Below are 115,343 nucleotides of genomic sequence, written 5' to 3'. Positions count from 1 at the left end.
GGCGGATGCGCTCGGCGAACGCCATCATTTCTTCGGTGACGCCCATTTCGAAGTTCATGCGGGTTTGCAGCACGTCCTTGAGCAGCAATACGTCGCGCTCCTGGATGTGGCGGCGGTCTTCACGCAGGTGCACGGTGATGCCGTCGGCGCCCGCTTCTTCGGCGTCCAGCGCGGCCTTGACCGGGTCAGGGTAACGGGTGCCCCGGGCCTGGCGCAGGGTAGCGACGTGGTCGATGTTGACGCCAAGAAGAATGCGATTGCTGGTGCTCACGGAAGCGCTCCTGAAAAGGGAAAGAAACGCTGCACAGCATACACGGGGTTGTCAGGGCTTTCGAAACAACTCGCGACTGACCAGCGGCCGGCCGCCCAAGTGCACGGCCAGCGCCTGGCGCATCAAACGCTTGGCGGCGGACAAGGCGCCGGGGGCTGTCCAGTCGGCTTCGCTCATGGCCAGCAACTCAGTGCCCTGGAACAGGCCGGGTTGCAGCAGGTACACGCGCTCAAGACCGGCGTCGACTTGCAGGCGGTACATGCCGTCGGCAGCGATTGGGTCGCCGTGCAAATCGTTGCTCAATTCAAAGCCGTAGCCCAGGTCGTCGAGCAGGCGCCATTCGAAGGCACGCAGCAGCGGCTCCAAAGGACGGCCTTCGGCCAGAGCGATGAGCGTGGCGGCGTAGTGATCGAAGACCGCAGGGTGCGGGTCTTCGGCGGGCAGCAGGCGAATCAGCAGTTCGTTGAGGTAAAGGCCACTGAAGAGTGCTTCGCCATTGAGCCAGGCGCTGGTGCCAACGCTTTCCAGGCGGCCGACGTTTTTCAGCTCGCCCTTGCCACGAAACTCCACGTCCAGCGCCACGAACGGTCGCGCCAACGTGCCTGCCTTGCCCCGCGCGCTGCGCAACACCGCGCGCAGGCGGCCTTGGGGCGTGAGGAAGTCCACCAACGCGCTGGTCTCGCGGTAGGCGCGGCTGTGCAGGACGTAGGCGAGTTGGCTGGGAGGTGGGGTTTGAGACATGAGACGGGGAATCTCTAAAGAAGAAAAGCGCTTTTGTGGCGAGGGAGCTTGCTCCCGCTGGGCTGCAAAGCAGCCCCTGTCTCAGGCACCGAGTTTTATCTGTAAAACCTTGGCGGCCTTTATGGGGCCGCTGCGCGACCCAGCGGGAGCAAGCTCCCTCGCCACAACAAGCCCGCCAACCACATCATGCGGTGTTTTACAGGTCGCCGTAGCCCAGGGAGCGCAATGCGCGCTCATCATCGGACCAACCACCCTTAACCTTCACCCACAGGTTAAGCATGATCTTGGAATCAAACAGCAATTCCATGTCCTTGCGCGCCTCGGTGCCGATGCGCTTGATGCGCTCGCCCTTGTCGCCAATGATGATTTTCTTCTGGCCGTCACGCTCGACGAGGATCAACGCATGAATATGCAGGGTTTTGCCCTGCTGCTTGAACTCTTCGATTTCGACGGTGATCTGGTACGGCAGCTCGGCGCCCATCTGGCGCATGATTTTCTCGCGGACCAGTTCGGCGGCGAGGAAACGGCTGCTGCGGTCGGTGATCTGGTCTTCCGGGAAGAAGTGCTCGTTCTCCGGCAGGTAACCGGCGATCACGCGTTCCAGGGCCTCAAGGTTGTGACCGTGCTGGGCCGAGATCGGCATGATCTGGGCGTTCGGCAGTTGCTCCTGCAGCCACGTCAGGTGCGGCATCAGCTCGGCTTTGTCTTCGATACGGTCGGTCTTGTTCAGCGCGACGATCAACGGGCCGGTGACGTACTGCACACGCTCGAGGACCATCTGGTCTTCGTCGGTCCACTTGGTGCGGTCAACCACGAAGATCACCACGTCGACGTCTTTCAACGCCGCCGAAGCGGTCTTGTTCATATAGCGGTTAAGCGCTTTCTCGCCACCTTTGTGCATGCCCGGGGTGTCGACGTAGACGGCTTGCACGCTGCCTTCGGTCTTGATGCCCAGCATGTTGTGGCGGGTGGTCTGCGGCTTGCGCGAGGTGATCGCGAGCTTCTGGCCGAGGATGTGGTTCAGCAGCGTGGACTTGCCCACGTTCGGGCGGCCGACGATGGCAACATAGCCACAGCGTGTTGCGGTTGAATCAGTCATGGCCATTCTCCACGCCCAGGGCAATCAGTGCTGCAGCCGCCGCTACCTGTTCGGCAATACGACGGCTCACACCCTGACCTCGGCTTTTTTCATTCAATAAGGTGATTTCACATTCCACGAAAAATACGCGGCAATGCGGCTCACCCTGGATATCCACCACTTCGTAGCGTGGCAGTTCACAACCACGCGACTGCAGGTACTCCTGCAGGCGGGTCTTGGGATCTTTGTTGGTGTCGACCAGCGTCAGGCTTTCGATCTCCGATGCCAGCCAGGCGACCACGCGCTCCTTGGCCGTCTCCATGCCTGCATCGAGGTAGATCGCACCGATCAAGGCTTCCAGGGCATCGGCCAGGATCGATTCGCGACGGAACCCACCGCTTTTCAATTCCCCGGACCCCAGGCGCAGGTACTCGCCCAGGCCGAAACCACGGGCCAGTACGGCCAGGGTCTCGCCTTTCACCAAGCGTGCACGCAGGCGTGACAGCTGGCCTTCGCGCGCTTGCGGGAAGCGCTCAAACAGCGCCTCGCCGGCGGCAAAGTTGAGAATGGCGTCACCGAGGAATTCCAGGCGTTCGTTATTACGCCCTGCAAAACTGCGGTGTGTGAGGGCAAGGACCATCAATTCCTGGTCCTTGAAGGTGTAGCCGAGCTGGCGCTCGAGACGACTTAGAGAAACGGTCACGGTTTATCCATATCTAGTTGGTGGCACCGGCGGCCATCGACGATTGACGCAGTGTTCAAATTCAAATCCTGGTGGGTGCCGCATGAGGCCGGACGATGCATTGTCCGAACCCCAGAAAAGCATTCGGCGCTGTGTTCACAGCGCCGCCTGTATTACTTGATCAGCCCGACCCGCGAGAAGTTCGGCAGGTGGCTGAGTTTCGGTTCGGGCCAACTCATCCAGACCGCAAAGGCCTTGCCGACAATGTTCTCGTCGGGAACCATGCCCAGCAGGTCCTTGGGAATGTTGGGATCATCCCAGTACCGGCTGTCATTGGAGTTGTCGCGGTTGTCGCCCATCATGAAGTAGTGCCCGGCAGGCACTTTCCACTCGCCATCAGGCATCGCGCGGTAGCGGCTCATTTCCTTGCGGATTTCGTGCTCTACCGCACCGAGTTTTTCCTGGTACAGCTCGGCGCTGCCCAAGGTGTTCGGCTCGGCGCCAATCAGCTTCTCGGCCACCGATTCACCGTTGATGAGCAGTCGCTTGTCGCTGGTGTAGCGAACCACATCACCCGGCAAACCCACGACGCGCTTGATGTAGTTGACGTTCGGGTCGCTTGGGTAGCGGAACACCATCACATCGCCGCGTTGCGGGTCACCGACCGGGATGACTTTCTTGTCGATCACCGGCAGGCGAATCCCGTAGGAAAACTTGTTCACCAGGATGAAGTCGCCCACATCCAGGGTAGGTTTCATCGACCCTGAAGGGATCTGAAACGGCTCCACCAGGAACGAACGCAGCACCAGCACGATGAACAACACCGGGAAGAACGACTTGCCGTATTCAACCAGCAAGGGCTCTTTGTTCAGCTTCTCGACCACCACCGCATCGGGCTGGCTGACGCTGCCCTGATAGGAAGCGATAGCCGCCCGACGACGCGGGGCGAAGAACACCAGATCGAGCAACGCCAGGAGGCCGCAAACGGCGACGGCGATGACCAGCAACAGCGGGAAATTTAGTGACATAGGACCTAACTATCCAACCTGAGCACCGCAAGGAAGGCTTCTTGTGGAATTTCCACGTTGCCCACTTGCTTCATGCGTTTTTTACCGGCCTTTTGCTTCTCAAGCAGCTTGCGCTTACGGCTTACGTCACCGCCGTAGCATTTGGCCAGTACGTTCTTTCTGAGTGCCTTGACGGAGGTCCGTGCAATGATCTGCCCGCCAATGGCGGCCTGGATCGCGACGTCGAACATCTGGCGCGGAATCAGTTCTTTCATCTTTTCGGTCAACTGGCGACCTTTGTAGTGCGCGTTGTCCTTGTGCACGATCAGCGCCAGGGCATCGACCTTGTCGCCGTTGATCAGCACATCCAGTTTCACCAGATTAGCCGACTGGTAACGATCGAAATGGTAATCCAGCGAAGCATAGCCGCGACTGGTGGATTTGAGACGGTCGAAGAAGTCCAGGACCACTTCGTTCATCGGCAAATCGTAGGTCACTTGCACTTGGGTGCCGAGGAACAACATGTCGTGTTGTACGCCACGTTTTTCAATACACAGGGTAATGACGTTGCCCAGGTGCTCTTGCGGCACAAGAATATTGGCCCGCACGATCGGCTCGCGCATGTCTTCGATGGAGGACAGGTCTGGAAGCTTGGACGGGTTGTCGACGTAAATCGTTTCACCGGTTTTCAGCAACAGTTCAAAAATAACCGTTGGCGCGGTGGTGATCAGGTCCAGGTCGTATTCGCGCTCCAGGCGCTCCTGGATGATCTCCATGTGCAGCATGCCCAGGAACCCGCAGCGGAAGCCGAAGCCCAGGGCGTCGGAGCTTTCCGGGGTGTACTGCAACGACGAGTCGTTGAGGGTCAGCTTTTGCAGGGCTTCGCGGAAGTCTTCGAAGTCGTCGGAGCTGACCGGGAACAGGCCGGCGTAAACCTGCGGCTGGATGCGTTTGAAGCCCGGCAGCACGTCGACGTCAGGCGTGGCGCTCAAGGTCAGGGTGTCACCGACCGGTGCACCGTGGATGTCCTTGATACCGGCGATGATGAAGCCCACTTCACCGGCCTTCAGGTCAGTGGTGGCGGTGTGCTTGGGGTTGAATACGCCGACGCTGTCCACCAGGTGGATCTTGCCGGTGGATTTGACCAGGATCTTGTCGCCCTTCTTCACCCGGCCGTGGCGTACACGTACCAGGGAAACAACGCCCAGGTAGTTGTCGAACCAGGAGTCGATAATCAACGCTTGCAGCGGATCTTCGTAGTTGCCGGTAGGCGCAGGGATGGTCTTGACCAGGCGTTCGAGCACTTCGTCGACGCCCAGGCCGGTCTTGGCGCTGCACTCGACGGCGTCGGTGGCGTCAATGCCGATGATTTTTTCGATTTCTTCTTTTACGCGGTCCGGATCGGCCTGTGGCAGGTCGATCTTGTTCAGCACCGGCATGACCTCAAGGCCCTGCTCGATGGCGGTGTAGCAGTTGGCGACGGACTGGGCTTCAACGCCCTGGCCCGCATCGACCACCAGCAAGGCGCCTTCACAGGCTGCCAGCGACCGGCTGACTTCGTAGGTGAAGTCAACGTGGCCGGGGGTGTCAATGAAGTTCAACTGGTACTTGATACCGTCTTTGGCGGTGTAGTACAGGGTAACGCTGTGGGCCTTGATGGTGATCCCGCGTTCACGCTCGAGGTCCATGGAGTCCAGGACCTGGGCTTCCATTTCACGCTCGGCAAGGCCGCCGCACATCTGGATGAATCGATCGGCCAGCGTCGACTTGCCATGGTCAATGTGGGCGATGATGGAGAAATTGCGGATATGACTCAAATCACTCACGGGTCAACACTCAAAAAGGCTGCAGGCAGATTGCCCGCTGAAAAATAGCCGGGAATTGTACCTGATGCTCAGGCCAAACGTCATCTTTGCTGACCAGAACAAAAATGCCCCGATCTCGCGAGCGGGGCATTTTTTGTTCATAAGCGCGGTATCAACCGGCCCGGCGCAACAGCCAGAACCCGGCCAGGGCGCAAATAGCCGTGGGCACCAGCACCGCAAACAGCGGCGAGAAACCGAACACCAGGCTCGAGGGGCCGAGCAGGTCCTGGGCGATACGGAAGGTGAACCCCACCAGCACGCCGGTAAACACGCGCTGGCCAAGGGTCACGGAACGCAGCGGGCCGAAGATGAACGAGATCGCCATTAACACCAGCGCAGCAGTCACAACCGGCTGCAACACTTTGACCCAAAATGCCAGCCAGTAGCGGCCGTTATTCAGACCCTGGTCCTTGAGGTAGTGGATATAGCTCCACAAACCGGAGATCGGCAGGCTTTCCGGGATCATTACCACGGTATTGAGCAGTTCCGGCTTCAGGGCGATGTCCCATTGCTCGGTCGGCACGTTGATCACTTCGGTGCTGGCCTTGGTGCCTTGGCCGACATTGCGGAAGTAGGTGGTGGTGACATCGCTGAGCGTCCACTTCTCGGCATCGTACTGCGCGCGCTTGGCGAAGCTGGAGGTCAGCATGTGCCGCTCTTTGTCGAACGTGTAACGCGTCACACCGATCAATAGGCCACCCGGCTGCACGGCGTTGATGTGGATGAACTCATCACCCTGGCGGTGCCACAGACCGTGCTTGGCGCTCTGCGCGTCGCCCGAACCCTGGGCCAGGGCGCGATTGGCCTGGGCTGTGGCTTCGGACGGCGGTGCCACGTATTCGCCGATCAACACGCTGCAGGCCATCAGCAACAGCATGGGCTTCATCACCGCCCAGACGATACGACCGATGGAAACGCCTGCCGCACGCATGATGGTCAATTCGCTGTTGCTGGCCAGGCTGCCCAGGCCGATCAGGCAGCCGATGAGCCCGGCCATCGGCATCATGTCGTAGAGTCGACGCGGCGCAGTCAGCGCCACGTAGCTCAGCACGTCCATGACCGTATAGGTGTCGGTGACGTTGCCCACTTCATCAATAAAGGCGAACAACGAGGCCAAGCCGAGGATGATGCCCAATACCGCCAGGATGGCGATCAGTACGCTGCTACCAATGTAGCGATCAAGCTTAGTCACGCGCCAACTCCTTCAGGCCATGACGGCTCTTCATTTTCAAACGGATAGGTTCCCAGTAGAGCAGCGCCAGGCCGATCACCAGGAAAATCCCGTGCACCCCCCACAGGCCCACGACCGGTGACAGCCGGCCTTTCTCCAGGGAGCCACGGGCGGAAATCAGCAGGGTCAGGTAGGCCATATACAGCAGGATCGCCGGCAACAGCTTGAGGAAACGGCCCTGGCGCGGGTTTACCCGGGACAGCGGCACGGCCATCAAGGTCACGATAAATACCAGCAGCGGCAGGGAAACTCGCCATTGCAGCTCGGCGATGGAACGCAGTTCCTGGCTACCGAACAGCGACGCTGTCGGCAGTGCGTCGCGGTCAGTCACCTCTTCACTGATCTCCGGCTTGGCCAGCATTACGCCATAAGTGTCGTATTTGATCGCTCGATAATCCGCCAGCCCAGGGCTGCCGTCGTAGCGATAACCATCTTCCAGGATCAAGTAACGGCTGCCATCAGGGCGCACTTCCTGGCGCCCGCTGTTGGCCACCAGAATCGAAATGCCACGGTCTTTCTGGTTGTCGCCCTGGTTTTTCTGGGAAATAAACACACCGCCGAGGTTGGCGCGGTCATCCGTCATGGTTTCGGTATAGGTCACCCGTGTACCGTCGTTGAGCGCCTGAAAGCGCCCGGGCTCGAGGGTGTCGAACTCGGTCATCGCATCCTGTTTGTTCAGCAGCAGCTGGAACTGCATGGCGCCCTGGGGCGCCAGGCTCATGCTCAACCAGGCCACCAACAAGGCGACGCCAGCGGCCGGCACCATGGTCATGGCCAGCAGACGCTGCTGGCTCATGCCGGTGGCCGAGAGCACGGTCATTTCACTTTCAAGGTACAACCGGCCATAAGCCAGCAAAATGCCGAGAAACAGGCCAAGTGGCAGGATCAGCTGCAAAAAGCCCGGCAGGCGAAAGCCCATGATCAGGAACAATGAGCCCGGATCCAGGGCGCCGGAGGCGGCCTGAGCAAGGAATTTGACGAAACGACCACTCATGGTGATGACCAACAGCACCGCACTCACGGCACTCAGGGTCAACAGGACTTCGCGGGACAAATAACGGAAGACGATCAAACCAGACACTCCAGGGTTGTCAGGCTAAGGCGGCCAAACAAGCAAGCATACCGAGTCGACCCGTTTACACAGGCCGGCTAAAAAGATGGCGCATTATCCTGTGATTGACGGCGCCTGTCACTGCGCAACCTCATGCACACGCACAAAGCGTGCGCCAAGGGTTGTCAGGTTCCGCCAGCGAGGTTCAAACTGCGGCCTTTGTCGCTGGCGGTTTACACAGCTGCCACGCTTTAAAGCCTGCGTACAGACGCGAGGCTCACAGACCTTTATAAGGGACCCGAAAATGGAATTGGTTGTAAAAAGCGTTAGCCCCGAAACGTTGAAAACCGCCACCCTCGTGGTCGCTGTCGGCGAAGGCCGCAAGCTCGGCGTCGCCGCCAAGCAACTGGACGAACTCAGCGGCGGCGCCATCAGCGCCGTGCTCAAGCGCGGCGACCTGGCCGGCAAAGTCGGCCAGAGCCTGCTGCTGCAAAGCCTGCCTAACCTCAAAGCCGAGCGTGTTTTGCTGGTGGGCGTGGGCAAGGATGCCGAACTGGGCGACCGCCCATTGCGCAAAATCATCAGCGCCATCCTCAATACCCTCAAGGGTCTGGGCGGCAGCGATGCGGCACTGGCACTCGATGAAATCGTCGTTAAAGGCCGTGACAGCTACGGCAAGACCCGCCTGCTGGCTGAAAGCCTGATGGACGGTGGCTACATTTTTGACCAGTTCAAAAGCCAGAAAGCCGAACCACGCGCCCTGAAGAAGATCACCCTGCTGACCATCAAGGCTGCACAGGCTGAAGTCGAGCGCGCCGTAACGCACGCCACCGCCATCGCCAACGGCATGTCCTTTACCCGCGACCTGGGCAACCTGCCGCCGAACATCTGCCACCCGACTTACCTGGGCGAGCAAGCCAAGGCACTGGGCAAAGAGTTCAAAGGCCTCAAGGTTGAAGTGCTGGACGAGAAGAAGATCAAGGAACTGGGCATGGGCTCGTTCTATGCCGTAGGCCAGGGCAGCGACCAGCCGCCACGCCTGATCGTGATGCAATACAACGGCGGCAAAAAGTCCGAGAAGCCTTACGCCCTGGTGGGTAAAGGCATCACCTTCGACACCGGCGGCATCAGCCTCAAGCCGGGCGCAGGCATGGATGAGATGAAGTACGACATGGGCGGCGCCGCCAGCGTGTTCGGCACCCTGCGTGCCGTGCTGGAACTCAAGCTGCCGATCAACCTGGTGTGCATCCTGGCGTGTGCCGAAAACATGCCAAGTGGCGGCGCGGCGCGTCCGGGCGATATCGTCACCACCATGAGCGGCCAGACCGTTGAAATCCTCAACACCGACGCCGAAGGCCGCCTGGTGCTGTGCGATGCGCTGACCTACGCCGAACGCTTCAAGCCACAAGCAGTGATCGACATCGCCACCTTGACCGGTGCCTGCGTAGTTGCCCTGGGCGCCCACACCTCGGGCCTGCTGGGTAACAACGACGAGCTGATCGAGCAACTGCTCAGCGCTGGCAAGGCTGCCGACGACCGCGCCTGGCAACTGCCGCTGTTCGACGAGTACCAGGAGCAACTGGACAGCCCGTTCGCGGACATCGCCAACATCGGCGGCCCGAAAGCCGGCACCATCACCGCGGCCTGCTTCCTGTCGCGCTTTGCCAAGAACTTCAACTGGGCGCACCTGGACATCGCCGGCACGGCCTGGACCAGCGGCGGCAAGGACAAGGGCGCAACCGGCCGCCCGGTGCCACTGCTGACCCAGTACCTGCTGGATCGCGCCAAAGCCTGAAACTGAAGATTCCGGGGCGGCCTTTGTGCCACCCCGGTCTCAGGAACCACGATGACCCAAGTCGACTTCTATATATTGCCCAGCGCCGACCCGTCTGCGCGCCTGGACTTTGCCTGCAAACTCACCGAAAAAGCCTGGCGCATGGGCCATCGCATCTACCTGCATTGCAGCGATGCCGCCCAACGTGACGACCTCGACGCCCGCCTGTGGCGCTTCAAGGGCGAAAGTTTCGTGCCCCACGGCCCTGCCGAGTCCGAACCCGAAAGCCTGGTTGTACTGGGCCTGGGCGACAGTTGCGGCGATCACCATGACCTGCTGGTCAACCTGGACTTGAAAGTACCGGCTTTTGCCAAAGCGTTTGCGCGTGTGGCGGAAGTCGTGGTGGAAGACCCGGCTATTCGTCAGGCCGCGCGGGAGAGTTTCCGTTTCTACCGCGAACAGGGCTATTCTCTGCAAGATCACCGGCTACAACGACTTTGAGTACATGATGGACACGCCAAACACTATAAAAAAAGACGACCACCTGCTGGACGACCTCGAGTCGATCCGTCAGTTGCTCGGTGATGATGGCTTGCAACCGCCGCTGCTGACCGAAACGGTCGATGGCGAGGTACAGATTCCGCTGCTGTTCGACATGGTCGGTGGCAAGCCTGCCGCACCAGAACCCGCACCAGCCCCCGTTGCAGCACCCAAATCCACCGCAGAAAAAGCGCCCGACGCCTTACTGCTGCACCTGGACAACGAACTGCGCGCCGCCGCGCAATTGATCATGCAGGATGTGATCGACGACTTTGCCCCGCATATCGAAACCGAGATAAAACGCCGGCTGGATGCACGGATGGAGAGGCTATTAAGCCAATATCAAACTTGAGCCTGAAAGGCCTCAATCAGCGTCGCGGCCATTGTTATCAAGAGCACCTGTAGGACTCACTGCTCATGACCGTCTGTCGTAACTGTTACTTTTCACAGTAGATGCCCAGTTAATAAGGGAGAACCCTTACCTGAGATTATTCCTTGCTGGAGATCCGGGTAATGGGCGTTCCCACACTGTACTTTCCAATCCTTGAATTGACCCCTTTGCCATTTCCGATTTTCTATGGCGAAGGAACTCCAGGCCAACCCGTCACTGTATGCCAAACGAATACCGGCATGGTGTTGGCGCGAACAAGGGTTGATGAGAACGGTAACTGGCTCGTCATATCCGATGAAGCATTGCCTTTGGGCCCCTACTCGATCTCGGCCTATTACGACTTGAGCCAAGGGTATGCACCCAATCTTCCCTTTTATGTGGGTCGCCCTCCTCCACAGGGTGGAGCTGGCAGTACCCCGGCGGATAATTCCCCAGTTCTCACTAGCTTGACTTTAGTTGACTCCCTGCGACCACTGCTCACAGGGACAGCCCCGCCCAATACCACAGTTGTCATAAATCATGCGGGTGGCAACCCACGCTACGGCAGCGTTGTTGCGGACAGTAATGGCAACTGGGAAACGACACCGATTACTGATTTCGTATTGGATGCCAATAACTGGGTGAACCTCGCCTTGATGGTAACTGATGCGGGAGGCAATGCCTTATCGCCTTCGGTGAGCGTTACACTCACGGTTTGCTTGGCAAGCGGCACCGGCGGCACCACGCTGCCTCCAGGCAGCCCACCCCAACTCACCAGCTCCACCACCGTGAATTCCAAACGGCCGAAGCTGACCGGTATCGCGGCGCCCAATACCATCGTAGGTAATCCTTCTTACGGATACGCTAGCGTCGATGGCAACGGTAACTGGAACCTGACGCTCGGCGCTGACTTGGTGGTTGATGCCAATAATGGCGCGTTCATCCAGCTCGCCGAATTCAACTCGAGCTTTACCCGCACGTCCGCCTGGACAGATATAAAACTGACTGTCACCGGCAGCAGCAGCACCCTGCCCCCAGGCAGCCCCCCCCAACTCACCAGCTCCACCACCGTGAATTCCAAGCGGCCGACGCTGACCGGTATCGCAGCGCCCAATACCATCGTCGGTATTCTCCACGCCGGAGGCCTACCGGTTTACGGATACACGCCCGTCGATGGCAACGGTAACTGGAGCCTGACACCCAGCGTTGACTTGGTGGTTGATGCCAACAATCAAGTGCCCCTCGCACTGTCCGAATTCAACTCGAGCCATGCACAGACGTCCGCCTGGGCAGGTGCAACCCTGACGTTCAGTGGCACCACCACCCAGCCCTTAGGCAGCCCGCCTCAACTTACCAGTTCAACCACCGTCAACAGCTGGCGCCCCTTACTCGAAGGCAGGGCTAAGGCCTATGCCTTTGTGCGGATCTATCCAAACCTGGGCCCCGACGACGGCCTACCCTTGGGCAGCGCACAGGCCGACGGGAATGGCATCTGGAAACTGCAGATGCCCGTTAACCTGCCACCCTATCAGGGCAACACATCACTCATCTGGTTCGCCGAATTCAGCTCGGCCAGCCCGGCGCTGTTGGCGAAAGACAAAACCTCGGAGTGGGCCAAGGCCACGTTGACGGTAAACGCCAGTACCACCCTGCCCCCAGGCAGCCCACCCCAACTCACCAGCTCCACCACCGTGAATTCCAAACGGCCGAAGCTGACCGGTATCGCAGCGCCCAATACCATCGTAGGTAATCCTTCTTACGGATACGCTAGCGTCGATGGCAACGGCAACTGGAACCTGACGCTCGGCGCTGACTTGGTGGTTGATGCCAATAATGGCGCGCTCATCCAGCTCGCCGAATTCAACTCGAGCTTTACTCGCACGTCCGCCTGGACAGATGTAAACCTGACTGTCACCGGCGGCAGCAGCACCCTACCCCCAGGCAGCCCACCCCAACTCACCAGCTCCACCACCGTGAATTCCAAACGGCCGAAGCTGACCGGTATCGCGGCGCCCAATACCATCGTCGGTATTTTCCACGCCGGGGGCGTGCCGGTTTACGGATACACGCCCGTCGATGGCAACGGTAACTGGAGCCTGACACCCAGCGTTGACTTGGTGGTTGGTGCCAATAATCAAGTGCCCCTCGCACTGTCCGAATTCAACTCGAGCCATGCACAGACATCCGCCTGGGCAGGTGCAACCCTGACGTTCAGTGGCACCACCACTCTGCCCCCAGGCAGTCCACCCCAACTCACCAGCTCCACCACCGTGAATTCCAAACGGCCGAAGCTGACCGGTATCGCGGCGCCCAATACCATCGTAGGCAATCCTTCTTACGGATACGCTAGCGTCGATGGCAACGGCAACTGGAACCTGACGCTCGGCGCTGACTTGGTGGTTGATGCCAATAATGGCGCGCTCATCCAGCTCGCCGAATTCAACTCGAGCTTTACCCGCACGTCCGCCTGGACAGATGTAAACCTGACTGTCACCGGCGGCAGCAGCAGCAGCACCCTACCCCCAGGCAGCCCACCTCAACTCACCAGCTCCACCACCGTGAATTCCAAGCGGCCAACGCTGACGGGTATCGCGGCACCCAATACCCTCGTCGGTATTTTCCACGCCGGGGGCGTGCCGGTTTACGGATACACGCCCGTCGATGGCAACGGTAAATGGAGCCTGACACCCAGCGTTGACTTGGTGGTTGGTGCCAATAATCAAGTGCCCCTCGCACTGTCCGAATTCAACTCGAGCCATGCACAGACGTCCGCCTGGGCAGGTGCAACCCTGACGTTCAGTGGCTCCACCACCCTGCCCCCAGGCAGCCCACCCCAACTCAGCACCACCAACGTGAACTCCATGCGGCCAACGCTGACGGGTATCGCGGCACCCAATACCCTCGTCGGTATTTTCCACGCCGGGGGCGTGCCGGTTTACGGATACACGCCCGTCGATGGCAACGGTAACTGGAGCCTGACACCCAGCGTTGACTTGGTGGTTGATGCCAATAATCAGGTGCCCATCGCACTGTCCGAATTCAACTCGAACTATGCACAGACGTCAGCCGGGGTAACCGCAACCCTGGTTGTCAGTGGCAGTACCACCCAGCCTCTAGGCAGCCCGCCCCAACTCACTAGCTCCACCAACATCAACAGCTGGCGCCCCTTACTCGAAGGCAGGGCTAAGGCCTATGCCTTTGTGCGGATCTATCCAAACCTGGGCCCCGACGACGGCCTACCCTTGGGCAGCGCACAGGCCGACGGGAATGGCATCTGGAAACTGCAGATGCCCGTTAACCTGCCACCCTATCAGGGCAACACATCACTCATCTGGTTCGCCGAATTCAGCTCGGCCAGCCCGGCGCTGTTGGCGAAAGACAAAACCTCGGAGTGGGCCAAGGCCACGTTGACGGTAAACGCCAGTACCACCCTGCCCCCAGGCAGCCCACCCCAACTCACCAGCTCCACCACCGTGAATTCCAAACGGCCGAAGCTGACCGGTATCGCGGCGCCCAATACCATCGTAGGCAATCCTTCTTACGGATACGCTAGCGTCGATGGCAACGGTAACTGGAACCTGACGCTCGGCGCTGACTTGGTGGTTGATGCCAATAATGGCGCGTTCATCCAGCTCGCCGAATTCAACTCGAGCTTTACCCGCACGTCTGCCTGGACAGATGTAAACCTGACTGTCACCGGCAGCAGCAGCACCCTACCCCCAGGCAGCCCACCTCAACTCACCAGCTCCACCACCGTGAATTCCAAGCGGCCAACGCTGACGGGTATCGCGGCACCCAATACCATCGTCGGTATTTTCCACGCCGGGGGCGTGCCGGTTTACGGATACACGCCCGTCGATGGCAACGGTAAATGGAGCCTGACACCCAGCGTTGACTTGGTGGTTGATGCCAATAAGCAAGTGCCCCTCGCACTGTCCGAATTCAACTCGAGCCATGCACAGACGTCCGCCTGGGCAGGTGCAACCCTGACGTTCAGTGGCGGCGGCACCGGCGGCGCCATGGTCGATGGCACACCTCCCATTATCACCAGCCCGGCCAATAACAGCACGGTCCAGACACTGCGCCCCATCTTCACCGGCAGGTCAGCGCCCTACGCCAGGATTTGTGTGCAAAATCAGACTTCCACCCGCTACTACGGCGATGGTTATGCCGATCCCTACGGCATTTGGACCGCCACACTCATCCAAGATCTAGACCCCGGTCAGGTCACGCTGTACTTTGGCCAATACGGGAATGGCAGGGTGTCGGCCGATACCGCGCATACGCTGACCCTTTCAGCTGCCGGTACAACTCAACCCTTGGGCAGCCCGCCCCAACTCACCAGTTCAACCACCGTCAACAGCTGGCGCCCCTTACTCGAAGGCAGGGCTAAGGCCTATGCCTTTGTGCGGATCTATCCGAACCTGGGCCCCGACGACGGCCTACCCTTGGGCAGCGCACAGGCCGACGGGAATGGCATCTGGAAACTGCAGATGCCCGTTAACCTGCCACCCTATCAGGGCAACACATCACTCATCTGGTTCGCCGAATTCAGCTCGGCCAGCCCGGCGCTGTTGGCGAAAGACAAAACCTCGGAGTGGGCCAAGGCCACGTTGACGGTAAACGCCAGTACCACCCTGCCCCCAGGCAGTCCACCCCAACTCACCAGCTCCACTACCGTAAGCTCCAAACGGCCGAAGCTGACCGGTATCGCGGCGCCCAATACCATCGTAGGTAATCCTTCTTACGGATACGCTAGCGTCGATGGCAACGGTAACTGGAACCTGACGCTTGGCGCTGACTTGGTGGTTGATGCCAATAATGGCGCGTTCATCCAGCTCGCCGAATTCAACTCGAGCTTTACCCGCACGTCCGCCTGGACAGATGTAAACCTGACTGTCACCGGCAGCAGCAGCAGCACCCTACCCCCAGGCAGCCCACCCCAACTCACCAGCTCCACCACCGTAAGCTCCAAGCGGCCGACGCTGACGGGTATCGCAGCGCCCAATACACTCGTCGGTATTTTCCACGCCGGAGGCCTGCCGGTTTACGGATACACGCCCGTCGATGGCAACGGTAAATGGAGCCTGACACCCAGCGTTGACTTGGTGGTTGATGCCAATAAGCAAGTGCCCCTCGCACTGTCCGAATTCAACTCGATCCATGCACAGACGTCCGCCTGGGCAGGTGCAACCCTGACGTTCAGTGGCACCACCACCCTGCCCCCAGGCAGCCCACCCCAACTCACCAGCTCCACCACCGTAAGCTCCAAACGGCCGACGCTGACCGGTATCGCGGCGCCCAATACCATCGTAGGTAATCCTTCTTACGGATACGCTAGCGTCGATGGCAACGGTAACTGGAACCTGACGCTCGGCGCTGACTTGGTGGTTGATGCCAATAATGGCGCGTTCATCCAGCTCGCCGAATTCAACTCGAGCTTTACCCGCACGTCTGCCTGGACAGATGTAAACCTGACTGTCACCGGCAGCAGCAGCACCCTACCCCCAGGCAGCCCACCCCAACTCACCAGCTCCACCACCGTAAGCTCCAAACGGCCGAAGCTGACCGGTATCGCAGCGCCCAATACCATCGTAGGTAATCCTTCTTACGGATACGCTAGCGTCGATGGCAACGGTAACTGGAACCTGACGCTCGGCGCTGACTTGGTGGTTGATGCCAATAATGGCGCGTTCATCCAGCTCGCCGAATTCAACTCGAGCTTTACCCGCACGTCCGCCTGGACAGATGTAAACCTGACTGTCACCGGCAGCAGCAGCAGCAGCACCCTACCCCCAGGCAGCCCACCCCAACTCACCAGCTCCACCACCGTCAACAGTTGGCGCCCCTTACTCGAAGGCAGGGCTAAGGCCTATGCCTTTGTGCGTTTCTATATAAACCAGGGTCTCGACGGCGGTCTGCACTGGGACGCTACACAGGCCGACGACAAAGGCATTTGGAAATTGCATACGCTCATTGACCTGCCACGCGGCCAAGGCAACACATCAACCCTCTGGTTCGCCGAATTCAGCTCGGACAGCCTGGCGCTGTTGGCGAAAGACAAAACCTCAGACTGGGCCAGTGCCACCTGGACCGTCAATCCTGCATAACTCAGCCATCCAATCGACGGGGCGATGCAAGTTTATGCATCGCCCCGTCACCTCGCTCTACGCGCATCCGTCCATCCCCGCTATACTTGCCGGCTTTTCCTGAATAAATGCCAAATAGGGTCCCGCCGCGCATGGATAAGACCTACCAGCCGCACGCTATTGAAACTTCCTGGTACGAGACCTGGGAGTCCGAGAATTATTTCGCCCCGCAAGGTGCCGGCGATTCCTACACCATCATGATTCCGCCACCGAACGTCACTGGCAGCCTGCACATGGGCCATGGCTTCAACAATGCGATCATGGATGCGTTGATCCGTTTTCGCCGCATGCAGGGCCGCAACACCCTGTGGCAACCGGGCACCGACCACGCCGGTATCGCCACCCAGATGCTGGTGGAACGCCAACTCGAAGCCACCGGCCAGAACCGTCACGACCTGGGCCGCGAGAAATTCCTGGAAAAGATCTGGGAATGGAAGGATCAATCGGGCGGTAATATCAGCCGTCAGATCCGTCGCCTGGGCTCGTCCGTCGACTGGAGCCGCGAGCGCTTCACCATGGACGACGGCCTGTCGGAATCGGTGAAAGAGGCCTTCGTGCGCCTGCATGAAGACGGCCTGATCTACCGCGGCAAGCGCCTGGTCAACTGGGACACCAAGTTGCACACGGCTATTTCCGACCTCGAAGTGGAAAACCACGACGAGAAAGGTTTCCTGTGGAACCTCAAGTACCCGCTGGCCGATGGCGCCAAGACAGCTGAAGGCAACGACTACCTGATCGTCGCCACCACCCGTCCGGAAACCATGCTCGGCGACGCCGCCGTGGCCGTGAACCCGAACGATGAACGCTACCAGGCACTGATCGGCAAGTTCGTCGAGCTGCCGCTGGTGGGTCGTCGCATCCCGATCATTGCCGACGACTATTGCGACCCTGAGTTCGGCACCGGCTGCGTGAAAATCACCCCGGCTCACGATTTCAACGACTATGAAGTCGGCAAGCGCCACAACCTGCCGCTGCTGAACATCTTCGACAAGAACGCAGCCGTACTGCCGGCCTGCCAGGTGTTCAACCTGGATGGAACGCTAAACGAGAGCATCGACGGCAAGATCCCGGCTGAATACGCCGGTCTCGACCGTTTTGAAGCGCGTAAGCAGATCGTTGCCGCCTTCGACGCTGCCGGCCTGCTGGTAAGCGTTGATGACCACGGCCTGAAAGTGCCGAAGGGCGACCGCTCCGGCACCATTATCGAGCCTTGGCTGACCGACCAGTGGTATGTGTCCACCAAGCCGTTGGCTGAGCCGGCGATTGCTGCTGTGGAAGATGGCCGCATCCAGTTCGTGCCCAAACAGTACGAAAACATGTACTTCTCGTGGATGCGTGACATCCAGGATTGGTGCATCAGCCGTCAGCTGTGGTGGGGCCACCGTATTCCGGCCTGGTACGACGAGTCGGGCAAGGTCTATGTGGGCCGCGATGAAGCCGAAGTACGTGCCAAGCACAACCTCGGCGCCGACATTGCGCTGCAACAGGACAACGACGTACTCGACACCTGGTTCAGTTCGGGCCTGTGGACGTTCTCCACCCTGGGCTGGCCGCAACAGACCGAATTCCTGAAGAAGTTCCACTCCACCGACGTGCTGGTGACCGGCTTCGACATCATCTTCTTCTGGGTTGCCCGGATGATCATGCTCACCATGCACTTGGTGAAAAACGAAGACGGCACCCCACAGGTGCCGTTCAAGACCGTGTATGTGCACGGCCTGGTGCGTGATGGCCAGGGGCAGAAAATGTCCAAGTCCAAGGGCAACGTCCTGGACCCGCTGGACATCATCGACGGCATCGACCTGGAAACTCTGGTGCAGAAACGTACCTCGGGCCTGATGCAGCCGAAACTGGCGAAGAAGATCGAAAAACAGACCCGCGACGAGTTCGCCGAAGGCATCGCCAGCTACGGCACCGACGCCCTGCGTTTCACCTTCTGCTCGCTGGCGTCGACCGGTCGCGACATCAAGTTCGACATGGGCCGCGTCGAAGGCTATCGCAACTTCTGCAACAAGATCTGGAACGCTGCGCGCTACGTGCTGGATAAAGGCGAAGACTGCGGTCAGAACGGCGAAGCCTATGAGCTGAGCCTGGCCGACCGCTGGATCATCTCGCAGCTGCAGCGCACCGAAGCTGAAGTGACCCGCCAACTCGACCAGTTCCGTTTCGACCTGGCCGCACAAGCCTTGTACGAGTTCATCTGGAACCAGTATTGCGACTGGCACCTGGAATTGTCCAAGCCTGTGCTGTGGGACGAAAACGCGCCGGTCGAACGCCAGCGCGGCACCCGTCGCACCTTGGTGCGCGTGCTCGAAGTGGCCCTGCGCCTGGCGCACCCGTTCATGCCGTTCATCACCGAAGAAATCTGGCAGCGCCTGGCGCCGCTGGCCGGTATCGAAGGCAAGACCATCATGCTGCAACCTTGGCCGGTGGCCAACGAAGCGCGCATTGATGAGGCGGCCGAAAGCGATATCGAATGGCTCAAGACCCTGATGCTCGGCACGCGCAACATTCGCGCCGAGATGAACATCGGGCCGGGCAAGCCATTGGCGGTGTTCGTGAAGAACGCCAGCGCCGAAGACCAGCGTCGCCTCACCGAGAACGATGCGCTGCTCAAGAAGCTGGCGAAGCTGGAGTCGATCACTGTATTGGCTGACGACGCCGAAGCACCGCTGTCCGCGACCGCGCTGGTTGGCGAGATGGAAGTGCTGGTGCCGATGGCCGGCCTGATCGACAAAGGCGCGGAATTGGCCCGTCTTGATAAGGAAATCCTGCGCCTGCAAGGCGAAGTGCAGCGCGTGGGCGGCAAGCTGTCCAACGCGGCGTTCGTCGACAAGGCGCCGGCGGAGGTGATCGATAAGGAGCGCGCCAAGTTGGCTGAAGCTGAACAGGCTTTGGGCAAGTTGGCGGAGCAACGCAGTCGGATTGCCAGCTTGTAAGTCAATGCTGGATTAAAAAGAGAGACCTTCGGGTCTCTTTTTTTGCGCAAAAATTAACGGATCTAACTAGGGAGACACTTAAGCGCGAAAAGTTATAAAAAACTGTCAACATTGACAGTATCAACCCACTGGAAAGCGGCATTACTCTGAAACAAAGCTCTCTGCCCTGCATCATTTTGCAGGCCGGAGGCAGCCTACTTTTTCAGGAGTTTCCAGATGGCCAATTCAACAATTATTGCTCAACATAAAGTTGACGAAGGTAGCCCAAGCATTCACGGGGTCGAGCATTTTTCGGGCGCATTTTGCTCATTCATCCCGCTAGCTGAATTAGTTGGAAATGGTGGACTTGGCCCGACTCTGGATCTGAAACTTTACTACACTTCAGCCCTCACCCCCAATAACCTCGGAAATTGTAGCCTAAGGTTTAATCATGCTTACTTTCAACAGACCCCAAGTTTTTTACCGAGAAGCCCAGGATACCTATTCTTAGAGAACGGAGACTCTTGGACCTGGGACGGAAAAAGCGATATTTCATTACCCCACGCCGTCATCAGCCTAAGTGACAAGCAAATTAAACTCACACATAAAAGTGGCCGACAGGAACTTCTTACCGCATTCACCATTCCCTCAGCCAGTGTGCAAATGGCCATCGATGCCCATTACCTTCCAACGACAATAAGCTCACCCTCGGGGCATAACATCTACCTCCAATGGGAGTTGATTCAAGTCACCTCAATAATCACACATTCACTTCCACGCCTAAAGTCAGTTTCAGACGAGTCAGGAACACTATTGACCGTTGCTTATACCGAGTCCAGCGACCTAATGCAGGTCACTTTCAATGTATGGCCGGGAACCCAATACAATTACACATCCACGATGGATTTCCGCATCCACTATGACGCGCTATCCACAAGCTACTTATTGAGTAAAATACAGCAGAGCAACCAGATAGACACGACAGCGTTCGAGTACACAAACTACTCCATCAGCAAAATAAAACACAGCGGCGGCCTCACAGAGACAATTAGTTATCAGAACGACAAAGTTTCCAAACACCTCATTACCGACAACAACGCGACCATCATCCAAAACAATCAATATACTTACACCACTTCAAAAGGCAACCAAATCACCTCAGTAACGGAGATAGGCAACAAAGAAACCCACTATCACTTTTCATCCAACCGCCTACCGATAAAAGAAACAACTTGGGTAGATGGCTTCGTATTGAAAACCGTTGAGTTGAGTAGAGCTGCGAAAAACCGCGACACTGTCCTCACGGGCGCCGCTAATGAACCCCTCCCCGACCGTATTGAAAGCACCACCACCACGACCTATGTCAGCCCTTACCTGAGCGTTCGCACGGAAGTCGTCGTAATCACAATGGACACCTTAGGCAATATTATTTCAAAGACTGAAAACGGCATAACAACGGAGTGGACTTATTATCGTGGAATGCTGGAAGAAGACATACTTGTCAAAACCGAAAGAGTTAACACATCCACAACGCCTTTGAGTGTCGTTGCGGCCATAGGTGATTACGCAAACCCTATCGGCTGGGGATTCCTACTGTTCGCTAAAGCCGGGTTGACTTGGGGTACACGTGAGCTGCGCCAAAAGGTTCGTTCGCCTTACGTCACCAGTAACGGTCAACAGACCTTCAACCTCCCTGTGGCCATTCGATGCCCTGGCGACCCAAATTACTTCAAGGTTCACGTCGAATCCGAAAAGGTCTATACCCTGAACAACGGCCAACGGACTGACTTGCAGTGGACCTTCTACAGTTACGATGGGCTGCCGGTCAAAGACGCCCTGGTGAAAGGCCCAACCCTCAAACCTTCGAAAAAATTGACAATCTATAACCCGGTTGGGGATGCCAATGGCAAGCTCTCATCATGGGCGAACGGCAATATGGTGCTTGAAGAGAATACTTATGATACTGGCGTTAATTCACCTCACCATGGACGGTTATTGAACAGCACGCAATCTATCCTTGACGCCGCGGGCAAGGTCGTTCCGGGCTCTGTCGTCAGTACTGCGATCGACTACGGGCTTTCCAACAACCAACTCACTACCACCACTTATGTGACCGCGGGCACTGAACCTGCAGTCACCGGAACTCAAGTAACTCATACACTCACCGGTTTGCTTAAGGCGCAAATTGATGCGCAAGGCAATACGACCCTTTACGAATACGACGCACAGCGCCGCATCATCCAACAAACCGTATATGCCGACGAGCCCGAACTCAAAGGCACAACCACTTTCACCTACGTTGACGCTGGCACCGAAACTCAAATGACGCGTACCAGCCCGTTCGGAGAACAAAGCAGAGACGTATTTGATGCGTTGGGCCGCCCCATCCGAAACGAGTGGCTGCACACTGACGGTTCATGGCTGAAGTTATACGAAATAACTTACGACGCCCAAGGTCGAGAGGCGTCCACGACACAATTCGACTACACCGCCAATAAAACGCAATTGCCCTCGCAAACACGTAACTTCAGCTATGACCGGTGGGGGCAGCTCTCGGAAATCAAGTGGGCCGCGAGTGGTGAGACCGAGAATTTTTCGTACGACCCGGTCAACCGCAAGACCTCAACCTGGGTAGCACAAGGCAGTGAAACGGGCGGGCGCACCATACAGGTATTCGACGAACCCGGTGGAGAACAACGCCACGAGTCGTATCTCCATGCCAATGGTAAGTTCGTGAGCTCACAGACGTATCGCTACAACGCCGTAGGTCGTCTGATCACCGAGACTTCAAGCGAGGCAGATGCGATTCACCGCAATTACGACGCTTTTGGCCGCGTAAGCCGGGTAGAGACCGCAGGTATCACGACGATTAATGACTTCCCTGCCCACAGCCAAGCACCCGTAGCGACAGCTGCCAAGCTGGAATCCGGCGGCCAAACAGTTTCACTGGGCACCCAGACAGTAGATGGCCTGAGCCGCGTGACGGCTACCGTACTCGGCGGCACTAAAGTGAACTATGCCTATATCGGCAGCGGGAATTGGGGCAAAGCAGATACTCAACCCAGCGCTACGAACACCTCATCTACTCGCATTGAGCTGAGCAATACTTGGGACGCGCAAACCCGTACCCTTACTGAAACCATTACCGGAGGCATTGTCCGAGGTAGTGATTCAACTACCTCTCAAGCAAGATACGAATACTCCATTCAAGGCCTCTTACTGCGATCAACTGATGCGTTCGGTAACAGCACTCAATACACTTACGACACCCAAGGCCGTCTACTGAACAGCGCCAGCGCAACGCTGACCGTAGACTTTATATATGGCCCGTTGGGTAGGCTGGAATCCGAAACATTGAATGATCTAACCCATGGTAAAACCATGACCACTGCGTACACTTACAACGCATCCGGTCAAGAAACCCAACGTCAATTCAACGCCACAGGTTTTCCACCCCTTACATTAAAAACAACGTATACCACCTCTTTAATTGCCGAAATGGAAATGCTGCAAGGTGCATCACTGTTGCGCAAGGAAGAGTACCGTTACGATTTCAGAGGGCAACTCGAAACCTATCTGTGCAGCGGCCCCCATAAACCCTCCACGCCTGACCGTTATGTGATTGACCGACAGGATTTTAAATACGACCTGGCCGGCAACCTGGTTCAATGCACAGTGACCAGCAATGGCAGGCCGTTTATCGATAGCTACACATTCGGGGCCGCAGACCCCTGCCAACCTCAATCCACTACACTTCATAGAGGTACGTCTCAACAAACCCACTCTTACAAATATGACAGCCTTGGTTATTTGATAAACAAAGACGGTTTCCCACTCACTTACAACATGCAGGGCCAATTAACCGTTCACAGTGACGCCCAACAACGTTTCGACTATTATTACGACACTGTTGGCCGGCTCGCTGGGTGCTCAGGTACGGGGCACTACGACCAGTACTATTATAAAGATGACTTCCAATACGCTCGGCAAGGTGTATTTAGTAGCAACGGGGTTTTTCGCTACCGCACTTCCATTTTGATGAACGAGAGCACTTCCTGCTTATTGCTGCAGCAGAGTATCAGCCAAGGCAGCAACACGCCAACAACAACAAGCCGCAGCTTCGAGGTAAAAGACATCAAAGGCTCGGTGATTGCCAGTTACGACCTGTCTACCAATTCAATTTCATTCTTTATTTACACGCCATTCGGCTATCGCCCTCACACCATCGATCAGCGTTCGTGGGTTGGGTTTAACGGCCACCCCATGGACAGCGTTACCGGTAATTACCCTCTGGGGAACGGAGCGCGAGTCTACAATCCTGCTAAACAAAGCTTTGATGCTCCTGACCCTATCAGTCCGTTTGGTGCAGGTGGATCAAATCGATATCGGTATTGCAGCAACGACCCGGTCAATAAAAGTGACCCCTCTGGGCTCTCGGAGGTTTTGAATCAGTATTCTGTCACTACTCATGCGCCAGCGATCGAAGACCCGGTAGTGGCCGCTGTGGTGGTCGGCGTAGTCGGCCTCGCGCTGGCACCATTTACCGGCGGTACTTCGGTCGGGTGGACGGTAGCAGCGGTAGGTTTGGCAGCAGTGTCCGCGGGCTTTGGCATAGCATCTGCGGCGCTACGAGAAAGTGATCCTGACCTCTCAGAAGCATTAGGATGGGCTGCATTCGGGAGCGGCCTGGCCGAAGCAGGTGCAGGCGCCGGGCTCGCTTTGCGCGCTGCAAGAGCAGGGGCCAGGGGAGCAACAAGAGAAGCCAGCCTCGTGTATCAACACAACAGCATAGCCAAAGGCCAGATGGGCCTTGAAAAGCTGACTGTTAAGACACGCAGTATCGGTTTGAAGAATGGGCCCGTTTCATATGAGGTCTACAGTGGAGGTCCAAATGCTACTAAAGCGTATATATTCGGCCACGGAATGTCGCGTGCCGAGAAGTTTCGATTCAAACTTCCATCTGGTGTAGACCTTCATTTTTTCGCACCTAAAGGCGCGTCGATTGCGACAGACGACAGCCGATTGCTACAGCATCTTTCGGGCAAGCTGAATGGAACCTATATAAGCAAAGCACACAACGCACTGAACCCCAAGTTAGTGCCTGACTATATTTTGACCGAGTTCAAGCCAAAAGATATGGTCATCAACAATATTCTCAAAACACCGCAAGACCTGGACAAGGTAATGAGGCAATTAGCAGCAGCGCATAATATCGACATTATTCGCCCTAAGGGTCAGATACCGCTCAGCGAACTAACCACGGCACTTCAAGCGCAGAACTACAAAAAAATATACGGCTCGTTTTGCCGGGGCCCTATTCGAGACTTCGTTGGCCTTGCAGATATAAAAAGGATAAGACATTCAAAATGGCGTATGTTTGTACTGGACATGGAAGGCTCATTGGTGAATCGACTTTAACCAAACACGATCACCTCTCTACCCCTGGAGACCTCACTAAAGATTCGCTACCGGTGCCCCAGGGAGTCTACATCGCCATGATGCACGCCGACGCCAAGTGCACTTGGTTAACCATGGCGAAACCGACTACAACGCCCAAGGTAGAGAGAACAGCATCACAGAGTATGACTACCGCCCAGACGGCTCGCAGTTATTAAGCCATACGCGAGCCTTGAATTATGACCACTGGGGGGGGGGGGCACGGTATGTCATCGGTACATGCATCGTTGATAGTTTTACTCGTGTGACACAAGGCGCGCTCGGCGGACGGACTACCGGTCGAATTGTCGGTAACTTTTTTCGAGGGAGTTGGGCGTACGACACCTCAGCCATTGTTGAAAGCATTCGGCAAGCCTTGCGCCTATTTAGTCAACACGCTCCATCAAGCGTCAACCAACTCTGAGACTACGTGGCGTTCGGCTCATCGTATTACCAACTCTTTATTGAAGTAAGAAAGAGTAACCCTCAGGCGTGCCTTTAAGAAAAGACATTCCCCTATAAAAAAGCCAGCGGTAGCTTGGCTAACCGCTGGCTCAAAAAAAACGCCGAGTTGAATTGTTTATTCAACTCGAGCGTTCAGACCTAACATTATGATCGCCTGCCATCCTTACTAATATGACACAGGCGGAACATGTTGAACACCTGACGCAGGTGCACCCGCTGGCGGAGGCGTGTTATCTCGCATCACGCCCTGAGACTCCCACTTCCCATCCTTCGGCACGAATTCAACATTGCTTTTCCCCGGAAGTGTAAGCGGAGCGGTCAGCCATGTATTGGCAGTGTTGATAATTGTCGAATTTGAACCACGATTTTGAATTTGAAGTCTTTTGGTTTCTCTAATCTTGTCCTTAATGGGGTCAGTCACAATAGTGAGCGAACTGACTTGATCCTCATCAATGACTCTAAAATTAGAAGCCCCATCGTTCACTATAACAATCTCCCCCCTCGGCTGACCATGATCCTGATTTTGCCGTGGCGACTCACCAGGAAACGGCTTCTCCTCCGCCGCCCATGCATTTACCGCCAGCAACATCGTACCCACAAGAGCCACTGCACAATACTTGTTCATCACTTCAACTCCTTTTGATAAAAACACATCATTTTTTGCAAACACATTAAAAACTAACATGCCGCCAAATCAGCAATCTACTGTGAGAAATAACAGGTCAGCTAACGTTTCAGAAATAAAAACCTATTGTGTTATTCCGTATTGGCTACGTGCATGTGCGCCTCTATGCGGTAGATATTCCGTTCTTCGGCCATGAATGTGGGACAATATGCGCCATTTTTAAGCCAACCCCAGAGTCAGCATGACCGCGCCCAGCACTCCCAAACCGCCACGCAAGAAACCCGTGACCCCGGCCAAGCCCGTTGTGCCGCGCAAAGAGGCCACCTTGCACCCGCGCAACCGCCACACAGGCCGTTACGACTTCCAGGCGTTGATCAAGACCACGCCGGAACTGGCCAAATTCGTGATCATCAACCCCTACGGCAAAGAAAGTATCGACTTCGCCAGCCCGGACGCGGTGCGGGTGTTCAACCGGGCGCTGCTCAAAGCCTTCTATGGCATCCAGCATTGGGATATCCCGCAGGATTACCTGTGCCCGCCAGTGCCGGGACGTGCCGACTATGTGCACTTCCTCGCCGACCTGCTGGCCAGCGTCAACGAAGGCAAGATCCCGCGCGGTTCAATCGTCAAGGTGCTGGACATCGGCATGGGCGCCAACTGCGTCTATCCGCTGATTGGCTATATGGAGTACCGCTGGAACTTCCTCGGCTCTGAGGTCGACCCTATCGCCGTGGCCGCCGCCAAAGCCATCGTGCAGTCCAACGACTTGAGCAAAGTTATCCAACTGCGCCAGCAAACCAACCCCAAGCAGATCCTGCTGGGCCTGCTGGAGCCGGGCGAACGCTTTGACCTGACCATGTGCAACCCGCCGTTTCACGCCTCCATGGACGAAGCCACCAAGGGCAGCGAGCGTAAATGGCGCGCCCTGGGCAAGGCCGACCCCAAGCGCAAGTTGCCGGTGCTGAACTTCGGCGGCCAATCGGCGGAGTTGTGGTGTGAAGGCGGTGAAGCGCGCTTTGTGACGCAGCTGATCGCTGAGAGTGCGCACTTTGCCCACAAGGTGTTGTGGTTCAGCACCCTGGTGTCAAAAGCGTCGAACTTGCCCGCGATCCAGACAGCGCTGAAAAAAGCCGGTGTGCTGGAAAGCCAGGTGGTGGAAATGTCCCAGGGCCAGAAGCAAAGTCGTTTCGTGGCCTGGACCTTCCAGACCAAGAACGAACAGCAGATCTGGCGCCAGCGCTGGGTGCGCGACTAACCCTGCTGTAGGCGCGAACTTGCTGTGGCGAGGGAGCAAGCTCCCTCGCCACAGTAACAGCGCTCCACACCCAAATCGCAGGCAACAAAAAACCGTGCCCGGATTGCTCCGGAGCACGGTTTTTTTTGCTGCGTCTTACTTGTTAACAGCGTCGGTCAGGCCTTTGGCCACAACCAGCTTGATAACTTTCTTGGCAGCGATTTCGATGGCAGCGCCAGTCGAAGGGTTACGGCCAGTACGGGCTGGACGCTCAGTCACTTTCAGTTTGCCAACGCCTGGCAGAGTGATTTCGCCGCCGTTTTCCAGCTGGTCAGCAACAACTTGGCTCAGTTGGTCCAGCAGAGCGCGCACGGTAGTTTTCGGTGCGTCTACTGCTTCAGCCAGGTCAGCGATCAGTTGGTCTTTAGTAATAGCCATTGTGGTGTTCCTTCCCTATCAAATTCATATGGATTGCAGAGTGCAGTGTCAGCCGTCGAGCCCGACCGTCATGGCCTGGCACCCCCGGCTATAACCACGGAGATCGGGGTTATAGATGCTTGAAACGGGGATTGGTTCGACCTGACAGATGCTGAATGCACGCTTAACGCCGAGACTTGGCGTAAGACGGGGCAAAACTAGCACAGAGACGGGGAAATATCCGCCTCAACATACCCATTTGGTCAGCTTTATCGCTCTAAACCGTGAAAAAAAGGCATATAGGCCGTCGGAGAGCAGCCAAAATGCCCTTCGAAGCGTGCCATGCCCAATGGGTGCGGTACACTGGGCGACTTTTTGGGGAGGCCAACCGCTCCCCTTCAACCAGCCGAGAAGCCTATGCCGATCCGTCATTGCATTGTTCACCTGATCGACAAAAAACCCGACGGCACACCTGCAGTTCTGCATGCCCGCGATTCGGAGCTGTCCGAGTCCGCCGCCATCGAGAACATGCTTGCCGACCTCAACGAGAGCTATAACGCCAAACAAGGCAAGGCCTGGGGTTTCTTCCATGCCGAGTCCGGCGCGCACCCGTTCAGCGGCTGGTTGAAGGACTATTTCGACGGTGGTCAGGATTTCACCACCTTCAGCCGCACAGCGGTCGAGCACCTGCAAAAGCTGATGGAGGAGTCCAACCTCTCCACCGGCGGCCATGTGCTGTTTGCCCACTATCAACAAGGCATGACCGACTACCTGGCCATCGCCCTGCTGCACCACAGTGAAGGCGTGGCAGTGACCGACGACCTGGATGTGACAGCGTCACGCCACCTGGACCTGGGCCAGCTGCACCTGGCGGCGCGCATCAACGTCTCCGAGTGGCAGAACAACAAGCAGTCCAAGCAGTACATCTCCTTTATCAAGGGCAAGAACGGCAAGAAGGTCTCCGAGTACTTCCGCGACTTTATCGGCTGCCAGGAAGGCGTCGACGGCCCGGGCGAAACCCGCACCCTGCTCAAGGCCTTCAGTGACTTCGTCGAAAGCGAAGACCTGCCGGATGAATCCGCCCGCGAGAAAACCAAAACCCTGGTGGATTACGCCAGCAGCCAGGCCAAGCTCGGCGAGCCCATGGGCCTGGAAGAACTGTCGGGGTTGATCGATGAAGATCGGCCAAAAGCGTTCTACGACCATATCCGCAACAAGGACTACGGCCTGTCGCCGGAGATCCCGGCCGACAAACGCACCCTCAACCAGTTCCGCCGCTTCACCGGCCGCGCCGAAGGCTTGTCGATCAGCTTTGAAGCCCACTTGTTGGGCGACAAGATCGAGTACGACGAAGCCGCCGGCACCTTGATCATCAAGGGCCTGCCGACCCAACTGACCGACCAGCTCAAGCGCCGTAACTGATGCTCGGCGGGGTCTTCAAGAAAGTCCTGTTGGTGTTGCTGGTCGTGGTGGTGATCCAGAACTGGGGCAAGATCGAGCGTTTGTTCAACCCCTCACAGGTGGTTTCGGAACAGGTACGCGCCTCGGCGCGCGTGGTGCTCTATTCCACCGAGTGGTGTGGCTACTGCAAGCAGATCCGGCGTTTTCTGGACCAGAAAGGCATTCCATACCAGGCGCTGGATATCGACAAGGACGCCCAGGCGCGCAAAGCGTATGAGGCGTTGGGAGGCGGCGGGATTCCGTTTGTGGACGTCAATGGCAGGTTGATTCGCGAGTTCAACCCTGAGGCGATCATGGCCGCGTTGAAGTAACCCAATTTGTAAAACACAGCAGATCAAATGTGGGAGCGGGCTTGCTCGCGAAAGCGCAGTGTCAGTCGCCACATGTATTGACTGAGCCACCGCCTTCGCGAGCAAGCCCGCTCCCACATTTAGTTGTGCAGTGTGCTTAGAAGTTGGCTTCCAACGACACCATCGCCGTACGCTCTTCCCCCACGTTGTAATACGCCGTACTCGGCGCCAAGCCATTCACCGGCGCCGAGTTGAACGCCACGGTGCGCGCCGAGCTCAGGTATTCCTTGTCGAACACGTTAAGCATCGAGAAGCGCAGTGCCGCTGACTTGATGACTTTTTTATCCACCGGCAAGTAGATACCGGCGTTCAGGTCGAACACCGTGCGGCCTTCGATTTTTTCCTTGTTGGTTAAATCGCCATAGAAGCTGCCGACGTACTTGCCCGCGATGTTGCCGTAGAAGCGCGAGTCGTCATACCCGAACACCAGGTTGAACATGTTTTCCGGCACGTTGGCCAGTTGCTTGCCCGCTGTTGGCAATAGCACGTTCTTGCTGAGCAAATTGTCTTGCTGCTCCGACTTCGTATAGGTGTACGAGGCGTAGTAGTTGAAGTTATGCGGCAGCAAGCCACTCCATTCCAACTCCAGGCCTTTGTTCTCGACGCTGCCGACGTTGAGCACCATGTAGTCACCGGCGGAGTCGGTGGTCGACACCTGGCGATCCTTGAAGCTGATGTAGAACAACGTCGCACTCAACGCCATGTCGTCTTCGGTGTAGCGCCAGCCGAGTTCCTGGTTCCAGCTCAACTCGGATTTCAGGCTGACGGAATCGCCCTTGTTGTACAGCACGTAGTTCGGCGGCGTGCGCATGTTACGGGTGACGTTGTAGAACGCCTGGTTACGCTCGTCGACCTGGTACTTGGCGCTGAAGCTCGGCAGGAACTGGTGGTAACGGGTGTTACGTTTTTCCGGCGTGTCGTACAGGCTGCCCAGATTGTTGCCGTCACGCTCGACGTATTGGTACGCCACGCCACCGACAAAACTCAGGTCGGGTGTGGCTTGCCAGCTGTCCTGCACCCAGAGTTTCTGCGACGGTGTCACGGTGTAATAGTGGCGGCCTTGTACCGTCGCACCGTTCTTGTCGACCACTTGGCCGCCGCTGTTGTAGTCGCCCCACACATCATCGGGGGCACCTTCACTGTTGATCCCGATAAAGGGCTGGGTCTGACGCTGGCGTGCACGCTCATACCAGTAGCCGTAGTCCAGGCTGTGTTCTTCGTTGATGTCCCACTTCAGTTTGGCGGTGACGCCAGGACGCCAAGTCTCGGTCCACGAAGGGCGGTAGTAGTTGGCCGATTTCAGATTGCTAAGGTCGTAGTTGCCGGCCTTGTCGGATTTGGGTCCCAGGTTCGACGCGGTTTGGCCGCTGAAGCTGCCACCGTTAGCCCAGTAGTAATAAGGCGTAACCGTCAGCGCCAGGTTGTCTTGCAGCTGCCAGCGCTGGGTCAGCGTGGCGTTGACGCTTTCGAACGGATTGCGGTTGAGCTTGTAGGACGCCGACAACAAACCCGCCTTGTAAACCGGCGTCTCTGCGTAGTCCTTGCGTCGCCCTTCGTTCTCGAATTGCGCCTTGCTCAGGGTGCTGTAGTTGTAGTTTTCCTGGCTGTTGTATTTGACTGTCGCCAGTGTGGAGTTGCCACTGCCGTCTTCGAACAGGCTGCTCCACTCGACTTTGTCGCTGCGCATCGTGCCTTTGCCGCGCCATTTGTCGCCTTCAAGGTGGGACGCCGACACCCAAGTCTTGAGGCCGCCGAAATCACCGGTATTGATCCGCACGAAGGTCTTGCGCAGGTCGTTGGCCCCGACAATCTGTTTGGCAAATAACCCGGACTCTTTGGTCGGCCGAATCGTGATCATGCCGATGTTGCCACCGCTGGAACCGATGTGCGGGCCGTCCGCTTCGGAGGAGCCCTGGGTGGCAAACACTTCGGCGAGGTTTTCCGGGTCGCCCAGCTGGTTTGAATAAACGCTGTAGTTGCCCGAGTCGTTGATCGGCACGCCGTCGACGGACACGCCGACCTGGTCGGAACTCATCCCCCGCATGGTGAAGTTGGTGCCACTGGTGCCGCTGGCGTCATCGCTGGAAACGTTGATGCCCGGGGTGTACTTGAGTTTGTCGATGGCGTTGGCGGTCGCCGACATTTGGTCCATGGCTTCCTTGGTCACCGTCGACCGCGCCTTGGCACTTTCTTCGCGAATCATGTGCCCGTTGCCCAGCGTTTGTTTGCCGGCGATATTCACCGAGCCCACATCCTGCGCGTCGTCTGCCAAAACCAGCGGCGCAAAGCCACCCAGGCCCGATGCTAAAAGCAGGGCATAAAGATTGTTGTAGTTCACCTGTAGATCCCTTACTGACGTTGCTCTGTTGTATGGGGCCGTCGCGTCGGCACTGGGTTGGCAGACGACGCTTAGCTTCCTGACCATTCGCTCAGGAACCCGAGGATGATCCGCGCCACGTGTAACGGTTTGGTGACAGGTTTGGGTGATTGCGATGAAGGTTCGGTGAAAGGCCTGCAGGCGCCGCAATACGAGGCCTGCAGGGGCCGAGTGGAGAATGTTCAGGAGGCATTGAGGCCTGCGGTGTGTCTAACGCAACACAATCACCCGGCCCAACAGGCTATGCTGTTCGAACCCGAGCACTGCCTGCAAGGCATTGAGCACCGCCTGCGGGTCTTTGCTCGGAAAGCTACCACTGACGCGTTTGGCGCCCATTTCGTCGTTAAGCAACAGGATGCGGCCTGGGTAGTAACGGCTCAGGTCCTGGACCACCTCGGCGAGCGGCGCTTTGTAGTAGTTGAGCCAACCGTCACGCCAGGCCAGGCGTGATTCGCTGTCCACTGTATGCATCGGTTCAGCCATGCCCGCGGCGTAGGCAACTTGCTGGCCTGCGGTCAGAATTTGCTGCTGGCCCTGCTTGGACGCTGTCACGCCAACCCGGCCGGACAACACCGTCACTTGGGCCCCGGCCGGTTGCAGGCGCACCTCGAACTGGGTGCCCAGCACCCGCGCCTCGCCACTGCCGGCCGCGACTACAAAAGGCTGGCCGGTGTGGGTCACGCTGAAAAAGCCTGCACCGCGACGCAGCTGAATGTGTCGCTCGCCGTGACTGAAATCCACCGCGATGGCGCTGTCGGCGTCCAGGGTGACCTGGGATTGATCGGCCAGGGTCACGGTCTTCACCTGCCCCGGCGCCGTCACGTAATCGGCGCCCAAATCATCGACCCAGCGCGACGGCTGCCAACCGGCGCCCATCGACACCATCACCAACAGGCACGCGGCCATTGCCAATGCGCCGGACCAGCGCATTGCCCGTGAGCGCTTCGAAGTGTTCATCGCATTCAGGTAGCCCTGCAACGCCAGGGCGTCTTCGTCCGCCAGTGCCCGCGCCGGCACTTCGCTCAACTCCCACAGCACCTGGGCCTGGGCATAGGCCTCAACGTGCGCGGGGTCGGCGCGCAACCAGCGGCTGAACGTGGCCTGGTCACCGCTGCTGGGCTGGTCGTGCAGCAGGCTCAGCCAGTCGAGGGCGGCCTGTTCCTGGGCGGGCGTGGGGGTCACGTTCACGGTGCGTTCCCTGGCGTACGTGGGGAAGTGGGTTCGCGAAGGCTGGCTTTGCAGGCTTCGAGGGCACGCATCATATGTTTTTCCACCGCGCTTTGGGACAGCCCCATGGCCTTGGCGATCTGCGCGTACTTGCGGCCATGGATGCGGTTGAGCAGGAAAATCTGCCGGGTGCGCTCCGGCAGGCTGCGCAGGGCGGCTTCGACATGGCGCAGGTCATTGCCCGCTTCGAGTGCGGCCTGAGGCTCGGAGCCTTGATTGTCCTGTTGTTCCGGCAGCCAGCCTTCGTTGCTGCGTACGCGCGCGCCTTCGCTGCGCAGATGGTCGATGGCGATGTTACCGGCGCAGCGCAACAAGTAGGTGCTGAGTTCTTCGACCTGCACCAGCGGCCTGCGCCAGAAACGCAGGAACAGGTCTTGCACCAGGTCGGCCGCTGTGGCGCGGCAGCCTACGCGTCGGCTGACCAGGGCTTCCATCTGCGAGCGCTGCGATAAAAACACCTGCAGGAAATGCGCACGTCCACCGGCCGCATCCGTGTGCTGGCTGTCTTGGGATTCCGGTGGGGTGCTGATCATCATCGCAAGCTCAGAGTAAGGCGAACGCCGCAACAGGGCTGGCCAGCAGGCCGACGCCCGCCAGGATCAAGGCCAACCTTGGCCGATACGGCAACAGCAACACCAGCAGCAGTGCGCTGAGCATCAATACCGCGCACCACTCCACCAGCCCTTGGGCCCAACCCGAGGCAGCCACCGCAGGCCAGGTCGACAGGGCCAGCAGCACCCAACCGGCCGCGCGTAACGCCAGGCGTCGAGGTGGCGAGGGTTTGCTGTGGAGCAGTTCACCGTGATGGCGGTCGGTAGACAGGCACAACGCGGTAAACCCGGCGTAGCACATCAGCAAGGCGAGCAGCATTCAGTTCGCCTCCTGCTTGAGCGTCAATGCGCGCGCGCGTTCAGCCTTGGGCTGCGGCGCCGCGCGGTGCTGCATCTTCCAGGCCGCCCAGGTCAGGAACAGACCGCTGGCCAGGCACGTCAGGTCGAAACCGGCCATGGCCCAATCACCGCTGGCCAGTGACACGCCCAAGTGCTGCGAGGTGGTCAGCGCGTTGAGCAGTGGAATCGCCGTAAACAGTAATGCGCCGACACTCAACTGCTCGACCCAACCCTGGCGGCCCCGACGCAGTAACGCGTGCAACAGGCTCAGGCCCCAAGCAATAAAGAAGGCCTGAACTTCCCAGTCGGAGCGCTCGGCGAAGTTCACCGGCAGCAAGCGGTTAGCCCAGAAAAACGCCGCGATGGCGATCATCAACCCGGACATACTGGCGATATTCAGCACTTCCACCAGCCGCAGTTCAAACGGCATCACACCGGTTTTGGCGTGCTTGAGCTGGCGCTTGCCGAGCCAAATCACCAGGCCGGTGCCGATCATCGCCGTGCCCGCCAGGCCGCAGATAAAGTACAGCCAGCGCAGTACCGGGCCAGCGAAATGGCCCATGTGCAGGCCGTAGAAACTGCCGCCAATCGCCGCCGGCAGCGACTGCTCACCACTGACCCGCAACAACTCGCCGGTGGTGCCGTTGAACGACACGCTGCTGCCGAAATCATGCGCCACCCGGTCGGCACCTGAGCGCACCACATTGACCGAGGCGTTCACATCGCCAGGGTTGTTGACCACCAAACGGCCCACATGCCCACCCGCCCAGTGCTCACGCGCTTGCTGGTACATCGGCAATAACGGCAGCAATTTACCCGGCTGGCCAAGCGCCGGCGCATTGTTGGTATTGGGGAACACTTCATTGAAGAACGCACGGCTGTCGCTGCCGTAGGAGGCAGCAATCGGCGCGGGCATCACCATGCTCATGAAGATCACCAGGCTGCTGTAGGTGATCATCAAGTGAAACGGCAGCACCAGCACGCCCACCGCGTTGTGCCCGTCGAGCCAGGAGCGCTGGCCTTTGCGCGGGCGGAAGGTGAAGAAGTCCTTGAAGATTTTCTTGTGGGTAATGATGCCGGTGATCAATGCGACGAACATCACCATCGCGGCAATGGTCGACAGCCAGCGGCCCCACGGGTAGGGCATTTGCAGCTGGAAGTGGAAGCGATAGAAGAATTCGCCGCCCATGCTTTCACGCGCCTGCACGGGCTGACGGGTGACCGGGTCGAGGACTTTCTGGATGAAGTTGCCGCGCTTGCCGGGGTCGACTTTGTCTTGCCACATCACCGACAGGCCGGGGTCGCGGCTGTCCGGCAAGGTGATAAACCAGCGCGCGGCATTCGGCGCCTGTTGCTGCAGATAGGTTTGGGCGGCGGCGAGGCTGCGCGCATCGTCGAGTGGATAGGCCTGCACTTCGGGCTGCATCCAGTGGGTCATTTCGTCCTTGAAATAGGCCAAGGTGCCTGTCAGGAAAATCGCAAACAGCAGCCAACCGAAAATCAACCCGGCCCAGGTGTGCAACCAGGCCATCGCCTGGCGGAAGCCCTCTTTCATGTGCGTGCCATCCAGAAACCTACACCCGCCAGCGTGGCAAACAGCGCACTCGGCAGCATCACGCCAAACCAGGCGCGCCACGCCGTGCGGCAGGTAAAACACCAGAGCACGGCCAGCAGGTAGAACACAAACGAACTCATCATCCCGGTGATCACTGCGTCGGCGCGGGACGTGGGCATCCACAGTGCCAGGCAGACGGCTGCCAGGGACGCCATCAGGTAACCGCCGACCACAGCGGCCAGCACGCGCGACGTGACGGCGAGGCGATAGGCAACGGGAAGTGAGGTTTTGCTTTTCATGCGGGAGGCGCCAGGGGTCATCAGCGCGCAATATTAATGATAAATATTCTCATAAGCAAAAGAGAACGGATGAATCACCTGCCCTCGCGGATTGCCGAACCTCGTCACGCACCCTACAATGCGAACAATTCTTGTTCTCTAAAGCATGCCGATGCTTATGGAGTGATTGCGTTGCAGCCGTCCAACACCGTTGAAGTTCTGTACAACGACCATCACCACTGGCTCACTGGCTGGTTGCGACGCAAGCTCGGCTGCCCGGAAAGCGCGGCCGACCTGGCCCAGGACACGTTCATCCGCGTACTCACCGCGCGAGAAACCCCGACGCTGATCGAACCCCGCGCCTTCCTTACTACCGTGGCCAAGCGCGTGCTGTTCAACTTCTACCGCCGCCAGGACCTGGAGCGCGCCTACCTCGACGCACTGGCGCAAATGCCCGAGCACGTGGCGCCGTCGGAAGAAGAACGCGCAATCATCCTGCAAACGCTGATGGAGCTCGACCAACTGCTCGACGGCCTGCCCACTCAGGTTAAACGCACCTTCCTGCTGGCCCAGCTCGACGGCCTGACCTACGCGCAAATCGCCAGCGAACTGGGCATCTCCATCGCCACCGTCAAACGCCACCTGAATAAAGCGGCCATGCGCTGCTATTTCGCGCTATGAACTTCTCCTCGCAAGTCGCCGAACAAGCCGTGCACTGGCTGATGGAAATGCAGCAAGGCGCGCTCAACCCGCGCCAGCAAGCGGCCTGGCAGCAATGGTTGAATGCCCACAGCGAGCATCAGCGTGCTTGGGACCATATCCAGCGCGTCAACCAACGCCTGCGCGGCATGCCCTCGCCCTTGGCGCATGCCGCCTTGAACGCACCCAAATCCAGCAGCCGGCGCCAAACCCTGAAACTGTTGCTGATTCTCGGCGCCGGTTCGGCCGCAGCCTGGAGCCTGCGCCAGCAACATATTCTGCCGCCACTGACCGCCGACTACCGCAGCCCCGTCGGCCAGCGCCGCACGGTGCAACTGGCCGACGGCAGCCAGTTGCAGCTCAACACCGGCAGCGCGGTGGATGTGCATTTTGATGGCCGCCAACGCTTGGTTCGCCTGCTGGAGGGCGAGATTTTGCTTACCGCCCGCGCCGGCGATACGCCGCTGCACGTACTCACCGGCCAAGGCCTGCTCAGCGCCCAGGCCGCGCGCCTCAACGTGCGCCAGTTCAATGACCATACCCAGCTGGCAGTCTTCGAGGGCCATGTCGACGTGATGCCCAACCGCTACAGCGGCCTGCCGCTGACGGTCGAGGCCTCGCGCCAGGTCAATTTCACCCGCAAGGGCTGGGACACCCCGCGCCCGACCGACGCCAACAGCGGCGCCTGGGCCGACGGCATGCTGGTGGCTGCGCACATGCGCCTGGAAGATTTCCTCGCCGAGTTGGGACGCTATCGCCGCGGCCAGGTCAATTGCGACCCGCAAGTGGCCAACCTGTTGCTGTCCGGCAGTTACCCGCTGGCCGACAGCGAGCGCATTCTCGATCTGTTGGAAGTCAGCCTGCCGGTCAAAGTTCGGCGATTTACCCGCTACTGGGTGACCGTCCAAGCACGCGCGTAAATTATTTAGAAAAATATGAGCCGTTTTCCACACCTCGCGTGACAGAGAAGGAAAGCCACCTTGATCCTACCTTCTCAGGACCGCCCTTCATGCCCCAGCAACCGACACTTCTCGCCCGCACCTTGCGCCAGCTCCTACTCGGCGCCAGCCTGAGTCTTACCGTGCTGCCACATGTGTTGGCGGCCGACGCCAAGCCGTATCACATCGCCCCGGCCACCTTGGAAGCCGCGCTGAATCAATTTGGCCGTGAGGCCGGCGTGCTGATTTCCTTTGGCTCCGACGTCACTGCAGGTATGCAAAGCCGTGGTTTGTCGGGCAATTACAGCGCCGCCGAAGGCCTGCAAAAACTGCTGGAAGGCACCGGCCTGCAGGCCCGCGCCGAGGGCGAAAACGCCTACAGCCTGCAACCGGCCAGCGCCCCGACCACCCTCGAATTGCAAACCTCAAACGTGGTCGGCGACTGGCTCGGCGACGCGGCGCAAACCAACGTGTTCGAACACCCCGGCGCCCGTGATGTGATCCGCCGCGAAGAATTCGAGCGCCAGGGCGCGACCCAGGCGCGCGACGTGCTCAACCGTATCCCCGGCGTCAACGCCCCGGAAAACAACGGCACCGGCAGCCATGACATGGCGCTGAACTTCGGTATTCGCGGCCTCAACCCGCGCCTGGCCTCGCGCTCCACGGTGCTGATGGATGGGATTCCGGTGCCGTTTGCGCCGTATGGCCAGCCACAACTGTCCTTCGCGCCGATCAGCATGGGCAACATGGACGCGGTGGACGTGGTACGTGGCGGCGGCGCGGTGCGCTACGGCCCGCAAAACGTCGGCGGCATCGTCAACTTCGTGACCCGCGCGATCCCGGACGCACCCACCGTCAAAGGCGGCTTGCAGACCGAGACCAGCCCGTCCTCCAGCCACGACGGCTTCAAAACCACCGGCAATTTGCTGGCAGGCGGCACAGCCGACAATGGCCTGGGCGGTGCGATTTTGTACTCCGGCACCCGTGGCGGTGACTGGCGCGAAAACAGCAACACGCGCATCGACGACCTGATCCTCAAGGGCAAATACCAGCTGGACGACGCCAACAGCTTCAACGCCATGGCGCAGTACTACGAAGGCCAGGCCGACATGCCCGGTGGCTTGAACGTCAAGGACTACAAGGCCGACCCGTATCAGTCGACCCGCCCCTACGACAAATTCTGGGGCCGCCGTACGATGTTCAACGCCGGTTACCGCTACCAGGAAGACCGCCGCGAATTCACCGCCAACACCTTCTTCACCACCACCTTGCGCAACGGCTACCTGGACCAGGGCAGCTTCCTCTCGCTGTCGCCGCGCGAGTACTGGGTACGCGGCCTGGAAACCCGCTTCGCCCAAGGCTTCGACCTCGGCCCAACCAGCCATGAAGTCGGCGTCGGCTACCGCTACATCAACGAAGCCGGCCACGAGTTGCGCTACCGCACGCCGATCAGCGCCAACCAGCAACTGCCCGACACCAACAGCCGCAACGACCGCGACACCCGTGGTGCCACCGAGGCCAATGCGTTTTTCGTCGATGACCGCATCGATATCGGCAAGTGGACCATCACCCCGGGCATCCGCTACGAGATGATCGAGTCCCAGCAGACCAACAACCTGACCAACGTTAAATACAAGGGCGACTACAACACCGCGCTGCCGGCGCTGAACGTGCTTTACCACCTGACCGACGACTGGAACCTCTACGCCAACACCGAAGGCTCGTTCGGCAGCGTGCAGTACAGCCAGATGCCCAACCGCGTGAGCAGTGGCGAAGTGAAACCGGAAAAGGCCCGCACCTGGGAACTCGGCACGCGTTATGACAACGGCAGCCTGCGTGCGGAAGTCGGCGCGTTCCTGATCAACTTCGACAACCAGTACGACAGCAACCAGACCAACGACTCGGTGATCGCCCGTGGCGAAACGCGCCATCAAGGTATCGAGTCGAGCATCAACTACGCCCTCGACGGCTTGAGCCCCGCGCTTGCCGGTTTTGATGTGTACGCCACCTACGCCTATGTGGACGCGACCATCCGCGAAGACGGCGCGAACAAAGGCAACCGCGTGCCCTTCTCGTCCAAGCACAAAGGCACCTTGGGCGTCGGTTACACCGAAGGCCGCTGGAAGCTCAACCTGGACAGCAGCTACCAGAGCAGCCAGTTCGCCGACAACGCCAACACCCAGGCCGAAACCGCCGACGGCGCCAACGGCCGCATCCCAGGCTACATGCTGTTCAGCAGCCGCGCAGCGTATGACTTCGGCCCACAGCTGTCGGATTTGAACGTGGCGGTCGGTGTGAAAAACATCCTCAACAAGCAGTACTACACACGCTCGTTCGACGATAACAACAAGGGCAAATACGTGGGCGAGCCGCGCACGGTGTACGTGCAGACGTCTATTGCGTTCTGATTGCCTGAGTCATAGCGCCCCAGTTAAAGAGTGGGACTTACAAACAATGCAAAACCCTGTGGGAGCTGTCGAGCTTTAGCGAGGCTGCGAAAGCGGTGGGTCTGGCGACTCAATTTTGCCTGTGCCGCCGCCTTCGCAGCCTCGCTGGGGCTCGACAGCTCCCACAGGGGATCGGCGGTGTCAGTTAGGGCCAAACTGCCTGCATAGAACCTCAGTTAAGAGTGGGCTCCCACAAACGATGCAAAACCCTGTGGGAGCTGTCGAGCTTTAGCGAGGCTGCGAAAGCGGTGGGTCAGGCAACTCAATTTTGCCTGTGCCGCCGCCTTCGCAGCCTCGCTGGGGCTCGACAGCTCCCACAAGGGATCGGCGGTGTCGGGTGGTCTAACTGCCTGAGTCATGGCCCTTCAGTTAGGAGCAGGACCTTACAAACAATGCAAAACCCTGTGGGAGCTGTCGAGCTTTAGCGAGGCTGCGAAAGCGGTGGGTCTGGCGACTCAATTTCGTCTGTGCCGCCGCCTTCGCAGCCTCGCTGGGGCTCGACAGCTCCCACAAGGAATCGGCGGTGTCAGTTAGGGCCAAACTGCCTGCATAGAACCTCAGTTAAGAGTGGGCTCCCACAAACAATGCAAAACCCTGTGGGAGCTGTCGAGCTTTAGCGAGGCTGCGAAAGCGGTGGGTCTGGCGACTCAATTTCGTCTGTGCCGCCGCCTTCGCAGCCTCGCTGGGGCTCGACAGCTCCCACAGGGATCGGCGTTGTCGGGTGGTCTAACTGCCTGAGTCATGGCCCTTCAGTTAGGAGCAGGACCTTACAAACAATGCAAAACCCTGTGGGAGCTGTCGAGCTTTAGCGAGGCTGCGAAAGCGGTGGGTCTGGCGACTCAATTTCGTCTGTGCCGCCGCCTTCGCAGCCTCGCTGGGGCTCGACAGCTCCCACAAGGGATCGGCGGTGTCAGTTAGGGCCAAACTGCCTGCATAGAACCTCAGTTAAGAGTGGGCTCCCACAAACAATGCAAAACCCTGTGGGAGCTGTCGAGCTTTAGCGAGGCTGCGAAAGCGGTGGGTCTGGCGACTCAGTTTCGTCTATGCCGCCGCCTTCGCAGCCTCGCTGGGGCTCGACAGCTCCCACAAGAGATCGGCGTTGTTGGTTGGGGTCTAACTGCCCGCCAAACAACTCGGCGTGCCGGCAACGAGGGCGTCGATGGCGCAACGCGTCTTGGCCGGCATATGCGTGGCCGTGGGCCAAATCACATGGATAGGTGCAGGCTGGTCGCGGTGGCTCGGCAGTACCGCTTCCAGTTGGCCGCGCAGCACGTAGTGCGCAATCAACCAGCTCGGCAACCAGGCCAGGCCGACGCCCGCGATGGCAGCATCGGCCACGGCCTGGAGGTCGTCCAGCACCAAAGGCGAGGTCATCCCCGGGCGATGGGAGTTATTGCAACGGTAGGCAATGCCTCGGTGACCGGCGAGGTCATCGACCCCTTCAATCCGCCCGACACGTCGCAAATACGCCGGTGAAGCGGCCAGACCCACGGACTGTTGGCCCAGGCGGCGTGCGCTGAGGCGGTCGGTATCCGGAAGCGGGCCGATACGCACGGCAACGTCGTAGCCTTCCTGCGCCAGGTCTATCAGCCGGTCAGAGAACGAAATCTCGACTTCCAGCTCCGGGTAACGATCCATCAAGCCCCACAACGCCGGTGCCGCATAGTGGTGACCAAACGCCAGTGGCAGGCTTGCCCTTAAACGCCCGCGCGGCTGTTGCCGGCCACTTTCCAGCACTGATTCGGCGGCCTCCAGTTCTGCCAGTGCGCGCAAGCAATGTTCGTAGTACGCCTGCCCGTCCTCGGTCAGACGCTGACGGCGAGTGGAGCGCTGCAACAGGCAAGTGCCCAAACGTGCCTCCAGTCGCGCCAAGCCCTTGCCCACGGCAGAACGCGTGAGGTTCAGCCGTTCGGCAGCCTCGGTCAGGTTGCCGCTTTCGACGATTTGCAAAAAGAGTTCAACGCCATCAAAACGCGGTGTGGCCATGATTCTATTGTCGCTCTCGATTCCCTTATCAAAGGAAAACTTATCACGAATAAAGAACTATGTTCCCGCGAGAATGGAGCGCTCACCTAATCGAAAGGAATATCCCATGCCGCCCGCCGCCGCTGTATCGGCCGTCAGCGCACCGCGCACCGCCAGAGATGGCATCGCCCTCACCGCCGTTTGCCTCGTGGCCCTGATGTTCGGCCTGGAAATCTCCAGCGTGCCGGTGACCCTGCCAACCTTGGAACAGCAACTGGGCACAGGCTTCCAGGACGCGCAATGGATCATGAATGCCTACACCCTGGCCTGCACCAGCGTTTTGATGGCGGCGGGCACACTGGCCGACCGCTTTGGACGACGACGCATGCTGGTGCTGTGCTTGTGGCTGTTTGGTTTGGCCTCGCTGGCGTGTGGCCTGGCGAACGACGCGTCCACGCTGATCGCCGCGCGGTTTGCCCAGGGCGTGGGCGCAGGGGCGATGATGATCTGCCAGTTCGCGATTCTTTCGCACCAATTCCGAGAGCCGGCCGCACGGGCGCGTGCCTTTGCGATATGGGGCGTGATCGCGGGTGTGGGCCTGGGCTTTGGGCCAATGGTGGGGGCGTTGATTCTGGCAGTCGCGGACTGGCGCTGGGTGTTCCTCGTGCATGTGCCGCTGACCCTGCTGACCTTGGTGCTGCTGCGCATCAGCGTGCAGGAGTCCCGCGACCCGGCCGGCCATCGGCTCGATATCGCGGGCATGCTCACCTTGACGGTGGCGGTGTTCGCGCTGGTGTACTTCATCACGCAGGGCAGTGAGCGCGGCTTCGGCACACCGGCCATGCTCGGCTGGGCGGGCTTGTCACTCGCCGGGCTGCTGCTGTTCATCTCGATTGAGCGACGCAGCCCCCACCCGATGTTCGATTTCTCGGTGTTCCGCATCCAACGTTTCAACGGCGCCTTGATGGGTTCAATCGGCATGAACTTCAGCTTCTGGCCGTTTATGATCTACCTGCCGCTCTACTTCCAGGCGGGCTTGGGCTACGACACGATGACCACCGGCGCCGCCCTGCTCGCCTACACTTTGCCCACCTTGCTGGTGCCGCCGCTGGCTGAACGCCTGGCCCTGCGCTACGGCGCCGAGCGCATCATTCCTTTGGGGCTGGGCATGATGGGTGCAGGTTTTATGGCCATGGCCGCCGCCAATAGTGCCGAGCATCCGAGCATTGTATGGGTGCTTTTCAGCTGCGTGATGGCCGGTGTGGGGTTGGCACTGACCAATTCGCCCACCACCAACACCACCACTGGCTCCGTCTCGGCTGACCGGGCGGGCATGGCGTCGGGCATCGACCTCAGTGCACGGTTGATCACATTGGCGCTGAACATTGCACTGATGGGCCTGGTGTTGTTGCTGGGCATCAGCCATCACCTTTCAAGCTTGCTGGCGCAAACCACGGCACTGGATTGGCCCGCGATCAGCCAGAACATTGCGGCGGGTAAGCTGGCTTCGTTAGTGCTGGCCCCGGCAAATGCCCAGGCGGCCCTGCGCCATGGCGCCGGTTGGGCCATGCTCTTTGCGGGCATTGGCGCGGGCGGGTTGGCGATGTTGAGCGGGTATTTCTTCCGACGCGGCAGGTAAACGAAAACGGGCCTGCAGATGCAGGCCCGTTTGATTGGGGTTGAAAAAACTGTCAGCTATCAGCTGTTAAGCGCAGCCTGTTCGTTTTCCAGAAATTCCTCTTCAAGCTCGGCCTCGTCGGCCTTGGTATCAGGCAATGCTTGCCCAGCGGCGCGTGGTTTGCCGCGTAACTTTCCGTACAGATGTTCCAGCGCGTGTTCCAGCTTGGTCGCTGCACCATCAATCGCCTGTTCCAGGGTATCGGCCTTATGCAGGACCGACAGTGGTTGATGGCCCTTTGGCCGTGCTTCCAGGCGGCAACTTAGATCATGAGGACCGGGCTTATCGCCATTCTCATCCTTCAGGTAGACCTCGACGCGGGTCAGGTCTTCTTCATAACGTTCGAGCGTGCTCTCAATGGTAGTACGTACCCACTCCTCCAGTCGGATGCTGCTTTCAATATGGTTATCGCTATTGACTTGGATTTGCATAGTTCTTCCCTTATTTCAGCTAGCTCGCGAGAGGTCACAAACTGCAACACCGGGGTGGTGAAACCATGACCTCCTGATTACACAATTGAGCAGTCAGAAGAACATTTCAAGCCCTTTGCAAAGATAAATCACACATTACAAATTAAGTCTGACGACGGGCAAAAACGCTGTTAGGGTGGGGAGTTAGTTACATCTTCTTACCTACAGCGAACCTCATAATTGCCCCTCTCCCAACGGGTGCAATCCGCGAAAAATCCCCGCTTCCTCTACCAGCCAGTCATGCACCGCACGTACGCCCGGATGGTTCAGCGCGCCTGGCGCATACAGCAGCACGTAGCGTTTATGGTTGGGCACAGCCAGGCCGAACGGCACGATCAAGGTGCCGCGCTCCAGCTCATCATTGAGCAAGGTGCGCCGCGCGATCGCCACACCCATGCCGGCGATGGCGGCTTCGATGGTCAAGTGGTTGCGGTTGAAGGTGTGGCCGCGCCGTACGTCGGCGTGGTGGTAGCCGATGGCATTCAGGTAAAACTCCCACTCGGCGTATTCATAACTCCCACGCCAGGCGGTGATGTCGTGCAGCAACGGAAAATGCACCAGGTCGGCCGGGCCATGCAGCGGCGGACGGCCGCGCAACAGGCTGGGGGCGCACACCGGGAAAATCTGCTCATCGAGCAAGGCTGTGGATAACAGGCCTGGGTAGCTGCCGTCGTTCAAGTCGATGGCCAAGTCGAAGTCGCCTTCGTGCAAGGCAATGCTGCTGTCTTCGGCGACCATGCGCAGCTGGATATCCGGAAAGCGTTGCTGCAAACGCGGCAGGCGCGGCGTCAGCCATTTGCCGAGAAACGACGGAATTGAGCGCAGGCGCAACGTGCCACTGATCATCCCCGCGTCCAGCCGCTGCAACTCCGCATCGATACTGCCGTAAGCCTCCCCCACCGTTGCCGCCAGCCGCTGCCCCTCGGCACTCAGCTCGACGCCGCGCGCACGCCGATGAAACAGGCGAAAGCCTAAACGCTCCTCCAACTGACGGATTTGCTGGCTCACCGCCCCCGGCGTGATGTGCAGTTCTTCAGCGCAGCGGGTGAACGACAAATGCCGCGCCGCACAGGAAAAAACGTGCAGCCAGACGTAGGTCTGACCATGGAGAGGCCGGGTCATAGGGTTTAGTCCTGCTAAAGGGTGTCTTAGGATAATTCGTTGGTCAGTGCCGATCCAGAGGCTCAGTATCGCGCCAATTCCGCCTGCTCTACAAAACATGGCAGCGATTTCTACTCCATTGCTTGTAAGGCTTTAGCATGGCTATCAGTGTTTTCGATCTATTCAAGGTGGGCATCGGCCCATCCAGCTCCCATACCGTCGGCCCGATGCGGGCGGCGGCGACCTTTGCCCAGGCACTCGTCGACCAAGGTTTGCTGAGCGACACACGCCGTGTCGAAGTGCGTTTGTACGGCTCGCTGTCCGCCACCGGCATCGGGCATGCCACCGACCGCGCCTGCGTGATGGGGTTGATGGGCGAATGGCCGGACAAGGTCGACCCCACATCAATCAATGCACGTATCCAGCAACTGCGCGAATCCGGCCAACTGTTGCTCGCAGGCACGCAGGCCATTGCCTTCAACTGGCACACCGACCTCCTGCTGCTGGACGAAAGCCTGCCCTACCACCCCAACGCCATGTCACTGCACGCCTATGGCGACAGCGGCTTGCTGAGCGAACAAACCTATTACTCGGTGGGCGGCGGTTTCATCATCGAAGCGGCTGAAGCTGCCTCCGGTATTGCGCCGACCAGCGATGTTGAATTGCCCTACGACTTTTCCAGCGCCGTCGAACTGTTGGCCTTGTGCAACAAGCACGGCTTGCGGGTTTCCGAGCTGATGATGGCCAACGAGCGCGCCTGGCGCAGCGACGAAGAAATCCGCAGCGGCTTGCTGCATATCTGGTCGGTGATGCGCGAATGCGTGGAGCAAGGCCTGCGCGATGAAGGCATCTTGCCAGGCGGCCTGGATGTGCCACGCCGCGCGGCGAAATTGCACCGCAGCCTGTTGGAAATCGGCAAGCCCAACGTCATCACTTCGACCTTGTCGGCCATGGAGTGGGTCAACCTGTTCGCCCTCGCCGTCAACGAAGAAAACGCTGCGGGCGGGCGCATGGTCACCGCGCCGACCAATGGCGCGGCGGGGATCATCCCGGCGGTGTTGCATTACTACATGAAGTTCAACCCGGACGCATCTGACGACGACGTGGTCAATTTCTTCCTGGCAGCTGCCGCTGTCGGCATCCTCTGCAAGAAAAACGCCTCGATCTCCGGCGCCGAAGTCGGCTGCCAGGGCGAAGTGGGTTCCGCCTGCGCCATGGCCGCTGCCGGCCTGGCCGATATCCTCGGCGCCACCCCGGAACAACTGGAAAACGCCGCTGAAATCGGCCTGGAACACAACCTCGGCCTGACCTGCGACCCGGTCGGCGGCCTGGTGCAAGTGCCGTGCATCGAGCGCAACGCCATCGCGGCGGTCAAGGCGATCAACGCCACGCAAATGGCCCTGCGCGGTGACGGCAAACACTTCATTTCCCTCGACCGGGTGATCCGCACCATGCGCGACACCGGCGCCGATATGCATGACAAATACAAAGAAACTTCACGGGGCGGCCTGGCGGTCAGCTGGGTGGAGTGCTGATCGGAGCACTTTCGAAGGCCGTGTGAAAGCGTAGCGAGCGAAGGCAAGACAAGGCAAAAACAGGCGAGGAAGCGGAGTTTACTGGCTGTAAATGAGCATTCCGAGCCTGTTTTTAACGCAGGATTGCCGAGCGCAGTAGCTTTCACATGGCCTGAGCGCCCTACACGTGAGCCCGCGCAAAAATAATAACGAGGCAATATCGATGACCGATGTACGTACACCTGCTGCTGAAAATCCTGTTTTAGAAACTACCGTTACAACTGGCTGGACCAAACACGACACCACCTGGATGCTCGGTCTCTACGGCACGGCCATCGGCGCAGGCACTTTGTTCCTGCCAATCAACGCCGGCGTCGGCGGCTTCTGGCCGCTGATCGTGCTGGCACTGCTGGCCTTCCCGATGACCTTCTTTGCTCACCGTGGGCTGACGCGCTTTGTGCTGTCAGGCAAATCCGGCGACATCACCGACGTGGTCGAAGAACACTTCGGCGTCGGCGCCGGCAAGCTGATCACCCTGCTGTACTTCTTCGCCATCTTCCCGATTTTGCTGGTGTACAGCGTGGCGCTGACCAACACGCTGAGCAGCTTCATGGAACACCAACTGCATATGGCCCCGCCGCCACGGGCGATTCTGTCGCTGGTGCTGATCCTCGGCTTGATGGCCATTGTGCGCTGCGGCCAGGGCGTGATCGTCAAGGCCATGAGCGTGCTGGTGTACCCGTTCGTCGCCGCCTTGTTGCTGCTGGCTGTGAGCCTGATCCCCAACTGGAACGGCGCCTTCTTCGCCTCCGCCAGCGAAGGCATGCCGCTGCCGCTGTTCTTCAAGACCCTGTGGCTGGCGATCCCGGTGATGGTGTTCTCGTTCAACCACTCGCCGATTATTTCCGCCTTCGCCGTTGACCAAAAGCGCGTGTATGGCCCTCAGGCCGAACGCAAAAGCAGCGGCATCCTCGCCACGGCCCACGGCATGATGGTGCTGACGGTGATGTTCTTCTGTTTCAGCTGTGTGCTGGCCTTGTCGCCAGCTGATCTGGCGGCTGCCAAGGCGCAGAACATCTCGATCCTGTCGTACCTGGCCAACCACTTCCAGACGCCGGTCATTGCTTACGCCGCGCCGTTGATTGCGCTGGTGGCGATTACTAAATCCTTCCTCGGCCACTACATCGGCGCCAGCGAAGGCTTCCAGGGGCTGATCGTCAAATCCCTGCGTGGGCGTAACCGTTCGATGTCGTCCAAAGGGCTGGAACGCTGCACCGCGCTGTTCATGGTGCTGACCTGCTGGGCCGTGGCCACCTTCAACCCAAGCATCCTGGGCATGATCGAAACCCTCGGCGGGCCGATCATTGCGTGCCTGCTGTTCCTGATGCCGATGTACGCGATTCGCCGCGTGCCATCGCTGCGCCAGTATTCGGGCCAGTTGTCGAATGTGTTTGTGGTGGTGATCGGGCTGATTGCGCTGTCTGCGATCGTTTTCTCGGTAGTGCCCTGAAACAAAGCACTGACCTCAAGAACCACACAAAACAAATGTGGGAGCGGGCTTGCTCGCGAATGCGGTGTATCAGCCAATAGATACTTGGCTGGAGGACCGCATTCGCGAGCAAGCCCGCTCCCACATTGAGATTTCACTGGCTATGGGGCGCTGTACGGCACGGCCCTTGCTGTACAGCCTATGAGGCAAACGGACTTTGTGAAACCTCAGCGACGGCGTGGCCGGTGGTCAGGCAATGCGAACTAAACCCGACACCGGTCGTCAATGACTGCATGTTCTTATCAGGCGGTAACGCACCATGGACAATCCTTTTCAGATCATCACTGACACCTTCACCCCCAAATACCGTGTCAACCTGAGTATCCAACGGCTGGATGGCAGCATCATGCTCACCCTCTCGAATGAGGAGGGCGTGGTTGCCAAACGCATGATCAGCGCCGAACAACGCAACGACCCGCAACGGCTCAAACGGCTGGTGCAAAGCATTCAGTTCGGCATCGCTATCGAACAGGGCCACAGCGCCATGGAGATCCTGGCGGTGATGACGGACGGCGACCACAAGCTCCTGCAGCGCCCGCCCGCCCGCACCCTGCCCTTCAGCGTCGGGCTTTAAAGCTCGCCCTTCTCGGTTTCCAGGCTCGCCTCGCCTTTGCGACGCGGGCCTTCGACTTTCACCGAAGGGAACGCCGACGAGGCGTAGCGCACCACCAGAATCGCAAACGCCAGCAGCAGAATGCCGCCGCACAGGTAAATGATGCCGATGTCCGGTGGGTTGTGGTGGGACACGTTGGAGATCAGCAGGCGCGTCAACGCGGTGATCGCCACGTAGATCAGGAACCGCACCGGCATGTGGTTGGTCTTGAAATAAATCCCGACCATGGCGCCCAATTCCAGGTAGATGAACAGCAGCAAGATGTCATCGATCTTGATGTGCCCGGTCTCCAGCATCCCCAGAAACTCCATCACCGCCGCCCAGGCGGTCACCGCACCAATGGCGAACAGCGCCAGGTAGTGGAACGTCTCGACAAACAGGTTGCCCAGCGACTCAGCCAGCCCATGGACATTCTGGCGCAGCTTTTCGGCCCAGTTGATTTTCACGATGTTGCTTCCTTAGGTCGACTCGACCGGATAATGCGGGGTGGACGTGACGGTTCTGCATGCAGAAAAAAGGCCAGAGGCAGGTATAAGATGATGGCGGCGTGATATGAGGCACAAGGCAGGCGCATAACCTGTGGCGAGGGAGCTTGCTCCCGCTGGGGCGCGTAGCGCCCCCAAATCCTGCCGACGGGTTTTACCTGAAAGAATATCTTCGCCTGAATTGGGGCTGCTTCGCAGCCCAACGCGAGCAAGCTCGCTCGCCACAGATGCTTAGCCAGCCTCAGGTCGGTGTTTGATCGTTCCCACGCTCTGCGTGGGAATGCATCCCGCGACGCTCCGCGTCCCCCTTGAGGTTTGCGTGGGCAGCGGGGCGCAGAGCGCCCCAGGCGGCGTTACCACGCGGAGCGTGGGAACGATCGGTTGAGGCCTCAGGCGGGTGCGATTTGCTCCAGGGCCCGGTCGACCAACAAGCCGCCCATTTCCACTAGTTGATGAATCGCCAAGACCAAGCTTCGCTGCGGGCCTTCAAGGTCGAATGCCAGCTTATTGGCCATCTCACGGGCGCTGCTTAGGGTTTCGCTGGCATTGGCGAGCAAGGTTTCTGTATCAGAATCAGGAGTAACGCTGAACAGCGTCGAATCAGTAGACGGGGGATTGGGGGTGATCTTTTTCATGGCACAACTCCTCTCGTAGGGAAACCATCACCATCTGCCGCCAAGCAGTTTGGGTGACGGATTGCACAAGGTTGGCGGACCGGTACGAAAGGAACCCGGCACCCCGAAGGGTCCCTGTGCAACCCGCCATGACATAAGAATGCAAACGGAGTTAGCGTCTGAAATCCTATTAGAGCGTTGTTGCACCTTTCGTAGCAGGCCGCCAAGCCCGCTCGCTGCATGTGCAGCGCCGGTGGAAGGTAAGCCACCGGACAATTCCAGCGCAACCCCGGCAAGTTGTCAGAAATTTCCGTTGTAGCAAACCTGTATTTACGGACTACATTAAAAAACTGCTACCCAAACCCCGTGGTTTGGCTTACCCTTTTAGCTGTATATAAATACAGTAGTCGCAAAAGACAACTATCGTGAAGGCATGTGAGGTGGTGAATGGCCGTCGAAGTGGTATACCGCAGCAGCCGAGATCTGGAGCGTTTGTTCATGGATAAAGCCGAAGCTGACCGTCATGACAAGATGCTTGAACTCGCTGAGTTGCTGGCAGAAGTGTTGCAAAAAGCCGTGCCGTCCCTGAGCGAGCAGCAGGTGGAGGAAGCCGGGATTTACATGGCGAAGAACCGCGATGTATTTGCCAAGGCGTTCAAGAGCCAACCGGACGCACTGTCCGAGTTGCTGAACCCGCCAGCGGAATAAGCCCGAATTGAACAGGCCCTGAATCAATGGTTCAGGGCCTTTTTAATGCCTGGGTTATGGGTAGAGCAGGCGTTCGGCAAGCTCATCCGCCACCCGTGCGGGTGAGCGTTTTTCGGCTTGGGCGTGGGCGAAAATTTCCGTCAGGCGTGTGCCGATGTTCGACAGGTGCGCGGTGATGCCCGGCAGCTCGGCCCCACCGTGTTTGAGCGCGACGTAGATCAGGCCACCGGAGTTGATCACGTAGTCCGGGGCGTAGAGAATGCCGCGCCCTTCCAACTGGTCGGCAATCTCCAGGTTGGTCAGTTGCGCGCTGGCGGACCCAGCCACGGCGGCGCAGCGCAATTGGCCGACGCTGAGCCGGTTGAACACCGCGCCGACGCCGCAAGGCGCGAGGATGTCGCACGGCGTGCTGAGCAAGGCATCGTTGGCGATGGGGTGTGCGCCCAGCTGCTCCATGGCCAGTTGCACTTTGCCGTGGTCAATGTCGCTGACCAGCAGTTCGGCGCCGGCGGCGTGCAGTTGTTCGGCCAGGGCGTAACCGACGTTGCCCAGGCCCTGGACGGCTACGCGCAAGCCCTCGAGGTTGTCACTGCCCAGGCGCGCCATGGCGGCGGCGCGGATGCCGGTGAACACACCCATGGCGGCATGCGGCGCCGGGTCGCCAGCGGCGGTGGTGCTGGTGACGAAGCGGGTGTGCTGGGCGATGCAATCCATGTCGGCCACCGAGGTGCCGCTGTCGATTGAGGTGATAAAGCGGCCGTCGAGCTTTTCGATGCAGCGCCCGAACGCTTCGAACAGCGCCGCGCGGCTTTCCACGTGCACCGGGCGGATGATCACTGCCGTGCCGCCCCCTACCGGCAAGCCGGCCAGGGCAGCTTTGTAGCTCATGCCTTGGGCCAGCCGCGCGGCATCGGCCACGGCACTTTCATCGTCGGGGTAGGAGAGATAACGACAGCCGCCCAACGCGGGGCCCAGGCGGCTGTTATGGATGGCTATGACCGCCTTCAGCCCGGTCACCGGGTCGACGCTCAGGTGCAGCGATTCAAGGCGGGTGCTGTGCATGAGCGCAAACATCGTCAAGCTCCCGAATCACTTCTGGTAGAGGCACAAGTATAGGCTTGTGGTTGAAATCTGCCGAAATACACTGGAATAAGCCGAGCTATTTCGTAGGCCGTACGACATAAGCAAACGGGATATTTCTTAAGTCACTGGACGAAAATTCACAGCAAGGCTAAAACGGGGGCATCTGCCGGAGAACGCAATGAATCCCCGCACAGCCTTTTTCGCCTGCCTGGACCGTTCACCCCCTGCGCTGTTTGAAGCCGCGCTGTGGATTGCTGCCGAGCACGATCCGGCCGTGCAGCCGTTGCTGATCCTGCAAGATCTCGCGTTACTGCAACAACAGGTCAGTGTGGGCATGCCCATGTTGCCCGCCGATGAGCTCGGCCAGCCGCTGCTGCGGCGCATGAATAACCTGGGGTTCGCCCAGGATGACTTCACCCCACTGCGGCCCGCCGCCGCCCTGCTGGACAAGGTGCTGCAGCGCAAACGCGGGCAGCCCTTGGCGATGGGGCTGATCGCGATGGAGATGGCGCGGCGCCTGAATATCCCCATGGTCGGCGTCAACTTTCCGGGGCATTTCCTGCTACGCGTGCCCGGCGCCGATCACTTGCTGGACCCGTGCGGCGGACGGCGTCTGTACCCCAATGACTGCCGCGAGTTGTTGCACCGTCAGTACGGGCCGAATCTCAAGTTACAGGCCGACCACCTGCTCACTGCCGAACCGCGTTCGATCCTGCAACGGCTGTCACGCAACCTGCGCCAACTGCACCTCGCCAACGACAACCCGTTGGCCGCCTTGATCGATGCTGAACGCGTGCTGGAGCTGGGCAATGCCAGCGCCGCCGACTACCTGGCACGTGCCAGCCTGTACCAGCGCCTGGACTGCCCGAGTGCCGAGCGCTTTGACTTGGAGCACGCGTTGTTGCTGAGTGAGGACCCGATCCAGCGTCTGCGCCTGACCGAGCGGCTGGGGCACCTGCCGCCCAATTCAGTGGTGCACTGAGCTGATTATTTCGGGCGCATGGTCTGTTGTGGCGAGCGGGCTCGCCACATAAACCGCATCAGGCGTTGAATCAGTGATGGGTCGGCGCTTTGAGAATATCGCTGTGCCGCGGGATCGTCGGCGCACTCGGTACTGGCGAGCGCACCTGAATGATCAACAACGCGGCTATCACCGCCGGAATCGCGCAGAAGAAGAAAATCTGCTCCACCGGAATATGCATCGCCAGCAACATGCTGCCAAACAGCGGCCCCAGAATTGAACCGAACCGCCCCACACCGAGTGCCCAGCCCGTCCCCGTGGCACGCACGTGTGCTGGGTAGAAATTACTGGCGAAGGCATTGAGGGTCAGTTGCCCACCGATGATGCAGAACCCGGCCGCGAACACACAGGCCACCAGATAGCGCGGGTTGTCGTGGTTCAGGCCGAGCAAAATGGTACACAGCGCCGCCGCTGCCAGCACGCCGGAGAGCAGTCGCACTTTGCTTTTCAGGCGGTCGGCGAACCAGGCCATACCAATGGCGCCCAAGGTGCCAGCAAACAGGAACATCGAGGTCACCAGGTTGGCTTGCTTCAATTGCAGGCCGCTTTCCAGCAACAGCGACGGCAGCCAGCTGATCATGAAATACAGCAGGATCAGGCTGACGAAAAAGGTCGACCAAATCAGCACGGTCGGGCGCGCGTAGCCGTTACGGAACAGTTCCAGCACCGTGAGTTTGCTGCCTTGTGCCTGACGGTTTTGGGCGTCGCTGGCCAGCGGCGGTTGCCAACCCGGCAGCATGCGCGCCGCGACCTTTTGCAGCCGCACATACGGCGGTGCATCACGCAGCAAACGCGGCAGAGACTCGGGCAACAGCCACACCAAAAAAGGAAACAACAGCAACGGCGTCACGCCGCCCGCCAGGAACACCGCCTGCCAGCCGTAGCCTTCGATAAACCCGGCGGCGACAAAACCACCGGCTGCGCCGCCAAACGAAAAGCCACAGGCGGCCAGCGTCACCATCAAGGTGCGCATCCGCGGGGGCGAATAGTCCGACATCAACGCCATGGCACTCGGCATCGCACCGCCCATGCCGATGCCGCAGATAAACCGCGCCGCCATCAGGGTGGTCAGGGAATTGGCGAACACCATCAGCACCGTGAGACTGGCGTAGATCAGCACGCAACCGAGCAGGATACGCCGCACGCCAAACCGGTCGGCCAGCGGCGTCACCAGCAATGAGCCCAGCGTCAGGCCGAGCAGGTTGGCACTGAACACGGGCCCGAACGCGGCTTTCTCCAGGCCCCAATCCTTGGCCAATGCCGGCACCACGTAGCCCAGCACCTGGGCATCGTAGCCGTCGGTCACCAGCAGCAGCGCCAGCAACAGGAGAATCAACCACTGATAGCGCGACACCGGACGGGCGTCGAGTGCCGCGCGAAAGCTGGCAAGCTGATTGTGCATCGCAAGGTACCTGTTATTTTTATAAGGATGACGCCGACCAAAATGTGGGAGCGGGCTTGCTCGCGAAGGCGTTGTGTCAGCGACAAATGTGTCGACTGATCCGACGCATTCGCGAGCAAGCCCGCTCCCACAATGATTTAGGGTGTGTCTGGGGTATCCGGTTGGTTAGCCGGATGCGCCTGCACAAACGCCGGATGCTGCGCCGCCAGCGCCGCCACGCGGCCAATACGCGGGTACGCGACCAACGGCACCTTGAAGCGCTCCGCCGCGTACAGCTGCGGAATCAGAAACGCATCCGCCATCCCCGGCCGCTCGCCAAAACAAAAGCCGGTATCGCCAATCAGTTGCTCCACCGTGCCCAAGCCCTGGCTGATCCAATGCCCGATCCATTCGAGCACGTGCGCCTCATCGTGCCCCCACTTGCGCAGCAGGTTCTGGGTGCTGGAGTTGTGCAGCGGGTGGATATCGCAGCCGATGATCGACGCCACCGCACGCTCATGGGCACGGGTCGCCAGGTCCTTGGAGAGCAGCGGCGCCTGTGGATAACGTTCTTCCAGGTATTCGATGATCGCCGGCGACTGGATCAACAGGTCGCCGTCATCGGTGCGCATGGCCGGCACACGGCCTTGTGGGTTAATCGCCAGGTATTCGGGCTGGCGATTGGCGCCGCCCGGCGGCACCAGCAGGTTGACCGGCAGCGCGGTGAAGTCCAGGCCCTTGAGCGCCAGGGCGATACGCACCCGGTACGACGAAGTAGAGCGGTAGTAAGTATAGAGTTCCATCGCCCTGCCCTCTTAGCGCGCCGCGACCACAGTGCCACGGCATTCGCCGAAGCCGATGGAGGCAAACCCGTCGCGGCTGCAACGGGCGCGCAGGATGATTTCGTCGCCGTCTTCGAGGAACTTACGTACCTCGCCGGAGGCCAGTTCAATCGGCTTTTTGCCGCCTTCAGTAATTTCCAGCAGGCTGCCGAACTGCCCCGGCTGCGGCCCGGACAAGGTGCCCGAACCGAACAAGTCACCGGCCTGCAACTGGCAACCGTTGACGCTGTGGTGGGCAACCATTTGCGCCACGGTCCAGTACATGTGCTGGGTGTTGCTCAAGGTCAGGCGATGGGCCGGCAGGTTTTGCTCGCGCATCGCGGCGGTGGTCAGCAGCACCTCCAGTTCGATATCAAAGCCGCCTGCCGCCTGGTCACGCTTGTCGAGCAGGTACGGCAGCGGCTGCGGGTCACCTTCGGGGCGTGCCGGTTGGGCTTTGCGGAACGGCTCCAGCGCTTCGGCCGTCACCACCCATGGTGAGACGCTGGTGATGAAGCTTTTCGACAGGAACGGGCCCAGCGGCTGGTATTCCCAGGCCTGGATATCCCGCGCCGACCAGTCGTTAAGCAGGCAAAAACCGGCGATGTGTTCGGCGGCGTCGCCAATCGCAATCGAGTCCCCCATGGCATTGCCCTGGCCGATCCAGATGCCCAGCTCCAATTCGTAATCCAGGCGCGCGCAGGGGCCGAAGCTTGGCTCGGTCTGGCCGGCGGGCAGGGTCTGGCCTTTAGGGCGGCGCACCTCAGTGCCCGACGGACGAATGGTCGAGGCGCGGCCGTGATAACCAATCGGCACGTACTTGTAGTTCGGCAGCAGGGGGTTGTCGGGACGGAACAGTTTGCCGACGTTCTGCGCGTGTTCGATGCCGACGTAAAAGTCGGTGTAGTCACTGATTTTTGCCGGCAAGTGCATCTGGCAATTCGCGGCAAGGTGCAGCACTTGCGCCTCGCGGGTTTGCAGCTTGCTGCCTTCGGCGAGCAACTCCAGCAGGCGCTCGCGCAGGGCTACACGCGGGCCACGGCCAAGTTCGAAAAACCCATTCAACTGGCCGCCAGCAGTCGCTTCAACGGCGCGGCGGGCTTCACCCTCAAACTCATCCAGTGCGGCGTGCAGGTCGAGGATCGCGTCGCCAATTGCCACGCCGCTGCGCGGCGCCGAACCGTTGATGCTGAACACGCCCAACGGCAAGTTCTGCAAGGGGAAATCACGGTGACCGTTAGCGGAGTCCACCCAGCTGCGGGTTAGCGTTGGTTGAGTCATCGGTTATCTCCGGTTCGGGTTGAAGGTGGCAGGCAGCGAGGCCCAGCACGCGTCGTAAGAAGGTTGCAGTTGCGGGCATTCCAGGGCGAACTGCGTCGGGCGCAGCACTTGGCTGGTCTCGAACATGAAGGCCATGGTGTTATCGATCTTGTGCGGCGCCAACTCGACGTTGATGGCCTTGGTGCAGGTCTCGCCGTCCGGGCCGTGGGCGCTCATGCAGCTGTGCAGCGACGCGCCACCGGGCAGGAAGCCTTCGGCCTTGGCGTCGTAGGCTCCCTGGATCAGGCCCATGTATTCGTTCATCAGGTTGCGGTGGAACCACGGCGGCCGGAACGTGTTCTCGGCCACCATCCAGCGCGGCGGGAAGATCACGAAGTCGAGGTTGGCCAGCCCGTGCACGCTGGTGGGCGAGGTCAATACGGTAAAGATCGACGGGTCCGGGTGATCAAAACTCACCGTGCCGATGGTGTTGAAACGGCGCAGATCGTATTTGTACGGCACGTTATTACCGTGCCAGGCGACCACGTTCAGCGGTGAGTGATCGAGCTCGCAGGCCCACAGCTCGCCGAGGAATTTCTGCACCAGCGTCGTAGGCTTTTTAAGGTCTTCGTAGTGAGCGACCGGCGTGAGGAAGTCACGCGGGTTGGCCAGGCCGTTGCTGCCAATCGGGCCAAGGTCCGGCAGGCGCAGCGGCGCGCCATGGTTTTCCGCGACGTAACCGCGTGCTTGCGCATCCAGCAGTTCGACGCGAAATTTCAGGCCACGCGGCAGCACCACGATTTCCAGCGGCTCGACGTCCAGCACGCCCAGTTCGGTGGCGATGCGCAGGCGCCCCTGCTCGGGCACGATCAACAGTTCGCCATCGGCGTTGAAGAACACGCGCTCCATCGAGCGATTGGCGCGGTAGTTATAGATGCTGATGCCTGACGGTTTTTCCGACCCAGAATTGGCGACCATGCCCACCAGCCCGTCGATAAAGTCCGTCGGCTCGCCGGGAATATCCAACGGGTTCCAGCGCAAGCGATTCGGCGTCACCGCGCCCAACGGGCCACCTGCCAATTGCCGATCCAACTTAACGAACGCCGGGTGATTGGCTGACGGTTGAATGCGGTACAGCCAGGTACGCCGGGCTTCGCTGCGCACCATGGTGAAGGCCGTGCCGGAGAACAGTTCGGTGTACAGGCCGTAAGGGGCTTTTTGCGGCGAGTTCTGGCCAACAGGCAGTGCCCCGGGCAGGGCTTCGCTGGCGAATTCATTGCCCAAGCCCGACAGGTATTCGAGGTGCATGGATCATCCTCTGTGCGGAAGTTGTTTTTATCGTAATCCAGTTACGCATAACGTAATTTGATCACTATCGACCGTCAAGCTATAAAGACGCCCATTCATCTCTCGGATTCTCGCCCTTCCATGGAAAAGCCCCGCGACACCGGTAAACAAAAAGTCCGCTCGGCTGAAGTGGGCACCGACATCCTCAAGGCCCTCGCCGAACTGTCCCCGGCCACTTCGCTGTCGCGCCTGGCCGAGCATGTGCAGATGCCGGCGAGCAAGGTCCACCGCTATTTGCAGGCGTTGATCGCCTCGGGCTTTGCCGAACAGAACACCGCCACTAACCATTACGGCCTGGGCCGCGAAGCACTGCGTGTGGGGTTGGCCGCGCTGGGCAGCATGGATGTGTTGAAAGTCGGCGCCCTGCCTTTGGCGGAGCTGCGCGATGACCTGAATGAAACCTGCTTTTTAGCCGTGTGGGGCAACCAGGGCGCGACCGTGGTGCACATCGAGCCTGCGGTGCGCGCGATTACGGTGGTCACGCAATTGGGTTCGGTGCTGCCGCTGCTCAGCTCCTCCACCGGGCTGGTGTTCAGCGCTTACCTGCCGTCGCGGGAAACCGTGGAGTTGCGCGAGCGTGAGATTCAGGCCGGGATCGCCCATGCCTTGGCTGACGACCAGGCCTACGCCAGCGCCTGCGCACAGATCCGCAGCCGTGGCCTGCACTTTGTGCATGGTTTGCTGATGCCCGGCGTCGATGCGTTGTCGGCGCCGGTGTTCAACGCGGTCGGCCAGGTGGCGGCGGTAATGACCGTGGTCGGCCCCACCTCACTGTTCCACGCCGATGAAGATGGCCCGGCGGCGCAGCGTTTGCTGGCGGCGACCCGGGCCGTGAGTTGGCGGATGGGCTATCAGCCCTGAATCAATCGTCCCAGCGTGACAGGGCCACCGCGACGCGGTTCTCCACAGCCTTCACCTGCGCGCCGGCCACCACGTAGTTGTTGCTGATCATCGAGAACACCAACCGGCGCCCGTGGGCGTCGGTGATGTAACCGCTCAACGATGACACGCCGCCCATGGAGCCGGTCTTGGCGTGCAGGTTGTTTTCAGCCGGTGTGCCGCGCAGGCGATAACGCAGGCTGCCGCCGGTCATGCGGTCGGTGTTGCCGGCAACCGGCAGCGCGGTGTACCAGGCGTTGAACCACGGCTGCTTGCTCGCGGCCAACAGCAGGTCGGTGAGGGTTTGCGACGACACCAAGTTGAGCCGCGACAGGCCCGAACCGTCCACCTGCTTGAGCGTCGCCGTGTCCAGCCCCTGGCGTTTGAGAAACCCATTGACCGCCGCCACGCCCGCCGCCGCCGTGCCGCTATTAGCGGTCTTGCGGCCCATGGCTTTGAGCAAGGCTTCGGACATGTTGTTATTGGAGAGTTTGAGCAGCGGCGTGATCAGTTCCTGCAACGGCGCCGATTGATGCTCGGCCAGCACGGTCACGCCGGCCGGGCTTGCAGCGCCCATCACCCGATGCCCGAGCACCGTGATGCCCTGCTGCTTGAGTGCGTGTTCAAACAAATTGGCCACCAGTTGCGTCGGTTCCCAGACGCTGACCAGTTGCGGGCTCTGCCTGCCCGGCGCCACAGCGCCACTGAGCTGAAGCAAGTTGGTGCCATGACGGCGGTTGATCCCATACGTATTGCCCGGCCCACTGACGGCGCGGTTGCTCAATTGCAGGTAATCGGTCGGCGGGAAAACCTCGACGCTCACAGGCTGGCCGACTCGTACCGGCGCCTTGGCCGTAACCAGCACGCTGCCCGCATCAAAATCCGCATTGGGCGACACGGTCAGCGCCGAAATTTGCGCGCCGTAGTAGGTGGTTTCATCATCATGGGACCAGTCGACACCCAGCCGCTCGGCGTCAAACCAAGTGTCGTCAAACACCAGATCGCCCTGCACCTGACGCACGCCCTGGCTGGCCAGTTGCGCCGCCAGGGCCTGATAGTCGGCGAATTGAAGGGTCGGGTCGCCCAGGCCACGCAGGTACAGGTTGCCGGTCAGGCGATCGCCCTGGCGTATGCCATTACTCAGCAATTGCGTGGCGAAGCGGTATTGCGGCCCCAGCACGTCCATGGCCGCCGCGGTGGTCAGCAACTTGAGGTTGGAGGCCGGCACCAGCCGTGTGCGTGGGTTGTGCTGATAGAGCGTGGTGCCGCTGCGCGCGTCACGCACCATCAGCGACACCGAGGCGCCGTGCAGCGCCGGGTCGGCCAGCAATTGATCAAGGGAGTTGGAGGTTTGCGAAACACTCGCGCAGCCGCCCAGTAAAACGCTCAAGCCGACCAGCATTGCGCTGGTGTGTATCCATCTGCCCAACTGCATCTGTACCGTTTTCCCGCAAAGTCTTCAGTGGCGGCAACGCTACCAGCTCAATGCCGTTGTGGCGAGCGGGGCTTGTCGTGGCAAGCCGCTCACCCCAACCAGGTTAAAACTGCAGAGTACTGGACACCGACACCTGCCGCGCATCGCCCAGCGACACAAACACCCGGCTCGCGGCCGAGGTGTAGTACGTGCGGTCGAACAGGTTTTTCACATTGACCTGAAACTTGACCTTCTGCCCTTCGATCTTGGTGTCATAGGTGGCAAACGCGTCTGCGACGGTGTAGCCGGGCAGGTTGAAATCGTTGGCGGCATCGCCTGCGCGCTCGCCGACATACCGGGCACCGGCGCCAACCCGCAGTTGATCACCACCGAAAATATTGCCGAAGTCGTAGACCGCCGACAGCGAACCGGTGTGCTTGGCCACGTTTTGCAGGCGGTTGCCCTCAAGGGTCGGGTCTTTGTCCTTGGTGTCTAAGGCATCGGTGTAGGCGTAGCTGCCGATCACGCTCCATTGGTCGGTCAACTGGCCGGTGGCGTCCAATTCCAGGCCTCGCGAGCGCACCTGGCCGGCAATGCTGTAGACGGTGTTCGCCCCGGAACCCACCGACACCAGCACGTTGCGCTTATCGATATTGAACAACGCCGCGCTGGCGGTAATACGCCCTGGGATGTCGAGCTTGGCCCCCAGTTCCCAGGATTTTGACTCCTCAGGCGTGAGGTCGCCGGTCAAGGTGCTGCCATCGGCCAAGGCGGCGATGGTGGAGTTGGGTTTGAACGACTCGGTGTAGCTGCCGTAGAACGACAACTCATCCGTGTAGCGGTACACCAGGCCGGCACGCGGCACCCACGCCTGGCCATTGCCATTGGTGTTGGCCGTGAATGGCACGCCCTTGCCGGCGTACTGGTCGTACATCTGATAGCGCACACCGCCCACCAGAATCCACTGATCGGTCAGGTGAATGGCGTCCTGGAAGAACAGTGAATCGCTGCGCAACAGGTCGGTCTGGGCGCTGTCCTTGGCACTGACGGTGGTGCCTTGCACATCCTTGCCGTAGACCGGATCGAGGTAGCTGAAGGCGCTGCGTTGCGCCTGGCGAATCAGGTCGGCGCGATAAATCTTGCGGTACTCATCGTCCAGGCCGAACACCAGGTCATGCTGCATACCACCGAGGTTCACCTTGCCTTCCAGGCTCATCGTGGCGAAGCGATCGGTGGTCAGCGCGCCCCGCGTGCCGTCCATGCTGCGGGTCAGGGTGCCGTTAGGGTTAACCGAAACAGTGCGCACCTGGCTGGCGTCGTAGGTCTCGCGGTTCCAGCTGTAGCCGAAATGCGCCTTCCAGTCGTCGTTCAAATCGTGGTCGACTTCCAGACGGTACAGGTCGGAGCGGCCTTCCATATTGTTGAACGGCTCATCCAGGCGACGGGTGGTGGGGATATTCAGCGGGTGGTTGGTCTTGGGGTCGATGGCGGTGCCACGGTCGAACGGCGAGAGGAACTCGCGGTGTTCATAGGCGAAGACCACTTTGGTGGTGTCGCCGTACCAGGCCAGGGACGGCGCCACCAGCGTCTCGCGGTGGGTGCCAAAATTGCGCCAGTAGTCTTCGTCTTGATGGTCAACGATCAGGCGATACGCCAGGCCGCTGTCGCCAATCGGCCCAGTAGTGTCGAGGCTGCCGCCACTGCCGTTCTTGCCGTCGCCAAAGGTCGAGCCGCGCGCGGTCAGGGCGGTTGATTGGGTCAGTTCCGGCTTTTTGCTGACGATATTGACCACGCCGCCCGGGTCCTGAATACCGTACAACAGCGAGGACGGACCTTTGAGCACTTCAACGCGCTCAGCGGTGGCGTTCAACGCACGCCCCTGCACCACCGGCATGCCGTCTTGCATGATCGAGCCGTTACGGTTATCGCCGAAACCGCGCAGCATCACCGCGTCCTGGGTACTGGCCAAGGTGTTGGCCTGGGTGATGCCGCTGATATTGGCGAGGGCATCGTCCAGGTTACGCGGGGTCTGGTCGCGCAGCACTTGAGCGGGCACCACGTTGACGGTTTGCGGGATTTCCAGCAGCAAGCCATGGGAGCGCATCACCGAGCTGGTGGGCGGCGGCTGGTAGCTGGTGCTGTCCTGGGCTTGGCCGGCACCGCTGATGGTGGTGGCGCCGAGGTTGACCGCGCCGTCGGTGGGCACGGGTTCCAGGGCCAGGGTGCGGGCGTCGATCTGGCGGAAGGTAAAGCCTGAGTGGCCGAGCAGGCGTTGCAGGGCCTGGGTCGCGCTCATCTGCCCGCTGACCGCCGGGGCGCTGAGGCCATAGGGCGCTTCATCGGTGTAGATCACGCTGATGCCGGTGACCCGGCTGAAATCGCTCAGGGCCTGGGGCAGCGGCTTGGCTGCCAGGGCAAAGTTGAACTGGGCGCTTTGCTGCTCCTGCGCCTGCGCCACGGCCAGGGGCAGCAACGCCAACCCCGACACCGTCAATACCGAGGCTCCCAGCCACTGTTTTACCCAACCGCCCGCCGTCGATTTCATGCTGTGAGAACCCGTGTAGAAAACGCTGTTAATGCGAATTGATCGCAGTTTCAAGCACTACACGGATGGGCGGCAGATTTACCTCACCTTGTTTTGAAAATAATTTTGTTTACTGCGCCTGAATGCGGAAACCCAAGCGTGGGAAATGCACCTGCACGATACCGCCACGTTCATCGGTACGCCGCAGGATCAGTTCTTCGCGCCCGGCGAACAGCAACTCACCGGCGACCGGATCAACGCCATAGTCGGTCGCGCTGATCGTCACGTGCTGGCCAGGCTTGAAGCCGTTGGGGTCTTCGAAGATTTCCTGCGGCAAGGTCGCGGGCGTGGCATTGCACGCAATCTCAATTCGCGTCCCGGCGAGATGGGAAGCCATCAGTCAAATCAATGAACCGCTCGCCGCCAGGCATTCCTTGGCGCTCTTCTTCAGCTTCTTGATCAGCCGCTCCTGGCGCAGCGCCTCACCCTTGCTCGCGCACTGCTCGGTGTACACCAACGCCACGGCCGGGCTGGACAAAAAGAACCGCGCGCCCTTGCCGCTTTGATGAGAGGCAAAGCGGCGCACCGGATCATTGCTGATGCCGCAATACAACGAGCCATTGGCGGCGCGCACCAGGTAGACGAACCAGGGTTTGGGTTCAGGAAGATCAGTCACAAGTCATGTCGGCAAACCAAAGGAGCGCCAATCTTATCAACGACCGGCCTGGAATGCCTTCAAGCCTTTGAGCGCCTGAGCGCGCACGGCGTTTTTCAGCGCAGGCGACCAGCCCAGCAACAGGCCTTTGAGGCCCAGCGCCTGGCGCGACCACCGCCACAGGTCGAAGTGATCGTGGTGCTCGCAGATCTTGCCGTCGCGAAACACAAACCGCGCGCCGATATCGTTGACTACCGTGTTGCCGGTGGCGCTGAACAGGTACGTCGCCACCCAATGCGCGCTGCCGGTGGTTTCATCGCTGCGCACATGGTCGAAGGTCAGGGAAAAATCCTTGGCGCGGGTGGTGAGCATGCGCCACATATCGCCCGCATCACGACCACGCAGTTCGCCGAAGGCCGGGTCGCTGAACAGTACGTCATCGGTATAGCAGGCGGCCATGGCTTCGGCGTCCAGGCGTTGAAAAGCACGGTAGAACTCGGTGATCAGGGCGTTGTGGGCATCACTCATGGGCAGGTTTCGCACGGTGGTCAGAGGTACTGAACGATAATCTGCGCCACAGGGGAAAGCCATGGCTATTCGCCACGGGAATGAGTGATGCCCGGCGGGGTTAGAGGTAGATGACCTCCAAGGTGGCGCTGCCGTCTATGTGGATTTCTTCGGCAACCGGCAGGTCTTTCTTTTGCGCGAGGGTTGCGGCGACGACTACGTCTGTTTTGTACGTCGTGAATGCCAGGGGCGTAGGGGTCGCGTTGCTTGGGTCCTTGACGGTGCGCATCCAACCTGGCTGCCAGACCGAATTGACGGCATCCAACCAAACATCACCCGCCACAGATTCAATCGAGGCACCGGGTATGTCATCGGCGCTTACTTCAGTCATTTTCAGTAAGTACCAGCCAATTTTTTTATCACCACTGGCCAGGCCCATGCCAAAAAAGGACACTGATCCATATTGGTCCGCTGCGGTGCCGGCGCGGTTATCCGTACTCTTGATGGCCATCACCGTCGGTCCGTCGCACGTGATCGACAACTGCACAGAGGCCTCGGGAAGCACTGTGAAGCCCCAAGGGTTCAGGTCCTGTGCCGAGATTTTCCCATGGTCTACCACCCCGCCATTGGACAAAGTGGGCGTACACGCCGACGGCGTGATTTTGCCGACAACACTGAGGTCCACGCTGGAGGCGGCTATTGCATTAGAAACACCGGCCAACAACAATGCGCCGGTAATAAGTACACGAGACGGTTGCATATCAATGCTCACTTTCGGTCGATTATTAGCAGGCTGGGCAGGTGCGCAAATACGCGCCGCCAACCCGTAAGTTCGACTCAACTAATAGACTAGGAGTGTTAGGCCCTCCCACGCTAATGGCGAGGGACGGTGACAAGTTAGCGGACAATTCGTTCAAGCTGAATGCAAGTAATACGAATCCCCGTCAATGCGCTTATTAATTAGACACCGTCATAAAACTACAACTTTCTACGGCACCATGCCCGCCGAGCGCGCATACGCGAACAAGTCCACATCGGTTGAAATACACAGCCGGCTCATGGCCGTGCTTTTCTGTTTGCTGATGGTCGAAATGCTGCGATTGACCCGTGCCGCAATCTGGCTGACGGTCATGCCGCTGGCCAGCATGCGCACCACTTCGCGTTCCTTGCCGGACAACTGCGGGGCTTGCGATTGGTCGCCCGTACCGGCTTCGTGCAACTGCTCGCGTAAACATTCGCTGGCGAAAGTCTGGCCTTTGATCACCGCCTTGATAGCCAGGGGCAGCTCCTTGGCCGAGGCTTTTTTGGCCACGATGGCCTGCGCGCCATGGGCGAAAGACGCACGCAGGGTCGCGATGTTGGCAAACATGGTGACCAGAATCACCGGCATCTTGGGGTATTGGCGCTGCAACAGGCTCAGCAAACAATAGCCATCAGCCTGACGCCCACCCGGCATGGCGAAATCGGTTACCAACACGTCACAGGGCGTGGTGCCCAGCAATACCAGCAATTCATCGGGGCCACTGGCTTCACCGACGACTTTGCACGTGCCACTCGCTTCAATCACCACCCTTTGCCCAATGCGGACAATGGGGTGATCGTCGGCAATTATTACTCGAAGCATAAATACTCACGGATGATGGCCACTTGATTCCGGGCAAAATACCTCCGCCAGCGCTCTTCAACAACCGCCAGGCAGAAGCACTTTTCAGCCGAACCCAGTGCCTTGTAGTGCACTCCATTAAACTTACAAAATAAAAGGAAAATGCCCACATACAAAAACTACAACTCAAAAGAACAAATTCCTACAAGCCAAACTGAAACCTCATAACGTACTCACGTACGCGAAGTAATGTTTGAGGTCATGCTCAAACATCTCCAGCCTTCCCAGGTTCGCCCGCACGCCATGGATGCGCACCTGTTCAATCAGCGCGCCACCCTGCGCCTCCAAGTCGTCGCAGCCTAAAAACGCCAGGCTTCCCAGCAGGCGATGCAGCCGCTCCAACGCAAGCTGGGCGTTCAACGTAGTGCGCGCATCGGCCAGGGCCGCGCAGTCCGTGCGAGCTTCGCGCAGCAGGCTGCCGAGCATCTGGTTGACCACCTGATCGCTGCCGAAGGTCTGGACCATGCCCGCGCGCGTCGGCCAGGCTGTTGAGCCCCTGGGCGTTGGCGGCGATACCTCGCACGGTGGGCCAGGCAGCCAACACCCCAGCACATCGCACAGCTGCGCAAACGTCAGCGGCTTGAGCAGCCAGGCATCCATGCCGGCATCGCGGCAGCGTTGGGGATCGTCAGGCAGCAGGTTGGCGGTGACGGCAATAATCGGCACCCGTCGATGCCCGTTCGCCTGCTCGTGCAGGCGTATGGCGCGGGCCAGGGCATACCCGTCCATGCGCGGCATATGGCAATCGCTGATCACCAGGTCGAAATGGCGGCGCGTGATGGCAGCCAAGCCTTCACCTCCGTCGCCCACCACTTCGTGGCCAAGCCCGAGTTTTTCCAGGAACCAGCCCAACAGCGCCCGATAGGCCGAATGGTCCTCCGCGACCAATACGACCAGGTGCCGCCAGTGATCGGGTGGGGAGAAATGAAACGGCACGCGCTGCAATGAGACATCGCTCGAGAGCACTCTCGCTCACCTCGTTGATGGTGTCGGTGATGCAGCGCCCGCGGGCCAGGAACATAGCGTTGTCTGGGGTGGGAGCGCTGACGCGACAGTCAACGGCAAAGCACTCTGCAGCGTGTTCTAGGTATTCAGATGACGGCCATCGCAAAAGGAAAATATCTTTTCGGATGCCACTCTGGCCATACAACAACTACGAAACTGACCATTTACCTACATCTTGCAGTTAATTATTCCGACATTCGGCAGGCCTTTTTCGCCGCCATCGCCATTGTCGTAAAAGTTGTATGTCACCGGCCGAGGCCCATCGCTAGATTACTGCTCACTCTTGTCGGGGACGGTCCGCCGCTCCCCGAGCAGTCCAGAAAAACCTTAAAAGCCGCCTGGCACCCTTGCCCCCTTCTCTCAGCGTGTGTCGCTGCGGCGTGACTCAACGTACTGGAACCACTGAAATGCACACTCCTTTCGCACTGTTAGCCACCACCCTGTTGCTTACGGGTGCCTCGACCGTTTTTGCCGCCAGCAGCGTAGACCTGACGGTCCAGGGCCTGATTACGCCCAGCGCCTGCACGCCCAGCCTTTCAAGCGGCGGGGTAGTCGACCACGGGAAAATTGCGGCCAAGGATTTGAAGCCGGACACCGGCACGCTCTTGGGTGACCAAACCCTGCAAATGGCGATCGCCTGCGAAGCGCCGACCCTGCTGGCACTGCAGGGCATCGATAACCGCGGCAATGCCCCTGACCCTTTCAGTACCTATGGCCTGGGCCTGGTCGACGGCAAAAAACTGGGCTCGTACACCCTGGCGTTCACCAACGCGATGGATGACGGCGCAGCGATCTCCGTGCTTGAGTCCAGCGATGGCGGCCTCAGTTGGAAGGAAAACTATCCGGGCGACATCATGCCTGTGGCCTACCGCGCTTCGTTCGGTGATCGCTCGACAGGCAGTTGGGCACCCACCCCGGTCCAGAACGTGACAACCGACCTCACGGTGCAAACCATTATCGGCCCCACAGCGGGGATGAACCTGACCAACGAAGTGCACATCCTCGGCTCCGCCACGTACGAAGTGCGCTACCTGTAACCGACCCGCTTGATTGCATCGCCCACAAGGACCTGTGCCCATGGAAAGAACCACGCCCGCCGCTCTTGCCCTGCTGTTGGCTGCCTGCGCCCCAGGCGCATTCGCCGCGAGTAACACTGATTTGAGCGTCACCGGGATCATTACCCCGTCCTCTTGCACGCCGACCTTGTCCGACGGCGGCGTCGTCGACCACGGCAAGCTGACGGCCAGGGACCTCGACCCGGACAAGCCCACCAGCCTGCAAGTCGGCGAAATGAGCTTGCAAGTGCAGTGTGAGGGGCCGACGTTTTTCACCCTGACCACCCTGGACAACCGCGCCGGCAGCGCAGCGCTCAACCAGGCGCACCATGGGCTGGGCATGGCCAACGATGACCAGAAACTCGGCAACGTGGCGTTCGGGCTGTTCAACCCGGTGGCCGACAGCGTGCCGGTGCAGGCGATCTTGTCTCGCGACGGCGGCGCCACCTGGATGCCCTCGGCTTACCTGGGCCACACCGCCTTGACCTCGTTCGCACCGTCGAGCGGCCCCAACACGCCGATGGCGCTGCAAACCCTGAGCGCTCAACTGCGGGCGTTCACCACGATCGTGCCCGCCAGCGACCTGAGCTTGCTTGACGAGGTGCCGATCGACGGCCTGGCCGTGATGCAACTCCAGTACTGGTAAGCCCTTTTCCCGTCTCCTCACTCAGGAACCACACCATGAACACCGCCTTCAAAACCCTCGCCACTGCCATGCTGCTGCTGGGCAGCGCCCACGCACTCGCCGCGTCCAGCGTCGACCTGACGGTCAAGGGCCTGATTACCCCAAGTGCCTGCACCCCAACACTGTCTAACGGCGGGGCCGTGGACTACGGCAAGATCTCAGCCAAGGATCTGAAACCTGACGCGCAGACCTTTCTGCCCCCCCAAACCGTGCAATTCGCCGTCACCTGTGACGCCGCCACCCTGATAGCGATGGAGGCCAAGGACAACCGCGAAGGGTCTGACGCCAACAACGACGTCTTGGAGTTCGGCCTGGGCCTGATCAACGGCACGGAAAAACTCGGCGGCATGGAATTAAAACTGTTGAACCCGGTGGCCGACAGCGTGCCGGTCGGCACCATCGGTTCCTACGACAATGGCGTCACGTGGGGTGTCGAACGTAACCTGATGCGCAACAACCTCATCGCCCCCGCCGTGGCCGGCGTCAATTCGCCGATCCCAGTCCAACTGTGGACTGCCGACCTCAACGTCCTGCCCTTTATCGCCAAAACCAGCGGGCTGACCCTCACCAATGAAGTCGCCATCGACGGCTCGGTGACCCTCACCGTGCGCTACCTGTAACGACATCCGAGTTGAACAACGGCAGGCCTTCACGCCTGCCGTTGTCACGTACACAAACGATGAACCGGCAACCGGTGAACCTCCCCCATGAAGCACATTTCTTCACGCCTTCTTGCCCTGCTTTACCTGCTCTGCGCCAGCCCGCTGGCAATGGCGGCGTCCAGCACCGAGTTGAACGTCACCGGCCTGATCACCCCCAATGCCTGCACCCCGACGTTGTCTGCCAACGGCATCATCGACCACGGCAGGGTGCCGGCGAGCAGCCTCAACCAGTACGAGTACAGCGCTTTGCCCACGCAATCACTGGACCTGACTGTGAGTTGCAACCACCCGGTGCTGTTTGTACTGGTGGGCGTGGACAATCGCGCCGACTCGTCCCTTGGGCCGGGTTTTTACTATGGCCTGGGACACAATATCCATGTACCCAGCGAGCGGCTGGGCACGGTGTCCCTGGCCTATCGCGATGCTATGGGCGACGGGGAGCGCGTACTGGTGCTGGCCTCCAGCAACAAGGGTGAGACCTGGTTCCCCGAATCCAACGCCTTCCCGAACAACTACATGGGGTTCGCCCGCCCTGGCACGCTGGTGCCGGAGCGCCTCCGTGAAGTAAGCGCCAACCTGCAAGTCAATACGTCCATCAATGCCGCCGCCTATTTAACGCTCAAGCAGGAGGTGCCGCTGGACGGCTCCATCGTGCTTGACCTGAGGTATTTGTAGCCATGACCACCCTGCCCTTTTTTACCCGCGTATTCATCTTCACTCGCGTCGCGGGTCTCTACCTCGGCGCACTGGCGCTGGCAATCGGCAGCCCGGCGCTGGTATTGGCCGACGGCATGGTGCCCGACACCTCGGTGGTGATCGTCAACGAGGCCGATGGCGAAGCCTCGGTCACCGTGACCAACACCGACGATAAGCTGGCCCTGCTGCACGTCACCCTTGAGGACATTCCTGAAGACACGGCGACACTGCTGTTTGTGACCCCGCCGTTGGCCAGGGTCGAACCGAACAAGAGCCAACTGATCCGCTTCATTGTGCAGTCGCCAGAGCCTTTGACCACCCAACGCTTGAAACGAGTGATCTTCGAAGGCATGCCCCAGGGTCGCTCGGCAGCCCAGGCCGGGCATGCACAAGTGGGCGTAACCGTGCGCCAAAACCTGCCGGTAATCCTGCACCCCAAGGGCTTGGCGCCCAACCGCACGCCCTGGACCGGGCTGGAATGGCGCTTGAAGCGTGACCAATTGAGCGTGCACAACCCGAGCCCTTACGTGGTGCGCCTGGCCCAGGAGCTGCGGCTGCTGCCCGGCAGCGGTTCGGCCTTGTTGCCACGCACCTATGTGCTGCCGGGTGAAACCTTGAACGTGACCGTTACAGGCACTGGCACCGACACCGGCGCCAACCGCGTGAAACTGCAACCGGCCACGGTGTATGGCTTTGCCGTGGCGCCTTACGAAGCACCGATCACCCTATAAAAAGAACGCCCTATAAAAAAGAGTGGCTTGCCAAAGCCACCCAACACTTGAGTACGACCTTGTGAGCACAGCAACGACTGACCGCGACGGCAACGCCGTGCGCGGCATTTCACCCCGTCGCGCACGCACAATACTGACGAGCCTGGCGCTGACCCTGGGCGGCGCACTGCCCTGCGAGGCGGTGCTGGCGAGTGATATCGCCGGCGCCTTCGACCCCCAGACGCTGTCCCGACGCGGCATCGACCCGGAACTCGCCAAACTGCTGCTGCAAGCCCCGCGTTTCGCGGCGGGCCGGCATGCCGTCAACCTGAGTATCAACGGCCAGCGCCGTGGCCGTGTGGACGTGGATTTCGACCGCCAGGGCAGCCTCTGTTTCAACCGCGCCCTGCTCGATGCAGGCAACCTGACCGTACCCGATGACGATGGTGCACCCACCTGCCATCGCTTTATCGAACGCTACCCACAAACCGTGATCGAGCAGGACCCGGCAGGCCTGGGCCTGGGCCTGGTGGTGCCGACCGATGCCCTGCGTCCCGCCCAGCAGGACATCTCCGGCTACCAGACCGGCGGCCAAGCCTTGCTGCTCAACTACGACCTGACCGGCCTCTATAACGAATTTGGCGACAACCGCAGCCGCTTCGGTTCGGCCAACACCGAAGTCGGCTTCAACGCCGGCGACTGGATCGTGCGCAGCCGGCAGGTAAAGACCTGGCAGGACGGCAACTCGCGCACCACCCACTTGGACGCCTACGCCCAGCGCACCTTCGCCGAACAACAGGCGGTGTTGCAGGCGGGGCAAATCAGCCTCTACAACCCGGTGCTGGCGGGTACGCAGATTACCGGCGCCCAGGTGCTGACCGAAACCGCCCTGCAAGACCAGAACCAGGGCGCGACCATCACCGGTATCGCCAACAGCCCGGCCCAGGTGGAAATCCGTCAGAACGGCGCGTTGATCCACTCAACCGTGGTGCCCGCCGGGCCGTTCGCCCTGACCGACGTGCGCCGCTTGAACAGCCGCTCCGACGTGGAAGTCACGGTCAAGGAAACCACCGGCGAAGAACGCCGCTTTACTGTGCCCGCCGCCATGCTCGGCCTGGGCCTGCCCGCGCCGGGCTACTCAGTGGCAGCCGGGCGCGTGCGCCAGATCGGTGAAAGCGGCGGCCGCGAGCCGTGGGTGATCAGTGCCGGCTGGAGCGGCGCGGTGCACCCGCAAGTCAGTCTCAGCGGCGGCGGGCTGGTGGCAGATGCCTATCGCGCGGCAGGGGCGAGCCTGGGCTGGTTGCCTTGGCAAGACAGTCAACTGCAGTTCTCCGCGCAGGCGGCGCAAGCCACTCCCCGCCGCGAGGGAACAGAGCGCGGCGTACAGACCGACCTTTCCTGGTCCCAGCGTTTGAGTGAGCGCTGGGCGGTGAGCACCGCAGGCTCCTGGCGTTCCCAGGGTTACCGCGACCTTGAGGATTCAACCTACGTCGGCAACAGCCAGGAGCAACAGCGTACGCGCTACCGCGACCAGCAAAGCGTGACCGCGTCCTGGGCGCACCCGGCGCTGGGCGCGTTCAGTGCGGGCGTCTCACGCACGGCGTCGTATAACGGTGAAAGCAGCAGCCGCGCGCTGGCGTCCTGGGGCACCAGTTTTGGCCGGGTGTCGGTGTCGGCCAGTGCCGAATGGCAAGTGGGTGGCCGCCAGCAGAATGACGACAGCATTTACCTGAACCTCAGTGTGCCGCTGGGTGAAACCCGTCGCGGGCGTGCCTGGGTACGTAACGCCGGGGGTGAGCATCGCCTGGGTGTGGGCGTGAGCGAACAACTCAACGATCAACTGAGCTACCGGGTGGGTGTTGAACGCGACAGTCGCGACCGCGAAGTCGAGTCGTCGCTCGGCGTGTCGGCGCTGCCGTGGTACAGCCAGCTGGATTTCAACTACACCCGCAGCGACGACCAACGTTCAAGTTATCAGGGCGGCGCCCGTGGCGGCGTGGTGTTGCATGAAGACGGCCTGACCTTCTCGCCCTATCCGGTGCGCGACACCTTTGCCGTGATGTCGGTGGGCGAGATGGCCGGGATCAAGGTCAACACCCCAAGCGGCCCGGTGTGGACCGACTGGCAAGGCCAGGCGGTGGTGCCGCAACTCAGCGCGTATGGGCGCAGCCCGGTGGAAGTGCAGACGCGCTCACTGCCGCGCAATGCCGATATCCACAACGGCCTGGCCGTGATAGCTGCCGGGCGCGGTGCGGTCGACAAGGTGCATTTCGGCGTGGCCCTGACCCGTCGGGCGCTGTTGAACGTGACCACCGACAGCGGCCAGCCGTTGCCACGCGGCGCCACCGTGAGCAGCGCCGACGGTGAGTTCATCACCTTGGTGCAGGAAGGCAGCCAAGTGTTCCTGCCCGACGCACTCGAGCCGCGCGCCCTGTGGGTCAAGGCACCCGGGCAGCCACGCTGCCGCCTGGACTTTGCACTGCCCAACGACGCCGACCCCGAGGTGTATTTCGAAACCGCAGCGGCCCAGTGCCGCCAGCCATGAGGACGTTCACCATGGGCCTGAAACACAGGTTGTATCCCTTGGGCTTTGCGCTGCTGAGCAGCGGGGCCTGGGCCGCCGACGAGTGCCAGCTCAACCTCAGCCAGGCACAGTTGGATTTCGGCCTGATGAACCGCGCCGTGGCGCGGGTTCCCGCGCCTGAACGCTTGCTGGGCGAGCGGCGTATCAGCCTGACGCTGAACTGCCCGCAGCCCACCGACATGAGCGTGTTTTATCGCGGGCTGGGCGCAGGGCCCGAACGCTTTCGTTTTACCGAGCGCGGCAGTTACGGCCTGCGCGTCAGCGAAGCGGTGCTGGACGGCCAGGCGGTGGAGCTGGGTTTGATTGCCGGCCAAGGCCAGCCGCCTGCCGCCGTCAGCGCCCAACTGGCGTGGCGACCGGACCACGGCATCGTGCCAATGCGCGCAGGCGTCGCAGTGAGCGGGCGCAACTTGTCATTGCAGATCGATGCCAGCGCCTGGGCCAAAGAGGACGCCGCACGGGTACGCGATGCCGTGACCTGGGACGTCGCCGGGCTGTTCGACGCCCTCGCCGCCGGGCGCTCGCGGGAGGTGCGCCTGCAAGCGCGTTTCGCGCCGGCGGCGTGCACGCCCACGCTGTCCAACGGCGGCCATGTGGCGCTGGGCAAGCTGTCAATCAGCGACCTGAATCTGGACAAGGACACGACCCTGGCACCACGCGCCTTGTCACTCAGTGTGACCTGCGATGGGCCGACCGCCTTCGCGGTGCGCATGCAAGACAATCGCGAGGGTTCGGCGACCGGTACAGTCGATCAAAGCACCTATGGGCTGGGCCTGGACGCGCGCCAGCAGAAAATCGGCCGCTATCGGCTGTTGTTCGAGCCGGCGCGCATCACCGCCGACAGCTTTGCGCAGGTGTTTCAAACCTACTCCGCCACCGGCAAGCAGCCCTGGAGCAGCGCCAGCGCCGGCACCGCTGCCGTCGGCGCCAATCGTTACCTGGGTTTTGGCGCTACGTCCGGCAGTACCAGCGGCCCCAGCGCCATTCAAAACCTCAGCGCCACGCTGAGCCTGGAAGCGGTCATCGCGCCCTTGGGCTCCTTGGACTTGAGCAGTGAGGTGTATCTGGATGGCTCGGGCACTCTCGAAATTCACTATTTATAGGCGCGCACGATGAAGCCGTTTTTGATATCCCTGGCCACCGTTGCCTGCCTGGTCACAGGCTTTGCGGCCCAAGCAGCCTCCACCGTTGACCTGAGCGTCACCGGGTTGATCACCCCCAGTGCCTGCGAACCCAGCCTGTCCAACGGGGGTGTGTATGACCTGGGCAAGATCTCCGCCAGCGACCTGAATGTCGATCAGCCCACCAAGCTGGCGGTGCAGAACCTGGCGCTGGCGATCACCTGTGAGGCATCGACCCTGCTGGCGATTGAGCCCAGGGATAACCGCCTCGGGTCCGGTTACGAGGAAATCCCGAGTCGATTCGGCCTGGGGTACGTCGGCGGCGACAACAAGCTCGGCTACCTGTCTTTGCACCTCTACTCGATCGTGGCCGATGGCGTGGGTATGTATCCCCTCGGCTCGACCGCGGCCTCTGGTTGGGCGCCGACAAGCCTGCTGTCGAAGGCTTTCCTCAGCTCGTTTACGTCCGTACCGATGGGGCTGACGCCGACGCCGATACAACAATTGAACGCCGACCTGCAAATCACGCCGACCATCGCACCTGCCAACACCCTGCCGTTGGCAGAAGAAATGCCCATCGACGGTTCCGTGACCCTCACCATGACGTACTTATAGGAGCTGAACCATGAAAACGCTGTTGAGCGCTTTAACCGCATGCGCATGGCTGACCAGCCTGCCTGCGGCCCACGCCGCCTCCACCGCCGAACTGACCGTCAGCGGGCTGATCACGCCCATGGCCTGTGTTCCCGTGCTGTCCGCCGGCGGGTTGGTCGACTTCGGCAAAATCTCCCAGAAGGACCTCAACCAGGCCACGGGCACCCGGCTGCCGCTCAAGACACTGACCTTGACCGTCAGTTGCAATGCCCCCGGCCGCTACGCCTTGCGCATGCGCGATAACCGCGACGGCACCGCCCACGTCAACAGCGAGATCTTTTACGGGCTGGGGCTGGACAGCATGGGCAACAAGCTGGGTGTGTACTCGGTGAGTTTTGACCCCAAACAGACCGTGGCCGATACCTTGCCGGTGGCCTATGGCACCGAATCGACCACCGGTGGCCTGGCCTGGCGCACGTCTAACAGCAACCCCATCGACATCGGTTCCAAAAGCCTGCTGGGCTTTACCGATGTGGCCGGCAGCACCGCCGGGCCTTCGGCGATCCAGAACCTGACCAGCACCCTGACGTTGGAAGCCGTGATCAACGCCAAGCAGAACCTGGACCTGAGTGTGGAGACGCGCATGGACGGCTCCGCCACCCTGGAAGTGGTTTACCTGTAGCACCACCCTTGCGTTGGCGGGACTCCCAGGTATGGGCATCGTGCGAACAGGCCCCTCCTCTCTCTGCCTGTGGTTAAAGTAGATGAATACGATCTCACGGTTATCAACACTTTTATGGCTTGTCTGCAATGGTTCGCTGGCCATGGCCACATCATCGGTCGATATCACCGCCAGTGGCGTAATCACGCCGGATGCCTGTCACATCCAGCTGTCCGAGGAGGGTATCGATCACGGCAAGATTCCCGCCAGCCGTTTGAACCCGGACGAATTCACAATCTTGCCGTCACGCACATTGGAGTTGAACATCCATTGCACGCAACCGATGCTGTTTGCCCTGGTGGGCATCGACAATCGTACGGACTCCTCGCTCGCGCCCGACTTTTTCTACGGCCTGGGGAGAAACATCCACGCGCCAACCGAGCGTTTGGGCGCCGTGGCGTTGTCCTACCGCAACCCGGAGGGAAACGACCAGCCGATGCAAACGCTGGCGTCAATCGACAAGGGTCAAACCTGGGGGCCGGAGCCCAATGCCTTCCCCAATCAGTACATGGGTTTCTCGTTACCGGGTAACCGTCAGCCCGATTTCATTCGACATCTGCGCGTCCAGCTGCGCATCGACACGTCCATCAACCTCTCGCAGCAACTGACCCTGGAGCAAGAAGTACCACTGGACGGCTCCATCGTTCTGGATTTGCGCTACCTGTGACCCACACAGGAGCCAAGCCGGTTTTGCACCACCCTGGCGGCAAGTGATCTATGGGTAGCCTCAGCGTTTCTCGCAGGTGGCCTGCACATACTGCGCACGTCCGGCGCCAAGCCCGGCGATGATTGCGCCCAGGCCGAGCACCGCAAAAATCCAGCCGACCGCCGACCAGCCACCGGTCCAATCGTGCACCAGGCCAACCGCCAGCGGCCCAAGGGATGCCAGCGTGTAGCCAATGCCTTGGGCCATGCTCGACAGGTTGGCAGCCACATGGGAATCACGCGAGCGCAGTACGATTAAGGTCAGCGCCAGGCTGAACGTACCGCCCTGGCCCAGGCCCAGCAAAATCGCCCAACCCCACAGGCCATCAAGTGGTGCGTACAGGCAGCCGAACAGGCCGCCGAGGGTCAGCAGCATCACCACCACAATGGCCAGGCGCTGGTCCTTGCCACGGGTAGCCAGCCAGGGCGCGGCGAGGGAACTGGCCAGTTGCACGATGACCGAGCCGGACAGCACCAGCCCCGCCTGGGTCGCCGTAAGGCCGCGGCCGATCAAAATCGACGGCAACCAACCAAACACGATGTAGGCCAGCGAGGATTGCAGCCCCATGTACAAGGTCACCTGCCAGGCCAGCGGGTCACGCAGCAAACCTTTCACGCGATAGGCGGCTTGATGCGCGCCGTGTTTTTGCCCGACCTGCGGCAACCAGAACAGTGCCGCCACCAATGCTGGCAGAATCCAGAAGCCCAGGCCGATGTTCCAGCTGTCACCGAAATACTTGCTCAGTGGCACCGTCGCGCCGGCTGCCAACGCAGCACCCAGGCACAGCGCCATGGTGTAGACGCCGGTCATGGTGCCGGCGTGCTTGGCGAAATCGCGCTTGACGATACCCGGCAGCAATACGCCGATGATGCCGATGCTCGCACCGGCAATCAGGCTGCCGGCGAACAGGCCGACCTCGCCGAACGAGCTGCGCAGAATGATCCCGGCCGCTAACGTCAGCAAAATCCCCAGCACCACCCGCTCGGCGCCGAACCGCCTCGCCAGAATCGGCGCCATCGGTGCGAACAGGCCCAGACACAGCACCGGCAGGGTGGTCAGCAAACCGGCTTTAGCTGCCGACAACCCCAGGCTGTGTGAGACCTCTGCCAGCAATGGCGACATGCTCGACAGTGCCGGGCGCAGGTTCAGTGCCACCAGGATCAAACCCAGCAGCAACAGCCAGGGCCGCATGACCACCGGGTGGCTGTACTGCACCACGTCGTCGTCGGCTTCGGCGTCGATCAACAGCTCTTCGAGTTCGGGCGTGCGTTTGGCTTCAAGGCTCATTGATCAACTGCCGGCAGAGGGATTTGGCGCGTTCCGGGTCTTGGTTTTCCACGGCTTCGAGCAGGGCGACATGCAGGTCGAACACGGCCTGGCGACGCGGTGAGATGTTCAGGGTCTGGCGCAACTGGGCGGCGACAATGGCAGAGAAGTACTGGTACAGCTCGCTCAAGGCCGGGTTGTGTGCGGCGTCGACCAAGTGCTTGTGGAACACCAAGTCGGCACTGATGTAGGCCTCCAGGTCACCGTGGTACAGCTCGGCGCTGACGCTTAAGGCTTGGCGTAAATTGTTCAGATCGTTATCTGTGCGGCGCACCGCTGCGAGACCGATGGCCTCCACTTCCAGAATCTGCCGCGTCTCCTGCGCCTGCTCCAAGGTGCAATGAGACAGCGCGCGCATGGCGCCCAGCGGGTCGGTCATCGAGCGCAAATAACTGCCGTCGCCCTGGCGTATTTCGATCAGGCCAGAAAACGCCAGCACCCGCATGGCTTCACGCACGGTGTTGCGGCTGATGCCCAACTCGGCGGACAGCTCCGGCTCGGTGGGCAGGCGCTGGCCGATGGCCCATCTGCCTTCGGTGATGCGCCGGCGTAGTTGCTCCAGGGCTTGGTCAACCAGGGAACGTTTGATCAGAGGGGCGATGTCTGTCATGGATTTTGCGCTTTCGTCCAATCATGGGATGAATTTTCCTACAGCCTATTAGGAGTTGCCTACAAAGGCAACGCACTAGGGTTCGGAGGTAGCAAAAAGGACTGAATTTTCGATTGGTAAAATCACCCTTATAGGGTAATTATTGACTCAGGTGTCTTATGGAAAAGTACACACCTCATTACGATTTGGCGGTGATAAAGGCTGATGTGAGGCGGCTTGGAGACAAGGCTTTTACACGCGCCGCCAAGGAAGCGGGCAAGGATCTGGGCCTCGACATCAGCGAGATGCAAGCGATCGTTTTCAAACTGCAAAACAGGATGTTGTACAAGTCGATGACCACCTACGCCGATCATCGGGTCTGGCAAGACGTCTACCACATCCATTCACACGGTCTGGAGATTTACATCAAGGTCACCTATTGCTCTGGCAGCAACCCGCCGGTGATCTCCTTCAAAGGGATGAACCCATGAAAACCCAACATTGCTTCATCTGTGGTACCCCTGACGCCATGGTGCGTTTTGAGGGGCGCAGTGAAACCCTACGTATCAAAGGCATGGAGCAGCGCGTTGATGACCTCTCGGGCTGGGAATGCCAACTGTGCGAGGACGGCATGTATGACGCTGACAGCTCCGAGCGCCACGCTAAAGCAGGTGACGAGCTACTCCACGCCGCCCGACGGATGATGGGCGCCGAACTGAAGCGTATCCGCCGCAAGCTGCACCTCACGCAAAAACAAACCGTAGAATTACTGTCTGGTGGCGGGCACAACGCGTTCTCACGCTACGAGCGCGGCGAAATAACACCGCCCAAACCGTTGATGGTGTTGATGCGCCTGCTGGATCGTTACCCCCACTTACTCACCGACGCCAAAGAGTTGGCCGAAGGTGCAGACCTGCGCAACGCCTTCACCCACACCATCAACCACACCATCAACCACGAAGCACAAGAAGCCCTCAAAGCCTCTTAGACAGGCAAAAATAAACCCGGCACCAGGCCGGGTTTAGCGTTTCAAGCTTCGATCAATGCAAAATCTGGCTCAAGAACAACTTGGTCCGATCATTCTGCGGGTTGTCGAAGAAATCATTCGGCGCCGCCTGTTCGACGATCTCGCCTTTGTCCATAAAGATCACGCGGTTGGCCACGGTGCGGGCAAAGCCCATTTCGTGGGTCACGCACAACATGGTCATGCCGTCTTCGGCCAGGCCGATCATGGTGTCCAGAACCTCCTTGACCATTTCCGGGTCCAGCGCCGAGGTCGGTTCGTCGAACAGCATGATTTTCGGTTTCATGCACAGCGCCCGGGCAATCGCCACACGCTGTTGCTGGCCGCCGGACAGTTGCCCCGGAAACTTATGGGCCTGCTCCGGAATGCGCACGCGCTCAAGGTAATGCATGGCGATTTCTTCGGCCTTGCGCTTGGGCATCTTGCGTACCCACATCGGTGCCAGCGTGCAGTTCTGCAGGATGGTCAGGTGCGGGAACAGGTTGAAGTGCTGGAACACCATGCCGACTTCACGGCGGATCGCTTCGATCTGCTTGAGGTCGTTGGTCAGTTCCACGCCATCGACCACGATGCGGCCTTGCTGGTGCTCTTCCAGACGGTTGAGGCAGCGGATGGTGGTGGACTTGCCCGAACCCGACGGGCCGCACAGCACGATACGCTCGCCCTGCTTGACGTTGAGGTTGATGTCTTTCAACACGTGGAACTGGCCGTACCACTTGTTGACGCCCTGCATCTGGATAATGCCTTCAGGGCTCACAGGCTGTTTGATCGCTTCGCTCATAACATCAACTCCTAACGCTTGTGGCCTGTGTCGAGCTTGTGTTCCAAATGAATGGAATAGCGCGACATACCAAAACAGAAAATCCAGAACACCAGGGCGGCGAACACGTAGCCTTCAGTCGCCATGCCCAACCATTTCGGGTCAGCGGCAGCTTGTTTGACGCTGTTAAGCAGGTCGAACAGGCCGATGATGATCACCAGGCTGGTGTCCTTGAACAGCGCAATAAACGTGTTGACGATGCCCGGGATCACCATCTTCAAAGCTTGCGGCAGAATCACCAGGCCCATGCTGCGCCAGTAACCCAGGCCCATCGCCGCAGCCGCTTCGTACTGCCCCTTGGGAATTGCCTGCAAACCACCGCGCACCACTTCCGCCACATAGGCCGACTGGAACAGGATCACGCCGATCAACGCCCGCAGCAGTTTGTCGATGCCCATGCCTTCGGGCAGGAACAACGGCAACATCACCGAAGACATGAACAGCACGGTGATCAACGGCACGCCGCGCCAGAATTCGATGAAGGTCACGCAGACCACACGAATCGCCGGCATGTTCGAACGCCGCCCCAGCGCCAGCACAATGCCCAATGGCAAGGCGCCGGCGATGCCGACAGTGGCGATGACCAGGGTCAGCATCAGGCCGCCCCATTGGCTGGTGGCCACGTTGGTCAGGCCGAAAACGCCGCCATGCAGCAGGCAGTAGGCGATGATCGGGTACAGCACCAGAAAGCTCAGGCCGTAGACCGCCTTGCGTTGAAAACGCGAGATGAACAACGGCGCCACACCGACGATGGCCAGCCACACGGTCAGGTCCACGCGCCAGCGCAGGTCGCCGGGGTAGTAGCCGTACATGAACTGCCCGAAGCGCTGTTGGATAAACACCCAGCAGGCGCCTTCCTTGGTGCAATCGGCGCGCGTGGTCCCGACCCAGTTGGCGTCGAGAATCGCCCAGTGCAGGATCGGCGGCACGATCAGGTAGATCAGGTAGAACGCCAACAGCGTCAGCAGGGTGTTGAGCCAGCTGGAAAACAGGTTGGCGCGCATCCATGCCATCGGCCCGAAGACTTTGTTTGGCGGCGGCATATCAGGTTTGAAAGTATGCGAACTCATGTGCGTTTCCTCACCGCTCGATCAGCGCAATGCGCTTGTTGTACCAGTTCATCAGCAGGGAAATGCTGATGCTGATCGCCAGGTACACGCTCATGGTGATGGCAATGACTTCGATGGCCTGGCCGGTCTGGTTGAGCACCGTGCCGGCAAACAGCGAAACCATTTCCGGGTAACCGATACCGGCGGCCAACGACGAGTTTTTCGCCAGGTTCAGGTATTGGCTGGTCAGCGGCGGAATGATCACCCGCAAGGCCTGCGGGATGATGACCTTGCGCAGCGTCGGCCCAGGGCGCAGGCCCAGGGAGCGCGCGGCTTCGGTCTGGCCGTGGCTGACGGACTTGATGCCCGACCGCACGATCTCGGCAATAAACGCGGCCGTGTAGACAGTAAGCGCCAGGGTCAACGCCAGCAGTTCAGGGATCAGTACCCAGCCGCCCACGAAGTTGAAGCCTTGCAACTTGGGCATTTCCCAGTGCAGCGGCGCGCCGAAGATCAAGGCGCACAACGCCGGGATCACAACCAACAGGGCCAGGCCCGCCCAGAACTTATGGAACGGCACGCCAGTGGCTTCAAAGCGCTTGTTGGCCCATCGCGTCATCAGCACGATTGCCACGATAGCCACCCCGACGCTGGCCACAAACGGCCAGAAGCCGTCAGCGGCCAGTGCGGCCGGCATGTTCAGACCACGGCTGCTGACAAAGAAGGTGTCGCCGAAGTTATGGCTGTTGCGCGGCCCCGGCATGGTCAGGAACACCGCGAAATACCAGAACAGGATCTGCAGCAGCGGCGGAATGTTGCGGAACACTTCCACATACACCGTCGCCAGTTTGTTGATCATCCAGTTGGGCGACAAGCGCGCTACGCCGATGATAAAGCCGAGCAAGGTCGCCAGGACCACGCCGATCACGGTCACCAGCAAGGTGTTGAGCAGGCCGATCACAAAGACTCGGGCATAGCTGTCCGATTCGGTGTAGTCGATCAAATGCTGCGCGATGCCGAAGCCGGCACTGCGCTCAAGAAAGTCGAAACCCGAGGTAATGCCCCGGTGTTGAAGGTTGGTCTGGGTGTTGTTGAAGAGGTACCAGCCCAGCGAGATCACCGCCACAATCGTGATGATCTGGAAGAGCCACGCACGCACTTTGGGATCGCTGAAGCTGAGCTTCTGCTTTGGTGCGCCGATTTGATTTTGCATGAAGTGCCCCGGAAATAATGGAACAGAACATCACCCGGTGGTTGGCCCACCGGGTGATAGAACCATCAGCGATCAGCGCACAGGTGGTGCGTATTGAATGCCACCGTTGGTCCACAGTGCGTTCAAGCCACGGTCGATTTCCAGTGGGGTGGTTTTGCCGAGGTTTTTCTCGAACACTTCACCGTAGTTACCGACCTGCTTGACGATCTGTACGACCCAGTCTTTCTTCACTTTCAGGTCTTTGCCGTATTCGCCGTCAGCACCGAGCAGACGCGCAACGTCGGGGTTCTTGGTGGACTTGGCTTCAGCTTCGACGTTTTTGGAAGTGATACCGGCTTCTTCAGCGTTGAGCATGGCGTAGCCAACCCAGCGCACGATGGCCAGCCACTCGTCGTCGCCGTTACGCACGACCGGGCCCAGCGGTTCTTTGGAAATGGTTTCCGGCAGAACCACGTAGTCTTTCGGCGAGGCCAGCTTGCTGCGCTGTGCGTAGAGCTGGGACTTGTCGGAGGTCAGCACGTCGCAACGACCGGATTCCAGCGACTTGGCGCTTTCATCGGAGGTGTCGAAGGTGATCGGGGTGTATTTGAGGTTATTGGCGCGGAAGTAGTCGGAAACGTTCAGCTCAGTGGTCGTACCGGCCTGGATACAGATGGTTGCACCGTCCAGCTCCTTGGCACTTTTCACGCCGAGCTTGTTGTTAACCAGGAAGCCAACGCCGTCGTAGTAGGTGATGAAGCCCGGGAATTTCAGGCCCATGCCCGCATCGCGAGAGCTGGTCATGGTGGTGTTGCGCGACAGGATGTCGACTTCGCCGGATTGAAGCGCGGTGAAACGCTCCTTGGCGTTCAACTGGCTGAACTTGACCTTGGTCGCGTCACCGAAAACGGCGGCAGCTACAGCGCGGCAAACGTCAGCGTCGATCCCGAGGATCTTGCCGCTGGCATCCGGCACCGAGAAACCCGGCAGGCCGTCACTCACGCCACATTGCACGAAGCCTTTCTTCTGCACGGCGTCCAGGGTGGCGCCGGCCTGGGCAAAACCACTGACACCCAGTACAGCGGCCGCGGTCACAATGGCCAGGGTGGATTTCAATACCTTCATTCAAACCTCCAGTTTTGCTCTTGTTGTGTCGGAGCTCCAACCTCAGCGCACCCTTATGAGGCGATATCGACCCGTGTTGGCTTTTTTTGGGGTCAAGCGGCATGAAGTTGTTGCAGTAATTCCAGTTGCTATCCCAGAAGCGGCAGTCACTGATAGTGTTACCGTCCTAAGATAGTTCTGACATCGACCTACACATAGCAAGGCCCGTACCAGAGTGGTGGCTAAGCCGATTCAGCCCATGGTCAATAGAAAAACGTTCAACCTTGCGACATTCTCTTAACAGATCAACCTGTCGCGCACCGTTCCGACGCACCCTATCGGAGCGCACGCACATATATGGAGCAGACATGACCGAACCCTTGATTCTTCAGCCCGCCAAGCCCGCAGACGCCTGCGTAATCTGGTTGCATGGCCTGGGTGCCGATCGCTACGACTTCCTGCCGGTAGCCGAGGCGCTGCAAGAAACATTGCTGTCCACGCGCTTTGTATTGCCCCAGGCGCCCACCCGCCCAGTGACCATCAATGGCGGCTATGAGATGCCCAGCTGGTACGACATCAAGGCCATGAGCCCGGCCCGCTCGATCAGCCTGGAAGAGCTGGAAGCGTCAGCCGAAATGCTCACGGATTTGATCGAGGACCAGAAGAGAACCGGAATAGACGCTTCGCGTATTTTCCTCGCCGGTTTTTCCCAAGGCGGCGCCGTGGTTTTCCACACCGCCTTCCTTAAATGGCAGGGACCACTGGGTGGCGCTATCGCCCTCTCCACCTATGCGCCGACCTTCGGTGACGAGTTGGAAATATCCGCCAGCCAACAGCGTATTCCGACCTTGTGCCTGCACGGCCAGTACGATGATGTGGTTCAGAACGCCATGGGCCGCAGCGCCTACGAGCATTTGAAGAGCCGTGGTGTCACCGTGACATGGCAGGAATACCCAATGGGTCACGAAGTGTTACCCCGGGAGATACACGACATAGGCGCCTGGTTGGCCGCCCGCCTGGGCTGAAATCCATACATTATGTAGCTGTATGACCAACGCACTACGCCGCGCCCGATTCTTGCATTACACTGGCCGGCGTACATTCCTTAACCAATTAATGAGATCACCGTGCTCAAAGCACTTAAGAAGATGTTCGGCAAAAGCGAGGCTGAGCCACTCGCGCCTGTTCCCAGTGCTCCTGCCCCCCAGCCCGGCAACCGCAACGACGGTAAACAGCCCGAGCGGACCACACCTGTCGCCGCGCCGAAGAAACCAGCCGTGACACAGCCTGAACAGGCAAACCCTGCCGAGGCCGCGCCGGCTCCAGCTCCAGCTCCTGCGCCAAAAGCCCCTCGCCGCGAGCGCGCACCAAAACCGCCCGTGACACCCTGGAAACTCGAAGACTTCGCCGTCGAGCCCCTGGAAGGTAAAACCCGCTTCCACGATTTCAAACTGGCCCCGGAACTGATGCACGCCATCCAGGACCTGGGTTTCCCGTACTGCACACCGATTCAGGCGCAAGTGCTGGGCTTCACCCTGGCCGGCAAAGATGCCATCGGCCGCGCCCAGACCGGCACCGGCAAGACCGCCGCGTTCCTGATCTCGATCATCACCCAACTGCTGCAAACGCCGCCGCCCAAAGAGCGCTACATGGGTGAGCCGCGCGCACTGATCATCGCCCCGACGCGCGAATTGGTGGTGCAGATCGCCAAGGACGCCGCCGACCTGACCAAGTACACCGGCCTCAACGTCATGACGTTCGTGGGCGGCATGGATTTCGACAAGCAACTCAAGCACCTCGAAGCGCGTCACTGCGACATCCTGGTCGCCACCCCAGGCCGCCTGCTCGACTTCAACCAGCGCGGCGACGTGCACCTGGACATGGTCGAAGTGATGGTGCTGGACGAAGCCGACCGCATGCTCGACATGGGCTTCATCCCGCAAGTACGTCAGATCATTCGCCAGACCCCGCCGAAAAACGAGCGCCAGACCCAGCTGTTCTCCGCGACCTTCACCGAAGATGTGATGAACCTCGCCAAGCAGTGGACTACCGACCCGTCCATCGTCGAGATCGAAGCGCTGAACGTCGCCAGCGAAAACGTCGAACAGCACATCTACGCCGTGGCCGGTGCCGACAAGTACAAGCTGCTTTACAACCTGATCAACGACAACGGCTGGGAACGCGTGATGGTGTTCGCCAACCGCAAGGACGAAGTGCGTCGTATCGAAGAACGCCTGGTGCGTGATGGCGTCAACGCTGCGCAACTGTCCGGCGACGTGCCTCAACACAAGCGCATCAAGACGCTGGAAGGCTTTCGCGAAGGCAAGATTCGCGTGCTGGTGGCCACCGACGTGGCCGGGCGCGGGATTCACATCGACGGCATCAGCCACGTGATCAATTTCACCCTGCCGGAAGTACCCGACGACTACGTGCATCGCATCGGGCGTACCGGGCGTGCAGGCGCTGCGGGTGTTTCGATCAGTTTTGCCGGTGAAGATGACTCGTATCAGTTGCCGTCGATCGAGACGTTGCTGGGCCGCAAGATCAGCTGCGAAACGCCGCCGACGCACTTGCTGCGAGCGGTAGAACGCAAACGCCCTTAAAGGCTGAAATGCGGTTAAAAAATGTGGGAGCGGGCTTGCTCGCGAATGCGGTGTAACAGTCAGTACATCTTTAACTGACAGACCGCATTCGCGAGCAAGCCCGCTCCCACATTTGGATCTCCATACACCTTTAGTCAGGTGTTTACTTCCAGCGCTCGGCCGCCGCGTGATCGCTGCCCCGCCCTTCCACCCAGCGCGGGCCTTCAGGCGTGTTCTCTTTCTTCCAGAACGGCGCACGCGTCTTCAGGTAGTCCATCACAAACGCACAGGCATCGAACGCAGCCTGGCGATGCGCACTGGCTGCCGCAACAAAAACAATCGGCTCACCCGGCCCAAGCGCGCCGATGCGGTGCAGCACTTCCAGCTTGAGCAACGGCCAGCGCTGCTCGGCCTCCACCGCGATCTTGGCCAGGGCCTTTTCGGTCATGCCAGGGTAGTGTTCAAGGAACATCCCCGACACGTCACGGCCGTCATTGAAGTCGCGCACGTAGCCGACAAAACTCACCACCGCGCCCACGCCGACATTGGCCGCGTGCATGGCGTTGACCTCAGCGCCGGGGTCAAACGCCTCGGCCTGTACGCGAATGGCCACGGTCAGCCTCCGGTCACAGGCGGGAAAAATGCGACTTCATCGCCCGCTTGCACCGGTTCATCGAGGCCACACAGCTCCTCGTTGCGCGCGCACATCAGGCTGGTCTCGTTGAGCACTGCAAATTCCGGATCACTGGCCAGTGCCAGGCGCACCGCATCGACGGTAGCGAAATCGCCTTCCATCTCCAGCGAGTCAAAGCCCACCACTTCGGCGTAACGCGCAAAAAACAATACGTTGATGCTCATGCCTGGTCCGCCCTGAAATGCCCACTTTTACCGCCGAGTTTTTCCAGCAGGCGAATACTTTCGATGGTCATGCCACGGTCCACGGCCTTGCACATGTCGTAGAGGGTCAGTGCCGCGACGCTGGCGGCGGTCAGTGCCTCCATCTCCACGCCGGTCTGGCCGCTGAGTTTGCAGCGCGCCAGGATATGCACAGCGTCCACGCCGTCGGCGCTCAGCTCAACCTTTACACCGGTAAGCATCAGCGGGTGGCACAGCGGGATCAAATCACTGGTTTTTTTAGCCGCCTGGATCCCGGCAATGCGGGCCACGGCAAACACGTCGCCCTTGGGGTGGGCGCCGTCGACAATCATTTTCAGGGTCTCGGGCAGCATGCGCACCCGCGCTTCGGCCACGGCCTCACGGAACGTCACGGCTTTGTCGGTGACGTCGACCATATGGGCGCGACCTTGGGAATCGAGATGAGTCAGCACAGGGATACTCCTGATCAGGAGCAGCGATTGTAAACCCAACACACCTTAAATGTGGGCACTGGCTTGTGTGGGAGCTGGCTTGCCTGCGATTGCCTCACCGAGGTGTGCCTGACACACCACGGAGCCTGCATCGCGGGCAAGCCCGACTCCCACACAAACCAGCTCTCACAAAAAGCCAGCGTTTACAGGTGCGATTCGGCGTACTCGGCCAGAATCGAACGAGGCACCCCTTGCAGCGCGATGTGCACGCCGTTCGGGAAGTCTTTGAAGCGTTCCGTCAGGTAAGTCAGCCCGGAGCTGGTCGCGGACAGGTAAGGGGTGTCGATCTGTGCCAGGTTGCCCAGGCACACCACTTTGGAACCGGCGCCGGCACGGGTGATGATGGTTTTCATCTGGTGCGGCGTCAGGTTCTGGCATTCATCGATCAAAATCAGGCTTTGCTGGAAGCTGCGGCCTCGGATGTAGTTGAGGGATTTGAACTGCAACGGCACTTTGCTGAGGATGTAATCGACGCTGCCATGGGTGTTTTCGTCATCCATGTGCAAGGCTTCGAGGTTATCGGTGATCGCGCCCAGCCACGGCTCCATTTTTTCCGCTTCGGTGCCGGGCAGGAAGCCAATCTCCTGGTCCAGGCCTTGCACGCTGCGGGTGGCGATGATGCGGCGATAACGCTTGGTCACCATGGTCTGCTCGATGGCGGCAGCCAGGGCGAGGATGGTTTTCCCCGAGCCTGCGGCGCCGGTCAAGTTGACCAAATGGATATCCGGATCGAGCAGCGCATACAGCGCCAGGCTCTGGTAGATATCACGCGGTTTCAGGCCCCAGGCTTCCTGGTGCAACAGGGGTTCCTGATGCAGGTCGAGGATCAGCAGCTTGTCGACCTGGATCTCTTTGATCCAGCCAACAAAACCCTGTTCGTCGATGATGAATTCATTGATATGCACGGCCGGCAGGTTGTCGATCAGCTGGACCTGATGCCAGGTGCGGCCATGGTCCTGACGGGTTTCGACCTTGCTGACGAGGTCCCAGAAGGAGCCAGTCACGGTGTGATAACCCCGCGACAGCATCGACACGTCGTCGACCAACTGGTCGGTACTGTAGTCCTCGGCAGCGATCCCACACGCTCGTGCCTTGAGGCGCATATTGATGTCTTTGGTCACCAGCACCAGGCGCAGGTCCTTGTCACGCGCGTGCAGGTCGATCAATTGGTTGATGATTTTGTTGTCGTTCAGGTTTTCCGGCAGCAGGCTGTTGGGCTCGCTGCGCTTGCTCATCAGAATCGACAGCAAGCCCTTGGGCCCACTTTTACCACGCTGGATCGGCACGCCGACTTCAACGTCCTCAGGTGAAGCTTCACCCAGGGTCTTGTCGATCAGGCGGATGGCCTGGCGGCATTCAGCGGCAACGCTGTGGTGGCCGCTTTTGAGTTTGTCGAGCTCCTCAAGCACGATCATCGGGATGGCGACGTGGTGTTCTTCGAAATTAAGCAGTGCGTTTGGATCGTGGATCAATACGTTGGTATCAAGCACATAAAGGATTGGCTGGTCGGAAGAAGGGTTACGTCCATGATCATCCATACTCGGTCACCTTTGTGGGAGCCAGTCGACGCAATACCACAACAGTGCTGCGCCTCGATTCGACCACCGACTGCACCGCAGTGACGTCAAGTGCAGTGCCCACATGAGGAGTCTTGGAAGACGCCACCTGTGTTGCAGGTTTCGGCGATCTGACTTCGTAATACCGCAAAAACCATGACAGGAAAAAGCACTTTGACGCTTTTTTGAAGTTTATTTTTCAGGATGACGAATAGCACTAGCCGAGTGCCAGCTACCCCGTTAAAGTCGGAAGTCCGCCTGCATCGAAATGTTGCACAAAATCACCCCAAAAACGCCTCATCCCCAACAGGGCCGGGCATTTGCGCTTTTTCAGCGAAACGCCTCCCGGCAGTCCTGCCAACCCAGCCCACTTTGCGCCGTAGCCTGCAGCAAAATCGGCAACGCGACCCGTGCCTTGTCCTGAGTGTCGTGAAACACAATCACCCCTTTGCGCCACAGCAACATCAGTGTCAGCACCCGTTGCGCCGACTCGTCGGCCTTGAGTTTGCCCGGCTCGTCCTGGGAATCGATGCCCCATAACGCCACTTGTAACCCCTGAGACTGGAAGAAGCCCTGGCTGTCGGCGCGGCGCTGGCCGTACGGCGGGCGAAACAGCGGCACGTAGTTTTCCGGCATCAGGTTCTGCGCCAGTGACGCGCTGCGGGTGATCGAGCTTTGCCAGTCGACCCAATGGCTGTGGGAACGGTACTGCCAGCCCTGAGTGCCCACGCACTGGCCTTGGTACAAGGCCTGCACATCGGCAGCGGAACTGCGCTCAACGCGGGTTTGCAGGCTGCTGCCGAGGGCGAAGAAGGTGGCGTTCATCTTCTGCTTGCGCAGGTAGTCGGTGAGCCAGTCGGTATTGCCGCTGACTGGCGCGGGGCCGCCGTCGAAGGTCAGCAGGAACAGGCGGTCGTTGAATTCGTCGCCATTGCGTTCGTGGTCGCCGAAACGCAGCACTTCAGAGCTGATCTGAGGAAACAGCGCGGCTTTGCGCAGCAGTTCATCGAGGTAGCGTTCGTGGAAGTTATGGCTGGGACCGGCCCAGCCAATATAGAAGGAGTTGTCGCTGACCTGGAATTTGCCGGCTTGTTCGCGCAGGTCGTCCATGTTTTCGACCAGGTAGCAAAATGAGGCGTCTTCTTCGCAGCTTTGTTGGGCAAAGGTGTAGTTTGCCAGCAGGCGCTGCCAGAGCTGGCGGCGCAGGTCGTCGATGGCGGCCAGGTTGATGATCTTCAGGCCCAGGCGTTGTTTGAGTGCGGCTTCGTCCTGGGTTTCGCTGGTGATTAAGCTGTGGGCGAACATCAGGATTTCGGCGCGTGAGGCGACGTCGAACAGCGCCGGGCTGCTGAGTTTTTCGGGCCAGGTGGTGCGGTCCAGGCTGGCTACATCAACGGGGGCTGCGTTGGCGGTCAGGCATAACAGGCAAGCAGATAATAAAAGCGCGATTCGCACCTAGGGTCTCCCTCTCTAGAGTCGTCGGGCACTATAGCTGATCGCCTGCTTGGGGTTAGTGGGTTGGTGTGTATATCCGTTGCTGCGGTCACGGCTGGTATTGGTTCCGCCCTTACGGCGGGTCACTTTTGAAAAGAGCCCAAAAGTAACCAAAAGGCTCTTGCCCCACCACTCGGCACCTCGCTGTGGCTCGGTGTGCCCTCACGCAGGCTTTGGAGCGGGGGCCGCCGCGATGGGCCATCCTTGGCCCAGCGCGGCTAAACCGGCGTCCTGCCGGTTTACCCCCGCTCCAAAGCCTGCGTTCGGCCAGCGTGGTTGACGGGGCGCCTAAGATCAAAATCAAGATCAAAATCTACAGCACGGCGGCCTAGTAGCCGACCTGAGTGGTTAGATCAAAAGCAAGGCCGAGGCGGCCTGGCAGCCGACCTGTTTACTGAAGCTGTTCTCGGTCTAATTGTGGGAGCTGGCTTGCCTGCGAAGGCATCAACTGTGTCTCACTGATTTACCGAGGTGTCTGCATCGCAGGCAAGCCAGCTCCCACAGAAAAGCAGCTCTGCTTTTGCCCTGCTTTTGCCCTGCTTTTGACTCAACCACTCAGGTCGGCTATCAGGCCGCCGTGCTCTTGCTTTTGATCTTGATCTGACAGGCCCCGTTAACCACGATGGCCGAACGCAGGCTTGTTACTTTTGGGGCGTTTGCCAAAAGTGACCCGCGGTAAGAGCGGAACCATAGGCGGCCGTTACCTAAATAACGGATATACCCACAAAACCCACAGCTATCTATCACCATCATAGGTGGAGTCAAAGGCCCCAACCCCCTAGAATCCCCCCACGATTACAGGAGCCAACTTCATGCTGATGGTGATTTCCCCCGCCAAAACCCTCGATTTCGAGTCCAAGCCGGCAACCCCGCGCTTCACCCAGCCGCAATACCTCGACCACTCCCAGGAGTTGATCGAACAATTGCGTGAACTGAGCCCGGCGCAAATCAGCGACCTGATGCACGTCTCCGACAAAATCGGCGGCCTCAACGCCGCGCGCTTCGGCAGTTGGACACCCGCCTTTACCCCGGAGAACGCCAAGCAGGCCCTGCTGGCCTTCAAGGGCGACGTCTACACCGGCCTCAACGCCGAAACCTTCAGCGACGCCGATTTCAGCTACGCCCAGGACCACCTGCGCATGCTCTCGGGCCTGTATGGCCTGCTGCGCCCCCTGGACCTGATGATGCCGTACCGCCTCGAGATGGGCACCAAACTGCCCAACGCCCGCGGTAAAGACCTCTACGCCTTCTGGGGCACGCGCATCAGCGAGTGGCTCAACGAAGCACTCGCCGAGCAAGGCGATGACGTGCTGCTCAACCTGGCCTCCAACGAGTACTTCTCGGCGGTCAAGGGCACGGCGCTGAACGCGCGCATCATCAGCACCGAGTTCAAGGACCTGAAGAACGGCCAGTACAAGATCATCAGCTTCTACGCAAAAAAAGCGCGGGGCATGATGAGCCGTTTCGTGATCGAAGAGCGCATCAACGATCCGGCCAAGCTCAAGCAGTTTGATGTGCAGGGTTATCGCTTCAATGCGGAGCAGTCCAAGCCGGATAATTTGGTGTTCTTGCGCGATCACGCACCGGAATAAAGCTGCGCCGCCCTCACAGACGCTATAAACCGAATGTGGGAGCGGGCTTGCTCGCGAATGCGGTGGATCAGCCAGCACCTGTATTGACTGGCACACCGCTTTCGCGAGCAAGCCCGCTGCCACATTTTTGTGCGTATTCCAACCGCAAAATCGCCATTTATTTGGCGTCAAAAAACCCCATGACGCATTCCTAACGAATCTTTCACTCGACAGATCTGATTTTTTTTCGTAGTGGCACCACTTTTTTAAAAAGGTAGTGGCACAAAACTATCCCATCGCGCCAACTCCCTATAACTACTGGCCCATATAGCAAGTGCTATCAGTATAGTACCAGTGCCATCTTTTCTAATATTTCAAGAAATTTCAGGAAACAGGATGAGCGGGCAGGAACTTCGTCCTAAAGCACTGCTCATACCACCGGTAACGAAATTCTCTGTTGCTGTAAGAGATGACTTACATGACTGACCAACGGAAGTAGCAAAGTTGTCATATAAACTTTGACTGCGTGGTCATATTACCAACCGATTAGTTAAGAGCGGCGACAAGGATGCATTGCCACCCACTATAAGGCCAAGGCTCAGCTTCCTCTAATGGGTCAGTGAGACAACCCAAGGCATTGATATTTAAAGGCTTGCAGCCTCTATCAAAGTCCTGCGGCACTGGCGCCAGGCCCTTCTCCCAGGAAGGCCGGCTGCATTTCAGGGCAAGCCCCAATAACAAGGCCACGTTTCGCACAACTTGAGTGCAATAGTTAGTCACTCGTTATTTAACATGCCTTAACGCGGTGAGTCGGCGTCTATTCGCCCAACTTTCGTGGCATCAGTGACGCTTGCAAACATGAACTCCAGCCATCTAATTGGCATGATTAATATCGTCTTCAATGACAAAGAGGTAAATGCGATGCGCATCAGCATATTTGGTCTCGGTTACGTTGGCGCAGTCTGTGCCGGTTGCCTGTCTGCCCGTGGCCACGAAGTGGTCGGCGTAGACATCTCCAAGGAAAAGATTGACCTGATCAATGCGGGCAAATCGCCAATCGTTGAACCGGGTCTGGGTGAACTGTTGAGCCAGGGCATCGAGACCGGCCGACTGCGCGGCACCACCAACTTCGCCGAAGCGATTCGCGATACCGACCTGTCGATGATTTGCGTCGGCACGCCGAGCAAGAAAAACGGCGACCTGGAACTCGATTACATCGAAGCCGTGTGCCGCGAAATCGGTTTTGTCCTGCGTGACAAAGCCACTCGCCACACTGTCGTGGTGCGCAGCACCGTGTTGCCGGGCACCGTCGCCAATGTGGTGATCCCGATCCTCGAAGATTGCTCCGGCAAGAAAGCCGGCGTCGACTTCGGTGTTGCGGTCAACCCTGAGTTCCTGCGTGAATCCACCGCCATCGCCGACTACGACTTGCCACCGATGACCGTCATCGGCGAGTTCGACAAAGCCTCCGGCGATGTCCTGCAGTCGCTGTACGAAGAACTCGACGCACCGATCATCCGCAAGGACATCGCTGTCGCCGAAATGATCAAGTACACCTGCAACGTGTGGCACGCCACCAAGGTGACCTTCGCCAACGAGATCGGCAACATCGCCAAGGCCGTCGGCGTCGATGGTCGCGAAGTGATGGAAGTGGTTTGCCAGGACAAGACCCTCAACCTGTCCCAGTACTACATGCGCCCAGGCTTCGCGTTCGGCGGCTCGTGCCTGCCAAAAGACGTGCGTGCCCTGACCTACCGCGCCAGCTCCCTTGACGTGGAAGCGCCGCTGCTCAACTCGCTGATGCGCAGCAACGAGTCCCAGGTGCAGAACGCCTTCGACATCGTCTCCAGCCACGACAAGCGCAAAGTCGCCCTGTTGGGCTTGAGCTTCAAGGCCGGCACCGACGACCTGCGCGAAAGCCCATTGGTGGAACTCGCAGAAATGCTGATCGGCAAGGGCTTCGACCTGAGCATCTACGACAGCAACGTCGAATACGCCCGTGTCCACGGCGCCAACAAGGACTACATCGAGGGCAAGATTCCGCACGTGTCGTCCCTGCTCAACTCAGACTTCGACGATGTGATCAACAACTCCGACGTGATCATCCTCGGTAACCGCGACGAGAAGTTCCGTGCCCTGGCGCAGAACGCACCGCACGGCAAGCAAGTCATCGACCTGGTGGGCTTCATGTCCAAGGCTACCAGTACGACAGGCCGCACCGAAGGCATTTGCTGGTAACAGCAACGGCAAGTTTCAGACTGCAAGCGTACCCATCCCCAGCGCTTGCAGCCTGGAGCCTTCTTCACCTTCGGATGACGCTTATGTCCAAGTTAAAACACGTACTGCTCCAATCTGCCGGCTGGCTGTTCTTTTTGAGCCTGCTGATGGGACTCGCCCTGCTGTTACCGGCGAGTACGTTCGACTCCGAGTCGAAGAATTTTATTTTCCTGATTGGCGCTGTCGGTATCTGGCGCTATTCGATGGGTGCTACGCATTTCTTTCGCGGCATGCTGTTCCTGTACGTGGTCTACCCGCACCTGCGCCGTAAAGTGCGCAAGCTGGGCAAATCGGCGGACCCGTCCCATGTGTTCCTGATGGTCACCAGTTTTCGTATCGACGCGCTGACCACCGCACAGGTGTACAGCTCGGTGATCCGCGAAGCCATCGAATGCGGCTTCCCGACCACCGTGGTCTGCTCGCTGGTGGAAATGTCCGATGAGCTGCTGGTGAAAAGCTTGTGGGAACGCATGAACCCGCCGGAACACGTGAAGCTCGATTTCGTGCGCATCGCCGGCACCGGTAAGCGCGACGGCCTGGCGTTTGGTTTCCGCGCCATCTCCCGCCACCTGCCGGATGACCGTGCCGTGGTTGCAGTGATCGACGGCGACACCGTGCTCGCCGAAGGCGTAGTGCGCAAGACCGTGCCGTGGTTCCAGCTGTTCGGCAATGTCGGCGGCCTGACCACCAACGAGTTCTGCGAAGTGCGCGGAGGCTACATCATGAGCGAATGGCACAAGCTGCGCTTCGCCCAACGCCATATCAACATGTGCTCCATGGCCCTGTCCAAGCGCGTGCTGACCATGACCGGGCGCATGTCGGTATTCCGTGCCAGCGTGGTCACCGACCCGGGCTTTATCGCCGACGTGGAAAGCGACTCGCTGCAACACTGGCGCCTGGGCCGCTTCAAGTTCTTGACCGGCGATGACAAGTCCAGCTGGTTCAGCCTGATGCGCCTTGGCTACGACACCTTCTACGTGCCGGATGCCGCGATCAACACCGTGGAACACCCGCCGGAAAAGAGCTTTATCAAGGCCAGCCGCAAGCTGATGTTCCGCTGGTACGGCAACAACCTGCGCCAGAACTCCCGAGCCCTGGGCCTGGGTGTGCGCCGGCTCGGCCTGTTCACCAGCGTGGTGTTGTTCGACCAGCGTGTGTCGATGTGGACCTCACTGCTCGGCCTGACCGTGGCCTTCATCGCCACGTTCAAATACGGCGGCGCGTTCATCCTCGCGTACCTGCTGTGGATCGGCATCACTCGCCTGATTCTGACCCTGCTGCTGTCGTGCTCCGGCCACAAGATCGGCCCGGCTTACCCGGTGATTCTCTATTACAACCAGATCATGGGCGCGCTGGTGAAGATCTACGTGTTCTTCCGCCTTGATCAACAGTCCTGGACCCGCCAGGACACCAAACTGACCCGCGATTTGGCCAGCTTTCAACGTTGGTTCAACACCTGGTCGTCTCGGACCATGACCTTCTCCGCCGGCAGCATTTTCGTCGCCGTGTTGCTGATGATGGTCTGACCCTGCCAAGCCTGAATTAACTAGGAACTACACACCATGAATAGCCAAGTAAACGCCAACGTTGTCCACGAATCCGAAGCCCAGCGCCAACATGCCCGGGTGAAAATCCCGGCCAAGCTGCGCTTCTTCAACACCGACCGCACTCAGACCGAAGCACGGGTGATCGACCTGTCCGCCGGCGGCCTGGCGTTCACCGCCACCCAGCCGTTGACCGTCGGTGAAGTGCACAAAGGCCGCCTGCAATTTGTGATCGATAACCTCGGCCTGGCGATGGATGTGGAGCTGCAGATTCGCTCCTACGACCGCCAGACCGGCCGCACCGGTTGCCAGTTCCAGAACCTCGACGCCCAGGATATTTCCACCCTGCGCCACTTGATCACCTCGCACTTGTCCGGCGACATTGTGACCATGGGCGACGTGCTGGCGACCCTGCAACGTGACAACTTCACCAAGGCGCGCAAGGTCAAGGACGGCGGCAGCGGCATGACCGCGTTCGGCCGACTGCGCGCCGTGACCTTCAGCCTGGCGATCTTCCTGGTCGGCCTGGCGGCTTTCGGTTTCATCTTCAAATCCGTGTATGGCATGTACTTCGTCAGCCACGCCCAGGCGGGCCTTGTCAGTGTGCCTGGCATGAACGTGACCATGCCGCGCGACGGCACCGTGCAAAGCCTGCTCAAAGGTGACGCAATCGCTGCCAAAGGCGCGCCATTGGCGACCTTCAGCACCAGCATGCTCGATGTGCTCAAGGGCCACTTGGACGAAGACCAACTGCAACCGGCCAAGGTTGAAGAGCTGTTCGGCAAGCAAATGACCGGCACCCTGACCTCACCTTGCGATTGCGTGGTTGCCCAGCAACTGGTCGCCGACGGCCAGTACGCCAACAAGGGCGATGTGATCTTCCAACTGGTGCCACGCGGCAGCCTGGCCAACGTGGAAGCACGCTTCACCTATCGCCAGTTCGCCGACGTTCGCCCAGGTACACAGGTGAACTTCCAGATCGCCGACGAAGAACAGGTCCGCACCGGCACCATCGTCAGCAGCACCAGCCTGAACAGCGCCGACCTGTCCTCCGACATCCGCGTGCAGATCAAGCCGGATGCACCGCTGGACAGCACCTACGCAGGCCGCCCGGTAGAAGTGACCAGCGACCGTGGCCCGTCCCTGAACTGGCTGATCGATAAAGCCATGGCTCACGGTCTGTAAGCGAGGACATGCCTGTGACGACTCCTATTCCGAATACTCCACGATCCTTGTGGGAGCGGGCTTGCTCGCGAAGGGATCAGCGCGGTATGCCTGACGTACCGCGTCGCCTGCTTCGCGAGCAAGCCCGCTCCCACATTGGATCTCTGTGCACATTGGCATTGGCGATCTCCCTGGCCGGTTGCGTCGGTCTGCCCGACCAGCGCCTGGCCAACGAAGCCCTCAAGCGTGGCGACACGGTCACCGCCCAGCAAAATTACCAGCAGCTGGCGGACCTGGGTTACAGCGAGGCCCAAGTGGGCCTGGCCGATATCCAGGTGACCACCCGTGACCCCGAGCAAATCCGCCAGGCCGAAGCCACCTACCGCGCGGCCGCCGATACCTCGCCACGCGCCCAAGCCCGTCTGGGTCGTCTGTTGGTAGCCAAGCCCGGCGCCACCGAGGCCGAGCAGCACGAGGCCGAAGGCCTGCTGAAAAAAGCCTTTGCCAATGGCGAAGGCAACACCCTGATCCCCCTGGCGATGCTGTACCTGCAATACCCGCACAGTTTCCCCAACGTGAATGCCCAGCAGCAGATCAGCAAATGGCAAGCGGCGGGTTACCCGGAAGCAGGTCTGGCCCAGGTGCTGCTGTACCGCACCCAGGACACCTACGACCAGCACTTGGATGATGTGGAGCGCATCTGCAAAGCCGCGCTGAACACCACCGACATCTGCTACGTCGAGCTGGCCACGGTCTACCAGAAAAAAGCCGAGCCGGAAAAACAGGCCGAACTGCTCAAGCAAATGGAAGCAGGCGTAAGCCGTGGCACCGTCACCGCCCAGCGTGTTGATAGCGTTGCGCGTGTATTGGGCGATGCGACCCTGGGCAAAACCGACGAGAAAACCGCGCAAGCGCTGCTGGAAAAAATCGCCCCCGGCTACCCCGCTTCCTGGGTCAGCCTGGCGCAACTGCTCTACGACTTTCCGGAACTGGGTGACGTCGACCAGATGATGAAGTACCTGGACAACGGCCGCGCCGCCGACCAGCCGCGCGCCGAGCTGTTGCTGGGCAAGCTCTACTACGAAGGCAAGTGGGTGCCGGCAGACGCCAAGGCCGCCGAAGCGCATTTCGAAAAAGCCGTGGGCAAAGAAGTGGCCGCCGATTACTACCTCGGCCAGATCTACCGTCGCGGCTACCTGGGCAAGGTCTACTCGCAAAAAGCCCTCGACCACTTGCTGACCGCTGCGCGCAACGGCCAGAACAGCGCCGACTTCGCCATCGCCCAATTGTTTTCCCAAGGCAAGGGCACCAAGCCCGACCCATTGAACGCCTATGTCTTCAGCCAGTTGGCTAAAGCGCAGGACACGCCAGAGGCCAATGACTTGGCCACGCAGCTCGAAGCCCCGCTCACCCCAGAGCAACGCGCCGAAGGCCAACGCCTGGTGCAACAGGAGCTGGCCACGCGCGGCACCCTGGCCCAGAGCACGCTGCAACTGCACGCCCTGCAAGAAGAAGACGGCGAGGAATCCCTATGAAGCTCAACCCATTCGTCAAGGCCGGCATCGGCCTGACCTTCGCCTTGCTGTGGTCGTGCCCGACCCTGGCCGCGCTGACCGAAGCCAAGAACTTCGGCCTGGAAGTCAAAGCCACCGCGCAATCCGAAGATGACCGCGACCTCGGCACCCAGAAAGGCGGCGACGTCAACGGCATCGGCCTCGACCTGCGCCCGTGGGTCTACGGCGAAAGTGGCGCGTGGAGCGCCTACGCCATGGGCCAGGCGGTCGTGTCGAGCGACATCATCGAGACCGACACCCTGCAACAGTCGGCCGATGACGAAAATCAGCAAACCACCAACAACGACCGCAAGGCCAAGAAAAACTACCTGGCCATGCGCGAGTTCTGGGTCGGCTACAGCGGTTTCACGCCTTACCCGGGTGAGCTGCTCAAGCTGGGTCGCCAACGCCTGCGCAATGACGACGGCCAATGGCGCGACACCAATATCGAAGCGCTGAACTGGACCTTCGACACCACCCTGCTCAAGGCCAATGTCGGCGTTGCCGAACGCTTCAGCGAATACCGCACCGACCTCAAGGAACTGTCGCCCAAGGACAAAGACCGCCAGCACCTCTACGCCGACGCCGCCTACCAGTGGACGCCCGGCCAGTGGATCGGCCTGCGCGCTCACCACACCCATGACGACGGCAAACTCGACTACCCGGAACCGGGCGTGGCGACCGACTCGTTGGACAAGCGCGAAAACGGCGACCTGACCTGGCTCGGCATCGAAGCCAACAGCGACGCCTACAACTGGCGCAACACCAACACGGTCAACTACTGGGCCAGCGTCACCGGCATGAAAGGTGACCGCGACACGGTCAACGCCTTGAACGCCGACGGCACCCGCCCAACCGAAGCCAAGCGCAGCGATGACGTGAGTGGCTGGGCCACCGACTTGGGTATCCGCCTGCGTCTGGACCCACAATGGCAAGTGGGCGCGGCGTATTCGCGTGCGAGTGCCAACTACGAGCAGAACGGCCTGCAAAGCAACCGTTCGAACTGGACCGGCACCCAGTCGCGCGTGCACCGCTTCGGCGAAGCGTTTCGCGGCGAGATGAACAACATGCAGTCGATGAGCCTGTTCGGTTCCTGGCAGCTGCGTGAGGACTACGACGCCAGCCTGGTGTACCACAAGTTCTGGCGTGTCGACGGCAACAAACCGGTGGGCAGCAACGGCATCGATGCCGTGCAGAACAACACCGATGACGTGACCGGCGCGATCCTGTCCAGCACCTCCCTGCCGCTTGAAGACGGCAAGAAGGACCTGGGCCAGGAGATGGACCTGGTGGTCACCAAGTACTTCAAGAAAGGCCTGCTGCCGGCCGCGCTCAGCCAGTCGATCGACGAACCGTCGGCCCTGGTGCGCTTCCGTGCAGGCGTGTTCAAGCCGGGTGATGCCTATGGCAGCCAAGTCGACTCGTACATGCATCGCGCCTTTGTCGACGTGATCTGGAAATTCTGATGGGAGCCTGCGCGATGAACCCTCAAGCCCTCAAAGGCTCGGTCAGCCTGCTGGTCGCAGCCATGCTGCTGGCCAGCACTTCGGCCTTTGCCGACGGTGCGGCGGTGAAGGCGCCGACCATCGCCAAAGAACTGCAACAGGCCAAGACCTACACCATTTCCAGCCCGCCAACCGCGCCGCTGGAAATGGCCAAGCCTGCCCTGCCGGACCTATCGGGCTACACCGCCGCGGCGATTGAAAAAAAGATCGTCAGAAGCAAGCCGGGCAAAGTCAGCATCCGCCGCATGATGCAGGAAGACGCGCTCAAGGACTTTATCGGCGGCGACAACAAGATGGCCGAATGGGTGGTGCGCCAGCACGGTATTCCGCAGGCGATCTTTGTCGACGACGGCTACATGAACCTCAAGGACCTGCTCGGCAAAGTGCCCAAGCAGTACCTCAGCGAAACCTCGCCGGGTGTGTTTTTGGCCAAGCTGCCGATTGTGGTCGGGCGCAAGGGCATCCTGGAAATCGACAAAAAGACCCAGGAGCTGCGCTTGTCGCAACAAGCCGGCTCGTTCCTGATCAACGACGGCCAACTCTTTGTGCGTGACACCAAGATCACCGGCTGGAATGAAAAGGCCAATGGCCCGGCGCTGTTCCAGTCGCCCAAAGAATTCCGTCCGTTCCTGCTGGCCTGGGGCGGCACCGAGACCTACGTCGCCAACAGCAAGATGGCCAGCTTCGGCTACGCCAACAGTAAGTCGTACGGGGTGAGTATTTCCCAGTACACGCCGAACATGGCCAAGGTGCTCAAGCGCCCTGAACCGACCGGCTGGATCATCGATTCCGAGTTCTCGGACATGTGGTACGGCTTCTACTGCTACGAGACCACAGGCTTTGTGCTCAAGGGCAATACCTACAAGGACAACATCGTCTACGGCATTGACCCGCACGACCGTTCCCACGGCCTGATCATCGCCGACAACACCGTCTACGGCACCAAGAAGAAGCACGGCATCATCATTTCCCGTGAGGTGAACGACAGCTTCATCTTCAACAACCGTAGCTATGACAACAAGCTTTCAGGCCTGGTGATCGACCGTAACAGCGTGAACAACCTGATCGCCGACAACGAGATCTACCGCAACCACACCGACGGCATCACGCTCTATGAGAGCGGCGACAACCTGCTGTGGGGCAACAAAGTGATCGCCAACCGTCGTCACGGCATTCGCATCCGTAACAGCGTGAACATTCGCCTGTACGAGAACACCTCGATGGCCAACGGCCTGACCGGCGTGTACGGCCACATCAAGGATTTGACCGACACCGACCGCGACATCGCCCTCGACCCGTTCGACGCCAAGGTCTCGCTGATCGTGGTCGGCGGTGAACTGGCGGGTAACGGCAGCGGGCCGCTGTCCATCGACTCGCCATTGAGTGTCGAGCTGTATCGCGTGTCGATGCTGGCGCCGACCAAATCCAGCGGCATCAGCTTCAACGGCGTGCTGGGTGATCGGCAGGAAGAAATTCTCGACCTGCTGGTGCGCCAGCAGAAAGCCGTGCTGATCGACCCTGTCGAACGCCAGACCGAAATGCAGGACTGAGGATGACCCTTATGCACCCACACATGATCAAACTGTTGAGCCTCTCGGGTCTGACCCTCGGCCTGCTGGCGGCCAGCCAGGGCGTGCGCGCTGACGAAGTCAAGGCCCCCACGTTCACCGCCGAACCGTGCTGCAGCCTGTGCCCGGCTGCCCATGACGCGAAGAACTACACCACGCGTTACCAGCAGAACTTCACCACCCTGGTGCAAGCCCAGGGCGACTGGCTGTTCCGTACCCAGGAAGATTTGCGCACCGAATTCGACACCAGCCCCGCCGGCTACAAACGCATGCAACAACTGCACGATGCGTTCAAGGCCAAAGGCGTGGAACTGGTGGTGGTCTACCAGCCGACCCGTGGCCTGGTGAACCGCAACAAGCTCAACCCCGAAGAGAAAGCCAAGTTCGATTTCGACAAGGCACTGGGCAACTACAAGACCATGCTCGGCCGTTTCGCCAAGATGGGCTACGTGGTGCCGGACCTGTCGCCGCTGACCAACGAGCAACTGCCGGATGAACTGCCGGCCCACGACTTCTACTTCCGTGGCGACCAACACTGGACCCCGTACGGCGCCCAGCGCACGGCAAAAATCGTCGGTGCCAAAGTGCGTGCCATGCCGGAGTTTGCCGATATTCCCAAGCGCGAATTCGAAACCAAACGCTCCGGGCGCATGGGCAAAACCGGCACCTTGCACAACATGGCCGGGCAACTGTGCGGCACCAGCTACGCGATCCAATACATGGACCAGTTCACCACCGAGCCCAAGGGCGAAGCGGGCGACGGCGACCTGTTCAGCGATTCGGGCAACCCGCAGATCACCCTGGTGGGCACCAGCCACAGCGGCAAGAACTACAACTTCGCCGGCTTCCTCGAACAGGAAATCGGTGCCGACATCCTCAACGTCGCCTTCCCCGGCGGTGGCCTCGAAGGCTCGATGATCCAGTACCTGGGCAGCGATGAATTCCAGAAAACCCCGCCGAAAATTCTGATCTGGGAGTTCTCGCCGCTGTATCGCCTCGACCAAGAGACCATCTACCGCCAGATGATGTCGCTGCTCGACAACGGCTGCGAAGGCAAGACCGCGCAGATGAGCGCCAGCACGACATTGAAACCCGGCAAGAACGAATTGATGGTGAACAGTTCGAACAAAGACCTGCGTAACAGCAGTCACCAGGTCGATATCCGCTTCGCCGACCCGTCGGTGAAAACCCTGCAAGCCACCCTCTGGTACATGAACGGGCGCCACGAGGACATCAAGATCGAGAAACCCGAAACATCCGATACAGACGGGCGTTTCGCCTTTGAACTGCGCACCGATGAAGACTGGGCCTCGCAGAACTTGCTGGCCGTGGAAGTGCAGGGCCCTGAAGCGGGTGCTGCCGCGCAGAAAGTCGAAGCGAAAATTTGCACACGCAACGTATTCCCAAGCGGCGGTCAGCAGACCGCACAACTCGGGAAGTGAGGTTACTTATGCAAAAGTTATTGATTCCATCGTTACTGGGCTTGGCGATCTTCGCCGGCGCAGCCAACGCCGCCGCGCCACTGCGTCCGCCCCAGGGTTATTTCGCCCCGGTGGAAGCGTTCAAGACCGGCGACTTCAAGAATGACTGCGACGCCATGCCGGCGCCGTACACCGGCTCGCTGCAATTTCGCAGCAAGTACGAAGGCTCGGACAAAGCCCGTTCCACCTTGAATGTGCAATCCGAAAAAGCTTTTCGCGACAGCACCGCCGACATCACCAAGCTGGAAAAAGACACCAGCAAACGCGTGATGCAGTTTATGCGCGACGGCCGCCCGCAGCAGCTCGAATGCACGCTCAACTGGCTTACCAGCTGGGCCAAGGCGGATGCGTTGATGTCCAAGGACTTCAACCACACCGGCAAGTCCATGCGCAAATGGGCGCTGGGCAGCATGGCCTCGGCTTATGTGCGCCTGAAGTTTTCCGACTCGCACCCCTTGGCTAATCATCAGCAAGAGTCGCAGCTGATCGAAGCCTGGTTCAGCAAAATGGCCGATCAGGTCGTCAGCGATTGGGACAACCTGCCGCTGGAAAAAACCAACAACCACTCCTACTGGGCTGCCTGGTCAGTGATGGCCACCTCCGTCGCCGTCAACCGTCGCGACCTGTTTGATTGGGCGGTGAAGGAATACAAAGTCGGCGCCAACCAGGTCGATGACCAGGGCTTTTTGCCGAATGAGTTGAAGCGCCAGCAACGGGCTTTGTCGTACCACAACTACGCATTGCCGCCGCTGTCGATGATCGCCAGCTTTGCCTTGGTCAACGGCGTGGATTTGCGCCAGGAAAACAACGGCGCGTTGAAACGCCTGGGCGACAAAGTGCTGGCCGGGGTCAAAGACCCGCAGATCTTCGAGAAGAAGAACGGCAAAGAGCAAGACATGAAGGACCTCAAGGAGGACATGAAATTTGCCTGGCTTGAGCCCTTCTGCACTCTCTACACCTGTGCGCCGGATGTGATCGAGCGCAAGCATGGCATGCAGCCGTTCAAGACTTTCCGGCTCGGCGGTGACCTGACCAAGGTCTTCGACCCGACGCATGAAAAAGGCAACAAAGGCAGCTAGCCGCTGATCGTTCCCACGCTCCGCGTGGGAATGCAGCACGGGACGCTCTGCGTCCCAAAGCGTGACGCAAAGCGTCACAAGAGGCATTCCCACGCAGAGCGTGGGAACGATCACAGCCCTCCCCCGAAATCGTGGGGGGGTTTGGGGGGGGGCTCTGGCCCTTGACTGTTGGTTAAACATGGAGAGATCGGGATGGTTTTCTCGTCCAATGTGTTCCTGTTTCTGTTCTTGCCGATCTTCCTCGGCTTGTACTATTTGAGCGGGCAACGCTATCGCAACCTGCTGCTGCTGATTGCCAGCTATGTGTTCTACGCCTGGTGGCGAGTGGACTTCCTGGCGCTGTTCGCCGCCGTGACGCTGTGGAATTACTGGATCGGCCTCAAGGTCGGTGCAGCCGGCGTGCGCACCAAGCCGGCCCAGCGCTGGCTGCTGCTCGGCGTGGCAGTCGACCTGTGCATCCTCGGCTACTTCAAGTACGCCAACTTCGGCGTCGACAGCATCAACGTGATGATGAAGTCGGCGGGCCTGGAGCCGTTCATTCTCACCCACGTGCTGTTGCCGATCGGGATCTCGTTCTACATCTTCGAGTCCATCAGCTACATCATCGACGTGTACCGCGGCGACACCCCGGCCACCCGCAACCTCATCGACTTTGCGGCGTTCGTGGCGATCTTCCCGCACTTGATTGCCGGCCCCGTGTTGCGCTTTCGCGACCTGGCCGACCAGTTCAACAACCGCACGCACACCCTCGACAAATTCTCCGAGGGCTGCACGCGGTTCATGCAGGGTTTCATCAAGAAGGTGTTCATCGCCGACACCCTGGCGGTGGTGGCCGACCATTGCTTTGCCCTGCAAAACCCCACCACCGGCGATGCCTGGCTCGGCGCGCTGGCCTACACCGCGCAGCTGTACTTCGACTTCTCCGGCTACAGCGACATGGCTATCGGTTTGGGCTTGATGATGGGTTTCCGCTTCATGGAAAACTTCAAACAGCCGTACATCAGCCAGTCGATCACCGAGTTCTGGCGCCGCTGGCACATCAGCCTGTCGACCTGGCTGCGTGACTACCTGTACATCACCTTGGGCGGCAACCGTAAAGGCACGCTGACCACCTACCGCAACCTGTTCCTGACCATGCTGCTCGGTGGCCTGTGGCACGGTGCGAACATCACCTACATCGTGTGGGGTGCCTGGCACGGCATGTGGCTGGCGATTGAAAAAGCCATCGGCCTGAACACCGCGCCGCGCAGTTTCAACGTAGTGCGCTGGGCCTTCACCTTCCTGCTGGTGGTGATGGGCTGGGTGATCTTCCGCTCAGAGAACCTGCACGTCGCCGGCCGTATGTACGGCGCGATGTTCAGCTTTGGCGAGTGGTCACTGTCGGAACTCAACCGCGCCAACCTCACCGGCCTGCAAGTGGCAACCCTGGTGGTGGCGTACGCAACCCTGGCGTTCTTCGGCCTGCGCGACTTCTACACCAACCGCCCTGCCGAGAAAGCCAAGCCGGCCGACCCGAGCCTGATCAAGGCCGTGCCGGGCGACAACCCAGGCAGCATCCACCAGCCAGGTTTCACCGTCGGCCAGGACGCCGCCGTACAACCGGCCTACTGGACCGCTGACTGGCCACGCTACGCGATGCGCGCTGCGGTGCTGCTGCTGTTTGTGGCGTCGATTCTCAAACTGTCGGCGCAGAGTTTCTCGCCGTTCCTTTACTTCCAATTCTGAGGGAGCCGACCATGACCCGTTCATTCCGCGTCCTCTATATCGCGCTGTTCCTACTGGTGCTGCTGGCCCTGGGCGCCTGGTCGATGCGCAGCTTCTTCGGTTTCAGCACCAATGCCGACGCGACGGTGCTCAACGGCCGCTGGACCAAGGCCGTCGAGACCCACTACGACGACCAGTTCCCGATCAAGCGCATCGGCACCAACCTGTGGGCTGCGCTGGACTACAAGCTGTTCAACGAAGGCCGCCCTGGCGTGGTGCTGGGCCGCGATCACTGGCTGTACAGCGACGAGGAATTCAACCCCGCCGTCAATGAAGACCAGAACCTTGAAGGCAACTACGCGCTGGTCGAAGGCGTACGCCAGAAACTCAAGGCCCAGGGCATTCAGTTGGTGATGGCGATTGTGCCGGCCAAGGTGCGCTTGTACCCGGAACACCTGGGCGAAGTGAAACCAGCCAGCATCCACGCCAACCTGTACCAGGACTTCCACGCCCGTGTCGCGGCCGACAAGATCATTGCCCCAGACCTGCTTGGCCCGCTGCAACAGGCCAAGCTGGGCGGCCAGCAAGTGTTCCTACGCACCGACACCCACTGGACCCCGGACGGTGCCGAAGTGGCCGCCAAGCAATTGGCCAAGGTGATTAGCGAAAAGACCCCGCTCAGCGGCGAGCCGCAGCGCTTTGTCACCGAAGCCGAGGCAACCTCCCCGCACAAAGGCGACCTGCGTCTGTTCCTGCCGCTGGACCCGCTGTTTGAAAACCTGATGCCGCCTAAAGAGCCGCTGCAAAAACGCGTCACGCACCTGGCTGAAAACAAAGGCGACGACGCCTTGTTCAGCAACAGCGAAACCCCAGTGGCGCTGGTCGGCACCAGCTACAGCGCCAACCCCAACTGGAACTTTGTCGGCGCGCTCAAGCAAGCCTTGCACAGCGACGTCATCAACTACTCCGAAGACGGCCACGGCCCGATTCTGCCGATGCTCAGCTACCTGAAAAGCGACGACTTCAAGAACAGCCCGCCACAAGTGCTGATCTGGGAGTTTCCTGAACGTTATCTGCCCGTCAACAACGAAATCGGTGACGCCGACCCGCAGTGGGTTGCGCAGCTTAAACAAGCCGGTTCGCGCCAACAGAACATGGCACTGAACACCCCAGTTAAACACCAAAAATCCGAGACGCCCGACCGGGCGCAAAACTGAAAGAGAGGTAACTCACATGACTTTCACTACTACTCCGCGTCGTCTCGCTAAGACTCTGGCCCTGGCTGCCGGTATGAGCTTGGTATCCCTGTCCGCCTTCGCCGGTGACGCGGCCTTGTACGGCCCTGTCGCACCGAAAGGCTCAAGCTTCGTGCGTGTCTACAACGCATCCAACCAGGAAGTCAGCGCCACCGTCGGCGCCACCAACCTCAGCGAAGTCGCCCCGCTGGCCAGCAGTGACTTCAGCTTCATGCCCGGTGGTGACTACAGCGCCAAGGTCGGCAGCCAGACCGTGCCGGTCAAGCTCGCCGCCGATCACTACTACACCCTGGTTAACAGCGGCAGCGGCCAGCCACAACTGATCGAAGAACCGCCGTTCAAGAACAAGCAGAAATCCCTGGTGCGCGTGCAGAACCTCAGCGACAAGGCCCTGACGTTGAAGACTGCCGACGGCAAGACCGACGTGGTCAAGTCGGTGGCGGCCAAAGGCCGTGGCGAGCGCGAAATCAACCCGGTGAAGGTGAGCCTGGCGTTGTATGACGGTGACAAGAAAGTCGGCGATGTGAAGCCGGTGGCGTTGGAACGTGGTGAAGCAGCGGTGCTGTACGTGACCGGTTCCGGTTCGAGCATTTCGCCAGTGTGGGTGAAACGCCCCGTGTCGACCCGCTGATTAGCTTTTGAAATTGACGCTTCCCCTGTAGGAGCCGGGCTTGCCCGCGATGCTGACGACTCGGTCTGTCAGTGACACCGAGCTGATGCCTTCGCGAGCAAGCCCGCTCCCACAGGCTCTGACCCAAATCGATTCAAGGAGAAACCCCCATGATCCCAGTAATCCTTTCCGGTGGTAGCGGCTCACGTCTTTGGCCGCTTTCCCGTAAACAGTTCCCGAAACAATTCCTGGCCCTGACCGGTGAGCACACGCTGTTCCAGCAAACTCTGGAGCGCCTGGTGTTCGAAGGCATGGACTCGCCGATTGTGGTCTGCAACAAAGACCACCGCTTCATCGTCAACGAGCAACTGAGCACGCGTAAACTCGAATGCCAGCGCATCCTGATGGAACCGTTCGGGCGCAACACCGCACCGGCCGTGGCCTTGACCGCGATGATGCTGGTCAATGAAGGCCGCGACGAGCTGATGCTGGTGCTGCCGGCCGACCACGTGATCGACGATCAGAAAGCCCTGCAACGCGCCCTGGCCCTGGCCACCGTGGCCGCCGAGCGTGGCGAGATGGTGCTGTTCGGCGTACCGGCGACCCGTCCGGAAACCGGTTATGGCTACATCAAGTCCACCAACGATTCGCTGCTGCCAGAAGGCGTGAGCCGTGTGCAGCAGTTCGTGGAAAAACCGGATGAAAAGCGCGCCGTCGAGTTCGTCAAAAGCGGCGGTTACTTCTGGAACAGCGGCATGTTCCTGTTCCGCGCCAGCCGCTTCCTTGAAGAGTTGAAAAAGCATGACCCGGACATCTACGACACCTGCGTGCTGACCCTGGAACGCAGCGAGCAGACGCCTGACACCATAACCTTCGACGACGCCACTTTCGCCTGCTGCCCGGACAATTCCATCGACTACGCCGTGATGGAAAAAACCCAGCGCGCCTGTGTGGTGCCGCTGAGTGCCGGCTGGAGCGACGTAGGTTGCTGGGCCTCGCTGTGGGCGGTCAACGACAAAGACGCCAACGGTAACGTCAGCAAAGGCGACGTGGTGATCCAGGACAGCCGCAACTGCATGATCCACGGCAACGGCAAGCTGGTCTCGGTGATCGGCCTGGACAATATCGTGGTGGTGGAAACCAAGGACGCGATGATGATTGCCCACAAGGACAAGGTCCAGGGCGTCAAGCAGATGGTCAGCACCCTCAACGACCAGGGCCGCAGCGAAACCCAGAACCACTGCGAAGTCTATCGCCCGTGGGGCTCCTACGACTCGGTGGACATGGGCGGGCGTTTCCAGGTCAAGCACATCTCGGTAAAACCGGGCGCGTGCCTGTCGCTGCAAATGCACCACCACCGCGCCGAGCACTGGATCGTGGTCAGCGGCACCGCTGAAGTCACCTGTGACGAAAACGTGTTCCTGCTCTGCGAGAACCAATCCACCTACATCCCGATCGCCTCGGTGCACCGCCTGCGCAACCCGGGCAAGATCCCGTTGGAGATCATCGAAGTGCAATCGGGCAGCTACCTGGGCGAAGACGATATCGAGCGGTTCGAAGATATCTACGGGCGCTCCACGCCGGTTGAACGTGGCGTGTCGGTGAAAACTATCGCGCAGTAAAACAGTCGTAAAAAGAAGCCCTCACCCAGCCCATTGCGTCCCCTATCCGCAGTGGGTTGGGTGGGGGCTTTTTTGATCGTTCCCACGCTCTGCGTGGGAATGCTGCCTGGGACGCTCCCGCGTCCCGCCATCCGCGCACGGGTGACGCAGAGCGTCACGGGATGCATGCCCACGCAGAGCGTGGGAACGATCAGGGTGCAACCGCCAGCATTGACCCACCTTCTCTTCCTGCCTATCCTCGCGCCTGTCACGACTCATTCGTGATGAGGTTTGACGGCCTCGGACACTCATAGGACCAAGCACAGCGTTATGGCGACTGTGCGTGGGGCGCTTTCGAGCGCGCCGGGTTCCTATGACCGGTCCGTCAACCTGCGTACAGTTGCCACCCATTCGTTTGACGGCGAAGCGTGGCAGCTCCGATTTTCATAGGAGATCCACCATGTCCAAACAAACCACCCGCCCCATCCCCTTCGGCCCCAGCGACCGCAGTGAAGCACCTCTGTTTTGCGTACAACCCGGCATTCCCATCGAACATGCGCTGGAACATGCCAGCTATGTTTTGGGCACCGCGCGCGTGCTCACCTTGGCCGCTCAAGACCTGTGCACAGAACACCAGAGCTACCTGAACTGGGCCAGCCTGCAATTGGCCGAAACCGGTTTGGCATTGGTTGAGGCTTCCATCGAAGGCTTGCAGGCGGATTCTTCCGCCCAGTAAGTAAGTCTCGCAGGCAAGCCAGCTCCCACAGGGGAATGCAGTCCAACTGTGGGAGCGGGCTTGCTCGCGAAGGCGTCAGCCCGGCCAACACACCTCTCAAGTTAGCCAATCGCACCTACGCTTAAGTTAGGATGCTCGTTCCCTATTCGAGGTGGTCTCCATGTTCTTCGGCGTTCTACTGATCATCACCTGGCTGATCCTGCTGCTGCGCTACCCCGCCAAGGCGTTGCCGGTGTCCCTTGCCGCTGCCGTCGGCCTGGGTTGCGTGGCGATCTGGGTGGTGTGGCTGGACAGCCGCGAAGCCTCGCAACTGTCGCGCCTGGAACTGCGCATCAGCTATGCACCACAGGAATGCCCCGCCGACCGCCCGTTGAAACTGATCCTGAGCAATGGCAACGACGTGCCCCTCACCGAACTGCGCTGGCGGCTCGCCGCCTATGCGCCGGGCGACACGGTGAACCTGGCCGACAACGTCTATGCTGCCCCACGCTATCGCGGCCCCGGCGAACTACAGGCGGGCGCCACCTGGGACGATTGCCTGCCCACACCCCCGCTGCGCCCCGGCTACCGCCCGCAAACTCTGGAATTTCGCGCCGAGCACCTGCAAGGCAGTTTCTCGGACTGACAAAGGATTGATCCATGCCCAACGTACTGATCACGGGTTGCTCCAGCGGCATTGGCCGCGCGCTGGCTGACGCGTTCAAGTCCGCAGGCTTCGACGTGTGGGCCAGCGCCCGCCGCGAAGAAGACGTGGCCGCCCTCGCCGCCGCAGGCTTCAACGCGGTGAAGCTGGACGTCAACGACAGCAGCGCCTTGCAGCACCTGGCCGAGCAATGGGGCGAGCTGGATGTATTGATCAACAACGCCGGCTATGGCGCCATGGGCCCGCTGCTCGACGGCGGCACCGAGGCGATGCAGCGCCAGTTCCAAACCAATGTATTTTCCATCGTCGGCGTCACCCAGGCGCTGTTCCCCGCGCTGCGTCGCGCTAAAGGCCTGGTGGTGAATATCGGCAGCGTTTCCGGAGTGCTGGTCACGCCATTTGCCGGTGCTTATTGCGCGTCGAAAGCGGCGGTGCACGCCTTGAGCGATGCCTTGCGCATGGAGCTGGCACCGTTTGGTGTGCGGGTATTGGAAGTGCAACCGGGGGCCATCGATACCCACTTTGCGAAAAGCGCCGGGGCCCAGGCCGAGTTGTTGATCAACGAGCAGTCGCCATGGTGGCCGTTGCGCGAAGGCATTCGCGCGCGCTCCCAGGCCTCGCAAAACAACCCGACCTCGGCCGAGCGATTTGCGGCTCAAGTGCTCAAGGCTGTGCAACAGTCAAAGCCGCCACGGCTGTTGCGTGCAGGCAATGGCTGCCGGGCGTTGCCGTTGATGGCGGCGCTGCTGCCCAAGGCATTGCTGGAGAAGGTGTTGAAGAAACGCTTTGGCCTGACGGGCTCACTCTAACCCTTCATAAAATCAATAAACGCCCGCACCTTCAGCGGCAAATGCCGCGTATCCGGGTACATAGCGTAGATCCCCTGCGGCGCAAAGCGATGGTCGTCCAACAGCCGCACCAGCCGCCCCGCGTCCAAGTCAGCCTGCACCAGCCATTGCGGCAATACCGCCACGCCATGGCCGCACACGGCAAACGCCTGGAGCACGGACGCGCTGTCGGCCACCAGCGCCGTAGGGCCGGAGCGATATTGGTGCTCGCCACCCGCCGGGTCGGTCACGCTCAGTTCGGTTAAACGGCCATGGCCCAATTTGGGCACCTGTTCCAACGCATCCAGCGTTTGCACCCCGGCAAACTCCGGCGCCGCCACCGCAAATACTTCGAAGGTAGACAACTGCACCGCGCGGTGGTTGGAGTCGAGCAGGCGCCCTAGTCGAATCGCCACATCAAAGCGCTCCGAGATCAAATCGGCGTGGGTGGAGGATGTGGATAAGTGAATGTTCAGGTCCGGGTGCAAGCGGCGGAAGGCTTCCACCGCCGGGGCCACCACCGCCAGCGCGTACTCCACGGTGGTGGTGATGCGCAACGTGCCTTTGAGCTGGGCATGTTCGGAGCGCGCCTCCTCCACCGCCAGGCGTGCTTCTTCGAGCATGCGCGTACAGCGCAGGTAGAAGCGTTCGCCGGCGTCGGTCAGCGCCAGTTGGCGGGTGCTGCGGGTCAGCAGCGTGACGCCCAATTCTGCTTCGAGCCGCTTGAGGTTGAAGCTGACCACGGCGCGGGTCTGGCCCAGCAGGTCCGCCGCGGCGGTGAGCGAGCCGGCTTCTACTACAGCCTTGAAGGTGTCGAATCGGTCCAGGCTGACCATCGGCCGCGCCCTCCTTTGTCAAAATATTTTTGACAAACTAACAGGCAAACCGACGTATCCCAAACCCTGCACGCGACCTACCCTGCCCGCTTCATTCGCAGGATCGCGTCCATGACCTACCGCTCGAAAGTCGCCTGGATCTTTTTACTGGGTTTCGCCCTGGACCTGGTGAACATGTTTGTCGCCACAGTCGCCTACCCGGATATCGCCCGCGAACTCCACGCCTCGGTCACGCAATTGGCCTGGATCAGTAACGCCTACATGCTCGGGCTGACCGTGATCATTCCCTTGAGCGTGTGGCTGGCGGCGCTTCTGGGCGAGCGAACGCTGATCGCGGCGAGCCTGCTGTTGTTCGCGGGGGCTTCGCTGATGGTGGGCCAGGCGGGTTCAATCGAAACGCTGATCGGCTGGCGAGCGCTGCAAGGCTTGGGTGGCGGGCTGTTGATTCCCGTGGGCCAGGCCATGGCGTACCGGCACTATCCAGCGGCACAACGCAGCCAATTGACGGCGCGGGTGATGTCGGTGGCGCTGCTGGTGCCGGCGCTGTCGCCGGCGTTGGGCGGGTTGATCGTCGACAGCCTGTCGTGGCGCTGGATCTTCTACGCCAACCTGCCGCTGGCGTTGCTCACGCTGCTGCTCGCGCTGCTGTGGATAAAACCTGACGCCCCTGCAACGGTGCGCCCGGCCTTGGACGTGGGCAGCATTTTCAAACAGATCAGCAGCCCGATGCTGCGCGTGGCAATGCTGATCTACCTGTTCATTCCCGGCGTGTTTATCGGCACCAGCCTGATCGCCATCCTCTACCTGCGCGGCCTGGGCTACGACGCCACGCGCACCGGCGCACTGATGTTGCCGTGGGCGCTGGCGTCGGCACTGGCGATTTTCCTGAGCAAAAAGCTGTTCAACCGCTGCGGCCCCAAACCCTTGCTGCTGGCGGGCATGGTGCTGCAATGTGTCGGCATCCTGCTGCTGATAAAACCCGAACCGGCCGTGATCATTCTTGCCTACACGTTGATGGGCCTGGGCGGCAGCCTGTGCAGCAGCACCGCGCAGCCCCTGGCGTTTCTGGACATTCGCGCCGAGCGCATGGGCCACGCCAGCGCGTTGTGGAATATCAATCGGCAAGTGAGTTTTTGCCTCGGCGCGGCGGCACTCAGTGCGTTGTTGTCGGCCTTGGATTCATTCGCCATAACCTTCACGATAGCGGCAGCCCTGACACTGCTGCCCCTCTTTGCAGTGCTGCGCCTGGATGCGTCCAGAGTCCGCACGCTGCTTCACCCTGCCAGCGAGCCCCAGTGATGATTGATTACAGCGTTTTTTTTGAAGAAGTGACCCAGACCCACGTCGAGATCGAGCAATGGTTTGCCGGCGTTGCGCCTGAGGGCACCCTGGAAACGTTGCTTGCGCGCTTCTCACCCGAATTCAGCATGGTCGCGCCTGCCACTGGCACACGGGTGAATGCGGCCGGGGTCAAGGCGCTGTTCACGCGCCTTGGCGGTATGCGCCCGGGCTTGAAAATCACCTTGAGTGAAATGGCCGGGATCGACCGCCATGCACGCGGCGCCACGGTGACTTACCGCGAACATCAGATCGATGACAGCGGCACGCAGACCGATCGCCGCGCCACCGTGGTGTTTGAAAAACAGGCCAGCGGCGCGCTGCTGTGGCGCCACTTGCATGAAACCTTCATCAAGGCCTGATGCGGTCAAAACTGTGGGAGATGGTTTGCCTGCGATAGGCATATGCATCTACGCAACTTTTTGTGTGGCATTAGGCCTGTGGCGGGTTTAGGTAGATTGAGTACATATCCGTTGCTGCGGTAACGGCTTCGTATGGTTCCGCTCTTACAGCGGGTCACTTTTGGCAAACGCCCCAAAAGTAACCAAAAGGTCTTTGCCCCACCACTCGGTGCCTCGCCTAGGCTCGGCATGCCCTCACTCCGGCTTGAATCCGTGGGCCGCCGCGATGGGCCATCCTTGGCCCAGCGCGGCTAACCCGGCGTCCTGCCGGGTTACCCACGGATTCAAGCCTGCGTTCGGCCATCGTGGTTAACGGGGCCTGTCAGATCAAGATCAAAATCTACAGCACGGCGGCCTAGTAGCCGACCTGAGTGGTTGAAGCAAAAGCAGGGCAAAAACAGGGCAAAAGCAGAGCTGTTTTTCTGTGGGAGCTGGCTTGCCTGCGATGCAGACACCTCGGTACATCAGGTACACCGAGTTGATGCCTTCGCAGGCAAGCCAGCTCCCACATTGACCGAGTACACACACATCTACCTGATGTACTGAGCTCAAAATGTGGGAGCGGGCTTGCTCGCGAATGCGGTGGGCCAGTTACAAATAAGCTGACTGACACACCGCATTCGCGAGCAAGCCCGCTCCCACAATTAGACCGAGAACAGCTTCAGTAAACAGGTCGGCTGCCAGGCCGCCTTGGCTTTGCTTTTGATTCAACCACTCAGGTCGGCTACTAGGCCGCCGTGCTGTAGATCTTGATCTTGATTTTGATCTTAGGCGCCCCGTTAAACCACGCTGGCCGAACGCAGGCTTTGGAGCGGGGGTAAACCGGCAGGACGCCGGTTTAGCCGCGATGGGCCAAGGATGGCCCATGGCGGCGGCCCCCGCTCCAAAGCCTGCGTGAGGGCACACCGAGCCTAGGCGAGGGGCCGAGTGGTGGGGCAAGAGCCTTTTGGTTACTTTTGGGCTCTTTTCAAAAGTGACCCGCTGTAAGAGCGGAACCAATAGTCGCCATCACCGAAATAACGGATATGCACCCAGCGCCCCCCACGACAACCACAGCACTCAACCCGAAAAAAATATGTGTAGATACCTATGGCCATCGCAGGCAAGCCAGCTCCCACACAAGCCAGTTCCCACCGTTTAGTTTTGCGTCGGGTTGACGATGACAGTGCAGGTAATGCCCGCTGCCAACAACACGCCGTCGGGCACTTCATCAATGTGAATCCGCACCGGCACACGCTGAGCCAGGCGCACCCAATTGAAGGTCGGGTTCACGTCCGCAATCAGCTCGCGGCTCTCGGGGTTGTCACGGTCGTAGATACCGCGCGAGATGCTTTCCACATGGCCCTTGAGCGTCTCGCCACTCATCAATTGCATATCGGCCTTGTCCCCCACCTTGACGTGCGGCAGCTTGGTTTCTTCGAAGAAGCCATACACCCAGAACGAGTTCATATCGACCACGGCCATCTTGGCCTCGCCGATGCGCGCGTAGTCACCACGGTGCACATTAAGGTTGGTGACATAGCCGTCCACTGCCGCCACTACCTGGGTGCGCTTGAGGTTGAGTTCAGCCGCCTCCAGTTGCGCCAGCGCATGTTGGTAATCGGCGAGGGCCGAGTCGGCGATGTTGCTGGCGTCGTCGCGGTTCTCCTTGGAGATCACCAGGGCGTCGAGGTCAGCGC

At 60.0% G+C, this 115,343-nt stretch carries 97 protein-coding genes and 1 pseudogene (2 of these 98 only partly in view); 51 read left to right on the top strand and 47 right to left on the bottom strand.

The features are described from left to right. The 8 genes from pdxJ to lptF all read right to left on the bottom strand — a co-directional run. A protein-coding gene (gene pdxJ, locus ACA065_RS05600; RefSeq protein ID WP_497693649.1) for a pyridoxine 5'-phosphate synthase crosses the window boundary here: on the bottom strand, window positions 1-271 show its 5' end (the start). The gene continues 476 nt to the left of window position 1, outside the view; 271 of the gene's 747 nt are visible here — the first part of the coding sequence; the start codon lies at window positions 269-271; the stop codon falls past the left edge of the window. Between the two features lie 51 nt (window positions 272-322). Further along, entirely contained in the window at window positions 323-1,012 is a 690-nt protein-coding gene (recO, locus tag ACA065_RS05595; RefSeq protein WP_497693648.1) for a DNA repair protein RecO, read from the bottom strand. Between the two features lie 196 nt (window positions 1,013-1,208). Next, the gene (gene era / locus ACA065_RS05590) at window positions 1,209-2,111 is read right to left on the bottom strand and encodes a GTPase Era (protein ID WP_003234112.1); all 903 of its coding nucleotides are present in this window, start codon (window positions 2,109-2,111) and stop codon (window positions 1,209-1,211) included. Then, complete coding sequence (gene rnc / locus ACA065_RS05585) at window positions 2,104-2,793, bottom strand: ribonuclease III (RefSeq protein WP_003188856.1); 690 nt, start codon at window positions 2,791-2,793, stop codon at window positions 2,104-2,106. The genes era and rnc overlap by 8 nt, the downstream gene beginning before the upstream one ends. 152 nt (window positions 2,794-2,945) lie before the next feature. Further along, window positions 2,946-3,800, bottom strand: a complete 855-nt coding sequence (gene lepB / locus ACA065_RS05580) for a signal peptidase I (protein ID WP_497693647.1) — start codon at window positions 3,798-3,800, stop codon at window positions 2,946-2,948. A 5-nt stretch (window positions 3,801-3,805) separates the two neighbouring features. Beyond that, window positions 3,806-5,605, bottom strand: coding sequence for a translation elongation factor 4 (lepA, locus tag ACA065_RS05575; protein WP_497693646.1), 1,800 nt, complete (start codon window positions 5,603-5,605; stop codon window positions 3,806-3,808). A 151-nt stretch (window positions 5,606-5,756) separates the two neighbouring features. Beyond that, on the bottom strand, window positions 5,757-6,836 hold the full coding sequence (lptG, locus tag ACA065_RS05570; protein WP_497693645.1) for an LPS export ABC transporter permease LptG: 1,080 nt from the start codon (window positions 6,834-6,836) through the stop codon (window positions 5,757-5,759). Next, entirely contained in the window at window positions 6,829-7,947 is a 1,119-nt protein-coding gene (lptF, locus tag ACA065_RS05565) for an LPS export ABC transporter permease LptF (RefSeq protein WP_497693644.1), read from the bottom strand. Before lptF ends, lptG begins: the two co-directional genes overlap by 8 nt. 283 nt (window positions 7,948-8,230) lie before the next feature. On the opposite strand from lptF, the gene ACA065_RS05560 reads away from it, so the two are divergent. The 6 genes from ACA065_RS05560 to ACA065_RS05535 all read left to right on the top strand — a co-directional run bounded on the left by ACA065_RS05560 (window position 8,231) and on the right by ACA065_RS05535 (window position 25,095). After that, a complete protein-coding gene (locus tag ACA065_RS05560) occupies window positions 8,231-9,721 on the top strand; it encodes a leucyl aminopeptidase (RefSeq protein WP_497693643.1) in 1,491 nt (496 codons plus the stop codon). Window positions 9,722-9,772: 51 nt separating this feature from the next. Then, a complete protein-coding gene (locus ACA065_RS05555) occupies window positions 9,773-10,201 on the top strand; it encodes a DNA polymerase III subunit chi (RefSeq protein WP_177016393.1) in 429 nt (142 codons plus the stop codon). Window positions 10,202-10,208: 7 nt separating this feature from the next. Continuing rightward, on the top strand, window positions 10,209-10,592 hold the full coding sequence (locus ACA065_RS05550; protein ID WP_497693642.1) for a DNA polymerase III subunit chi: 384 nt from the start codon (window positions 10,209-10,211) through the stop codon (window positions 10,590-10,592). A gap of 737 nt (window positions 10,593-11,329) precedes the next feature. Further along, window positions 11,330-16,720 carry a beta strand repeat-containing protein gene (locus ACA065_RS05545; protein WP_497693641.1) on the top strand — a complete coding sequence of 1,797 codons (5,391 nt, stop codon included), beginning with the start codon at window positions 11,330-11,332 and terminating at the stop codon, window positions 16,718-16,720. A 131-nt stretch (window positions 16,721-16,851) separates the two neighbouring features. Then, window positions 16,852-19,698: a valine--tRNA ligase gene (locus ACA065_RS05540; RefSeq protein WP_497693640.1), complete on the top strand. Its 2,847-nt coding sequence runs from the start codon at window positions 16,852-16,854 to the stop codon at window positions 19,696-19,698. 216 nt (window positions 19,699-19,914) lie between these two features. Further along, the gene (locus ACA065_RS05535) at window positions 19,915-25,095 is read left to right on the top strand and encodes an RHS repeat domain-containing protein (RefSeq protein WP_497693639.1); all 5,181 of its coding nucleotides are present in this window, start codon (window positions 19,915-19,917) and stop codon (window positions 25,093-25,095) included. Window positions 25,096-25,744: 649 nt separating this feature from the next. Here the strand turns inward: ACA065_RS05535 and ACA065_RS05530 are convergent. Beyond that, window positions 25,745-26,263: a hypothetical protein gene (locus ACA065_RS05530; RefSeq protein WP_497693638.1), complete on the bottom strand. Its 519-nt coding sequence runs from the start codon at window positions 26,261-26,263 to the stop codon at window positions 25,745-25,747. A gap of 181 nt (window positions 26,264-26,444) precedes the next feature. On the opposite strand from ACA065_RS05530, the gene rlmF reads away from it, so the two are divergent. After that, the gene (rlmF, locus tag ACA065_RS05525; RefSeq protein WP_497693637.1) at window positions 26,445-27,458 is read left to right on the top strand and encodes a 23S rRNA (adenine(1618)-N(6))-methyltransferase RlmF; all 1,014 of its coding nucleotides are present in this window, start codon (window positions 26,445-26,447) and stop codon (window positions 27,456-27,458) included. Between the two features lie 135 nt (window positions 27,459-27,593). On the opposite strand, the gene ACA065_RS05520 is transcribed toward rlmF, so the two are convergent. Beyond that, on the bottom strand, window positions 27,594-27,875 hold the full coding sequence (locus tag ACA065_RS05520; RefSeq protein WP_003188840.1) for an HU family DNA-binding protein: 282 nt from the start codon (window positions 27,873-27,875) through the stop codon (window positions 27,594-27,596). 396 nt (window positions 27,876-28,271) lie between these two features. Here ACA065_RS05520 and yejK point away from each other — a divergent pair, with 396 nt between their 5' ends. Both yejK and ACA065_RS05510 read left to right on the top strand, forming a co-directional pair. Then, window positions 28,272-29,276 (top strand): nucleoid-associated protein YejK, encoded by a 1,005-nt coding sequence (gene yejK, locus ACA065_RS05515; RefSeq protein WP_497693636.1) that lies wholly within the window; start codon window positions 28,272-28,274, stop codon window positions 29,274-29,276. Then, window positions 29,276-29,626, top strand: a complete 351-nt coding sequence (locus ACA065_RS05510) for a glutaredoxin family protein (RefSeq protein ID WP_497693635.1) — start codon at window positions 29,276-29,278, stop codon at window positions 29,624-29,626. The genes yejK and ACA065_RS05510 overlap by 1 nt, the downstream gene beginning before the upstream one ends. 136 nt (window positions 29,627-29,762) lie before the next feature. On the opposite strand, the gene ACA065_RS05505 is transcribed toward ACA065_RS05510, so the two are convergent. The 6 genes from ACA065_RS05505 to ACA065_RS05480 form a co-directional block, all read right to left on the bottom strand. Then, window positions 29,763-32,003, bottom strand: coding sequence for a TonB-dependent receptor (locus ACA065_RS05505; protein ID WP_497693634.1), 2,241 nt, complete (start codon window positions 32,001-32,003; stop codon window positions 29,763-29,765). A gap of 249 nt (window positions 32,004-32,252) precedes the next feature. Then, window positions 32,253-33,230 carry a FecR family protein gene (locus ACA065_RS05500; RefSeq protein WP_497693633.1) on the bottom strand — a complete coding sequence of 326 codons (978 nt, stop codon included), beginning with the start codon at window positions 33,228-33,230 and terminating at the stop codon, window positions 32,253-32,255. Then, the gene (locus tag ACA065_RS05495; protein WP_497693632.1) at window positions 33,227-33,805 is read right to left on the bottom strand and encodes an RNA polymerase sigma factor; all 579 of its coding nucleotides are present in this window, start codon (window positions 33,803-33,805) and stop codon (window positions 33,227-33,229) included. The genes ACA065_RS05500 and ACA065_RS05495 overlap by 4 nt, the downstream gene beginning before the upstream one ends. 7 nt (window positions 33,806-33,812) lie before the next feature. Beyond that, window positions 33,813-34,139, bottom strand: coding sequence for a DUF3325 domain-containing protein (locus ACA065_RS05490; protein ID WP_497693631.1), 327 nt, complete (start codon window positions 34,137-34,139; stop codon window positions 33,813-33,815). After that, window positions 34,140-35,714 carry a PepSY-associated TM helix domain-containing protein gene (locus ACA065_RS05485; protein WP_497693630.1) on the bottom strand — a complete coding sequence of 525 codons (1,575 nt, stop codon included), beginning with the start codon at window positions 35,712-35,714 and terminating at the stop codon, window positions 34,140-34,142. After that, a complete protein-coding gene (locus ACA065_RS05480; protein ID WP_497693629.1) occupies window positions 35,711-36,013 on the bottom strand; it encodes a DUF3649 domain-containing protein in 303 nt (100 codons plus the stop codon). The genes ACA065_RS05485 and ACA065_RS05480 overlap by 4 nt, the downstream gene beginning before the upstream one ends. Before the next feature lie 171 nt (window positions 36,014-36,184). On the opposite strand from ACA065_RS05480, the gene ACA065_RS05475 reads away from it, so the two are divergent. From ACA065_RS05475 to fecA, 3 genes are all read left to right on the top strand, one after another. Further along, the gene (locus ACA065_RS05475; RefSeq protein WP_497695305.1) at window positions 36,185-36,673 is read left to right on the top strand and encodes a sigma-70 family RNA polymerase sigma factor; all 489 of its coding nucleotides are present in this window, start codon (window positions 36,185-36,187) and stop codon (window positions 36,671-36,673) included. Next, window positions 36,670-37,611 (top strand): FecR domain-containing protein, encoded by a 942-nt coding sequence (locus ACA065_RS05470; RefSeq protein WP_497693628.1) that lies wholly within the window; start codon window positions 36,670-36,672, stop codon window positions 37,609-37,611. The genes ACA065_RS05475 and ACA065_RS05470 overlap by 4 nt, the downstream gene beginning before the upstream one ends. An 89-nt stretch (window positions 37,612-37,700) precedes the next feature. Further along, complete coding sequence (gene fecA / locus ACA065_RS05465) at window positions 37,701-40,037, top strand: TonB-dependent Fe(3+) dicitrate receptor FecA (RefSeq protein WP_497693627.1); 2,337 nt, start codon at window positions 37,701-37,703, stop codon at window positions 40,035-40,037. A gap of 1,152 nt (window positions 40,038-41,189) precedes the next feature. On the opposite strand, the gene ACA065_RS05460 is transcribed toward fecA, so the two are convergent. Continuing rightward, window positions 41,190-42,062, bottom strand: coding sequence for a LysR family transcriptional regulator (locus ACA065_RS05460; protein WP_497693626.1), 873 nt, complete (start codon window positions 42,060-42,062; stop codon window positions 41,190-41,192). 106 nt (window positions 42,063-42,168) lie between these two features. Between ACA065_RS05460 and ACA065_RS05455 the strand changes: the two genes are divergently transcribed. After that, window positions 42,169-43,680 (top strand): MFS transporter, encoded by a 1,512-nt coding sequence (locus ACA065_RS05455; protein WP_497693625.1) that lies wholly within the window; start codon window positions 42,169-42,171, stop codon window positions 43,678-43,680. A 59-nt stretch (window positions 43,681-43,739) separates the two neighbouring features. Here ACA065_RS05455 and ACA065_RS05450 read toward each other — a convergent pair whose 3' ends face one another. Both ACA065_RS05450 and ACA065_RS05445 read right to left on the bottom strand, forming a co-directional pair. Further along, complete coding sequence (locus ACA065_RS05450) at window positions 43,740-44,150, bottom strand: HPF/RaiA family ribosome-associated protein (protein WP_159954396.1); 411 nt, start codon at window positions 44,148-44,150, stop codon at window positions 43,740-43,742. Window positions 44,151-44,363: 213 nt separating this feature from the next. Further along, entirely contained in the window at window positions 44,364-45,311 is a 948-nt protein-coding gene (locus tag ACA065_RS05445; RefSeq protein WP_448652815.1) for a LysR substrate-binding domain-containing protein, read from the bottom strand. A 137-nt stretch (window positions 45,312-45,448) separates the two neighbouring features. On the opposite strand from ACA065_RS05445, the gene ACA065_RS05440 reads away from it, so the two are divergent. The 3 genes from ACA065_RS05440 to ACA065_RS05430 all read left to right on the top strand — a co-directional run bounded on the left by ACA065_RS05440 (window position 45,449) and on the right by ACA065_RS05430 (window position 48,927). Then, window positions 45,449-46,825: an L-serine ammonia-lyase gene (locus tag ACA065_RS05440; protein ID WP_497693624.1), complete on the top strand. Its 1,377-nt coding sequence runs from the start codon at window positions 45,449-45,451 to the stop codon at window positions 46,823-46,825. A 202-nt stretch (window positions 46,826-47,027) separates the two neighbouring features. After that, window positions 47,028-48,314, top strand: coding sequence for a serine/threonine transporter (locus tag ACA065_RS05435; protein ID WP_497693623.1), 1,287 nt, complete (start codon window positions 47,028-47,030; stop codon window positions 48,312-48,314). A gap of 298 nt (window positions 48,315-48,612) precedes the next feature. After that, window positions 48,613-48,927, top strand: a complete 315-nt coding sequence (locus tag ACA065_RS05430; RefSeq protein WP_242171503.1) for a DUF3509 domain-containing protein — start codon at window positions 48,613-48,615, stop codon at window positions 48,925-48,927. On the opposite strand, the gene ACA065_RS05425 is transcribed toward ACA065_RS05430, so the two are convergent. Next, window positions 48,924-49,412, bottom strand: a complete 489-nt coding sequence (locus tag ACA065_RS05425) for a phosphate-starvation-inducible protein PsiE (protein ID WP_497693622.1) — start codon at window positions 49,410-49,412, stop codon at window positions 48,924-48,926. The genes ACA065_RS05430 and ACA065_RS05425 overlap by 4 nt on opposite strands. Before the next feature lie 428 nt (window positions 49,413-49,840). Then, complete coding sequence (locus tag ACA065_RS05420; protein WP_497693621.1) at window positions 49,841-50,086, bottom strand: DUF6124 family protein; 246 nt, start codon at window positions 50,084-50,086, stop codon at window positions 49,841-49,843. Window positions 50,087-50,512: 426 nt separating this feature from the next. Between ACA065_RS05420 and ACA065_RS05415 the strand changes: the two genes are divergently transcribed. Beyond that, window positions 50,513-50,773, top strand: coding sequence for a YebG family protein (locus tag ACA065_RS05415; RefSeq protein WP_010564043.1), 261 nt, complete (start codon window positions 50,513-50,515; stop codon window positions 50,771-50,773). A gap of 54 nt (window positions 50,774-50,827) precedes the next feature. Here the strand turns inward: ACA065_RS05415 and ACA065_RS05410 are convergent, their stop codons facing one another. Beyond that, the gene (locus tag ACA065_RS05410) at window positions 50,828-51,847 is read right to left on the bottom strand and encodes a Glu/Leu/Phe/Val dehydrogenase family protein (RefSeq protein WP_497693620.1); all 1,020 of its coding nucleotides are present in this window, start codon (window positions 51,845-51,847) and stop codon (window positions 50,828-50,830) included. A gap of 187 nt (window positions 51,848-52,034) precedes the next feature. Here ACA065_RS05410 and ACA065_RS05405 point away from each other — a divergent pair, with 187 nt between their 5' ends. Further along, window positions 52,035-52,838: a SirB1 family protein gene (locus tag ACA065_RS05405; protein WP_497693619.1), complete on the top strand. Its 804-nt coding sequence runs from the start codon at window positions 52,035-52,037 to the stop codon at window positions 52,836-52,838. A 70-nt stretch (window positions 52,839-52,908) separates the two neighbouring features. Here ACA065_RS05405 and ACA065_RS05400 read toward each other — a convergent pair whose 3' ends face one another. From ACA065_RS05400 to hmgA, 4 genes are all read right to left on the bottom strand, one after another. Next, window positions 52,909-54,279, bottom strand: a complete 1,371-nt coding sequence (locus tag ACA065_RS05400) for an MFS transporter (RefSeq protein ID WP_497693618.1) — start codon at window positions 54,277-54,279, stop codon at window positions 52,909-52,911. 137 nt (window positions 54,280-54,416) lie between these two features. Continuing rightward, window positions 54,417-55,061, bottom strand: a complete 645-nt coding sequence (gene maiA, locus ACA065_RS05395; protein ID WP_497693617.1) for a maleylacetoacetate isomerase — start codon at window positions 55,059-55,061, stop codon at window positions 54,417-54,419. Between the two features lie 12 nt (window positions 55,062-55,073). Further along, a complete protein-coding gene (gene fahA, locus ACA065_RS05390) occupies window positions 55,074-56,360 on the bottom strand; it encodes a fumarylacetoacetase (protein ID WP_497693616.1) in 1,287 nt (428 codons plus the stop codon). A gap of 3 nt (window positions 56,361-56,363) precedes the next feature. Further along, window positions 56,364-57,647, bottom strand: a complete 1,284-nt coding sequence (gene hmgA / locus ACA065_RS05385; RefSeq protein WP_497693615.1) for a homogentisate 1,2-dioxygenase — start codon at window positions 57,645-57,647, stop codon at window positions 56,364-56,366. Window positions 57,648-57,767: 120 nt separating this feature from the next. Between hmgA and ACA065_RS05380 the strand changes: the two genes are divergently transcribed. After that, a complete protein-coding gene (locus tag ACA065_RS05380) occupies window positions 57,768-58,547 on the top strand; it encodes an IclR family transcriptional regulator (RefSeq protein ID WP_497693614.1) in 780 nt (259 codons plus the stop codon). Window position 58,548: 1 nt separating this feature from the next. Here ACA065_RS05380 and dacB read toward each other — a convergent pair whose 3' ends face one another. From dacB to ACA065_RS05340, 8 genes and pseudogenes are all read right to left on the bottom strand, one after another. After that, window positions 58,549-60,000 (bottom strand): D-alanyl-D-alanine carboxypeptidase/D-alanyl-D-alanine endopeptidase, encoded by a 1,452-nt coding sequence (dacB, locus tag ACA065_RS05375; protein ID WP_497693613.1) that lies wholly within the window; start codon window positions 59,998-60,000, stop codon window positions 58,549-58,551. Between the two features lie 103 nt (window positions 60,001-60,103). Further along, complete coding sequence (locus tag ACA065_RS05370; RefSeq protein ID WP_497693612.1) at window positions 60,104-62,524, bottom strand: TonB-dependent siderophore receptor; 2,421 nt, start codon at window positions 62,522-62,524, stop codon at window positions 60,104-60,106. 109 nt (window positions 62,525-62,633) lie between these two features. Continuing rightward, window positions 62,634-62,873: pseudogene (locus ACA065_RS05365) on the bottom strand (glutathione S-transferase family protein); the annotation flags it as partial. A gap of 30 nt (window positions 62,874-62,903) precedes the next feature. Continuing rightward, a complete protein-coding gene (locus ACA065_RS05360) occupies window positions 62,904-63,179 on the bottom strand; it encodes a GIY-YIG nuclease family protein (RefSeq protein ID WP_025855645.1) in 276 nt (91 codons plus the stop codon). A gap of 36 nt (window positions 63,180-63,215) precedes the next feature. Continuing rightward, window positions 63,216-63,686, bottom strand: a complete 471-nt coding sequence (locus ACA065_RS05355; protein ID WP_497693611.1) for a nuclear transport factor 2 family protein — start codon at window positions 63,684-63,686, stop codon at window positions 63,216-63,218. Window positions 63,687-63,786: 100 nt separating this feature from the next. Then, window positions 63,787-64,425 (bottom strand): DUF1120 domain-containing protein, encoded by a 639-nt coding sequence (locus ACA065_RS05350; RefSeq protein WP_497693610.1) that lies wholly within the window; start codon window positions 64,423-64,425, stop codon window positions 63,787-63,789. A gap of 228 nt (window positions 64,426-64,653) precedes the next feature. After that, a complete protein-coding gene (locus ACA065_RS05345) occupies window positions 64,654-65,289 on the bottom strand; it encodes a response regulator (RefSeq protein WP_497693609.1) in 636 nt (211 codons plus the stop codon). 201 nt (window positions 65,290-65,490) lie between these two features. After that, window positions 65,491-66,294 carry a response regulator gene (locus ACA065_RS05340; RefSeq protein ID WP_497693608.1) on the bottom strand — a complete coding sequence of 268 codons (804 nt, stop codon included), beginning with the start codon at window positions 66,292-66,294 and terminating at the stop codon, window positions 65,491-65,493. A gap of 446 nt (window positions 66,295-66,740) precedes the next feature. Here ACA065_RS05340 and ACA065_RS05335 point away from each other — a divergent pair, with 446 nt between their 5' ends. The 10 genes from ACA065_RS05335 to ACA065_RS05290 all read left to right on the top strand — a co-directional run bounded on the left by ACA065_RS05335 (window position 66,741) and on the right by ACA065_RS05290 (window position 75,828). After that, window positions 66,741-67,370, top strand: a complete 630-nt coding sequence (locus ACA065_RS05335; RefSeq protein WP_497693607.1) for a DUF1120 domain-containing protein — start codon at window positions 66,741-66,743, stop codon at window positions 67,368-67,370. A gap of 40 nt (window positions 67,371-67,410) precedes the next feature. Further along, window positions 67,411-68,034 carry a DUF1120 domain-containing protein gene (locus ACA065_RS05330; RefSeq protein WP_497693606.1) on the top strand — a complete coding sequence of 208 codons (624 nt, stop codon included), beginning with the start codon at window positions 67,411-67,413 and terminating at the stop codon, window positions 68,032-68,034. Between the two features lie 35 nt (window positions 68,035-68,069). Next, window positions 68,070-68,693: a DUF1120 domain-containing protein gene (locus tag ACA065_RS05325; RefSeq protein WP_497693605.1), complete on the top strand. Its 624-nt coding sequence runs from the start codon at window positions 68,070-68,072 to the stop codon at window positions 68,691-68,693. A gap of 87 nt (window positions 68,694-68,780) precedes the next feature. Continuing rightward, entirely contained in the window at window positions 68,781-69,410 is a 630-nt protein-coding gene (locus ACA065_RS05320) for a DUF1120 domain-containing protein (RefSeq protein ID WP_497693604.1), read from the top strand. Between the two features lie 2 nt (window positions 69,411-69,412). Then, entirely contained in the window at window positions 69,413-70,162 is a 750-nt protein-coding gene (locus ACA065_RS05315) for a fimbria/pilus chaperone family protein (RefSeq protein WP_497693603.1), read from the top strand. Between the two features lie 61 nt (window positions 70,163-70,223). Further along, a complete protein-coding gene (locus ACA065_RS05310; protein ID WP_497693602.1) occupies window positions 70,224-72,686 on the top strand; it encodes a fimbria/pilus outer membrane usher protein in 2,463 nt (820 codons plus the stop codon). A gap of 11 nt (window positions 72,687-72,697) precedes the next feature. After that, the gene (locus ACA065_RS05305) at window positions 72,698-73,828 is read left to right on the top strand and encodes a DUF1120 domain-containing protein (RefSeq protein WP_497693601.1); all 1,131 of its coding nucleotides are present in this window, start codon (window positions 72,698-72,700) and stop codon (window positions 73,826-73,828) included. A 9-nt stretch (window positions 73,829-73,837) separates the two neighbouring features. Beyond that, window positions 73,838-74,461 carry a DUF1120 domain-containing protein gene (locus ACA065_RS05300; RefSeq protein ID WP_497693600.1) on the top strand — a complete coding sequence of 208 codons (624 nt, stop codon included), beginning with the start codon at window positions 73,838-73,840 and terminating at the stop codon, window positions 74,459-74,461. A 10-nt stretch (window positions 74,462-74,471) separates the two neighbouring features. After that, the gene (locus ACA065_RS05295) at window positions 74,472-75,122 is read left to right on the top strand and encodes a DUF1120 domain-containing protein (protein WP_497693599.1); all 651 of its coding nucleotides are present in this window, start codon (window positions 74,472-74,474) and stop codon (window positions 75,120-75,122) included. 82 nt (window positions 75,123-75,204) lie between these two features. After that, window positions 75,205-75,828 (top strand): DUF1120 domain-containing protein, encoded by a 624-nt coding sequence (locus tag ACA065_RS05290; RefSeq protein ID WP_497693598.1) that lies wholly within the window; start codon window positions 75,205-75,207, stop codon window positions 75,826-75,828. A 60-nt stretch (window positions 75,829-75,888) separates the two neighbouring features. Here ACA065_RS05290 and ACA065_RS05285 read toward each other — a convergent pair whose 3' ends face one another. Next, window positions 75,889-77,154 (bottom strand): CynX/NimT family MFS transporter, encoded by a 1,266-nt coding sequence (locus ACA065_RS05285; RefSeq protein WP_497693597.1) that lies wholly within the window; start codon window positions 77,152-77,154, stop codon window positions 75,889-75,891. Next, window positions 77,144-77,803, bottom strand: a complete 660-nt coding sequence (locus ACA065_RS05280; protein ID WP_497693596.1) for a FadR/GntR family transcriptional regulator — start codon at window positions 77,801-77,803, stop codon at window positions 77,144-77,146. The genes ACA065_RS05285 and ACA065_RS05280 overlap by 11 nt, the downstream gene beginning before the upstream one ends. A gap of 158 nt (window positions 77,804-77,961) precedes the next feature. On the opposite strand from ACA065_RS05280, the gene ACA065_RS05275 reads away from it, so the two are divergent. Both ACA065_RS05275 and ACA065_RS05270 read left to right on the top strand, forming a co-directional pair. Further along, window positions 77,962-78,273, top strand: a complete 312-nt coding sequence (locus ACA065_RS05275; protein ID WP_497693595.1) for a type II toxin-antitoxin system MqsR family toxin — start codon at window positions 77,962-77,964, stop codon at window positions 78,271-78,273. Next, entirely contained in the window at window positions 78,270-78,770 is a 501-nt protein-coding gene (locus tag ACA065_RS05270) for a type II toxin-antitoxin system MqsA family antitoxin (RefSeq protein WP_497693594.1), read from the top strand. Before ACA065_RS05275 ends, ACA065_RS05270 begins: the two co-directional genes overlap by 4 nt. A 52-nt stretch (window positions 78,771-78,822) precedes the next feature. Here ACA065_RS05270 and ACA065_RS05265 read toward each other — a convergent pair whose 3' ends face one another. The 4 genes from ACA065_RS05265 to ACA065_RS05250 all read right to left on the bottom strand — a co-directional run bounded on the left by ACA065_RS05265 (window position 78,823) and on the right by ACA065_RS05250 (window position 82,992). Continuing rightward, window positions 78,823-79,587 (bottom strand): amino acid ABC transporter ATP-binding protein, encoded by a 765-nt coding sequence (locus tag ACA065_RS05265; RefSeq protein ID WP_003171943.1) that lies wholly within the window; start codon window positions 79,585-79,587, stop codon window positions 78,823-78,825. Between the two features lie 11 nt (window positions 79,588-79,598). Beyond that, window positions 79,599-80,696, bottom strand: coding sequence for an amino acid ABC transporter permease (locus ACA065_RS05260; RefSeq protein ID WP_497693593.1), 1,098 nt, complete (start codon window positions 80,694-80,696; stop codon window positions 79,599-79,601). A 10-nt stretch (window positions 80,697-80,706) separates the two neighbouring features. Further along, window positions 80,707-81,888, bottom strand: coding sequence for an amino acid ABC transporter permease (locus ACA065_RS05255; RefSeq protein ID WP_497693592.1), 1,182 nt, complete (start codon window positions 81,886-81,888; stop codon window positions 80,707-80,709). 72 nt (window positions 81,889-81,960) lie between these two features. Then, the gene (locus ACA065_RS05250) at window positions 81,961-82,992 is read right to left on the bottom strand and encodes an amino acid ABC transporter substrate-binding protein (protein WP_088424167.1); all 1,032 of its coding nucleotides are present in this window, start codon (window positions 82,990-82,992) and stop codon (window positions 81,961-81,963) included. Between the two features lie 347 nt (window positions 82,993-83,339). Here ACA065_RS05250 and ACA065_RS05245 point away from each other — a divergent pair, with 347 nt between their 5' ends. Both ACA065_RS05245 and rhlB read left to right on the top strand, forming a co-directional pair. After that, window positions 83,340-83,996 (top strand): alpha/beta hydrolase, encoded by a 657-nt coding sequence (locus ACA065_RS05245; protein ID WP_497693591.1) that lies wholly within the window; start codon window positions 83,340-83,342, stop codon window positions 83,994-83,996. Between the two features lie 96 nt (window positions 83,997-84,092). After that, window positions 84,093-85,574, top strand: coding sequence for an ATP-dependent RNA helicase RhlB (gene rhlB / locus ACA065_RS05240; protein WP_497695304.1), 1,482 nt, complete (start codon window positions 84,093-84,095; stop codon window positions 85,572-85,574). A gap of 142 nt (window positions 85,575-85,716) precedes the next feature. Here the strand turns inward: rhlB and moaE are convergent, their stop codons facing one another. The 5 genes from moaE to ACA065_RS05215 all read right to left on the bottom strand — a co-directional run bounded on the left by moaE (window position 85,717) and on the right by ACA065_RS05215 (window position 89,931). Next, window positions 85,717-86,166, bottom strand: a complete 450-nt coding sequence (moaE, locus tag ACA065_RS05235) for a molybdopterin synthase catalytic subunit MoaE (protein WP_497693590.1) — start codon at window positions 86,164-86,166, stop codon at window positions 85,717-85,719. Window positions 86,167-86,168: 2 nt separating this feature from the next. Beyond that, the gene (gene moaD / locus ACA065_RS05230) at window positions 86,169-86,411 is read right to left on the bottom strand and encodes a molybdopterin converting factor subunit 1 (protein ID WP_497693589.1); all 243 of its coding nucleotides are present in this window, start codon (window positions 86,409-86,411) and stop codon (window positions 86,169-86,171) included. Then, a complete protein-coding gene (gene moaC / locus ACA065_RS05225) occupies window positions 86,408-86,881 on the bottom strand; it encodes a cyclic pyranopterin monophosphate synthase MoaC (RefSeq protein ID WP_497693588.1) in 474 nt (157 codons plus the stop codon). Before moaC ends, moaD begins: the two co-directional genes overlap by 4 nt. A gap of 182 nt (window positions 86,882-87,063) precedes the next feature. Then, window positions 87,064-88,458, bottom strand: coding sequence for a PhoH family protein (locus ACA065_RS05220; protein ID WP_012722339.1), 1,395 nt, complete (start codon window positions 88,456-88,458; stop codon window positions 87,064-87,066). Window positions 88,459-88,806: 348 nt separating this feature from the next. Next, window positions 88,807-89,931: a polysaccharide deacetylase family protein gene (locus ACA065_RS05215; RefSeq protein WP_497693587.1), complete on the bottom strand. Its 1,125-nt coding sequence runs from the start codon at window positions 89,929-89,931 to the stop codon at window positions 88,807-88,809. Window positions 89,932-90,782: 851 nt separating this feature from the next. Between ACA065_RS05215 and yaaA the strand changes: the two genes are divergently transcribed. The 16 genes from yaaA to ACA065_RS05135 all read left to right on the top strand — a co-directional run bounded on the left by yaaA (window position 90,783) and on the right by ACA065_RS05135 (window position 111,071). Beyond that, entirely contained in the window at window positions 90,783-91,562 is a 780-nt protein-coding gene (gene yaaA, locus ACA065_RS05210) for a peroxide stress protein YaaA (RefSeq protein WP_497693586.1), read from the top strand. A gap of 900 nt (window positions 91,563-92,462) precedes the next feature. Further along, window positions 92,463-93,779: a nucleotide sugar dehydrogenase gene (locus tag ACA065_RS05205; RefSeq protein ID WP_497693585.1), complete on the top strand. Its 1,317-nt coding sequence runs from the start codon at window positions 92,463-92,465 to the stop codon at window positions 93,777-93,779. 83 nt (window positions 93,780-93,862) lie between these two features. Beyond that, window positions 93,863-95,344: a mannuronan synthase gene (alg8, locus tag ACA065_RS05200; protein ID WP_242171464.1), complete on the top strand. Its 1,482-nt coding sequence runs from the start codon at window positions 93,863-93,865 to the stop codon at window positions 95,342-95,344. Between the two features lie 36 nt (window positions 95,345-95,380). Next, window positions 95,381-96,547 carry a PilZ domain-containing protein gene (locus ACA065_RS05195; protein ID WP_497693584.1) on the top strand — a complete coding sequence of 389 codons (1,167 nt, stop codon included), beginning with the start codon at window positions 95,381-95,383 and terminating at the stop codon, window positions 96,545-96,547. 86 nt (window positions 96,548-96,633) lie between these two features. Continuing rightward, a complete protein-coding gene (algK, locus tag ACA065_RS05190) occupies window positions 96,634-98,061 on the top strand; it encodes an alginate biosynthesis TPR repeat lipoprotein AlgK (protein ID WP_497693583.1) in 1,428 nt (475 codons plus the stop codon). Further along, a complete protein-coding gene (locus tag ACA065_RS05185; protein ID WP_497693582.1) occupies window positions 98,058-99,545 on the top strand; it encodes an alginate export family protein in 1,488 nt (495 codons plus the stop codon). The genes algK and ACA065_RS05185 overlap by 4 nt, the downstream gene beginning before the upstream one ends. Beyond that, window positions 99,545-101,134, top strand: a complete 1,590-nt coding sequence (algG, locus tag ACA065_RS05180) for a mannuronan 5-epimerase AlgG (RefSeq protein ID WP_497693581.1) — start codon at window positions 99,545-99,547, stop codon at window positions 101,132-101,134. The genes ACA065_RS05185 and algG overlap by 1 nt, the downstream gene beginning before the upstream one ends. A gap of 11 nt (window positions 101,135-101,145) precedes the next feature. Next, the gene (locus ACA065_RS05175; protein ID WP_497695303.1) at window positions 101,146-102,594 is read left to right on the top strand and encodes an alginate O-acetyltransferase; all 1,449 of its coding nucleotides are present in this window, start codon (window positions 101,146-101,148) and stop codon (window positions 102,592-102,594) included. A gap of 8 nt (window positions 102,595-102,602) precedes the next feature. Next, a complete protein-coding gene (locus tag ACA065_RS05170; RefSeq protein ID WP_497693580.1) occupies window positions 102,603-103,712 on the top strand; it encodes a mannuronate-specific alginate lyase in 1,110 nt (369 codons plus the stop codon). Between the two features lie 192 nt (window positions 103,713-103,904). Further along, complete coding sequence (locus ACA065_RS05165; RefSeq protein WP_078827771.1) at window positions 103,905-105,437, top strand: MBOAT family O-acyltransferase; 1,533 nt, start codon at window positions 103,905-103,907, stop codon at window positions 105,435-105,437. A gap of 11 nt (window positions 105,438-105,448) precedes the next feature. Then, the gene (locus tag ACA065_RS05160; RefSeq protein ID WP_497693579.1) at window positions 105,449-106,633 is read left to right on the top strand and encodes an alginate O-acetyltransferase; all 1,185 of its coding nucleotides are present in this window, start codon (window positions 105,449-105,451) and stop codon (window positions 106,631-106,633) included. Between the two features lie 16 nt (window positions 106,634-106,649). Further along, window positions 106,650-107,303, top strand: coding sequence for an alginate O-acetyltransferase AlgF (locus tag ACA065_RS05155; RefSeq protein ID WP_497693578.1), 654 nt, complete (start codon window positions 106,650-106,652; stop codon window positions 107,301-107,303). Window positions 107,304-107,452: 149 nt separating this feature from the next. Beyond that, window positions 107,453-108,904 carry a mannose-1-phosphate guanylyltransferase/mannose-6-phosphate isomerase gene (locus ACA065_RS05150; RefSeq protein ID WP_497693577.1) on the top strand — a complete coding sequence of 484 codons (1,452 nt, stop codon included), beginning with the start codon at window positions 107,453-107,455 and terminating at the stop codon, window positions 108,902-108,904. Window positions 108,905-109,343: 439 nt separating this feature from the next. Next, window positions 109,344-109,619, top strand: a complete 276-nt coding sequence (locus ACA065_RS05145; protein WP_497693576.1) for a DUF3077 domain-containing protein — start codon at window positions 109,344-109,346, stop codon at window positions 109,617-109,619. Window positions 109,620-109,779: 160 nt separating this feature from the next. Beyond that, complete coding sequence (locus tag ACA065_RS05140) at window positions 109,780-110,244, top strand: multidrug transporter (RefSeq protein ID WP_497693575.1); 465 nt, start codon at window positions 109,780-109,782, stop codon at window positions 110,242-110,244. A 14-nt stretch (window positions 110,245-110,258) separates the two neighbouring features. Next, complete coding sequence (locus tag ACA065_RS05135; protein WP_497693574.1) at window positions 110,259-111,071, top strand: SDR family oxidoreductase; 813 nt, start codon at window positions 110,259-110,261, stop codon at window positions 111,069-111,071. Here the strand turns inward: ACA065_RS05135 and ACA065_RS05130 are convergent. Beyond that, a complete protein-coding gene (locus ACA065_RS05130) occupies window positions 111,068-111,925 on the bottom strand; it encodes a LysR family transcriptional regulator (protein WP_497693573.1) in 858 nt (285 codons plus the stop codon). The genes ACA065_RS05135 and ACA065_RS05130 overlap by 4 nt on opposite strands. 111 nt (window positions 111,926-112,036) lie before the next feature. Between ACA065_RS05130 and ACA065_RS05125 the strand changes: the two genes are divergently transcribed. Together ACA065_RS05125 and ACA065_RS05120 are read left to right on the top strand one after the other, a co-directional pair. Next, a complete protein-coding gene (locus tag ACA065_RS05125; protein WP_497693572.1) occupies window positions 112,037-113,224 on the top strand; it encodes an MFS transporter in 1,188 nt (395 codons plus the stop codon). Further along, the gene (locus ACA065_RS05120; RefSeq protein ID WP_497693571.1) at window positions 113,224-113,625 is read left to right on the top strand and encodes a DUF4440 domain-containing protein; all 402 of its coding nucleotides are present in this window, start codon (window positions 113,224-113,226) and stop codon (window positions 113,623-113,625) included. The genes ACA065_RS05125 and ACA065_RS05120 overlap by 1 nt, the downstream gene beginning before the upstream one ends. Before the next feature lie 1,176 nt (window positions 113,626-114,801). Here the strand turns inward: ACA065_RS05120 and ACA065_RS05115 are convergent. Beyond that, a protein-coding gene (locus tag ACA065_RS05115; protein ID WP_497693570.1) for an efflux RND transporter periplasmic adaptor subunit crosses the window boundary here: on the bottom strand, window positions 114,802-115,343 show its 3' portion. 319 nt of this gene lie beyond the right edge of the window; the window shows 542 of its 861 coding nt (coding positions 320-861); its start codon lies off the right edge, out of view — the gene reads right to left on this strand; it ends in the stop codon at window positions 114,802-114,804.

It is taken from the genome of Pseudomonas sp. LBUM1640 (assembly GCF_059716225.1).
The sequence above is the reverse complement of the archived record's forward strand: the minus strand, read 5'-3'. Positions and strand labels throughout refer to the sequence as shown.

Excerpts from the sequence above, each read along its gene's own strand:
- ACA065_RS05440 (WP_497693624.1), top strand. The coding sequence starts at position 45,449 with ATGGCTATCAGTGTTTTCGATCTATTCAAGGTGGGCATCGGCCCATCC.
- fecA (WP_497693627.1), top strand. The coding sequence starts at position 37,701 with ATGCCCCAGCAACCGACACTTCTCGCCCGCACCTTGCGCCAGCTCCTA.
- ACA065_RS05540 (WP_497693640.1), top strand. The coding sequence starts at position 16,852 with ATGGATAAGACCTACCAGCCGCACGCTATTGAAACTTCCTGGTACGAG.
- ACA065_RS05165 (WP_078827771.1), top strand. The coding sequence starts at position 103,905 with ATGGTTTTCTCGTCCAATGTGTTCCTGTTTCTGTTCTTGCCGATCTTC.
- ACA065_RS05160 (WP_497693579.1), top strand. The coding sequence starts at position 105,449 with ATGACCCGTTCATTCCGCGTCCTCTATATCGCGCTGTTCCTACTGGTG.
- ACA065_RS05290 (WP_497693598.1), top strand. The coding sequence starts at position 75,205 with ATGAATACGATCTCACGGTTATCAACACTTTTATGGCTTGTCTGCAAT.
- ACA065_RS05555 (WP_177016393.1), top strand. The coding sequence starts at position 9,773 with ATGACCCAAGTCGACTTCTATATATTGCCCAGCGCCGACCCGTCTGCG.
- ACA065_RS05415 (WP_010564043.1), top strand. The coding sequence starts at position 50,513 with ATGGCCGTCGAAGTGGTATACCGCAGCAGCCGAGATCTGGAGCGTTTG.
- ACA065_RS05350 (WP_497693610.1), bottom strand. The coding sequence starts at position 64,425 with ATGCAACCGTCTCGTGTACTTATTACCGGCGCATTGTTGTTGGCCGGT.
- ACA065_RS05140 (WP_497693575.1), top strand. The coding sequence starts at position 109,780 with ATGTTCTTCGGCGTTCTACTGATCATCACCTGGCTGATCCTGCTGCTG.
- ACA065_RS05305 (WP_497693601.1), top strand. The coding sequence starts at position 72,698 with ATGGGCCTGAAACACAGGTTGTATCCCTTGGGCTTTGCGCTGCTGAGC.
- algG (WP_497693581.1), top strand. The coding sequence starts at position 99,545 with ATGGGAGCCTGCGCGATGAACCCTCAAGCCCTCAAAGGCTCGGTCAGC.
- ACA065_RS05285 (WP_497693597.1), bottom strand. The coding sequence starts at position 77,154 with ATGAGCCTTGAAGCCAAACGCACGCCCGAACTCGAAGAGCTGTTGATC.
- ACA065_RS05530 (WP_497693638.1), bottom strand. The coding sequence starts at position 26,263 with ATGTTAGTTTTTAATGTGTTTGCAAAAAATGATGTGTTTTTATCAAAA.
- ACA065_RS05435 (WP_497693623.1), top strand. The coding sequence starts at position 47,028 with ATGACCGATGTACGTACACCTGCTGCTGAAAATCCTGTTTTAGAAACT.
- ACA065_RS05130 (WP_497693573.1), bottom strand. The coding sequence starts at position 111,925 with ATGGTCAGCCTGGACCGATTCGACACCTTCAAGGCTGTAGTAGAAGCC.
- ACA065_RS05220 (WP_012722339.1), bottom strand. The coding sequence starts at position 88,458 with ATGGATGATCATGGACGTAACCCTTCTTCCGACCAGCCAATCCTTTAT.
- ACA065_RS05300 (WP_497693600.1), top strand. The coding sequence starts at position 73,838 with ATGAAGCCGTTTTTGATATCCCTGGCCACCGTTGCCTGCCTGGTCACA.
- rlmF (WP_497693637.1), top strand. The coding sequence starts at position 26,445 with ATGACCGCGCCCAGCACTCCCAAACCGCCACGCAAGAAACCCGTGACC.
- ACA065_RS05150 (WP_497693577.1), top strand. The coding sequence starts at position 107,453 with ATGATCCCAGTAATCCTTTCCGGTGGTAGCGGCTCACGTCTTTGGCCG.
- ACA065_RS05355 (WP_497693611.1), bottom strand. The coding sequence starts at position 63,686 with ATGAGTGATGCCCACAACGCCCTGATCACCGAGTTCTACCGTGCTTTT.
- ACA065_RS05270 (WP_497693594.1), top strand. The coding sequence starts at position 78,270 with ATGAAAACCCAACATTGCTTCATCTGTGGTACCCCTGACGCCATGGTG.
- ACA065_RS05370 (WP_497693612.1), bottom strand. The coding sequence starts at position 62,524 with ATGAAATCGACGGCGGGCGGTTGGGTAAAACAGTGGCTGGGAGCCTCG.
- ACA065_RS05485 (WP_497693630.1), bottom strand. The coding sequence starts at position 35,714 with ATGAAAGAGGGCTTCCGCCAGGCGATGGCCTGGTTGCACACCTGGGCC.
- ACA065_RS05260 (WP_497693593.1), bottom strand. The coding sequence starts at position 80,696 with ATGAGTTCGCATACTTTCAAACCTGATATGCCGCCGCCAAACAAAGTC.
- ACA065_RS05280 (WP_497693596.1), bottom strand. The coding sequence starts at position 77,803 with ATGACAGACATCGCCCCTCTGATCAAACGTTCCCTGGTTGACCAAGCC.
- ACA065_RS05410 (WP_497693620.1), bottom strand. The coding sequence starts at position 51,847 with ATGTTTGCGCTCATGCACAGCACCCGCCTTGAATCGCTGCACCTGAGC.
- ACA065_RS05265 (WP_003171943.1), bottom strand. The coding sequence starts at position 79,587 with ATGAGCGAAGCGATCAAACAGCCTGTGAGCCCTGAAGGCATTATCCAG.
- yaaA (WP_497693586.1), top strand. The coding sequence starts at position 90,783 with ATGCTGATGGTGATTTCCCCCGCCAAAACCCTCGATTTCGAGTCCAAG.
- ACA065_RS05145 (WP_497693576.1), top strand. The coding sequence starts at position 109,344 with ATGTCCAAACAAACCACCCGCCCCATCCCCTTCGGCCCCAGCGACCGC.
- ACA065_RS05335 (WP_497693607.1), top strand. The coding sequence starts at position 66,741 with ATGCACACTCCTTTCGCACTGTTAGCCACCACCCTGTTGCTTACGGGT.
- ACA065_RS05345 (WP_497693609.1), bottom strand. The coding sequence starts at position 65,289 with ATGCTTCGAGTAATAATTGCCGACGATCACCCCATTGTCCGCATTGGG.
- ACA065_RS05245 (WP_497693591.1), top strand. The coding sequence starts at position 83,340 with ATGACCGAACCCTTGATTCTTCAGCCCGCCAAGCCCGCAGACGCCTGC.
- ACA065_RS05430 (WP_242171503.1), top strand. The coding sequence starts at position 48,613 with ATGGACAATCCTTTTCAGATCATCACTGACACCTTCACCCCCAAATAC.
- ACA065_RS05120 (WP_497693571.1), top strand. The coding sequence starts at position 113,224 with ATGATTGATTACAGCGTTTTTTTTGAAGAAGTGACCCAGACCCACGTC.
- ACA065_RS05490 (WP_497693631.1), bottom strand. The coding sequence starts at position 34,139 with ATGCTGCTCGCCTTGCTGATGTGCTACGCCGGGTTTACCGCGTTGTGC.
- dacB (WP_497693613.1), bottom strand. The coding sequence starts at position 60,000 with ATGCAGTTGGGCAGATGGATACACACCAGCGCAATGCTGGTCGGCTTG.
- ACA065_RS05450 (WP_159954396.1), bottom strand. The coding sequence starts at position 44,150 with ATGCAAATCCAAGTCAATAGCGATAACCATATTGAAAGCAGCATCCGA.
- ACA065_RS05460 (WP_497693626.1), bottom strand. The coding sequence starts at position 42,062 with ATGGCCACACCGCGTTTTGATGGCGTTGAACTCTTTTTGCAAATCGTC.
- yejK (WP_497693636.1), top strand. The coding sequence starts at position 28,272 with ATGCCGATCCGTCATTGCATTGTTCACCTGATCGACAAAAAACCCGAC.
- ACA065_RS05125 (WP_497693572.1), top strand. The coding sequence starts at position 112,037 with ATGACCTACCGCTCGAAAGTCGCCTGGATCTTTTTACTGGGTTTCGCC.
- maiA (WP_497693617.1), bottom strand. The coding sequence starts at position 55,061 with ATGGAACTCTATACTTACTACCGCTCTACTTCGTCGTACCGGGTGCGT.
- alg8 (WP_242171464.1), top strand. The coding sequence starts at position 93,863 with ATGTCCAAGTTAAAACACGTACTGCTCCAATCTGCCGGCTGGCTGTTC.
- ACA065_RS05520 (WP_003188840.1), bottom strand. The coding sequence starts at position 27,875 with ATGGCTATTACTAAAGACCAACTGATCGCTGACCTGGCTGAAGCAGTA.
- ACA065_RS05455 (WP_497693625.1), top strand. The coding sequence starts at position 42,169 with ATGCCGCCCGCCGCCGCTGTATCGGCCGTCAGCGCACCGCGCACCGCC.
- ACA065_RS05315 (WP_497693603.1), top strand. The coding sequence starts at position 69,413 with ATGACCACCCTGCCCTTTTTTACCCGCGTATTCATCTTCACTCGCGTC.
- ACA065_RS05155 (WP_497693578.1), top strand. The coding sequence starts at position 106,650 with ATGACTTTCACTACTACTCCGCGTCGTCTCGCTAAGACTCTGGCCCTG.
- ACA065_RS05480 (WP_497693629.1), bottom strand. The coding sequence starts at position 36,013 with ATGAAAAGCAAAACCTCACTTCCCGTTGCCTATCGCCTCGCCGTCACG.
- fahA (WP_497693616.1), bottom strand. The coding sequence starts at position 56,360 with ATGACTCAACCAACGCTAACCCGCAGCTGGGTGGACTCCGCTAACGGT.
- ACA065_RS05420 (WP_497693621.1), bottom strand. The coding sequence starts at position 50,086 with ATGAAAAAGATCACCCCCAATCCCCCGTCTACTGATTCGACGCTGTTC.
- ACA065_RS05275 (WP_497693595.1), top strand. The coding sequence starts at position 77,962 with ATGGAAAAGTACACACCTCATTACGATTTGGCGGTGATAAAGGCTGAT.
- ACA065_RS05175 (WP_497695303.1), top strand. The coding sequence starts at position 101,146 with ATGCACCCACACATGATCAAACTGTTGAGCCTCTCGGGTCTGACCCTC.
- ACA065_RS05255 (WP_497693592.1), bottom strand. The coding sequence starts at position 81,888 with ATGCAAAATCAAATCGGCGCACCAAAGCAGAAGCTCAGCTTCAGCGAT.
- ACA065_RS05295 (WP_497693599.1), top strand. The coding sequence starts at position 74,472 with ATGAAAACGCTGTTGAGCGCTTTAACCGCATGCGCATGGCTGACCAGC.
- ACA065_RS05320 (WP_497693604.1), top strand. The coding sequence starts at position 68,781 with ATGAAGCACATTTCTTCACGCCTTCTTGCCCTGCTTTACCTGCTCTGC.
- ACA065_RS05185 (WP_497693582.1), top strand. The coding sequence starts at position 98,058 with ATGAAGCTCAACCCATTCGTCAAGGCCGGCATCGGCCTGACCTTCGCC.
- ACA065_RS05405 (WP_497693619.1), top strand. The coding sequence starts at position 52,035 with ATGAATCCCCGCACAGCCTTTTTCGCCTGCCTGGACCGTTCACCCCCT.
- moaD (WP_497693589.1), bottom strand. The coding sequence starts at position 86,411 with ATGAGCATCAACGTATTGTTTTTTGCGCGTTACGCCGAAGTGGTGGGC.
- ACA065_RS05195 (WP_497693584.1), top strand. The coding sequence starts at position 95,381 with ATGAATAGCCAAGTAAACGCCAACGTTGTCCACGAATCCGAAGCCCAG.
- ACA065_RS05250 (WP_088424167.1), bottom strand. The coding sequence starts at position 82,992 with ATGAAGGTATTGAAATCCACCCTGGCCATTGTGACCGCGGCCGCTGTA.
- ACA065_RS05170 (WP_497693580.1), top strand. The coding sequence starts at position 102,603 with ATGCAAAAGTTATTGATTCCATCGTTACTGGGCTTGGCGATCTTCGCC.
- recO (WP_497693648.1), bottom strand. The coding sequence starts at position 1,012 with ATGTCTCAAACCCCACCTCCCAGCCAACTCGCCTACGTCCTGCACAGC.
- ACA065_RS05135 (WP_497693574.1), top strand. The coding sequence starts at position 110,259 with ATGCCCAACGTACTGATCACGGGTTGCTCCAGCGGCATTGGCCGCGCG.
- era (WP_003234112.1), bottom strand. The coding sequence starts at position 2,111 with ATGACTGATTCAACCGCAACACGCTGTGGCTATGTTGCCATCGTCGGC.
- ACA065_RS05560 (WP_497693643.1), top strand. The coding sequence starts at position 8,231 with ATGGAATTGGTTGTAAAAAGCGTTAGCCCCGAAACGTTGAAAACCGCC.
- ACA065_RS05445 (WP_448652815.1), bottom strand. The coding sequence starts at position 45,311 with ATGACCCGGCCTCTCCATGGTCAGACCTACGTCTGGCTGCACGTTTTT.
- ACA065_RS05470 (WP_497693628.1), top strand. The coding sequence starts at position 36,670 with ATGAACTTCTCCTCGCAAGTCGCCGAACAAGCCGTGCACTGGCTGATG.
- ACA065_RS05550 (WP_497693642.1), top strand. The coding sequence starts at position 10,209 with ATGGACACGCCAAACACTATAAAAAAAGACGACCACCTGCTGGACGAC.
- ACA065_RS05205 (WP_497693585.1), top strand. The coding sequence starts at position 92,463 with ATGCGCATCAGCATATTTGGTCTCGGTTACGTTGGCGCAGTCTGTGCC.
- ACA065_RS05400 (WP_497693618.1), bottom strand. The coding sequence starts at position 54,279 with ATGCACAATCAGCTTGCCAGCTTTCGCGCGGCACTCGACGCCCGTCCG.
- ACA065_RS05325 (WP_497693605.1), top strand. The coding sequence starts at position 68,070 with ATGAACACCGCCTTCAAAACCCTCGCCACTGCCATGCTGCTGCTGGGC.
- ACA065_RS05535 (WP_497693639.1), top strand. The coding sequence starts at position 19,915 with ATGGCCAATTCAACAATTATTGCTCAACATAAAGTTGACGAAGGTAGC.
- ACA065_RS05380 (WP_497693614.1), top strand. The coding sequence starts at position 57,768 with ATGGAAAAGCCCCGCGACACCGGTAAACAAAAAGTCCGCTCGGCTGAA.
- hmgA (WP_497693615.1), bottom strand. The coding sequence starts at position 57,647 with ATGCACCTCGAATACCTGTCGGGCTTGGGCAATGAATTCGCCAGCGAA.
- lepB (WP_497693647.1), bottom strand. The coding sequence starts at position 3,800 with ATGTCACTAAATTTCCCGCTGTTGCTGGTCATCGCCGTCGCCGTTTGC.
- ACA065_RS05510 (WP_497693635.1), top strand. The coding sequence starts at position 29,276 with ATGCTCGGCGGGGTCTTCAAGAAAGTCCTGTTGGTGTTGCTGGTCGTG.
- algK (WP_497693583.1), top strand. The coding sequence starts at position 96,634 with ATGCCTGACGTACCGCGTCGCCTGCTTCGCGAGCAAGCCCGCTCCCAC.
- ACA065_RS05330 (WP_497693606.1), top strand. The coding sequence starts at position 67,411 with ATGGAAAGAACCACGCCCGCCGCTCTTGCCCTGCTGTTGGCTGCCTGC.
- ACA065_RS05495 (WP_497693632.1), bottom strand. The coding sequence starts at position 33,805 with ATGATGATCAGCACCCCACCGGAATCCCAAGACAGCCAGCACACGGAT.